Below are 115343 nucleotides of genomic sequence, written 5' to 3'. Positions count from 1 at the left end.
CTCCGGTTACACCTATCTGGTGAGCCGCGCCGGCGTCACCGGCGCCGAGACCAAGGCCGGCATGCCGGTGGAAGGCCTCATCAACTCCTTGCGCGAGTTCAAGGCCCCCCCCGCCCTGCTCGGCTTTGGCATCAGCGAGCCGTCCCAGGTGCGCGATGCCATCAAGGCTGGCGCCGCCGGTGCCATCTCCGGCTCTGCCGTGGTGAAGATCATCGAGACCCACCACCAGAACCCGGAGCATATGCTCACCCGCCTCAAGGAGTTTGTGGAAGGGATGAAGGCCGCGACCCGCCACCTCTGATCCCCAGGCCTGGCTTGGCCCCTCAGCCCTGACCCTAAGCAACAAGGGAGCCCGAATGGGCTCCCTTTTCTATTTCTTCTTTTCGCTCCTAATATCAGTGCCCCCTCTCCCTCTGGGAGAGGGTTGGGGTGAGGGGATCAAGATGCACTAAGGCGTTATCGAATGTGATGAAGATCCGTAGGGGCGAATAGCAAAACGTATTTGGACATTCGCGATTCAGGCGGAGTTAATCCGAACTCCCGAGCCAGCGGTGAGGTGTTTGATGCGGCTGCGCCGCATGGAACGCGAGTGCTCCGCCCTCGACGGGGTTTCGCCCGCCCTTCGGGCCTGGGCGAGTGACTTTGGAAAGACCCAAAGTCACCAAAAGTCTTCTCCCCCGCTTATTCGCCCGACTGACGTCGGGTACCTTCGGCTCACCCTCTTGTCCAACGGCACGCGCCGATGGGCCGTCCATGGCCCAGCGCCGCTCGCTCGGCATCCTGCCTCGCAGCCTGGACAAGAGAGCTCGCCTCAGCGAATAAGAGGGGGATCAAGACAAGACAGTGCCAACTCTCAGCTGCCGAACAAGCCCCCTCTCTCCTTGGGAGAGGGCTGGGGTGAGGGGAATTTCCGTACTCCCTGCTGACACAATGACGCACTTAAAATATCGATTGCTCACTAATTAATTGAGCCAACTCAGGTTTCTATCAACTACCTCTTCCCATGTCTCAATCCGGCCTCTTATGATAGCCACATGACAATCCATCTCTCGGGAAAGCGTCATGACAGCGATGCTTGCTATCTCGCGGGTGAAAAGCAGCGAACTGGGGGCTGGAACTCAGGGCGGTAGCCTTGCCGACGCTTGCCATCGCCCACTCCTTCACTGTTTCTTTATACGGGGGACATGGAAGCGTTAAACAAGGAGGTCAAGCGAATACATTCAAGTATCAGAGGCGGACTGGTAATGTTTTGATTTAATTCAATTTTTTTCGTGGCAACTATCAGGGCAGAGCGGAGTTATATGGAAGGCTCTGCTATCGGATTAGTGCCGCCCTCTATCTAATCACTGTTAGCCGCTATAATGGAGTGCACAATTTAATGATTTGGTGGGAAAAAACAGTTGAGTACAACTTTGTTATTCGATCTTCAATTGATAAAAAGATCAACTTTGCTGCGCCGCTGTCTGGCATACAGGAAATCGGCGGTGATGGAATTTTTGGAATCGATGCCAAGTTAATACTTGTTGAATTTAAACGGTCCCAAAAAGAACTTAAAACAGAAAAAGATAAATTCGTTTGCTACGAACAAGCAAAAAATGAAATGGTAGGTCGTGACAACCATCATTTTTTAGTTTATGGATCTGAAGGTGCTACCAATCTGAATTTGCATGCTCGACATTACTTTTCATGGAAGGAAGTAGATCCAGCCCTATCTATTTTAGAGCTTGGGGTCGGTGACGAAAATTTTAAATCATACCTTGGTGATCTAATTGAATTAAAGAAAGAGGACGGTCGTTCAGATGGGTCGGTTGGGCCAGAGTCGGTAGCGTCCGTTGTTGGCGTATCTCCTGATTCTGTAAGCTCAATATCTCTAACGGAATATGTTAGGTTGACTTTACCAAGACTTTATCAGGCCCTTTCTCCTACACAAACTATAAGCAAAGGACCGCGTCTTGGCTAACAAGGCATTGCAGCGGACAGGTCGCTGAATGCGGCGTTAGGCTCAAACCAACCCTTGATAAAATGAAAAATAAAATACTCTTAACAATTTAATCAGCCCTTCTAATTTCTGCGTTAGTAATAGGATCTTTCTGGACAAGCAACCCAGATGGAAACTACGAGCCATTTCTTGCAGTAATAGGAATCAACTTAGCCTTATTGGAACTATTTAGGCGTCTGACGGACCGCAACAATAAAGTATCAACTCCCAAAAAAATATATGTGCGACGATACTTGGATCAGCCACATAACCTACCCTTCATCAAGGGACTTCCTTCTTTGCGCCATGCCGCGCATGAAAGTGCTCAAGAACTTTGGGATAGCGGCATAACAGCCAATATGAGACAGGGCAGCTATGACTATATAGATTTTCTTGAAGATATCTGGGTGAAGCTGGCGGAGTTTTATCCTCCGCTTCACTTTGGTGGATTAGAGTCGAGAAAGTACATAACTAAATATATACAAGACCGTTTCAGTCATCATCGTGCAAACCTAGAACCAGATGGTCCTGGCACTGGAGGGACAATAGTTGGCGTAATGGCTGGCGGCCATGTGATTCATGACTTAGAAGAAATGATAGATGACACAGTTTGCACTTTATCTTTGAACTCGGAATCATTTGACTATCAAGACTGGAAAAACAAATGGCGAGGAAAAGCCTAACAAGTGGTTCAAACCGTTCGCTGCGCTCACTCGGGACTGGTTAAAGCCGGCCCCTTAACCAAACGTTATACATTTTGGAGTTTTGATGAAGTTTAATGTTTCAGATTTTGGTAAAGGTGGTTTTGTTGGTTTTATTTGTACTGCACTAATTGTTGCCGTACTAGCTTATACAACAGATGGACGCTTTTCATTTGGTATTATCAGTGCTGATTTTTCAGAAGAAATTCAATTTTAACTAAAAAATTGAAAGTCAGCAGACTCAGATAAACACATTAGAGAATAAAAATAAAGCTCTAAAAACAATGTTGCCAGTAACGGAGCTGGAGCCAGTATTAAAGTTTCAGGTTGAGGTTGAGGTTGATAAATTCACTGATAAATATGGTGAAGTTAAAAAATCATAGGTGGATACGTCTTGTGAAAATGATGACAAAAAACAACTCATAAAACTTCAAAGAGAATTAAAAATACTGGAAGGCAAAGCTCTTTATTTAAGCTTATACGACAATTACGCTTCATTTTTAATAGCTTTTAAGGCACAACATTTAGCCTTGACTGTCGAAGGTAAATGTATAATAAATAGTTTAATCCGTTCGTTTCACTCACTGGGACGGGCTAAAGCCCTCCCCTTAACCAAAACGTCAGCCACTATGAAAATCTCATACAGATCCGATACAGACTCTGACTTCAAGTGCTTAGAAGAAAGCATCGCGCGCGGTGAATTTGGGAAACTCAATGAACTATGGAGAGTTGAATTAGAGCGTGAAAAGGGGTTTTTCGCATGGGAAATTCAGGAGGTTTTCTCCAACTACTGGTCAAAAGAAGAGTCAGATAAATTTCTTAATGAGATGCAAAGAGATGAGATCATCCTGCCTACACGTTTCGACTCGATATCACAGCACTCAATTCTTTCTGGCCTGATTGCAGAAATTGAGCAGTCCGCCCAAGACTTTAAACTTGAATACGGGCATTTTCCGCATTCAAGTACTATTCCAACCGGCCAAGTAAATGCCTGTGCGGCAAACCTGAAGTGTTCTAGTCGAACATTTTTACTATTTGACTCTCAGCTTTTCCTGTACTGCCATCTCTTTTCTAAAGCTTTCGCACTCTGCCTCCCCATCATAAAGTCAGATTCATCCGGGATTCAGCTCTCGAGCAACATCGACAAAGTCAAGTTGCAGATCGAGAATAATACGAATAAATGTACAGAGCGTTTTTTTGATGTACTGCACGCCTATGTAATATTGGGTTGTCCAAGCGAGGCCGAACCGTATCTTTTACCAAAAGATTATATTTCTTATTCCGAGCTTCTCCGGCAAGGAATGGAATTAATGGTTGTTGGCCATGAGTTTGGTCACGTTAATGCTGGACACTTAGGTGATGCAACTTGGCGCTCAATACGGATGCTTTCAGAAGCAGAGATATATAAATCTCATCGGCAAGAATTCGAAGCCGATTTTTGGGGTTGCGTGCTTACACTTCAGGCGATGTCTCGCAAAGGTTATGACTCCACACTTTCATTTATAGGTCTTGACCTTTTCTTTTCTGCAATGGTGTTGTCTGAGCGCTATCGTAGCCTTCGTTCAGGTATCCGAGACGAGCATTTTGAAGAGGAAGAGTCTGAATCTCACCCCTCCTTCGGTGCACGACAGGCATTTCTACGCGAGGCAATAAAGCACATAGATGGAATTAAAGAGCACACTGCAAGTATTCAGGCACTCTGCCAGTTCTACGATGGCGCTCTAGAGCATTTATGGAAAACCTCTATTAGTACGTAAAGTGATAGTGCAAATAGCGGCTAACAACTCGCTCACTGGGACAAGTTTAAAGCCCGCCCCTTAACTAAACGTTAGGCTAAATTCAGAGGAAAAATCAGGACACCCATCTTTCTGAGCGAGACATTGTATAACCAGAACACAAGAGATGGGTGTCCAAGTTTTTATTTTTTGCTCAACCACTCTATATCCAACAAACCTTTCCAATCCCACCACTACCTCCCCTTCCCCACCCCCGCCATCCCATCAACACCAACATCACTACAACCCCCGGCAGCCAGACCCAGTAGAGCTCGGAGAGGATCACCGCCTCACTTCGGGCGGTGAGATACGCCTCCAGCTTGAAGGGGAAACCCGGATTACCTGCCAGGGGGCAAAAAAACGCTCGTCACGCCATGGCCAGAGCCAGCCAACCCCCTTGCCGTCAGTGGTGAGCGAATCGAGCAGGCTGTGGTAGAGCAGAGAGACCAGACGGTGGCGGAATGCTTGTAGTATGCCTATGAACAGGTAGGCTCGTCTCCACCCATGGTTCAAAGCGCTTGCCATGGGCATCCATCTTACGCATCATTCACAATCTATAGAGTCATACGAGAATGGAATGGTTATGAAAAAAGGGTTATTCCTGCTTTTAATGCTGTTGCAAGCACAAGTTTTAGCCGAAGGCGCCCCCCTGAAAACCAAAGACCCGCTCGATTTTGTCCCCAAGGGATATGTTGTCTTTGAGAAAATCGAGGGGGATTTAAACAAAGATGGTCAAAGTGATATGGTCATCATTGTCAAAGGCACCGACAAGCGCAATGTCATTGTTGATGAACACCGTGGTGAGCTTGATCGTAATCGGCGAGGACTTATCATCGCGTTCAAGAAGGGTGATCACTATGAGCTGGTTCTCGAAAATCCAAACTGTTTCTCCTCGGAGAATGAAGATGGTGGTGTCTATTTTGCCCCTGAGCTTTGGGTCTCCGTAGAAAAGGGTATCTTGCAAATTCACTATGGCCATGGACGCTATGGTTACTGGTCTTACAAATTCAGATATCAGAACGCCGGTTTCGAATTGATTGGCTACGACATGAGTGAAAACCGCGGCCCCCTCGTTGAGCGGATGACGAGCATCAATTTCTCGACCAAGAAAATTTTAATAAAGGAGAACATCAATCAGGATGCTCAAGAAGATGGTGACGAGACCTTCAAGGAAACTTGGAAGCGCTTCCAACTCCCTGCACCATTCACCCTTAAAACGATCACGGATTTCGACAATTTTTATTACGACAGGTTATATAAAATATCTGGCTGATTATACGGTATAGCTGCGACTCCATTTTATAGGAAAGAGCGGCATAATAAGCGAGCGACAATTGTTGGCAAAAATCCGCTCTCAAAAATATAATATCAACTCAAGCATATTGGTTACGCCATGTACATTCATAGAATAAATCACTTTACATCAATCTTATCAAAGAGTAATTTACTCATAGCAAAGATTATTTTTATCATCCTCACCACAATGTTCGTAACCATTAATGCTTTCGGAAAGACAGTCAATGATAATGTTATCTGCAATCTTCCTTCTGCTATGTGCAAGCTGGAAGCAGATCTATTGGCAGCAGATAAGGAGTTAAACAAAACTTATCAATCCACCTTACAAAAAAATGCGTCTGGCGGTTTTGACGACAGTTACGTAAACAAAGGAGAGATACGGAAAACTCTCATCCAGAGTCAACGCGCTTGGCTTTTATTTTTGGATGAAAACTGTAAAGCCTATTACACACTAAATAGCGGTGGAGCACAGAGAAATAAAGCAAGAATGGAGTGCCAAATCGATATGCTACAAGAACGCACCCAATATCTAAAAAAAGTCTATTTATAACACCACCATTTTACTGCGGTAGAGCCTATGATGATCATGTTCTTGCTCTCACTACTTCTATTTTCAACCCATACGATGGCGATTGAACCGGCACCGGTAGCCATTTCGCTTGAACATGACCATAGCATTTTACTCACCAAGCAGGTGCAACTTAGCCAGCAAGAGAACAAGATAACACTACGCTGCGCCAATCAAATGCTCACGTTTGAGCAGGATGGTATGGGGGATATCAAAAGCCCCGTGCAACGCTACGACTATCCGCACTTTAGTTTGCTGACACTCCCGGTAAGCTCTGGTTATGGTGGTGTAAATATATTCCATCGTCTGGTGAAATTGGTGGGTAATGATTGCTCACTCGCGACTAATGATGAAATTGTCAATCCCGTGCTGATGTCAGACAAGATCGAGAGTTCGATGAAATCCGGCTCCAGATATATTGATCGTACCTATCAGCTCAACGCTGACGGTAAGCTGGCACTTGTCAGCGAGCGAGAGAATTACGCCGATTTCTGTATCGAAACTCTACATCCTGCCAAAATTGCCGCTATCAGCTGCAATAGCAAACTCCCGGATATCTACCTGACAGTCGGTGTGGCACGAGCCTCTTTTTATGCCAGCGCCGAGAGCGAAAAACCACAAAAGAGTTACCTCATCAAGGGCGATCGGGTACACCTGCTTGATTTCAGTTTTCCGCATGCCCGCTACAAAGTTGCGTTTCACGGCAAAATCGTTACTACCGGCTGGATTGATGCTGCAAATATCGATTTGCCACAATAAGGCGCAACAAAATCAACACCAGCATCAATACAACCCCCGGCAGCCAGACCCAGTAGAGTTCGGAGAGGATCACCGCTTCACCTCGGGCGGTGAGATAGGCCTCCAACTTGAAGGGGGCGACCCGGATCACCTGCCAGGGGGCAAAGAAACGCTCGTCATGCCACGGCCAGAGCCAGCCCACCCCCTTGCCGCCTGTGGTGAGCGAGTCAAGCAGGCTGTGGGAGAGCAGAGAGATCAGCAGAAACGACCAGACGGTAGCGATGCTCGCCCGAAATTGGCGATGAAACAGCATGGCTAGGGTAGGCAGGGCAAAGGCAAACAGCAGGGAGTGGGTAAAGCCGCGGTGGCCAAAGACATGGCCGTAGGCGACTCCCAGCTTGAAGGCCAGCACATCGGCATCGGGCAACATGGCGATGGCAACTCCTGCCAGTAGCAGGTGTGGTGGAATGATCCGGCTGCCCAGTCCCAGCCCAATGCAGAGGGGTACGGCGGCGTGGGTAACGATGGTCGGCATAGGGTGAAGCTCCAACTGAAAATGTGGGCCTACCTTATCCCCGCTCGGTGAAGTGAAGGTGAAGTTGCGTGCCACCAGCCTTGAGCCCACGGCGGGCATTGCCTACAATGGCCCACTTTTTATCAAACTCAGGTCTATAAAATGAACGACAACAAACCGGCCCTACCCGACCGTCTGGCGGCCAACCCGCGCAGCCCGCACCATGTGGCGGAGTGCTTCAAGCACGAGATCGGCATTCGCGTGAACGGCAAGGTGCGCACCAATGTCGAGGAGTACTGCATCAGCGAAGGTTGGGTGAAGATCCCCTCCCCCAAGGCCAAGGATCGCTACGGTAATGCCATGCTGATCACCGTCAAGGGCACCGTCGAAGCCTTCTACGCCTAAGCGTTGCCGCGCCCTGCTCAGGGCTCGACAGCCTATCCCAAACACCGGCCCAGCGCCGGTGTTTTGTTTTTCAGCTTCTGGATGCGCGGATAAGCCGAGGTTCCTGTTAACCTCCTCAGCCGACATCCATAACAAAAATGACAGTCCCGACGACTGAATCCCTTTTATGACCGAGATGAATCGAAAGACAACAAGGCTAGTCGCTCTCTGCTTTTTCCTGTTTCTCACCCGGCTCGGATTTCGCGCTTTTGGCTACGACCACCTTTATCACAACCCGAACGATGCGTACGGCATATCGGATTTGATTGAGCTGGCATTAGCCTTGATCTATCAGGTGGGCATGGCTCTATGCATACTACATGCCTTTCGGGTGCTGCTCCGCCACTGGGCTCCGGGGGCTTTTGGGGCTTTTGGGGCTTTTGGGGCTTTTGGGGCTTTTGGGGCTTTTGGGGCTTTTGGGGCTTTTGGGGCTTTTGGGGCCACTCTACTCCTCACTCTCTGCACCCTGCAATGGCACAGCTATGACTACCTTCACAGACTGGCCGCCAGCCTGATCACCCAATAAAGCCCCCCCTCCTCGATTCCATCGGCAGCAACACCCACGATACATCCGACATCTGCGACATCAGGCCGAGAATCTATCCCCAACAACGTAAAAAGCCCCGTCCTGCCTTGCGGCGAGACGGGGCTTTATCATTTTTTATGATTAAGTTGCCAATGACATTAGCAAGCCTAATGAACTGACATCTTCTCTGGACCAGAATCCCGGGCCTTAACCCAGTGAGGCAAAGATCCCGGCCAGGGTCGCACTCATCAAGTTGGCCAAAGTGGCGGCCAGCACAGCCTTGAGGCCCATGTTCGCCACGTCGTGGCGGCGCTCCGGCGCCATGGTGCCGATGGAGCCGAGCTGGATGGCGATGGACCCCAGGTTTGCGAAGCCGCACAGGGCGAAGGTGATGATGATCTGGGTGTGGGCGCTCAAGTTCTCCTTGATGCTGGCAAAGTCCAGATAGGCGACGAACTCGTTCATGATGACCTTCTGGCCAATCAAGGAGCCTGCCGCCATCATCTCGTTGCTTGGCACCCCGATAAGCCAGGCGACGGGGGCGAACAGGTAGCCGAGCAGCAGTTGCAAGGAGAGCTCTGGCCAGCCAAACCACTCACCGACAGCGCTGAAGCCAGCGTTGAGCATGGTGATGACGCTGACAAAGGCCAGCAAGATGGTGCCGATGGCCACGGCTATCTTCATGCCCCCCATGGCGCCGCCGGCCAGGGCGTCGATGGCGTTGTTGTAATCGCTCTTGTCCAGGGTGATCTCGTCTTGCTCTCGCACCCGCTCCTGCTCCGGCACCAGCAGTTTGGCCATCAAGAGGCCCCCCGGCGCCGCCATAAAGGAGGCGGCGATGAGGTATTTGAGATCCACGCCGAGGCCGGCATAACCGCCGAGCACCGAGCCCGCCACCGAGGCCATGCCGCAGGTCATCACGGCAAACAGCTCGGAGCGGGTCATGCCCGCCAGGAAGGGGCGGATCAGCAGGGGAGATTCCCCCTGGGAGAGGAAGATGTTGCCGGTGGCTACCAGGGACTCGGCGCGGCTGGTGCCGAGCAGGCGGTGAATGCCGCCCCCCAGCACCCGGATCACCCACTGCATGATGCCGAAGTGATAGAGCACGGCGATCAGCGCGCTGATGAAGATGACCAGGGGCAGCACCCGCACCGCGAAGATGAAGCCGTTGCTCGCCAGATCGCCGAACACGAAGCGGATGCCGCTGTCGGCAAAGCCGAGCAGGGCCGAGACGCCGTTGCTCATGGCGCCGAGCAGCAGCTGACCGGGGGGGAAGTAAAGCACCAGGGCGGCGAAACCGGTCTGCAGGGCCAGGGCCCCGAGCACGGTGCGCCAGCGGATGGCGCGGCGGTTCTCACTGGCCAGCCAGGCGATAAACATCAGGGCCAGCATGCCGACCAGACTCAATAACAGGGTCATCTTGCACCTATGAAGAGAGGAGTTTCATATGGCAAGTCTGCAGACGGGGGGCGCGAGGACGTCAGGCGGGGCGTGCCGACCACGCGACACACAAACCACAAACCTACGGTTCAGTGGCGGGTCCCATCCTGGGGTCATTCACGTTCCGGGTGACGGCGAGTATCGGTGACGCCAGCCGCGCGGGAGAAGCGGCGACTGGCAGGTCGGGCGGCGATAGTACAGCGATTCACGTCACATAAAAAGCGGTAAAACGATTCGCCCCAGCAATTTTTTTGTCGCTGACAAAACCCATTCCAAAATAACTGCCACAAGGCAGCCAATATTCAAAGCAAGGTGGCTCATTGCTTGTGAAAATGAATATCAATATCGGATATTGGTACTAGAAAAGTATTAGACACGGCATCCAGTGAACGTCACCTGAAAAACGTTTTTCATTTAAATCTTTTAAAAATCTTTATTTTACGTCTGAACGAACATGGCCGTTCATATAATGAACGCCTTTAATATGCACCACACAATAAATAACAAAAATATAAATAGTTCAGACCATTAGGAAAAGCATCACATGTTCAGAATCCTGCTCGATCAACCGATGGAAATTACCCATGCTCAGGGTCAGTCCTGGCTGGTATTAAATGATGGTTCGATAAAAATCGTCCAGATAGGGGACCTGATCCCCAAGGGCGCCCTGCTGGTGTCCAAATCAGAGGTCGAACTCAGCCCACCTGCCCAGCTGCCAGAGGCCTCCGAAGCTGTTCAACCGGCCGCCAGCTTAAGCACAGAGCCACTTTCCCCAAGCGATCAGCAGGAGCTTGCAGCAATCCAGCAGGCCATTCTGAATGGCGAAGATCCGACCGAGATCGCACAAGCCACCGCCAGTGGCGGCGATGGTTCAGGCCTGACCACAGGCTCTGGCAATGCCGGTGCCGTAGTGACCGACCGCACCAATCACACCACGATTTCCAATGCTGGCTTCGACACGGCACATGATGCCCCTGAATTTATCCGATACCGGGATATCCTGGGCGAATATACTCCCGAAGAGAGGGATCACGATCCCGTCGCATTCAGTCAAAGCCATATTATCTCGGAAGATACTCAGGCATTTTATGCACAGGTGCCGACGGCACAGGATATCGATACCGATGGTATCAATCCTCACGGATATGCTCTTGTCACGGATGTAGATAAAGGCCACCTGGTATTAAATCCAGATGGCAGCTATGTATTTATCCCCCCGGCGGAATTTCAATCCCTGCGCGAGGGGGAAACTCGGCAGGTCTCCTTTACCTATATTGCAACGGATCCCAAGGGTAACCAGAGCGCCCCGGCGACCGTCACCATTACCATCACCGGCGCCAACGATGTCGCCACAATCGACGTCGCCACCCCAGGGGCCGACCAGGGCGTGGTCAAGGAGGATGTGACCCTCACCACCGGCGGCAAGCTGGTCGCCACCGATGTCGATAACGGCGAGGCGGTGTTCCAGCCCCAGACCGCTATCAAGGGCGCCCACGGCAGTTTCACCATCGATGCCGACGGCAACTGGAGCTATCAGCTCGACAACGACGACCCCGCCGTGCAGGCCCTCAAAGAGGGTGAGACCCTGCCGAGCGAGCACTTCGTGGTCAAGAGCGCCGACGGCTCCGCCGAGCATACGGTCACCGTCACCATCACCGGCACCAACGACGACGCCACCATAAGCGTCGCCACCCCGGGCGCCGACCAGGGCGCGGTCAAGGAGGACATAACCCTCACCACCGGCGGCAAGCTGGTCGCCACCGATGTCGATAACGGCGAGGCCGTGTTCCAACCCCAGACCGCTATCAAGGGCGCCCACGGCAGCTTCACCATCGATGCCGACGGCAACTGGAGCTACCAGCTCGACAACAACGATCCCACCGTGCAGGCCCTCAAAGAGGGCGAGACCCTGCCGAGCGAGCACTTCGTGGTCAAAAGCGCCGATGGCTCCGCCGAGCACACGGTCACCGTCACCATCACAGGCACCAACGACGACGCCACCATAGGTGTCGCGACCCCGGGCGCCGACCAGGGCGCGGTCAAGGAAGATGTGACCCTCACCACCGGCGGCAAGCTGGTCGCCACCGATGTCGACAATGGCGAAGCTGTATTCCAGCCCCAGACCGCTATCAAGGGCGCCCACGGCAGCTTCACCATCGATGCCGACGGCAACTGGCGCTATCAGCTCGACAACAACGATCCCGCCGTGCAGGCCCTCAAAGAGGGCGAGACCCTGCCGAGCGAGCACTTCGTGGTCAAGAGCGCCGATGGCTCCGCCGAGCACACAGTCACCGTCACCATCACCGGTACCAACGACAACGCCACCATAAGTGTCGCGACCCCAGGGGCCGACCAGGGCGCGGTCAAGGAGGACATAACCCTCACCACCGGCGGCAAGCTGGTCGCCACCGACGTCGACAACGGCGAGGCGGTGTTCCAACCCCAGACCGCTATCAAGGGCGCCCACGGCAGCTTCACCATCGATGCCGACGGCAACTGGAACTATCAGCTCGACAACGACGATCCCGCCGTGCAGGCCCTCAAAGAGGGCGAGACCCTGCCGAGCGAGCACTTCGTGGTCCAGAGCGCCGACGGCTCCGCCGAGCACACCGTCACCGTCACCATCACCGGCACCAACGACAATGCCACCATCGACGTCGCCACCCCGGGCGCCGACCAGGGCGCGGTCAAGGAAGATGTGACCCTCATCACCGGTGGCAAGCTGGTCGCCACCGACGTCGATAACGGCGAAGCGATGTTCCAGCCCCAGACCGCTATCAAGGGCGCCCACGGCAGCTTCACCATCGATGCCGACGGCAACTGGCGCTATCAGCTCGACAACGACGACCCCGCCGTGCAGGCCCTGAAAGAGGGCGAGACCCTGCCGAGCGAGCACTTCGTGGTCCAGAGCGCCGACGGCTCCGCCGAGCACACCGTCACCGTATCCATCACCGGTACTAACGAGGCACCCGATGCCCGGGATGATGGCCTCAGCAGCCGGCAGACTGTCACCCTCAATGGTGAAAACTGGGACACCAGCGGCGATATCAAGGTGGATTACTATGTCATCGATGCGACAACCGGAACCAGGGTCGCCGATGCCGAGAAGTCGGATTACACCGGCGATGGCGATCATCGCTTCGGAGTGAAATCGGATATCGAGCAACCCGAGGCGGATGCGGTTCAGGCGGGCCAGATCGGCTATCTGGACAGTGAAGACAAGAGCGAAGCCATGCGCTTTACCTTCCAGCAGGGGCAGTTGGCCCATCACGCTTCCATTGAGGTCAGGAACCTGTGGTCCGATCGTGCCAGTGGTGGCTGGGAACCCGGCTGTGAGCGCGGTGTCTGGAAAGCCTTCTACAAGGGTGAACTGGTCACGAGCGGCATCTTCGAAGGCACGTCGGGTGGGAAGCAGACCCTCCAGATCGACGCCGCCGGCCGCTACTTCGACAGCATAGAGATGTCGGCGATTGGCTATAAAGATGGCATCGTCGACCCTCAAGGCTCCGAGTACTTCATCACCAAGGTCACCGCGGATCTGACCCACTTCGATCAGGCATTCCAGACCAACGAGACGGGCAGCCTTTCCCTCGACGTGCTGAGCAATGACTCGGACCCCAATCAGGATGCGATCGCTATCGTGGAGGGCAGCTACCCGGACTATGTCACCCTGGTGGATGGCAAGCTGTTCTTCGATCCCGCCAAATACCTCCAGGCCCTGCCGGCGGGGCAACGTGATCTGCTCCCGGGAGAGGCCAAGTCGATCGAATTCGAATACAGCATCCGTGACACCCACGGGGCGACCGACAAAGCCAGCGTCAATGTCACCATCATTGGGGATCCCCTCTCCGACCCAGCTCTGCTCCATGTCGAGTTGCAGGAGAGCGATCTGGGTAATGGGACCCCAGCTCGCAGCGAGGGCCTGTTGCCCGGCGCCCACGAGGCAACGCCCCACGAGTATCGGTTTGCGGCTCAACAGGACGGCAGCAAGGTCAGCAGTGGCGGCAATCCCCTCGCCTACGAGGTCAGTCAGGATGGTTTGCAACTGACGGGATTCATCGTGGAAGGGGGGCAGAGGGTCGATGTGCTGAGTGCGCAGCTTGACCCGCAGAACGGCTCCTATCAGCTGGATCTCTTCCGGCCGCTGGACCACGGGAGCCAGGGCAAGGACCTGCTCTCCCTCCCCTTCGAGATGAATATCCAGATCGGGAATCAGCAGACCCAGGGGCAGTTGATCGTCGATATCATCGACAGCGCCCCCACCCCTGCCTCCATCACTCATACGGTGGGCGATGTGGCACCGCAGTCCAACTCCGTCATCATAGCGCTGGACATGTCCGGCTCGATGAAGGACTACGTGCGCGATGGCAACGGCCAATGGACGACCCGCTGGTCGATCTCCCAGCAGGCCATCAAGGCGATGTTCGAGCAATATGACAAGATGGGCGACGTGCAATTCAAGATTGCGACTCATGCGGGTTATCCGGATGGTCAGACTTCAGGCTGGCTGCACTCTCTGGAGGATATCCAGAAGTTCTTCGACACCCTCTCCCCGGCAGGCTGGACACCCTATTACCAGGCCCTGAACCAGGTGGACGCCATTCTGGGCAACCAGCAGGATCAGACCGCCATGGAGGGGACTAGCAAGCAGTTCTATTTCCTCTCCGACGGCGCGCCCTCTGACTTCGGTTACTGGGCCAGCGGGGCCTACAAGTCCCAGGAGATACGTGACCGGCTGATGAGTGGCATCAGCCCGGATGAGGTGGGCGGAGAGAAGCACTATCAGGATCTGCTCAATGGCAGGGTGGAACCGACCAAGGCTGAGCAATTCCTCATCCTGGGTGAATCCATGGATCACATCATGGACAAACATGGCCACCCCTTTGACAACATGAACATGTTGGCCATTGGCAAAAGCGCCTCACTCGAGTATCTGGAACCCCTGGCCGGCAAGGGTGGGTCTGCCATTCAGGTAGAAGATGCCGATGTCGTCAACATCCTGACCGAGTCGGTGCCAGGCCAACTGCACGGCGACCTCACCCAGCATTCCGTCGAGGGGGAGTGGGTGCAGAGCCTGAACTACGATGGCCGTACCTACTTCTACGACCAGGCCAAGGGCGGCATCTTCCTCCATGACGGTCCAGCTGACAACAAGGTGGCCGACGGCGCCAAGCTGACGCTGGATACGACCAACGGCAAGCTGGCACTGAACTTTGAAACCGGGCAGTACGACTATCAGGCCAAGGATATTCATGGGAATGGGCAGGACAAATTCCTGCTCACCTTGCGTGACGGTGATGGCGATACCGCGGATACCTCTCTGGCTATCGATGTCACCGATCTGCAGGGGGGCATCTCTCCCTCACCGCTGACCCTGGGGGCCCAGGAGAAGGCATCCTACTCTGTCTTCTCTGCCCCATTGCTCGGCTCGGAGGCACAGGACGAGCTCATAGTGCTGCCCACCGGCCACAAAGCTGCGGAGCCGACCAGCCCTGTAGAGACCCGGATAGCCGTCAGCGATCTGCTCAGTCATGATGAGATGGACGGCCTGCTAGCCCGGGTGGCGCCCGTCACTCAAGACGCCACAGGCACTGCCGGTGAGCCGCGGATCCTGTCGGAACACCCGGCTGGCGATACCCCTGACTCGCTCAGTCAGACCATGCCAAACCCGGTATTCGATGAACTGCTGTCACAGCAGCAATTTATCCAGTAATCCCTCAAGCCAGGCCCCTGACCAGACCGGCAGGGGCTTTTTGCATACAGACCCGCCCCCATTCGCAATTCGATAAACGCCCTCCCATCGTTTGAAATCCAGCTCAAGAACAGCACTCCCCCTATGTCGCCTCACGCTCAGCGAGTGCATGCCCCATCGCCGCTCAACGAGGCATTTTTAGCCCGGCATAGGCCCGTTGCAACCCGGCCCCGGCCAGCACCAGGGCGACGCCGAACAGGTCGTCCCAGCCGAGGCGCCCCGCCAGGGCATCCAGGGCCACGCCCCCCACCAGCTGGCCGGTGATGATGAGCAGGGCACAGGCCAGGGCACCGACCCGACCTATGGCCCAGCTGCTGATGGCGACAAATAGCGCCCCCAGCACCCCGCCCACCAGCAGCCAGGGATCCAGCCCCGCGAGCCGCTCCCAGGGGGCCCCCGTCAACAGCAACATGGCGCCGAGCAGCAGGAAGCCGAGCAGATGGTTCGCCAGGGACGCACCCAGGGCTCCGCGGGCGGTGGCGAGGCGGCCGTTGAGGGTGCGCGACAGGCTGACCGCCACGCCGTTGAGCAATCCCAGCAGGATCAAGATGGTCATCATTCTCTCCTTATCGATAAAACGGGTTCAGGGTGAGCAAAGGGGGGAGCGATCCCAACGCATCGACAGCGCCACAGAGCTCTCCCTACTCGCGTAATCAAAGACGCCGCGCGATCACAGCCCCAGCACGATCAGCAGGGCGCCAGCCATCACCAAGAAGGTGGCGAAGAGATCCATCCCCTCTGGGCGGCGGCGGGGCAGGCCGAACCAACCGAGGGCATCGCACAGGGCACCAAACAGCAGCTGACCGAGCAGCAACAGGGCCAGGGTGCCCGCCATACCTAGGGGTGAGTTGAGGCAAAAGGCCGCCAGCACCACGGTGAGCGCCCCCGGCAGGCCGCCAAGCCAGGCCCAGAGCGGGACCTTCTCCACCTGGGCAGGCCTTGCCTTCGCCTGAACAGGGGCAGGCGCGTCCTGGCTGGGGCCGGTACTGTTGCTATCTGGCGCTGAGGAGGGGGCAAGGGAGCCGAGCTCGACGGGCATCTTCCCCGCCGTTGCGGTCCCTGCTCTGCTTCTGCGGTTAGTACTCACTCTGGCCATAAGACCCCATAACAGGGCGGCCACCAGGGTGCCTGCCCCGTGGGCGAGCCAGCTCGCGAGCCAGGGGTCGGTAGCCTGGGCCAGGGCGCCGTTGCGGTCGATCATCAGCGCCAGCAAGAGGCCTGCGCCGAAGGCCGCCAGGGCCCCGATCGCCTGCTCCCCTTGGAAGCGCAGCGAACCGAGAGAGGTGATGGATGTGGATGACATGGCTAGGCTCCGTTAACACGATAGGAGCAGGATAGATTGTCTTTGTTAAGGGGATAATCCACCATAACGTCACAACTTTGTTTCCAGTTCGAGAACGACATGAACCAGGATGCCTTCGCCCTGCTCCCCGCCTTCGTCGCCGTGGTGGAGGCGGGCAGCTTCTCAGGCGCGGCGCGCCAGCTGGGGGGCAGCAAGTCGGCGCTCAGCAAGAAGGTGAACCAGCTGGAGCAGCTGCTCGGCTGCCAGCTGCTCTATCGCACCACCCGCTCCCTCAGCCTCACCGAGGCGGGAGAGCGCTACTTCGAGACGGTGCGCCACGCGGTGCGCCTAGCCGGCGAGGGAGAGGATGCCATCGGCGCCCTCCAAGCGGCGCCCCGGGGCCTGCTGCGGGTGACAGTGCCCATGGTCTATGGCCGCCGTTATGTGGTGCCCCTCATCCCCGACTTTCTCGCCCGCTACCCCGAGGTGCAGCTGCAGTTCGAGATGAGCGACGAGCAGCGGGACCTCATCGCCGAGGGGTTCGACGTGGGGCTGCGCATCGGCGCCCTGGAGGACTCGAGCCTGATCGCCCGCCGCCTCGCCCCCTGCCACAGCACCCTGTGCGCCGCACCTGCCTATCTGGCCCGGGCGGGGGTGCCCGAGACCCCGAGCGATCTCGAGCGCCACAACTGCCTCTTCTACTCCCTGTTCCGTGGTGGCACCCGGTGGCGCCTGCTGGGCCCTGAGGGCGAGGTGGGGGTGACCCCCAAGGGCAACTTCGAGGTCAACAACAGCGACGCCATCCACAGCGCCCTGCTGGCGGGACTCGGCATCGGCAACATGCCGGACTTCATCGTGGGGGAGGATCTCGCCGCCGGCCGGCTGGTGCCCGTGCTGCACGCCTACCGGCTGCCAGAGCACGGCATCTGGTGCCTCTACCCGCGCCGCCGCCACCTGCCTGCCAAGGTGGCAGCCTGGCTCGCCTTTCTCGACGAGCGGCTCGGCCAGCCGTGATGGGGGGGCCATTTCGGGTTCGCCGGAGCGGTTCACGTTTTCTTCATCCCAAACGGGGTAGAATGCCAAGAACAAGCTCATGTTTTTATTGGAAAAGCGGCAGGAGAATGCAAGCTCCCCTGCCCCAAGGAAGCCCTCGATGAAAAGAACCGCGATTGCCCTGACCCTGGCCAGCCTGCTGGCGCTGCCGGCCCTGATCCCGAGCGTCGACGCCGCCCCGGTGCGCTCCCTGCAAAAAGAGCAGAACTACGAGCAGTACATCAGCAAGCGCCAGGTGGTGGATCAGCTGCTGGCGGATGCCCTGCACATCTTCAAGTCGCCGGCCCGGGTCTCCGATGCCGGCTTCACCGCCAAGATGCCGAGCAACATGGAGCAGGTGACAGATCTGCTGCTGCAGGCCCACCAGCTCGAGCCCTATCGCACCGATCTCCTCATCTCGGCGGCCAACGCCCAGATCTACAACGGCAACGTGGACAGGGCCATCGGCCTGTTCGAGCAGGCGCTCACCGCCGCCCCCGACGATCTCGACATCAACAGCTACCTGGCCACCTGGCAGCGCTTCAAGGGCAACCAGGCCAAGGCCGACGGCTATTTCAAGCGGGTGAGTGAACTCAATGGCGGGCGCGCCGCCGACTTGCAGCGCCTCTTCGAGACCGTGGACAGGGTGGTCGCCACCCCCCTCAAGGAGCGCCAGGGTCGGGTGGAGAAGAGCGGGCGGCGCGCCATCGTCACCCTGGGTTATGCCCTCAACCCCGACGGCACCATGAACGACATCCTGTTGGGGCGCCTCGAGACCACCCGGGTGCTGGCCCAGGCCAACCCGGCGGCCCTCATCATAGTGACAGGCGGCGTGCCCCAAAACCGGCAGACCGAAGGCAAGCTGATGGCGGACTGGCTGGTGAAGAAGGGGATCGACAGATCCCGCATCATCGAGGAGAACTACGCCACCAGCACGGTGGACAACGCCCTCTACAGCGGCTATGCCCTCGCCCGCCACCAGATAGAGTTCGCTACCCTGGTGAGCTCCGCCAGCCATGTGCGCCGGGGCCAGAGCCTGCTGGAGATCGCCAGCTGGCAGAGCGGCCCCGCCGGGCTCAAGGTGGACAGCGTCGCCTACCCGGACAAGCCGCTCTCCACCCTCGCCAAGGTGAGCGACGGCGAGCTGCTCGGCATCTACCGGGATGCCCTGCGCACCTATGGCCTCTGGAGTTATCGCTCGGCGCCGCTGATCGAGCGTTAAGGCGCTCTAACAAAAAAACCGCCGAATGGCGGTTTTTTTGTTCTGTCAGTAGTGTTTATGCTTCTTTAGGGTCTTCACCAAAACGGTTCGCCCCTATAGTCCCTGAACAGAAACTAAAGTAGAGAAAAATAAACGGTCCAACCACAGGAATACAGGATATGAGGATCCACCACCCACTTCTATCGGTATCATGCAACCGACGGACCGTCACCGCAAAACCGGGGATGGCGGTAAATAACAAATAAACAAAGAGTACTGAGACACCAACTTCTTGGCTAGCAAACAAGGCACACACCATACAAATTACGCTACCAACCAGAATGTTGAGGAGGCTGTACATCCAATACTCTTTACGACGAGCTCGCCCACGTAGTACTGCGTATTTTTTAAGAACAGAAAGATACCAATGCATTGTATTAACCCAAGTTTATCTATTGTTATGTTAGACGCTATGTAAAGCTCAAACACTTTACCACTAGAGCTCAATAGAGTCCAACAAACTATGCTTGAAAATTGGCATAGCAATTAACTTAAATACTACCATGTGAAATTTAATAGCTGATGCAGTATTACTTGGCTCACTCTATTAACACCGCCCATTAATTACAGTGGAACTCTGCGGCAATCCAACATATATGAAACAATGATTTATTTTTCATTATTTTTTCTAAGAACCATAAGGCATGAGAACACCTTTCTCGTTCCTTCATTCCCAGCAGTACTTTGGACAAAGATGTGGCTTCCAACACCCCCGACAAGGAAGTGCATCATGACAGCGAAAGGCATCTCTCTGTGGCTGGCGGCATCCGTCCTGCTCAGCCAGTCCGCCCAGGCGGTGGACGTCACCGTCGCCTACCAGACCTCCGCCGAGCCCGCCAAGGTGGCCCAGGCCGACAACACCTTCGCCAGGGAGAGCGGCGCCAAGGTGGAGTGGCGCAAGTTTGACAGCGGCGCCAGCGTGGTGCGGGCGCTCGCCTCCGGCGACGTGCAGATAGGCAATATCGGCTCCAGCCCCCTGGCGGTGGCGGCGAGCCAGAACGTGCCCATCGAGGTGTTCCTGCTCGCCTCCAAGCTCGGCGACTCCGAAGCGCTGGTGGTGAAGCAAGGACTCGCTAACCCTCAGGATCTCGTCGGCAAGCGCATCGCCGTGCCCTACACCTCCACCACCCACTACAGCCTGCTGGCGGCCCTCAAGCACTGGGGGGTCGATCCGGCCAAGCTGCAGATAGTGAACCTGCAGCCGCCGGCCATCATCGCCGCCTGGCAGCGCGGTGACATCGACGGAGCCTATGTGTGGGCCCCGGCCCTCAACCAGCTCAGCAAAGAGGGCAAGGTGCTGACCGACTCGGCCCAGGTAGGGCAATGGGGGGCGCCGACCCTGGATGTCTGGGTGGTGCGCAAGGACTTCGCCAGGGCTCACCCCGAGGTGGTGCAGGCTTTCGTGAGCAGCACACTCGCGGCCCAGCGCGGCTATCTCGACAACCCCGAGGGCTGGCTGGCCCGGTCGGAGAACCTCGGCAAGCTCTCCCGCCTGAGCGGCGTGCCCGAGGTTGATATCCCTGAGCTGGTCAAGGGCAACACCTACCTGGACGCCCGTGCCCAGAGCGACGAGCTCGCCTCTCTGGTGAACCAGACCATAGTCGACACCGCACGCTTCCTCGAGGGGCAGGGCAAGGTGGCCAAGGCCGCCGGCGACTATCGCCAGTTCGTCACCGACCGCTTCGTGAAAGCACTGCCTCAATAAGCCAGAGGAGGCGATCATGCTGCAGATATCCCATGTATCCGCCGAGTACGCAGGCAAAAAGGTGCTCGACAACATCAGCCTCTCCCTCGCCGAGGGGGAGCTGATGGTGGTACTCGGGCCCTCGGGCTCGGGCAAGACTACCCTCCTCAACCTGGTGGCCGGTTTCGAACCCTGCCGCCACGGCCAGATAAGCCTAGGAGGCGAGCCGGTGACCGGGCCCGGGGTCGAGCGCGGCGTGGTATTCCAGAGTGAGGGGTTACTCCCCTGGCGCGACGTGCAGGACAACGTGGCCTTCGGTCTGCAACTGGCCGGGGTACCCAGGGCCGAGCGCACCGTGCTGGCCCAGGATCTGCTGCGTCAGGTGGGGCTGGAGGGGGCCGGCGATCGCGCCATCTGGCAGCTCTCCGGCGGCCAGCGCCAGCGGGTCGGCATCGCCAGGGTCCTGGCCACCCGGCCGCAACTGCTGCTGCTCGACGAGCCGTTCGGCGCCCTGGATGCCTTCACCCGGGAGCAGATGCAGACCCTGCTGCTGCGGTTGTGGTCCCTGGGCCGCCGCCAGGTGCTGCTCATCACCCACGACATCGAGGAGGCGGTGTTTCTGGCCACCGACCTGGTGCTGCTCTCCCCCTCCCCCGGCCGGGTGCTGGAGCAGCTTACCCTGGACTTCGGCCGCCGCTTTGCCGCCGGGGAGTCCAGCCGCAGCATCAAGTCCGATCCGGCCTTTATCGAGCGGCGGGAGTACGTGCTCGGCCGGGTGTTCGCCGAGCGGGAGGCCTTCGCATGAACCAGACCCTGATCCAACCCCTGGACGCGCCCGTCGCCACTATCAACAGCAGGCGAGCCTTGCGCTGGCCCTTCGGCCGCCGACTTGGCCTGAGCCTGGTTACCCTGACCGCCCTGCTGGCCCTCTGGTGGCTGGTGGCGCATCTGGGCTGGATTGCCCCCCTGTTTCTGCCGCCCCCCGAGCGGGTGCTGGGCCAGCTCGTCACCATCGCCGGGCCCCAGGGCTTTATGGACGCCACCCTGTGGCAACATCTGGGGGCGAGCCTCGGCCGCATCCTGATCGCCCTGACGGCGGCGGCGGTCTTTGGCATAGCGGCCGGTATCGCCATGGGGCTCAGCCCCACGGTGCGCGGGGTGCTGGATCCCCTCATCGAGCTCTACCGGCCGGTACCGCCGCTCGCCTACCTGCCGCTCATGGTGATCTGGTTTGGCATCGGCGAGACCTCCAAGGTGCTGCTCATCTATCTGGCCATCTTCGCCCCCGTGGCCATGGCCACCCTGGACGGGGTGCAGAGCGCCCAGCCGGTGCGGCTGCGGGCGGCCCGTGCGCTCGGCGCCACCCGGATTCAGGTGCTCTGGCACGTGATCCTGCCGGGGGCCCTGCCCCAGATCCTGACCGGGCTTCGCATCGGCCTCGGCGTGGGCTGGTCCACCCTAGTGGCGGCCGAGTTGATTGCCGCCACCCGGGGCGTGGGCTTCATGGTGCAATCCGCCGGCGAGTTTCTGGCCACCGACGTGGTGCTGGCCGGCATTCTGGTGATCGCGGTGATCGCCTTCGTATTGGAACTGGGCCTGCGCGCCCTGCAGCGCAAACTGACCCCCTGGCATGGAGAAACATCATGACCGACCAGCTGAACATCGGCCCCCGTGGTGATGGTTCATATCGCCTTCGTATTGGAACCGGACCTGCGCGCCCTGCCGCGCAGGCTGACCCTCTGACATCCCATGGAGAGAGACTATGACCGACAAGCTGACCATCACCCCGCTGGGCCCCCACATAGGTGCCGAGATCGCCGGACTGGATCTGGCACAGCCCCTGAGCCTCAGGCATTTCGAGCAGCTGCACCGGGCCCTGCTCAAATACCAGGTGCTGTTTGCCCGCAACCAGCCCATCACGCCGCGGGAGCAGCGGGCCCTGGCGAACCGCTTCGGGGATCTGCACATCCACCCCGTCTATCCCCACAGCGAGGAGGCGGAGGAGATCATCGTGCTCGACACCCATGACGACAACCCGCCGGACAACGACAACTGGCACACGGACGTCACCTTCATCGAGACACCGCCGGCGCTGGCCATCTTGGCCGCCAAGCAGCTGCCGCCGACCGGGGGCGACACCCTCTGGGCCAGCGGCATAGCGGCGCTCGCGGCCCTCTCCCCGCCCCTGCAGAAACTGCTGGCAGGGCTGGAGGCCGAGCACAACTTCACCAAGTCCTTCCCCGCCCATCGCCATCAGGGCAGCGAAGCCGAGCGCCAGCGCTGGCAGGCGGCGGTGGCCAGCAACCCGCCCCTGCGCCATCCGGTGCTGCGCACCCACCCGGTGAGCGGGCGCCAGGCACTGTTCGTCAACGAGGGCTTCACCACCCGCTTGCCGGAGCTGCCCGCCCGGGAGAGCGAGGCGCTGCTCGGCTTCCTGTTCGATCACATCCGCCGCCCCGAGTTTCAGGTACGCTGGCGCTGGCAGGAGAACGACATCGCCATCTGGGACAACAGGGTCACCCAGCACTACGCCAACGCCGACTACCTGCCGGCCCGGCGGGTGATGCACAGGGCCACCATATTCGGGGACAAGCCCTTCTGGCGCGCCTCCTGAGGCCCTTGCATAACGAGCGCCCATAAAGAAGCCCGCCGATTGGCGGGCTTTTTGCACGGCAGCAGGGACGGTGTCAGGCCTTGAACTCCAGCACGGGACTGAAACCGCCGTAGATCATGCGGGCACCGTCAAACGGCATCTGCTGATGCATGGGACTGCCCGGATCCATCCTGGGATCCTGCATCATCTTCTGCATCGCCTCGTCCCGGGTGGCCTTGTCCGGCCACTCCACCCAGGAGAAGACCACGGTCTCATCCTCCTTCGCCGCCACGGCGCGGTAAAAATCGGTCTGCTTGCCGTGGGGCACGTCGTCCCCCCAGCATTCCAGCACCCGGGTGGCGCCGAGCTCGAGGAAAATGGGATCTATGTATTTCGCATGGTCGATCATGGCCTGCTTGTTGGCCGTGGGCACGGCCAGTACGAATCCATCCACATATGACATGGGGGCGTCCTCCTTGCTTGGGGATTTCAGCATAGCAAGGGAGTCCGGCCGCCGCCCCGAGCCTCAGGCGGCTATCAGTCGCTCCAGATCGCTGCGACTCAGGTGCTTGGTATCCACCTTCACGTAGAGGGAGCGTTCCTCGGCCACCAGCAACACATCGCTCACCCCGTCGCAGGCGCGCACCTTCTGTTCGAGGGCTGGCGTCGGCGCGACCCCTGCCGGCAGCACGATGCGCAGGCTGCTTACATAGGGAGGATCCTGCATGGTGAGGCTGATCCCGAACCAGATGAGCGCCAGCAGGGCGCAGCCGCCAAACACCAGGGGCCCCCCCCCGGTGCCGTAGAGCAGGCCACCCAGGCTGCCGCCGATGGCGACCCCGATGAACTGACTGGTGGAGTAGACCCCCATGGCGGTGCCCTTGTAGCCGGGGGGGGACTCCTTGCTGATGAGCGACGGCAGCAGCGCCTCCATCACGTTGAAACCGATGAAGAAGATCTGCAGCCCCGCGAGCAGGCCCCAGAGCTGCAGACCCGCTTGCCAGAGCACCAGCTCGGCAACCAGCATCACCAGCACGCAGAGCTGGAACATCCGCTTCATCTGCCGGCGCTTCTCCGCGTAGACGATGAAGGGCACCACGCTAACAAAAGCGATCAACATGGTCACCAGATAGGCCTGCCACTGGCTGTCTCGCGGCAGGCCAGCCTGTTCCAAGAGCGGCGGCAGCGCCACGAAGCTCGACATCAGCAGGGTGTGCACGCAGAGGATGCCGAGGTTCAGCTTGAGCAGGCGCGGGTTGGTCAGCACGGTGCGAAAACCGCCGCGCACCATGGCGGACTCGCGATTCTGCAGATGGGCCTCGGGCCTGGGCACCGCCCAGATCACCAGGGCGATGGCGGCCAGGGCCAGCAGGGCGATGAGCCAGAACAGGCCGGACAGGCCCAGGGCGTGGGTGATGAGGGGCCCGGTCACCATGGCGACGGCGAAGGTGATGCCAAAGCTCACCCCGATGAAGGCCATGGCCTTGGTGCGGTTCTGCTCCCGGGTGAGATCCGAGAGCAGGGCCATGACGGCGGCCGAGATGGCACCGCTGCCCTGCAGGGCGCGGCCGACGATGACCCCCCAGATGGAGTCGCTCAGGGCGGCGATGCAACTGCCTGCGGCAAACATCAGCAGGCCGCCGACGATGAGGGGCTTTCTGCCGATGCGATCGGAGAGCAGGCCGAAGGGGATCTGCAGCAGGGCCTGGGTCATGCCGTAGATGCCGATGGCCAGACCGATGAGCGCCTCGGAGGCGCCGGCCAGGGACATGCCATAGGTGGTCAGCACCGGCAGCACCATAAACATGCCGAGCATGCGCAAAGAGAAGACGGAGCCGAGCGCCCAGGTGGCGCGTCGCTCGCCCCTCGTCATGGTGAAATCATTCATGATGGCCTCGATAGACAAGAAGAGAGAAGGAGTCCGGGTGAATGGCGCCCTGCCGCCACCCGACAGACATCGGGAATACGCCCCGCACGGGGGCCACATAATAACAGAGCCGGGAAGGTTCCCGGCTCTGGATTCTATTGATTTTCCTGCGTCATATCACAGCAACTCAAGGCAGCATGGTCACCAGGACCGGCGCCGCATCGGGCTGGAAGTCCACCGACATCATCACGCTCAGGCAGGTGATGGTGACGATGGAGAACATGAACAGCTTGCGGGCCCAGAGGGAGTCATCCACCGCGGCCTTGTAGCCGGACAGCGCCATCCCCAGCCACCAGACGCTCACCGCCGTGGCGACGATCAGGTACTTGTAACCGGCGTAGCCGCCGAGGAACAGCATCAGGGTCGGTACCATGAAGGCCAGGATGTAGAGGGTGATGTGGTGCTTGGCCACGGAGATCCCCTTCACCACCGGCAACACCGGGATGTTGGCGGCCTGGTAATCCTTGAAGCGGAAGATGGCGATCGCATAGGAGTGCGGCATCTGCCACAGGCTGAAAATCGCCAGCAGGATCAGCGCCCCCGAGTCGAACTGGCCGCTCACCGCGCAGTAGCCGATGACGGGCGGTGCGGCGCCGGAGAGGCTGCCCACCAGGGTGCCATAGACCGAGTGGCGCTTCATGTAGAGGCTGTAGACCCCCACATAGACCAGGAAGCCCAGCACTGCCAGCAAGGCGGCCAACGGATTGGCCGCGAAGTAGAGCAGTGCAATGCCCGCAACGCCGAGTACGCTCGCATACCAGAGCGAGACCCCCGGCGCTATCAACCCCTTCACCAGAGCGCGGTTCTTGGTGCGCTCCATGATGCAGTCGATGTCCCGGTCGATGTAGTTGTTGAACACGCAGCCGGAGGCGACCACCAGTGACACCCCGACCATGGTCAGGATGAACAGAGGGACGTCGAGGCTCCCCTTGGACGCCAGCAGGAAACCCCCGATAACCGAGATGAGGTTACCGAAGATGATGCCTGGCTTGGTCACTTGCAGGTATTGCTTCATCATCACATCAACCCGCTTAGTGAACCATCATGTTGATGTTGAGGTTGTACATGATCCACAGGGAACCCACCACGACTATGGCGATGATGAGCACGGTGAAGACCAGGGCCACCAGGTTCCAGCGCTCCTCGGAGGAGGTGTTCATGTGCAGGAAGTAGACCAGGTGCACGAAGATCTGCACCACCGCCATGCCGACCACGGTGCCGAGCACCACGGCGTGGGAGGCGGAGCCGTCCATCACCATCCAGAACGGGATTGCGGTCAGGATGAGTGACAGCACGAACCCTATCATGTAGGACTTGACGCTGCCGTGGCTGGCGCCGTGATTGTCAACAGAATGACTCATTACATGACCCCCATCAGATAGACCACGGTGAAGACGCAGATCCAGACCACGTCCAGGAAGTGCCAGAACAGGCTCAGGCACATCAGGCGAGTACGGTTGCGCTCGGTCAGCCCCTTCTTGGTGATCAGCACCATCATCACGATGATCCAGATAAGGCCGCTGGTCACGTGGATACCGTGGGTACCGACCAGGGTGAAGAAGGCAGACAGGAAGCCACTGCGATCCGGGCCCGCATCGTTGACGATGAGGTGATGGAACTCGTAGATCTCCATGGCGATGAAGCCGGCGCCGAGCAGGAAGGTCACAAACAGCCAGGTGTTGACGGCGGCGACCTTGTTCTTGTTCATGGCCAGCATGCCGAAGCCGAAGGTGATGGAGCTCAGCAGCAGCAGCATGGTTTCGGCGAACACGAACGGCAGTTCGAAGATGTCCTTGCCGGCGGGACCGCCGGCGGTGCCGTTGACCAGGACTGCATAGGTTGCGAACAGGGTCGCAAACAAAATGCAGTCACTCATCAGGTAGATCCAGAAGCCGAATACCTTGGTGGCACCGGCATCATGGTGCCCATGATCGTCATGGGCGCCGTGAGTGTGATGGAGTACGTCAGTTGCCATAGCGTCAGGCCACCTTGTTGATATTGTCGAAATGCTGACCTTCGATGCGCTCGATCTCGTCAACCTGTACGTAGTAGTCCACATCGTCGTTGAAGCTGTGGATGATCCAGGTGGCGATCATGCCGACGAAGCCGGCGATGGCCATCCACCAGATGTGCCAGATCATGGCAAAGCCGAACACCACGCTGAAGGCCGCGATGATCACGCCGGCACCGGAGTTCTTCGGCATGTGGATGGGGGCATACTGGGCCGGCTTGCGGTAGGCACTACCGTCTTGCTTGGCTTCCCAGAAGGCATCCAGACCCTTGATCTTCGGCTCGATGGCGAAGTTGTAGAACGGCGGCGGTGAAGAGGTCGCCCACTCCAGGGTACGGCCACCCCAGGGATCGCCGGTCAGGTCGCGGTTCTTCTCGCGGTCACGGATACTGACCACGATCTGGATGACCTGGCACAGCACGCCGAGGGCGATGAGGCCGGCGCCGCAGGCGGCAACCACCAGCCAGCCGTGGAACTCGGGATCGATGTTCTGGCTGACACGACGGGTCATGCCCATGAAGCCCAGCACGTAGAGCGGCATGAAGGCCACGAAGAAGCCGACAATCCAGCACCAGAAGGCGCGCTTGCCCCAGACGTCATCCAGCTTGAAGCCGAACGCCTTCGGGAACCAGTAGGTGATACCGGCGAAGCAACCGAACACCACGCCACCAATGATGACGTTGTGGAAGTGAGCGATCAGGAACAGGCTGTTGTGCAGCACGAAGTTGGCAGCCGGCACGGAGAGCAGTACCCCGGTCATGCCACCCACGGTGAAGGTGATGATGAAGCCGACGGTCCACAGCATGGGGGAGCTGAACTCGATGCGACCCCGGTACATGGTGAACAGCCAGTTGAAGATCTTCACCCCAGTCGGGATGGAGATGATCATGGTGGTGATGCCGAAGAAGGCATTCACGTTGGCACCGGACCCCATGGTGAAGAAGTGGTGCAACCAGACCACGAAGGAGAGCACGGTAATGGCCACCGTCGCCCACACCAGGGAGGTGTAGCCAAACAGCTTCTTCTTGCAGAAGGTCGCCACCACTTCGGAGAAGATCCCGAACACCGGCAGCACCAGGATATACACCTCGGGGTGACCCCAGGCCCAGATCAGGTTGATGTACATCATCATGTTGCCACCCATGTCATTGGTAAAGAAATGGGTACCCAGGTAGCGGTCTGCGGTCAGCAGGGCGATGGTGACGGTCAGGATCGGGAAGGAGGCGATGATCAGGATGTTGGCGCACAGGGCGGTCCAGGTGAACACCGGCAGACGCATCATGGTCATGCCGGGGGCACGCATCCGGATGATGGTGGCAAAGAAGTTCACACCGGTCAGCAGGGTTCCCAGACCCGAGATCTGCAGACTCCATATCCAGTAATCGACCCCGACCCCCGGACTGAACTCCAGCCCCGACAAGGGCGGATAGGCCAACCAGCCGGTCTGGGCGAATTCACCGACCCCGAGGGAGACGTTGATCAGCACCACGGCCGCGGCGGTAAACCAGAAGCTCAGGTTGTTCAGGAAGGGGAAGGCAACATCACGGGCACCGATCTGCAGCGGCACGACGATGTTCATCAGGCCGATCACCAGTGGCATGGCCACGAAGAAGATCATGATGACGCCGTGGGCGGTGAAGATCTGGTCGTAGTGATGGGCATTCAGGTAGCCTTCGCCACCGGCGGAGGCAATGACCTGCTGGCCACGCATCATGACCGCATCGGCGAAGCCGCGCAGCAACATGACCATGCCCAGAATGAGATACATGATACCGAGGCGCTTGTGGTCCACCGAGGTAAGCCACTCTTTCCACAGATATTGCCACTTGCCGTAGTAAGTGATGAGACCGGCGATGGCCAGCCCACCCAAGATGATACCGGCTATCGTGACCATGATGATGGGTTCATGGTACGGAACAGCCTCGAGTGTCAATTTTCCAAACATCGATTATTCCTCGGATCCTGCTTTCACACTCTTGTCAGCCATCGACGTGGCCATGTGTCCTGCATGCTCGTCATGATTCATGGCCTCGTGGTCCATGGTGTCCTCATTCGCGGACTCATGCTTCATGGCGTCGTGATCCATGGCGCCCTCTTGCTTGGCGTCATGCTTCATGGCCTCGTGGCCACCATGGGACATGCCGCCCATGAACTTGTTGATCACGTTGACGAACAGCTTGGGATCGGCGCTCGCGAAATACTCCACCGGGTGGTTTTCGCTCTTCTTGGCCAGGGCATCGAACTCATCCATGGTGCTCAGCATCTTGGGAGATTGCTTCACCTTGGCAACCCAGGCGTCGAAGCCAGCTTGATCCTGCGTCGCGATGGCCTTGAACTTCATGCCGGAGAAGCCGGCACCGCTGTAACTGCCGGAGATCCCCTTGTACTGACCGGCCTCGTTGGCGATCAGGTGCAGCTTGGTCTGCATCCCCGCCATGGCGTAGATCTGACCGCCCAACTGGGGAATGAAGAAGGAGTTCATCACGGTATCCGAGGTCACCCGGAAGTTGACCGGAGTATTGACCGGGAAGGCCAGCTCGTTGACCGAGGCGATACCCAGTTCCGGATAGACGAACAACCATTTCCAGTCCAGCGAGATCACATCGACCTGGATCGGTTTGACATCCGATTCCAGCGGCTTGTAGGGATCCAGCGAGTGGGAGGTTTTCCAGGTGATCACCGCCAGGATGACGATGATGATAACGGGTACGGTCCAGACAACCGCTTCAATCTTGTTGGAGTGAGACCAATCCGGGGTATATTTGGCGTCGGTGTTGGATGCTCTGTATTTACGAGAGAATGCCACCGCCATAATAATCACAGGAATCACCACGATCAGCATCAACCCGAGTGCGGTCAATATCAGTGATTTCTGCTCCAGACCAACCTGCCCCTTGGGGCTCATCAGAGCCATGTCGCAGCCGCTCAGCAAGCCAGCAGTCGCGATCAACAGCAAAGCGCCCAAGCCCCTCTTCACATCAAAAGGTCTCATGCAATGTCCTCATCTTCCCAAGGCTTATTGGTATAATTAAAAAATGCAGCATTTTATTGCATCAGACAGGCATGTGAACAACATGAAAAATTAATCCCAAAATTGTTTTCAAGCTGATACAAACACACATTGGATGTTAATCACTTGACATAGACCAATTAACTCGGATCACAGCCACGCAATTCATCCTGCGTTAATTTTCCACACCACCGAAAACGCTCACTAATTAAGCAAAAACATCATCCATCCTTATATTTCCCACGGGTAAACGGAAAGAAAGGCCTCATACCACTCCCTTCCATCCTGACCTTTCTTTACCAGTTCCTTGATCTGGCGCCATGAAACTATCACAAAAATAAAAATTAATTAATCAAACGATCGTATGATTAACTTCTTGCATTCGAAAAAGAGCCCTTTTTCCCCTTCCTCCCCTCCATTTCCGCCTCCCCGGGATGAAAAAAAACGGGTCACCAGCGGGACCCGTCATCAGCACATTCTGTTGTTATTTTAATTTAACACAACATTAACAATTAAGGTGCCATATCAGCCGTGGGAATGCTCCATGCGGGTGGCGACGGCGACCCGGTTCCAGGCGTTGATGGTGATGATCTGCATCAGGCACTGGGCCAGCAGGGTCTCCCCGAGCAGGGCCAGCCCCTTCTGATAGCTCGTCTCGCTGAGCCCCTGATCGGCGATCAGGGTCACCTCGTCGGTCAGGGCCAGCACGGCCCGCTCCCGCTCGTCAAACAGCGGAGACTCCCGCCAGGCGGCCAGCGCCAGCAGGCGCTGCGGGCTCTCCTGCTGCTTCATCGCCACCTCGGCGTGCAGCTCGATGCAGTAGGCGCAGCCGTTGATCATGGAAGCGCGCAGCTTGATGAGCTCCTTGAGGCTTGGGGGAATGTCGGTGTTGCCGAGGTAGGTTTCCAGCCCCCGCATGGCCTGAATGGCGGCGGGGATCTGGCTGGCGAGCTGGATACGGTGGGACATGGCAAGACTCCTTGGATGAGCGCCCTCCTGGGCGATACCGACATTGTTCACTCCCGCCAGGATGAATAGAATAGGGGCATAATCGGCAACAGTTTTGCATTTTACGCAAAGGATGAATCATGCTGGATCGCATCCGTATCCTGGCCCAGGTGGTGGAGTCCGGCGGCTTCTCCCGTGCCGCCCGAGCCCTCAACCTGGCCCCCTCCTCGGTGACCCGCACCATAGACAACCTGGAGCAACAGCTCGGGGTGCCCCTGTTCAAGCGCAGCACCCGCCAGCTGGTGCTGACCGAGCAGGGGGAGTACTTCCTCACCCGCTCCATCCCCCTGCTGGAGGAGGCGGATCAGCTGGTGCAGTCCCTCCAGCCCCTGTCCGGGGCGCCGCGGGGAGGATTGCGCGTCTCTGTGTTCGAGAGCTTCGGCGCCGCCTGGCTGGCGCCGCGGCTGCCCCTCTTCCTCGCCCGATACCCCGAGGTGCGCCTCGAGATAGAGCTCGACAATCGGCTGGTGGATCTCGACGCCGAGAACGTGGATGTGGCCGTGCGCATCGGGCGACCCCTCGACAGCGGCCTGCACGCCCGCCGCCTGCTGGCGAACCGCACCCTGCTGGTCGCCTCCCCCGCATACTTGGCGCAGCACGGGGAGCCCGCCCATCCCGATGAGCTCGCGAGCCACAACTGCCTCATTCGCGGCCAGGGCCGCCAGCGCCAGCACTGGTACTTCCAGCGGGAAGCCCAGAAGCGGCGCGTTCCGGTGCAGGGCAACCTCGCCTCCATCGGCGGCACGCCGCTGCTGTGCGCCGCCAAGGCGGGCTGCGGCCTGTTGCTGCTGTCGAGCTGGATGGTGCAGCAGGGACTGGACAATGGCTCCCTGCTCCCCGTGCTGCCCGAGTGGCAGGCCTCCCCCTATGAGGATCGCCACGACGAGATCTATGCGGTGTTTCGCGGGGGTCGCTTCCTGAAGCCCCAGACCCGCGCCTTCATCGACTTCCTGATCGAGGTGATGAAGCCCCTGCAGGGGCCGCGCTGAAGCTGAGGAAAGGTGCATAGGATGGAAAGAAAACGCCGGGCTGAGCCCGGCGTTTGTCATCGTCTACCGTCCGTCAATGGGACTTGCGCCCATCCGGATCCGGGGTCGGGCCGCGATAGTCCCCGTAGGGGAAGATGTTGCGCAGCCGCTGGGCCACGGGCTCGGGGATGGAACGGGAGAAGACGAGGCGCACCCCGTTGCCGTCCCGTTGTCCCAGGATGCGGCCACGCACCGGATCGTGCTGCAGCACGCGCTTGGCCTCGGCCAGGAAACGTGGCGACACAGATCCCCGCTTCACCACCACCTTGCCGGGGGCGAGCCGGATCTCGAACACAGCGCCACGCCCCAGCTTCATCAGCCACCAGATCAGGGCTATCGCCACCACCAGAGACAACCAGGCCATCCGTGCTTCTCCTTCATGCCATTGTTGGCCTCAGTATAGGCCCCATCGGCGACCGATTACCGGGGGAACCTCACGCTTTGCCCATCGCCAGCGCCTCTCTTAACGAGACTGGCCCCAGGCCACCAGGGTCTCCCGATAGAGTGAGAGCAGCGCCTGATCCCGTACCGCCACCCCGACCCGCTGGGCGGGATAGGGGGCCCACTCGTCGTGGGGATGGGGCTTGCCATCGAATTTCTGCAGGGTGTGGCCGATGGCGGGGCCGCTGTGGATAACTCGCACCGGCCCTTCCCGCAGGGTGAACAGGGTCGGGTCTATCACATAGGCGATGGCGGACGGGTCGTGCACGTGGCAGCCATCCAGGCCGATCCTCTCCGAGTAGAAGCGCAGGTAGAAGCGGCTCACCTCCCACAGGAAGCGGCCCGGCTCCCCCGCGTCATCGCGCAGGGCATCCAGGTAGGCGCTGCTGAAGAAGCTCTGCTGGGTCACATCCAGCCCGATGATCACCAGGGGCCAGTCGGCGGTGAACACCAAATCGGCGGCCTCGGGATCGTCGTGGATATTGGCCTCCGCATAGGGGGTCACGTTGCCGCGATGGCCGTTGACGCCAAAGGCGCCCCCCATCACCACCACCTCTTTCACCAGTTGGGTGATCTCGGGGGCCGCTTTTAATGCCAGCGCCAGGTTGGTGAGGGGGCCTATGGTCACCAAGGTGATCTCGCCGGGGGCCGCCTTCAGGGCCTCGACGATGTATTGCCAGGCGGGACGGGCATCCGCCTCGATGTTCACCTCCCCGGCACGCACATCCCCAAACCCCGTGGGACCGTGCACGACGGTAGTGGGGCCGACCGGCTCGCGTTTGAGCGGCGCCGCGGCGCCCTGGGCCACGTCCGCCTTCATGGCATATTTCTGCTTGAGCCAGAGCGCGTTATGGGTGCCGTTCTCTATGGTGGCATTGCCAAATACCGTGGTGATGGCGAGCAGGTCGATGGCGGGGTGCGCCTCGGCGAACAAAATGGCCATGGCATCGTCGATGCCGGGATCCGTATCCAGAATGATCTTGTGAGTCATGGTGCCTCCATACAACGAAGCAGCCAGTGTAACGAGTCCGGGCCGCTTTAACAGCGCCCCCATCACAGCCTCGAGGTTTCGTGGGGGCCCAAGCGCGGAGTTGGCGACAGATTGCACAACCCGTAGCCATCAGAGGAGCGGCGACCGCCGAGATGCCCCTCCTTCCCCCTCCCGTTGCCCAGTTAATCGCCAACCGGACGGGCCCAGAGGCGGCTCGCCTTGTGGGGGAGCGGCCGGGATGGTATCACTTGGCCTCATCCCCCATTGCCCACAGAGGTCCACAGTGATCCGCCTGATCAAAGAGTCTGACCAGTTGAAGATGCCCTGGAAGAACAAGCAGGGCACCACGGCCCAGATCCTCATCGCCCCCGAGGGAGCCAGCCTGGATCGGCTCGATTTCGACTATCGACTCAGCTCGGCCCCCATCAAGGGCGCTGGACCCTTCTCGAAATTCCCCGGTTATCAGCGCATCCTGCTGCCCATCAGCGGCGCCGGCTTCGTGCTGAACGGTCACCCCTATGCCACCCATGAAGCCGCCCATTTCAGCGGCGACGACGAGACCCACTGCGAGCTATTGAAAAAGGAGGTGGTGGATCTGGGGCTCATCTACGACCCGACCCGCGTCAGCGCCAACCTGAGGGTACTCAACCTGCCCTTCCCCTTGAGCCTCACCCTGGAGGCGGACAAGACCTATCTCTGCCACCTGCTGAGCGGCCAGCTGGAAGTGGACGGCAAGCCGGTCGCCATCAACGAGACCCTGGTCGTCAGCGGGGAGGAGAGCATCCGTTTCGAGTGTCAGAAGAAGACCACCATCGCCTTCTTTACCCTGCAATCGCTCGGCTAAACGGCAGCCAAGCTCAACGTTTGGGAGCCCGGCCCCCGCTATCGAGACAGGCCTGCATGCTGTCGTAGGGCTCGTAGTACTTGGTGCGGCTGTAGTAGGTACCCCCCTTGGGATGGCAGATACCGTTGCGGCTCTTCTTGACCGGGGGCTCCGCCGCCAGCGCGATGGCGCACACCAGCATGAGGCAACCACTGAGCACCCATTTGACGGCTTTCATACTCTCTTTCCATTCGATGCGAAGATGGGAATCTGACCCGTTTGCGGCCTATGTTATCCCAACCCTGTTGCGGGCACTCTCCGCCAGATCACGAAACAGGCGAGCCATTCCCCTTGGGTGCAGCAAGCAGGCAATAAAAAAGCCGGGAGATCCCGGCTTTCTTCGGCATATCGAAACTCAAAGCGACTTAGACGACCTTGAAGGTCCCCTTCATCATGGCGAAGTGACCGGGGAAGGAGCAGAAGAAGGTCAGGTCTTTACCGGCCAACCCCTCGGTTTTGAAGGTGACGCTGGTGCTCTCGCCGCCCCCCACCAGCTTGGTGTGCGCCAGGATGCGAGCGTCGTCCTTGGGCAGGTAGTCGTGATCGGCCCCGGCGCTCATGCCCGCGGTGGCGAGTGCCTGATAGTCGGCGGTGTTCGACAGCACCCAGTTGTGGCCCATAGCGGTCACCGGCATCTTGCCGGAATGGTGCAAGGTGATGGTCACCTCCTTGCAGGTGGCCGGGACACTCATCTCCTTGAGGTTGTACTGCATGGCGTCATTGCCTTCGATCGCCAGCGCACACTCGTCGGCCTGAGCCGGCGCAACCATGCCCAGAGCGGCCAGTGAGCCAAGAAACAGCAGGGTAATTGCCTTTTTCATCATCTTCTCCTTCGTTTGGCTATGGATGGCAACACGCTTGCCTGCAGACTCGCCGAGGCGATGGGCAAAGATGCTGTCGTAATCGATCTTCATTCTACTTAACTGTCGTCAATCGACGATGGCTTTTGCTCAAAGCTGCGGACCAGGTCACCGTCTGAGGCTGATCTCTTGCCATCCTGAGACAGATTTATCTGATCAAGACCCTGTATCGGTTAATTATTTTTCCCCCCGAGTCCGCGAGAGGCTCGTCACCCCGGACCGGGTTGGCTAAGCTGCCCGCCCGAATTTCATTGCATATGAGCGTAGCCGATGTCGTTTTCCCTCAAGGCCCCCACTTTCCTTCGCCGCGGCGCACTGCTGACCATGATGCTGCTGCTCGCCGCCTGCCAACCGAGCCCCACCCAGACCCGCATTCAGGGCAATACCATGGGCACCTACTTCGTGGTGACCATCACTGACCCCTACCCAGGCGGCAAGGCGGCCCTCGACCAGGAGGTCAACGCCCTGCTGGTGCGGATGAACAAGGAGATCTCCACCTATGATCCGGACTCCCTCATCTCCCGCTTCAACCGGGGGCCGGCCAACGAGCCCCAGATCATTCCGGCAGCCATGGCGAGGATAGTGCAGCAGGGCATAGACGCAGGGCACCTCACCCAGGGCAAGCTGGACGTGACCGTGGGGCCCCTGGTCAACCTCTGGGGCTTCGGGCCGGACAAGCGTCCAATCAAACGTCCCAGCCCGGAGCAGATCGCCAAGGCCCGCGAGCGGGTCGGCATCGACAAGCTGACCCTGAGCCGGCAAGGGGATGACTTCCTGCTCGCCAAGTCCATTCCCGACCTCTATCTCGATCTCTCCACTCTGGGGGAAGGGGCGGCGTCCGACGAGATAGCCGCCCTGCTGGAGCGCAAGGGGGTCGACAACTACCTGATCGAGGTGGCGGGCGCGGTGCGCAGCAAGGGGCACAACAGTCAGGGCAACCCCTGGCGAGTGGCCATCGTAGAGCCCTCCGACCGGCCCGGTGCCATCGAAGACGTGGTGACGCCAAACGGCATGGGGCTCAGCACCGCCGGCAGCTATCGCAACTACTACGAGCTGGACGGCCAGCGCTACTCCCACATCATAGATCCCGCCACCGGTGAGCCCGTGACCCACAAGCTGGTCTCCGCCAGCGTCATCACCCAGACGACCCTGGAGGCCGATGCCCTGGATACGGCGCTCATGGTGATGGGCCCAGAGCAGGCCATGGCCTTCGCGCGCCAGCATCATCTGGCCGTCTACCTCATCGTCAAGACAGAGCAGGGATTCGAGGCCATATTCACCCCGGAGTTTGCCCCTTATCTGCCCGCCAGGGAGCAACCCGAGGCGTCCAGGCCGTCCACCTGAGTGCAACATGCGGGGCCAGCCACTGGCCCCCAAGCCCGGAACGATAACGAGATCTGGCCGCCAACCCGCGGATTTGTGAGGGATGACACGGGCAATTGCGCCATCGGATTGCCTGTCTGCGGACTTTGGTGGCACACTTCCCTCATCCCATCCCAGCGCCTGACCCAGACAGATGCAGACTCCCGAGCCAGAGAAGAAAGCCCAGCCCAAGCCCAGACGCATACTGTTGGTCAACGAGCAGCGCTCCTTCCAGATGATGATGAAGGCCATGCTGCTCAACATCGGCATCAACCGCATCACCTACATCAACTCCGCCGAGGAGGCGCGGCGCCGCTGCCAGAAAGAGAGCTTCGACATCTACCTGCTGGACTATGAGCTGGGGAGCGGGGAGAACGGCCGCCAGTTGCTCGAAAGCCTGCGGGATCAGAAGCTCATCCCGCCCCAGAGCGTGGTGATCATGGTCAGCAGCGATGGCTCCCGGGCCATGGTGCTGAGCGCCCTTGAGGCCGAGCCCGACGAATACCTGATGAAGCCCTTCTCCCAGGAGCAGTTCTCGTTTCGCCTCAAACGCGCCCTCGCTCGCCGCCAGGCCCTGGAGAGCGTCTTCACCGCCCTCACCCAGGACGATCTGCCTGCCCTTGTCGAGGCATGCGCCACCCAGGCGGATCTGGTGCCCCGTTTTGCCAACTTCTGCCGCTGCCTGCAGGCCGATACCCAGCTCAAGCTCGGCCAGGCCAGGGAGGCACGCAGCCTGATGCGCCAACTGCTGGCCGGGCAGGAGAACAGCTGGGCCCGGCTCACCCTGGGCAAGGCCTGTCATAACCTGGGGTTGCACGAGGAGGCGGTGAGCCACCTGCAGGCCATGTTGAAAAATGCCCCCCTGATGGTGGAGGCCTACCTCTGGCTGGCGGAATCCCAGCTCGCCCTCGGCAATAGCGATCTGGCCCAGCAGGAGCTGCGCCGGGCGGTGGACATCTCCCCCCAGTCGGTGCAGCTCTCCCGCCGCCTGGCGGAGGTGTGCCTGCTGCGCCACGACTACGGTCAGGCCAAGGATGTGCTGCTCTCCCTCATCGACCTGTCCCGCAACTCCATCCACCGTACGCCCCATTATCTCGGGGCCTATATCCAGACCCTGACCCTCTACGCCCTCAACAGCAACGACGGTTACCACATCGCCAACCTGCAGAAGCAGGTGAACTCGGCCCTGTCCCGCATTCGCGACTCCCTGATGATGGCGGAGTTCAACTACCCGGTGTTCGAGCAGATCTGCCAGGCCAGGGTGCAGATCGCCCTCGGCGAGCTGCTGAGGGGCAAGAAGATGCTCTACCGCGCAAACCAGAACTGGCTGGAGCAACCGGAGACCATGCCCCCCGCCCTGTTGGGAGAGACCATTTTGGCGCTCTATCAGCTCGGCGAGTTCGAGTACGCCGAGAGCCTGCAAGCCCTGCTGGCGGAAGATGAGGACAGGTTGCTCACCACCTGCATTCAGGTCACCCGGGATGACAAGACGGTGCAGGAGCGCCGCCAGCGCTACCAGCAGCTCAACGAGCTGGGCATCAAGGCCTATCAGGGCGGGGAGCTGGAGCAGGCCCTCAGCCACTTTCGCGAGGCCCTGCGCCGCACGCCGGCCAATACCGGGGCGGCCCTCAACAAGATCCAGGTGCTGCTGCAACTGATGCAGAAGAACCGCAAGAGCCCGGAGTTTGGCGCCGAGTGCAAGGAGACCCTGGAGGTGCTGGAGGGCATCCCCCTGAATCCCGCCCAGCAGGAGCGTTTTCGCAAGCTGCGCCAGGAATATAACCAGCTCAACTGAGCATCCCCCGGCCCCCCTCACCTATGCTGATACCAGTTCAGCGAGGGAGGGGACAGCATGGGGATGTGCCGATACCTGGTGGCCGATGGCCGCCACTGCAGCGAAGAGGCGGGGGATCAGGATCTGTGTCGCTGGCACGATCCCAAGGGGGATCATCAATCCCCCGGCACCACCCAGGCGCTGGAGAACTATGTGCGTCAGGGGGGTCTCTGCCACGGGTTGCAACTGGCCCGCGCCGAACTCGCCGACCTCAACCTGGTGAACAAGCAGGGCCCCCAGGGCTTCTTGCTGGAGCAGTGCAACCTCTATCGCGCGAACCTGCGCGGTGCCCACCTCTATGGCCTCAGGGTTCGCGGCGGCAGCCTGATGAAGGCCGACCTCAGCGAGGCGAATCTGCACTGCGCCGAACTGCACGACGTCAATCTGCTCGGCATCCGCTGGAAGAACACCCGTCTCGACAACCTCGACACCGGCAAGCGGCTGATGCAGGACAGGAAGGGGCGAAAGGAGCGGGATCCGGCCCAGGCCCGCGTCTGGTTCAAGGAGGCGGAGGAGACCTACCGGGATCTGCGCAAGGCCTCCGAGGCCCAGGGCATCTTCACCATGTCGGGGCGCTACATCCAGCAGGAGCTCACCATGCGCCGCCTGCAGATGCCGTTTTGCTCCTATCAGCGCTTCGCCTCCTGGATAGTGGATCTCTTCTGCGGCTACGGGGAGGCCCCCATGCGGGTGGTGCTCTTCTCCCTGCTGCTCATCCTCATCTGCAGCGTCTTCTACTTCTTCTTCGGCCTGAGCTTCAACGGCAATCACCTCATCTACCGGCCCGAGGCAAGCCTCGAGCAGAACGCCTTCTTCCTGCTGGAATGCCTCTACTACAGCGTGGTGACCTTCACCACCCTGGGCTATGGGGACTTCACCCCCGTCGGCCTGTCGCGGATATTCGCCGCCTTCGAGGCCTTCACCGGCAGCTTCACGCTGGCGCTGTTCGTGGTGGTGTTCGTCAAGAAGATGACCCGTTGACCAGCGGCGGCTCAGGGACTGGCCTCTGGCCCGCCCCTGAACTTGCATCCGGAGCGGATCCCGAGTTCAATAGCGACTAATAAAAACGACATGAGCATCCCGACATGAAGATCATCTCTTTCAATATCAATGGCCTGCGCGCCCGTCTTCATCAGTTGCAAGCCATCATCGACAAGCACCAACCGGATGTGATCGGCCTGCAGGAGATCAAGGTTCACGACGAGGCCTTCCCGGTGGCCGACGTGGAGGCCATGGGTTATCACGTGGCGTTCCACGGCCAGAAGGGCCATTACGGGGTCGCCATCATGAGCAAGCAGGCCCCCATCGAGGTGCAGAAGGGCTTCCCCACCGACGAAGAGGATGCCCAGCGCCGCATGATCATGGCCAGCTTCAAGCGGGAAGATGGTTCCATCATCAAGGTGATGAACGGCTACTTCCCCCAGGGGGAGAGCCAGGATCACGAGACCAAGTTCCCGGCCAAGCAGAAGTTCTACGAGGACTTGCAGCACTACCTCGAGACTCACCACAGCCCGGACGATCAGATAGCGCTGATCGGGGATATGAACATCTCCCCCACGGATCTGGACATCGGCATCGGCGAGGCGAACCGCAAGCGCTGGCTGCGAGACGGCAAGTGCTCCTTCCTGCCCGTCGAGCGGGAGTGGATGGAGCGCCTCAAGGGCTTCGGTCTGACCGACACCTTCCGCGCCGCCAACCCCACCGAGTGCGAGCGCTTCTCCTGGTTCGACTACCGCTCCAAGGGCTTCGACGAGAACCGGGGCCTGCGCATCGACCTCATCATGGCGTCCAATGCCCTCAAGGACAAAGTGACCGAGACCGGCATCGACTACGAACTGCGTGGCATCGAGAAGCCGTCGGACCACGCCCCCATCTGGACCTGTTTCGCCTGATAGGGAGGTGCAGGCCCCTGGCCTGCTCGCCAGATACATCCAGAGTGGGGACCGCCGGGTCCCCACTCTCATTTCAGCTCCTCTCCGTGCCTCCCCAGCCTCTCCCCCTATGGCTGCCCCGCCTGCCCTGCATTTTCCTCCCCTTATGAAGCCAGCATCTGAGGGTGCCAACAGCTCCAGTTCAACTTTGACATTTTATTATTAAAAACAGCATGTATAACAAAAGGTTAAATTTCAGGTATGTCATTAACAAGGTTGGCAGGCAAACAGGGCATGAAACGGCAGATTGATCATGCCGGCAGACCGCAAACAGGGTCATATTCCCTCACAAAAGGATGGTTATTCGCACGCACCGGCATCACCCTGGCGCTGATGGGCGCACTGGCAGGCTGTGGCGACAAGGCAGGGGACAGCGCCCAGACCCTGCCCCCGGTGCCCGTGGTGGTGGCCGAGGCCAAGCTGACCGATGTGCCGCTCACCACAGAGATGGTCGGCGAGACCGCAGGTTTCCGCGAGATTGACGTGCGTTCCCGGGTGAGCGGCATACTGCTGCAGCGCACCTATATCGAGGGCCAGCCGGTCACCGCCGGCCAGGCCCTGTTCCTCATCGATCCCGAGCCCTACAAGGTGGCGCTGGAGCAGGCCAAGGGCACCCTGGCCCAGGAGCTGGCCCGCCTGAACAAGGCGCGGGCGGATCGCGAACGCATCATCCCGCTCTACAAGCGCCAGGTGGTAAGCCGGCAGGACTATGACACCACCATCGCCAACTACGAGGCGGCCGTGGCCAGCCACCAGGCCGCCCAGGCCAAGGTGAAGGAGGCCGAGCTCAACCTCAGCTACACCCAGGTCACCGCCCCCATCAGCGGCATGGCGAGCAAGAGCTCCCAGTCAGAGGGCAGCCTCATCGCCACCAGCGGTGACAGCGGCCTGCTCACCACCATCACCCAGTTCGATCCCCTCTACGTGAACTTCTCCTACTCGGAGCAGGATCGCCTGAACTTCGAGAACTCGGTGAAGAGCGGCAAGTTGCAGGCCTTCAGCGCCGACAACTGGCGCACCCATATCCGCCTCGCGGACGGATCCCTCTATCCCCAGGCGGGCAAGCTGAACTTCTCCGACAGCCGGGTCGATCCCCAGACCGGCACCATCCGAGCCCGCGCCATCTTCGACAACAAGGAGGGCAAGCTGCTGCCAGGCCAGTTCGTGCGCATGGCCATAGATCTCGGTCTACGTAAGGATGCCATCCTAGTGCCGCCAAGGGCCGTCATTCAGTCCCAGGCCGATCGCATGGTGATGGTGGTGGACAAGGACAACAAGGTGGTGCCGCGGCCGGTCAAACTCGGCCAGAGCGTGGAAAGCGGCGTGCTGATCGACAGCGGTCTCGCCCCCGGTGATCGCTACATCGTCGAAGGGCTGATGAAGGCCCGTCCCGGCACCGTGGTCAAGCCGGTCTCTGCCGCCGAGATGAAGGCGATCCAGGCCAAGCTGGCCCAGCCAGCCGCCGGCAAGTAAGGAGCGCCCATGTTTTCCAAGTTCTTCATCGAGCGCCCCATCTTCGCCAGCGTCATCTCCATCATCATCGTGCTGGCGGGGCTCGCGGCCATGCGCTCCCTTCCCATTGAGCAGTACCCGCAGATAACGCCCCCCGTGGTGTCGGTGACCACCTTCTATCCGGGTGCCACCCCCGAGGTCATCTCCCAGACGGTCGCCGCGCCCCTCGAGCAGCAGATCAACGGCGTCGAGAACATGCTCTACATGCAGTCCGGCTCCGCCTCCAACGGGCAGATGAACCTCAACATCTACTTCAAGATAGGGACGGATCCGGATCAGGCCACCATCAACGTCAACAACCGGGTCAGCGCGGCCATGGCCCAGCTGCCGGAAGAGGTGAAAAAGCAGGGGGTGACGGTCAAGAAGAAGTCCACCTCGATCCTGCAGGTGGTGACCCTGCAATCCCCGGGCGGTACCTTCGACACCACCTACCTGTCGAACTACGCCCTGCTCAACATCATCGATGAGCTCAAGCGCATCCCGGGCGTCGGTGATACCACCCTGTTCGGCGGCACCGACTACGCCATGCGCATCTGGCTACGGCCGGACCGGTTGGCCCAGCTGCAGCTCACCCCGAGCGATGTGATCAACGCCATCCGCGAGCAAAACACCCAGTTCGCGGCGGGCAAGATAGGCGCCCAGCCCACCACGGCCCCCGTCGACTTCACCTACACGGTGCAGACCAAGGGGCGGCTCGAGGATGTGAACGAGTTCCAGAACATCATCATCCGCGCCATGCCGGATGGCGCCAAGATCCGGGTCAAGGACGTGGCCAGGGTCGAGATCGGCGGCAAGGATTACGATCTGCTGGCCAAGGCCAACGGCAAGCCCACCATAGGCATCGCCACCTACCTGCAGCCGGGGGCCAACGCCGTCGCGGTCGCGGATCAGGTGCACGCCACCATGGCTCGGCTCAAGGAGCGCTTCCCCCAGGACATCGAGTACCAGATCCCCTACGACACCACCGAGTTCGTGAAGATCTCCATCGAGGAGGTGGTGCACACCCTGTTCGAGGCGATCGTGCTGGTGTTCGTGGTGGTCTACCTGTTCCTGCAGAACTTCCGGGCCACCCTGATCCCCTGCATCGCCGTGCCGGTCTCCCTCATCGGCACCTTCGCCGGCATGCTGATGCTGGGCTTCTCTATCAACCTGCTGACCCTGTTTGGCATGGTGCTCGCCATCGGTATCGTCGTGGATGACGCCATCGTCGTGCTCGAAAACGTCGAGCGGATCATGCAGGAGAAGAAGTGCTCGCCCAAGGAGGCCGCCATCCTCGCCATGCAAGAGGTCTCCGGCCCCGTGGTCGCCATCGTGCTGGTGCTGTGCGCCGTCTTCCTGCCGGTCGCCTTCATGGGTGGCATGACGGGGGTCATGTACAAGCAGTTCGCCATCACGATCGCGGTCTCGGTCGCCATCTCGGGGCTGGTGGCCCTCACCCTGTCACCGGCCCTGTGCGCCGTCTTGCTCAAAGAAGGTCATCACAAACCGGCCCGCTTCTTCGTCTGGTTCAACCATGCCTTCGACGGCCTGACCCGTCGCTACGTGCGCGGGGTCGCCTTCCTCAACCGCCGGGTCGGGGTCGCCTTCACCCTGATTGCACTCATCCTGGTCGCCATCTATGGCCTCTTCACCCGGGTGCCGGGAGAACTGGTGCCGAACGAAGATCAGGGCTACCTGCTCTCCGCCGTCATGCTGCCGGATGCGGCCGCCCTCACTCGCACCCAGGCGGTGGCGAACGACTTCGACCAGATGGTGATGGCGAACCCCAACGTGAAGGACGTCATCACCTTCTCGGGCTTCGACATCCTCTCCAACGCCGTCATCAGCAACAGCGGCATCAGCTTCATCACCCTCAAGGACTGGAGCGAGCGCCAGAACGAGGGGCAGGACTCCTTCTCCCTGGCCAAGACCTTCCAGGGGCTGAGCCTGATGGGGCTGGCGGATGGCTTCGTCGCCTCCTTCAACCCGCCTCCCATCACCGGCATGTCCACCACGGGCGGGCTGGAGGCCTACCTGCAAAACCGCGGCAACGGCGATACCCAGGCCTTCTCCGCCGAGGTGCAGCGCTTCCTCGAGGCGGCCAAGCAGCGCCCCGAGTTTGCCAGCGTCACCAGCACCTACCGCGCCAACGTGCCCCAGGTCTATCTGGATCTGGATCGCGAGAAGGCCAAGGCGTTGGGGCTGCCCATCAACGCGGTGTTTGACACCATGCAGGCCACCTTCGGCCAGGTCTATGTCAACGACTTCAACCAGTTCGGCCGCACCTACCGGGTTCAGCTGCAGTCCGAGGCGGACTACCGCGCCAAACGGAGCGACATCAGCAACGTCTATGTGCGCTCCAATACCGGCGAGATGATCCCGCTCAGCAGCCTGGTGACGGTGCGCGACAGCACGGGCCCCGAGCTGGTTGAGCGCTTCAACATCTTCCAGGCGGCCAAGATCATGGCCCAGCCGGCGCCGGGTTACAGCTCGGGCCAGGCCATCGCCGCCCTGGAGGCCGTAGCGGGCGAGACCCTCGGCAACGACGCCAAGCTGGAGTGGACCGGCTCCGCCTATCAGGAGAAGGCGGCTGCCGGCAGCGCCGGCACAGCCTTCGGCTTTGGCATCGTCATGATCTTCCTCATACTGGCGGCCCAGTACGAGCGCTGGAGCCTGCCCTTTGCGGTGATCACAGCCGTGCCCTTCGCCCTGTTCGGCGCCCTGCTCGCCACCTGGCTGGTGGGGCTCACCAACAACGTCTACTTCCAGATAGGCCTGGTGACCCTGGTGGGGCTCGCCGCCAAGAACGCCATCCTGATCGTGGAGTTCGCGGTGATGAAGCACGAGGAGGGGATGAACCTCATCGAGTCGGCGCTGGAGGCGGCGCGACTGCGTTTTCGTCCCATCATCATGACCTCGCTCGCCTTCATCCTCGGCTGCGTGCCCCTGGTGACGTCGAGCGGCGCCGGCGCCGCCAGCCGTCACGCCCTCGGCTGGCCCGTGATCGGCGGCATGCTGGCGGCCACCTTCATCGCCATCTTCTTCATTCCGCTCTTCTTCCGCCTCATCATGAAGCGATCGGAGCGAAAAGACGCCAAGGCACCCAAGGAGACACACTGAGAGTGACAAGCCCCCGCCCAGGCGGGGGCTTGCTTGTCCGCCCCCTGCCCGGCGGCCAGCCACCTTTTCCCTTTTAGCCCCAAGTCCCTGTCTGCCCTCACAAATTGCGCGGCCCACAGTTGCCACACCTTGACCTTCACCTTTCGGTAAGGTTTACATTCGCCACATCCGTCATTGGGAAACTGCCCATGTTGTCATCCAGATTGCCCACAGAGCTCATCGCCCGGCTGTTGCTGGCGCTGGTGCTCATCTGCAATCTGACCCTGTGCATCAGCTGGCACAGCGCCGCGGTCGACGAAGGCGCCGCCCAATCTTCGGATGCCATGATGCTCATGAGTGACAACACCGGCCCCTCCCCGGCCATGCAGAGCCTCCCCTGCCACGACGGCCAGGCCAGCGCCCAGAGCCAGGATGACTGCCAGATGCATGGCGGCCTCACCGGTGGCATCCCCCTGCTGGCGGTCCTGCTCACCCTGTTTGCCCTGCCCCTGCTGCTGATGCCCCGACTGGGCATAGGTCTGCTGGATCAGTGGCTGCGTGACCCCTTGCTGCGCCTGCGCGGCGCCCATCCCCCCTCCTGGCCCAGACGGCATCTGATGCTCTCTGTGCTGCGCCATTAGAAACCTCTTCTCCCGCTAGCCCGCGCGATGGCATGCCCATCGCCAACAGCAACTCGTGCCAGTCATTTCCGTCGCTGGCGCCCTGTTTGCCGACCAAGCCTGCTAGTCAAGATCCCGCTTCCGGCGGCCTTTCAAGGTCAGCCCGTGCCGCGCCTTCTGCACAGAAGCGTCTGCACCGAATCAGGGGATCCCGACCCGGCCTGGCGGCTCGTTAGAAGAGAAGATGTACCATGCCATCAGCCAAGATGTTTGCGCCCCTGCGCGCCCGGCCCACCTGTCCGACTCATGCAGGAGGCCTCTTATGAACAAGTCTCTGATCCTCTCCGCCCTGCTGCTCGCCCTCGGAGCCGGCGGCGGCTACTGGGCCGCCAAACAGACCGGTGATGGTGCCGGTGCCAAAGAGAAGACACCCCTTTACTGGGTCAACCCCATGGATCCCCGCGACAAGCGTGACGGACCCGCCAAGGACAACATGGGGATGGACTTTATCCCCGTCTACGAGGAGCAGAAAAACGGCTCACCGGGTACCGTCACCATCAGCCCAGAGATCCAGCAAAACCTGGGGGTACGGCTTGCCAAGGTGGAGAAGCTCCCCATCCACCAGCAGATCGAGACGGTGGGTTACGTGGGCTATGACGAGGAGCGGCTGGAGGCCATCAACGCCCGCATGGCGGGCTGGATCCGCCACCTCGCCATCAAGAACGAGGGGCAGAAGGTGGCCAAGGGCAGCTTCATCTACGACCTCTACGCCCCGGATCTGGTGAACGCACAGCACGAATACCTGCTGGCACTCAACACCAGCAATCCCCTGCTGCTGCGCGCCGCCGAGGGCAAGCTGAAATCCCTGCAGGTGCCGGCGGATCAGATTGCCGCCCTCAAGCGCAGCCGTCAGGTGCAGGAGACCATCCGCATCTATGCCCCGAGCAGTGGCTATGTGTCCGAGCTGAAGGTACGCGAGGGCCAGTACGTGGAACCCGCCGCCCCCCTGTTCAACATCAGCACCCTCAAGCAGGTGTGGGTGAGCGCCGAGGTGTTCGAGCGCCAGGCGTCGGAGCTGAAAGTCGGCGACCCCGTCACCATGACCCTGGATTATGCCCCCGGCCGCCAGTGGCAGGGCAAGGTGGACTACCTCTACCCCACCCTGGATGCGGTGACCCGCACCCTCAAGGTACGGCTGCGTTTTGACAACCCGGATGAGTTCCTCAAACCCAACATGTTCGCCAAGATAAGCATCCAGAGCGGCAGCGGCGCCCCCCGGACTCTGGTCCCGAGCGAAGCAGTGATCCGCACCGGCAGCCAGGACAGGCTGGTACTGGCCCTGGAGGATGGCGGCTTCAAGTCGGTGGCGGTGACGCTCGGCCCCCAGTTTGGCGACAAGGTGGCCATCCAGAGCGGGGTCGAACCCGGTGACGAGATAGTCAGCTCGGCGCAATTCTTGCTCGACTCTGAATCCAGCATCACCTCTGACTTCCAGCGCATGACGGCAGTACGACCCCAGCAGGTGTGGACCCAGGGGGAGATCCAGACATTGGATATGGAGAGTCGGACCTTAAGCGTCAGCCACCAGCCGATCCCGGAGTGGCAGTGGCCCGCCATGGAGATGGACTTCACCGTGGCCGATGGCGTCGACATCAGCCAGTTGAAACAGGGCCAGGCCCTGCACCTGCAAGTGGAGCAGGAGGGGGATGAGTACAGGATCGTCAATATCCATGTCGAGGATGCCCCGGCCAGCAAGGCCCCCCCTGCCAAAGATGACATGAAGGGTATGGAAGGCATGGATCACAGCCAGCACGACATGGGGGATAAATCATGATCCCTGCCATCCTTTGTCGCTTCATCAATAACCGCATCCCGCCTCTGACGCAGCGCCAAGCGAGAGGAGCCAAGCCATGATCCCGTCGATTATTCGCTGGTCCGTCGGCAACCGCTTCCTGGTGCTGCTGCTGACCCTGATGCTCACCGCCTGGGGGCTCTGGTCGGTCAAACAGACCCCGGTGGACGCCCTGCCGGATCTCTCCGACGTCCAGGTGATCATCAAGACCTCCTACCCGGGCCAGGCGCCCCAGGTGGTGGAGGATCAGGTCACCTATCCCCTCACCACCGCCATGCTGGCGGTGCCGGGGGCCACGACTGTGCGCGGCTACTCCTTCTTCGGCGACTCCTTCGTCTATGTGCTGTTTGACGACAGCACGGATCTCTACTGGGCCCGGGCCCGGGTGCTGGAGTATCTGAGTCAGGTGGCCCCTAGCCTGCCCGCCTCCGCCCGTCCTCAGCTCGGCCCGGATGCCACCGGGGTGGGTTGGGTCTATCAGTACGCCCTGGTGGACAGAACCGGCAAGCACGACTTGAGCGAGCTCACCTCCCTGCAGAACTGGTTTTTGAAATACGAGCTGCAGACGGTGAACGGAGTCTCCGAGGTCGCCACCGTCGGCGGCATGGTGCGCCAGTACCAGGTGCGGGTGGATCCGGACAAGCTGCGCGCCTACGGCATTCCGCTCTCCCTCATCCAGACCGCCATCGAAATGGGCAACCAGGAGACGGGCGCCTCCGTCATCGAGATGGCGGAAGCGGAGTACATGGTGCGCTCCAACGGTTACCTCAAGAGCGTCGAGGACCTCAAGCGGATCCCGCTCGGCACCAATGTGCGGGGCGCCCCCCTGCTGCTGGGGGACGTGGCGGACGTGGTCACCGGCCCCCAGAGTCGGCGCGGTATCGCCGAGCTTAACGGTGAGGGGGAAGTCGTGGGCGGCATCATCGTCATGCGCTACGGCGAGAACGCCCAGCACACCATAGACGGGGTCAAGGCCCGGCTCGCGGAGCTGAAATCCAGCCTGCCGGACGGGGTGGAAGTGGTCACCGTCTATGACCGCTCGGATCTTATCCAGCGCGCCATCGACAACCTCTCCGGCAAGCTCATCGAGGAGTTCGCCGTGGTGGTGCTGGTCTGTCTCGCCTTCCTGTTCCACCTGCGCTCATCCCTGGTGGTGGTCATCTCCCTGCCCATCGCCATCCTGGTCGCCTTCATCGTCATGCACCTGCAGGGGATCAACGCCAACATCATGTCCCTTGGCGGCATCGCCATCGCCATCGGCGCCATGGTGGATGGCGCCATCGTGATGATAGAGAACGTCCACAAGCATATGGAGCGGGAGGCCCTCACCGACAAGAACCGCTGGCAAGTGATCGTCGAGGCGAGCATCGAGGTGGGCCCCGCCATCTTCTTCTCCCTGCTCATCATCACCATGAGCTTCCTGCCGGTGTTCGCCCTGGAGGCGCAGGAGGGGCGCATGTTCCACCCGCTGGCCTACACCAAGACCTACGCCATGGCGGCCGCCGCCGGGCTCTCCATCACGCTCGTGCCCGTCATCATGGGCTACTTCATCCGTGGCAGGGTCTTGCCCGAGCAGGCCAACCCCCTCAACCGGGGCCTGAGCAACGGCTATATTCCGCTGCTCAACGCCGTGCTGGCACGCCCTAGGACCACGCTCGTCGCGGCTCTGGTGGTGACTGTCGTGGGCTTCTGGCCCCTCAAGCATCTGGGCTCCGAGTTCATACCGCCGTTCGATGAGGGGGACATCATGTACATGCCCACCACGGCGGCGAACATCTCGGTGGGCAAGGCGCGGGAGATCCTGCAGCAGACCGACAAGCTCATTCGTACCGTGCCCGAGGTGCAGAACGTGTTCGGCAAGGCAGGCCGTGCCGACTCCGCCACCGATCCCGCCGATCTCGTGATGATGGAGACCAGCATACAGCTCAGACCGCGGGATCAGTGGCGCCCCGGCATGACCCCGGAGAAGCTGAAAGAGGAGCTCGACTCCCTCATCCGCTTCCCCGGTCTCACCAACGCCTGGGTTCCCCCCATCAAGACCCGCATCGACATGCTGGCCACCGGCATCAAGACCCCGGTGGGCATCAAGATAGCGGGCCCCGATCTCAAGGTCATTCAGGAGATAGGCCAACAGCTGGAGCAGATCGTCGGCAAGGTGGAGGGGGCCTCCTCCGTCTACGCCGAACGGGTGGCCGGCGGTCGCTACGTCAAGGTGAATATCGATCGGCTGAAGGCGGCGCGCTACGGCCTCAACATCGCCGATGTCCAGGCAGTGCTCGCCACCGCGGTGGGCGGCATGGACGTGGGCCAGACCATAGAGGGGCGCGAGCGCTATCCCATCAACCTGCGCTACCCCCAGAGCTATCGCGACTCGGTGGCGAGCCTGGAACTCCTGCCCCTGGTGACCCCCAAGGGGGAGCGCATCGCCCTGGCAGACGTGGCCCGGGTCTACATCAGCGACGAGGCTCCCATGCTGAGGAGCGAGAACGCCCGCCTCAATGGCTGGGTCTACGTGGATATCCGGGACAGGGACATCGGCTCCTTCGTGGGTGAGGCCAGGGCCGAGGTGGACAAGCAGCTGGTGCTGCCGGCGGGCTACGCCCTCACCTGGTCCGGACAGTACGAATACATGGAGCGGGCCAAGGCGCGCCTCGCCTACGTGGTGCCTCTGACGCTCGCCATCATAGTGCTGCTGCTCTATCTCGCGTTTCGCCGCTTCCAGGAGGTGTTGCTCATCCTCACCACCCTGCCGCTCGCAGTAGTGGGCGGGATCTGGACCGTCTGGCTGCTAGATTTCAACCTCTCGGTCGCCGTAGGCGTCGGCTTTATCGCCCTGGCCGGGGTCGCGGTGGAGACAGGCGTCCTGATGCTGGTCTACCTCAACCACGCCTGGGACGATCTCGTCGCCCGCGGCAAACCCACGCTGCAAGGCTTGCACGACGCCGTCATCCAGGGCGCCGCCCTGCGCCTGCGTCCCAAGATGATGACGGTAGTGACCATCATCGCCGGCCTGCTGCCCATCATGTGGAGCCACGGCACCGGCTCCGAGGTGATGCAGCGCATCGCCGCTCCCATGATAGGCGGCATGGTGACCGCACTGGTGCTGACCCTGCTGGTGCTGCCGGCGGCCTTCTATCTGTGGCGAAAACGCAGCCTGCCCGCTCATGAACAATCCGAATGACTCGAATACACAACCCACCATGAATCAGACATGTAAGGAAAACACCATGAACTTCAAGACGTTGACCCTGACCCTGCTGCTCGGCTTCGCCTCCCTTCAGGCCCGGGCCGAGATGACCATGAGCCACGAGGGGCACGACATGTCCCAGATGGAAGGGATGGAGATGGGTGACACGGCCATGACCCGGGGGGTTATCACCCGCATCGATGCCGCCAACGGCAAGGTGGGGATCAAGCACGAGGCCATCAGCAATCTCAAGATGCCCCCCATGACCATGACCTTCCTGGTGGCGGACCCCGCCCTGCTGGAGGGATTCGAGGCCGGGGATGCGGTGAGCTTCCACGCAGCCAATCCGGCGGGCAAGCTGACGGTAACCATGTTGCAGAAACAGTAACGGGGCCGGGATCAACAGGGATGGGGGAGATTCTCCTCCCCCATCCCTTTTATTGAGCTTGGCTACCGCCCCATGTCAGCCGACTATCCTTAAACATCCCGGATATTACTCGACACGAAGTGCACACGATATTGCGAATATCATCCTGCTTGCTATGTCTCGTATTTAGAGCAACAGCGTCATATTGATTAAGATAAAAATAACAACATATTAACAACCATTCAGTTGGCATTCAGCAAAAAATACGCATCTCCCCTTACTATCGAGACTCCCATTCATGATAGGAGTCATACCAAGCCAATAAACCAAACAGCCGATAATTCCATTCAATATAACCCTGTATGAGAGCAAGGATATTGCTTTCGGCTCTACTGCGCTCTTGTAGAGAACAATAAGGATATTATATGAAAAAGCACATTCTGTTCAGTATATTCACCGCACTGGCTGCCGGCAATGCGATGGCACAATCCCCGGAGATCACCGCCTACTATTTGAGTGGGCCGGATGCTCCCGCCAATACTCCCGCCTATTATGCCTCGTTGGATAATCTGGAAGCCTTGAGTCAGCAGGTCGCCAGTCAGAAGAGCAACTTCAATAAATTGGTGTTGTCGTTCGTCCAGCCCAGTCTGGTCAATTACACGCAAAATGATCTCGCCTGCACCGGGTTATTCGGCTATGTCTGTGACACGGCCACCGTCAATAAAGAACCAAGAGACAATAAATCCACCGCCGACTTTTCCCAGCTCAAGGAGATCATCAACACCTTCAAGCTGCACGGGGTGGAGACCTATATCGCCGTCGGGGGATGGAACTTCAGCTGCATCCCGGAATACTACGACGTCACCGCGGGCAAGGTGGATGCCTGTGGCCCAGCCGGGGAAAAATATGACTCCTTCCCCAACCCTGGCCCCCGTAACCGCTTCGACAATCCCATCTCCGGCCAGGCCGCGGATCAGGCCTATCGAAACGTGGTGCAGCTGGCCAGCGATCTCGGCGTGGCGGGTATCGATCTGGACTACGAAGAGTTCTGGCACGCGGACCTCAACGCCTACAGCTGGCGCCTGACGCCGGATTCGGTGCAGACGCCTGCCAGCAGTCCGGAGTACCTCGACACCGCCGAGCTGATGGGCCAGGGCAAGGGGCCGCTGGTCTATCACGACAACATGCAACTCGATCCCGCCCAGCAGCCCTACCCCAGGATCATGCCGGACACGGTCGACAAGTTTGCGGCCATCCTGGGCTCTCTCTACAGTGCCATCGATGCCATCGATCCCGGGCTTGCGCTGAGCACGGCGGCACCGGCCACCGGCGGACTCCCCAATATGTCGGCCAACTGGGGCAGCAATGCCCAGACCAGCCACACCTATGGGGGTGCCTGGTGGGGCGGCAACCTGTATGGCCTCATCTACAACACGGCCCTGCAATATCCGGACAAGATCGACCGGCTCAGCACTATAGGCATCATGTCCTATGACTTGAGTGAAACAGACTGCGGCGGGGATACCAATATTCCCTGCGATCTGGCGGGACAGGTCGATTATTACTATGGCTCCTTCTTCAGCTGGTTGAAATCCGGCGATACATTGCGACCTGGGCATGCACTGATAAAAGGGGCCCCCAATTATGCGACCGCATCCATTCAACCACAGAAGTTGTTGATTTCTCCGCCCATCACGGTCGGCTTCGAAGTCGGCAGGCCGGCCACCGGTAATTTGGTACTGAGCAAGGACTTGCTCAATGAAATAGCCAACCGCACCGCCAAATATGCCCACTCCGGCATGATCATGTGGGATCTCTATAAGGACAAGCGTCATGATGAACCCATGGGTAGTTGGGATCCCGAGTGGGCTCGTCCCAACGACGTATTGACCGTCACCTGTGACGTCATGGGATTAAAGGGCGAGCACTATGACTGTGCCAGCACTGTCCCCAATCCCTGATATCGAGACCGGAAATATAACCTGAAAGAAACATGCCGGTGCACCTTGCGCCGGCATGTTGCCGTCATATATTCATTGTCGTCCATATTATTGACGTTTTATTGATGGCCATCCCTGATTCCATTTCTCCAAGCAGGAGGATGAAATAACAGTCCAATAAAAATGGGCAGGTTATTCCTGCCCATTGGTTATATGGATGCGCCGTTCTCAGCCGCGAATATGCTCGATAAAGGCGTCGATCTGCTCGCGGCCACAGGCCGGGTTCATGAAGACCGCCTTCTCGCCGGCGATGTAGGAGTACTTGCCCCGCTCGTCGTATTCGGAGTGGGCCACCGCCTCCACCCAGTTGGTGAAGAGCCCCACCTTGCCACGGTGCTTGAACAGGTCGCGGTGATAGTCGGTGTTGCGTTGCAGCCGCGCCTTGTAGGCGGGATCGGCGCTGCGGGCCAGCTCGAAGGCGAACTCGGCCTCCGGATCGCTCACCCACTCCGGGTTGTAGATCTTGAAGCCCACGCTCGGCCCCTGGTTCTCCTGGGCCACCAGCTTGACGTTGCCGAGCTGGCTCAGGCGGAAGCGGAAGTAGTTCGCGTTCTGCAGGCAGTGGGCCAGCACGGTGCGATACCCCTCCACCCCCAGGTAGTTGAGGGCCGCATAGGCACCGAACAGGCCGCTCGCCCCACGGGAACACTCTATGGTGGACTGCAGGTGAGTCTGACCCTGGATGTCCCGCTCGAAATAGGAGAAGTTCTCCGGGTCGTTCTCCATCGCCTTGAGATCGTCCTGCTCCTTGATCATCACCAGGCTGGAGGTGTAGGGCACATAGCCCCACTTCTGGAAGTCGACGGTGAAGGAGTCGGCGTATTTGAGCTCCGCGAAGCGGACCACGTTGCGCTCAATGCCCGCCAGGGTGGCGGCGTTGATGGCGAGCGGGTTGGCGGCAAAGTCGTAATCCAGGAAGAAGATCATCGACCAACCGATGGCGGCATCCACGTGGATGTGAGGCTTGACCACCACCTCGAAGCGCTCGCACAGGCGATCCCTCAGCTCCACCACGGGTTTGACCTGATCCACCCCGAAGGTGTCGGTGGTGCCCATGGTGAGCATGATGGTGGGGACCACGTGTTTGAGGGCGAAACAGGCGGTCAGGGTGCGTTCGAGATCCACCAGATCGATGTCGTTGTTCTCGCCGACCTGGATGCGGATGGTCTTGTTCTCGATATCCACCCCGAGCAGGGAGAGGTTGGTGATGTTGGAGTAGTGGCCGCCCTGGGAGTTGATGATGCGGTAGTCCTGATAGTGGCCGAGCCCCTTGTGCTTGGCTTCCGGCAGGCTCTTGCGGATGCCGAGCAGGTAGCCGTAGAGGTTACAGAAGGTCCCCCCCTGGGTGAAGATGCCGGTGGCGCGGGCCGGATCGTAACCCGCCAGCAGGGCTATCTGGCGCACCACCTTCTTCTCAAGCTCCTCGGCCACCCCGGCGTATTCGGAGTAGACCAGGTTGGGGTTCGCGAGAATGCCCATCTGGGCGCCGTAGATGGCGGGATCCGCCGACATGGTGATGACGTTCTCGACACTGGAGGGGTTCTCCCAGTCTTTGGAGAGGGCGCCGGCGAACAGCAGCTCGGTCATGGGCTCACCCGGGGCGCGCATGGCCTGCGGCACCGGCATGGTCTCGCAGAGATCCGCGAGGCGGGCGCGGCCATCGGGCCAGGCATTGAGGCGCGCATCCGGTGCCAGGCCGCGGGCACGAAACTCGTTGAGGGTGGCGAAGCCGGGCTCGCGAAACACCGGCCAGAGCTCGGGATTGCGGGAGAAGTAGTGAGCCTTGACGGTGGCGAAACGGGCGGCGAATGCGGGGGAGACGGCGTTGACGCCGTCGTCTTTCAGATAAACCAGGTCACTCATTGTTGTTACCATTAATACTGCAGAGGTGGCCCGGTTATACCCCTCGGGTAGCGTTTGAAACAGCGACAATAACTAATGGCCTGCCCTACTTTTTATCATGCTCCAGGCGGGACAAGGGCTGGCCGTGAGGCCGCCCCCCAGGCCGGCTCCCGTTTCGTGATCCCGCTCTCAGCCGTGATGCGCCTAACGCAGCGCCGTCGCCAGCCAGCGCTCCAGCTCCGAGAGCTCGGTCCGCTGGGCGGGGAACTCCTCCTGCAGCGCCCTGATCAGTGCCGAGACCGCCACCGGCTGATAGAGGGTGCCCGGCAGTCGCTCCGCCAGGGCATCCAGGGGCGCCGGCTCCAGGCTGTCGCTGAAGATCTGCGCCCGCCCTATGACCCCCTTCTCCACGTCGAAGTGCAGCTCGACCCCGCCCCAGCCGAAGCGCTCGTCCAGCCGATGGCTGAACGCCGGTGCATGGCCGAAGTTCCACTCCCAGCTGCGCTGGCGGGCAAAGGTCTCGGCAAAGCCGGGCAAGTCCGGCAGCCGTTCGGGGGAGATATGCTCGGGCTGAACCCGCTCACCATGGTGGCTGAAGAAGGCCTCCATGAGGGCCTCGCTCACCCCTTGATGGTCGATCCCCGGCAGCAATTCGCTCAGGTTGGCGACCCGGCTGCGCACCGAGGTGATGCCCTTGGCCGCGAGCTTCTTGGGGTCCGGGTTGAGGTAGTTGGCGAGCCGGCTGAGATCGGCGTCCAGCAGCAGGGTACCGTGATGAAAGCCGCGATCCTGGGTCTCCCGGTAGGCCGAGCCCGACACCTTGCGATCCCCGTCCGGAGTCGCCACCAGCAGATCGTTGCGACCGGAGGCAAAAGCCTCCACCCCCAGCCGCTTCAGGGCATCCAGCACTATGGCGGTGGAGACCTGCTTGTCATAGCCTGGTTTGCCCGCCATGAAGGTGAAGCAGCTGTTGCCAAGGTCGTGGAACACGGCGCCACCGCCGCTGCTGCGCCGGGCCAGGGTTATCCCATCCTCTTCCATGCGGCGGGTGTTGCACTCCTTCCAGGGGTTCTGGGCACGGCCTATCACCACGGTATTGGCGTTGCGCCACAGGAAGAGCACCCGCTGACGCGGGTCCATCTGGCGGAAGATGCACTCCTCCACCGCCAGGTTGAACAGAGGATCGTGGGAATCCGAGATAAGCAGGCGCAGGGGGAGCATGGGCAAGCCTTGTCGAGAGGATGGGAGTCCGATAGTACCATCTTGGGCCGACAGATGAGCCCTAGTCTCTGCGCAAAAGCTGCCAACGCGGGATCAGTGGGTCCGTTGCCAGCCCCTGTCCACCAGCAACACGCCCGTCACCATGGCGACCACGAAGAGCCCTATCAGGGGCTGGCCTGCCGTGATGAGGGCCAGGGCCGGACCCGGGCAGATGCCGGCCATGCCCCAGCCGATGCCAAAGAGGACGGCCCCCCCGAGCAGGCGAGTATCCAGGGTCGGCGCGGGCACGGCGGCCATGGGCTCCCCCAGCAGGCTCTGGCGACGGGGCCGCACCAGCAGGAAATAACCCGGCATAAACACCAGCAGGGCGCCCCCCATCACGAAGGCCAGGCTGGGATCCCAGGCGCCTGCCACGTCGAGGAAACCCAGCACCCTCTCCGGATCCACCATGCCGGAGAGGGCGAGACCCAACCCAAACAGCAGGCCGGAGAACAGACTCATCAAGCGTTCCATGGGGTCTTCCTCACAACAGGTGGTGGCTGACAAAGACGGTGAGCACGGCGGTGGTCATGAAGACGAGGGTAGCCACCAGGGAGCGCCGGGAGAGCCGCCCCACCCCGCAGATGCCGTGGCCGCTGGTGCAGCCGTTGCCAAGGCGAGTGCCTATGCCCACCAGCAGGCCCGCCAGCGCGACCCAGGGCCAGGCAGGCAACACCGCCAGAGTCGGCAGGCTTGCCCAGCCGAGGGCAAAGGCCAACAGCGCCCCACCGGCCAGGCCCAGCAGGAACAACCAGCGCCAGCCGCCTCTCTCCTGCAGGGCTCCCGCCAGTATGCCGCTGATCCCGGCCACCCGGCCGTTGAACAGCATCAGCAGCAGGGCGGACAGGCCGATCAGCAGGCCGCCTCCGAGGGCAAACCACCATTGGCTCTCAAACATAGGGACTCTCCAGTCAGGGGGCGGTATGGGCGCCGTATCCGCTCTCAGGTCGGCAAAATGGGCCCACCCATTTAATTAGCAAGCCCTAATATTGATCATTCTATCGCCTATCACAGCATTAGCAATCTCTAATTTACAGCAGTCACTAAGGCCAACTTCTCACCCGGCGAAGCGTCATGCATACCATTTCGGATCCCAGAAACTTGTTTCTGGATGTTGCAAGACAGGCCCCATCCTTTACCTTCCCGGCCCGGTTCTGTACCATCTTGCCGTTCATTCACAGCGGAGACCATCAGTGGGCAACTCATCAAGTGACAGTAGCAAGCCGGCCATGGGCGTCGGCAGCCAGGTCGCGAGCTAGCCGCAGCAATCGTTCTGCCGCGCCTCGCGATCCCGCGAGAGGCGAGCATCTCCTCCCCTTCTCTTTTCACACTTGACGTCAAGTGACCGGCCAAGCACCGGACACCTTGCCTGCATAGTTTCTGCTTCCCACAAGGAGGCTGCTATGCGTTTTGTTTCAACCCATTTTGCTTCAACACCCGCCATCTCTGCCGCGACATCCGGCGCCCGCACCCTGCTCGGCAAGCTGGGCCTGGGAGCCCTGTCACGCAGGCTGGGCAGGCAGCGGCAACACCATTACCGGTTGCGGATCCGTTGCCAGGACAGGGCCGACATGCTCCCCGTACTAGCGCTAGTGGCTCATACCCTGCAACCGGCAGGGCTAGTACCCTCGCAATCCATGAGACCGGGACGCGACGGGGGACGGGAGCTGGTACTGGATCTCTACTGCACCCCGCCCCAGCGCCGCTACCTGGTGCAGTTCGTGCATCAGGCCGGGCTCAGCCACCCGGTACGCTGGGAGCTGCGCCCGGGCCCCCGATCCAGGACTCATGCGACTCGCACCCTCCCCGGGTGCCAGGGGCCTGCTCATCATTCACGGCCAGTCACCCTGGATGCTGGCTGCCTCGATCCGTGCAACATTTTCATCTGCCATGATGGCCTTCCACGCACGGGTCTATCTTCACTTTGCACATGACAGGTGTTTCATCTGCCATCTCGAAGGCCATCGTCATCAAGAGGAGTACGCCATGAGAATGTGGCAACAATTTGATCTGCTGGCCCTGACAGATACCCTGGCCAGCCTGCTACTGGCCTTCGTGCTGGGCAGCCTGGTGGGGCTGGAGCGCCAGTATCGCCAGCGCACCGCGGGCCTGCGCACCAACGTGCTGGTGGCGGTGGGCGCGGCCCTGTTCGTCAATCTGGCCCAGCGCATCTATGACCTGCACGGCGGCAGCTATGGGGTGGTGCACGTGGTGGCCTATATTGTCTCCGGTATCGGCTTTCTCGGTGCCGGCGTCATCATGCGGGAATCGGGCAACATCCGCGGCATCAACACCGCCGCCACCCTCTGGGGGGTAGCCGCCGTGGGAGCCGCCTGCGGTGCCGGCTTCGCCATGGAGGCCATACTCGGCGCTCTCTTCGTGCTGGCCGCCAACACCCTGCTGCGCCCTCTGGTCAATCAGATCAACCGCCACCCGGTGGACAACGAGGATACCGAGCTGACCTATCGCGTCACCGCCCTCATCCGCCGCACCCACCAGAAAGAGGTGCTGCCCTGGCTGGAGCAGCAGCTGGAGCAGGCCAACTACCCCCTGAGCGAGCTCGATATCGAGCCGTTCGGGGAGCAGGATCTGGAGATCTCCGCCGTGCTGCTCGCCACCTCCATCGACGGTGACGAGCTGGACGCCCTGATGAAGACCCTGGGCCAGCATCCCCGCATCAAACAGGTGTTCTGGCGCACCAGTACCACGGATTGAGCGCCGATCGAACGAAAACGATCACGGGAAACAAGCAAAAAGAAAGCCGGCACAGGGCCGGCTTTCTCACATCACTCGCGTGATCACTTGGTCAGGTCATCGAAGAAGCGTTTCACCCCTTCGAAGAAGCCTTCCGATTTGGGCTTGTGGGTCTTGGCGGCGGCGCCGCTGAAGGACTCGTCCAGCTGGCGCAGCAGATCTTTCTGGGTGTCGGTCAGCTTGACCGGGGTCTCGATGACCACCTTGCACATCAGATCGCCGACCTGGCCGGAGCGCACGGACTTGACGCCCTTGCCCCGCAAGCGGAACAGCTTGCCGGTCTGGGTCTCGGCGGTCACCTTCAGCTTGACGCGGCCATCCAGGGTCGGCACCTCGATCTCGCCGCCAAGGGCAGCTGTGGTGAAGCTGATGGGCACCTCGCAGTAGAGATCGTTGCCGTCACGGACGAAGATCTCGTGCTCCTTGACGTGAACCTGTACGTACAGATCCCCGGCCGGTGCGCCGGCCTCCCCCGCTTCCCCTTCCCCGGAGAGACGGATGCGATCGCCGGTGTCGACCCCGGCCGGGATCTTGACCGACAGGGTCTTGGTCTTCTGGTAGCGGCCCTCGCCGTGACACTTGCGGCACGGATCCTTGATGATCTTGCCGCGACCATGGCAGTGCGGACAGGCCTGCTGCACCGCGAAGAAGCCCTGGCGCATCTGCACCTGACCGGCGCCGTGGCAGGTCGGGCAGGTCTGGGCCGAGCTGCCGGTGTGGGCGCCCGAACCGTTGCAGACCTCGCAGTGAACCTGAGTCGGGATCTTGATCTCCTTGGAGACCCCGCGCACCGCCTCTTCCAGTGTCAGCTCCATGTTGTAGCGAAGATCGGAGCCACGGGCCGGGCCACGACGGCCACCGCCACGGCTGCCGCCGAAGATGTCGCCAAACACATCGCCGAAGATGTCACCGAAATCGGCACCGCCGCCGAAACCGCCGTGACCGCCGCCCTGGCTCTGATCCACGCCGGCATGACCGTACTGGTCATAGCGGGCACGCAGGTTCTCGTCGGTCAGCACCTCGTAGGCTTCCTTGACCTCTTTGAACTTCTCTTCGGCGGCCGCATCACCCTGGTTGCGATCGGGGTGATACTTCATCGCCAGACGCTTGTACGCCTTCTTGATCTCGCGCTCGTCGGCACCTTTTGCCACCCCGAGCACTTCATAGAAATCGCGCTTCGACATACTCATCCTGTTGCTATATCAGCAGTTACGCAGACGGGCGTTGGTCACCCAACGCCCGTAAATTCATCGACCAAGCCGCTGGGCGAAGTGACTCCGCCCAGCTGGGTGTGGCTTATTTCTTGTCGTCTTTCACTTCTTCGAACTCGGCGTCGACCACGTCGTCGTCAGCCTTGGCGGAAGAGGAGGACTGACCGGCGTCAGCACCGGCGGCGCCTTGCGCCTGAGCCTGCTGCTGAGCGATCTCCATCAGCTTCTGGGACGCTTCCATCAGAGCCTGTTGCTTGGCTTCGATGGCGGCCTTGTCGTCGCCCTTGATGGCGCTTTCCAGCTCGGACAGAGCGGTCTCGATCTTGGTCTTGTCGTCCGCCGGCAGGGCTTCACCGGCTTCGGTGACCTGCTTGCGCACGGAGTGGACCAGACCGTCAGCCTGGTTGCGAGTCTGCACCAGCTCTTCGAACTTCTTGTCCTCGGCCGCGTTGGCTTCGGCCTCGCGTACCATGCGTTCGATCTCGTCATCGGACAGACCGGAAGAGGCCTGGATGGTGATCTTCTGCTCCTTGTTGGTCTCCTTGTCTTTCGCGGAGACGTGCAGGATACCGTTCGCATCGATGTCGAAGGTCACTTCGATCTGCGGCAGACCGCGCGGTGCCGGGCGGATGCCTTCCAGGTTGAACTGGCCCAGGGACTTGTTGTCGCTGGCGCGCTTGCGCTCACCCTGCAGCACGTGAATGGTCACGGCAGACTGGTTGTCTTCGGCGGTGGAGAACACCTGGGACTTCTTGGTCGGGATGGTGGTGTTCTTCTCGATGAGCGCGGTCATCACGCTGCCCATGGTTTCGATACCCAGGGAGAGCGGGGTTACGTCCAACAGCAGTACGTCGGTCTTGTCACCGGACAGTACGGCACCCTGGATGGCGGCACCCATGGCCACGGCTTCGTCCGGGTTGACGTCTTTACGCGGCTCCTTGCCGAAGAAGTCGGCGACTGTCTTCTGGACCAGCGGCATACGGGTCTGACCGCCCACCAGGATGACGTCGTCCACTTCAGACACGGACAGGCCGGAGTCTTTCAGGGCGACACGGACCGGCTCCAGGGAGTCTTTCACCATGTCTTCCACCAGGGATTCCAGCTTGGCGCGGGTCACCTTGATGTTCATGTGCTTCGGACCTGTGGCATCTGCGGTGATGTACGGCAGGTTCACGTCGGTCTGCTGAGCGGAAGAGAGCTCGATCTTGGCCTTCTCGGCGGCGTCTTTCAGACGCTGCAGGGCCAGCTGATCCTTGCGCAGGTCGATGCCCTGCTCGCGCTTGAACTCGTCTACCAGGTAGTTGATGACGCGGTTGTCGAAGTCTTCACCACCCAGGTGGGTGTTACCGTTGGTCGCCAGTACTTCGAAGGTGGTCTCACCTTCCACTTCGTCGATCTCGATGATGGAGATGTCGAAGGTACCGCCACCCAGGTCGTAGACGGCGACCTTGCGCTCACCCTTGACCTTGTTCACGCCATAGGCGAAGGCCGCGGCGGTCGGTTCGTTGATGATGCGCTTGACGTCCAGACCCGCGATGCGACCGGCATCCTTGGTAGCCTGACGCTGGGCGTCGTTGAAGTAGGCCGGTACTGTGATGACCGCTTCGGTCACCGGCTCGCCCAGGTAGTCCTCGGCGGTCTTCTTCATCTTCTTCAGCACTTCGGCAGAGATCTGCGGCGGTGCCATCTTCTTGCCTTTGACTTCAACCCAGGCATCGCCGTTGTCAGCCTTGGCGATGGTGTACGGCATGATCTCCAGATCGCGCTGTACTTCGTCATCTTCGAAACGACGGCCGATCAGACGCTTGATGGCGAACAGCGTGTTCTTCGGGTTGGTGATGGCCTGACGCTTCGCCGGCTGACCAACCAGGATTTCGCCGTCATCGGCATAGGCAATGATGGACGGAGTAGTACGGTCGCCTTCCGCGTTCTCGATCACGCGAGCATGGTCGCCATCCAGAATAGCGACACAGGAGTTGGTAGTACCCAGGTCAATACCGATGATTTTACCCATTTGACGAATCTCCAAATACTTTGAATAAACGGGCGAGGAACTCGCCTTAAATACGTTAACGGCTAGGTGGGGCCTGCCACTGTGGCTTTCAAGCTCCCGGCATCAAATTCTTGTCGCCCCGCATGGCAGGGGGCAGAACGAGGATGCCGCCGTGGCCTTGTCACCTATATGGGGTCGCAACTTCGCGCTTCAAGCCTCGATGCAAAAAAACTGTATCAACTGTGCCGATTTAACCTGAGCCCGGCAAAGGCCAGGTCTCGGCCAACAAAAAGCCCGCCGAGCGGCGGGCTCAATGGGGGGGATGAGGCTCAGGCCGGTGCCTTGGAGACCATCACCATGGCCGGACGGATGACGCGACCGTTCAGCTCGTAGCCCTTCTGCATCACGGCGATGACGGTGTTCGGCGCCAGCTCAGCGTTCTCGATCATGCTCATCGCCTGGTGGGCGTTGGGGTCGAACGGCTGGTTCTGGGGATCCAGCGCCACCAGACCGAACTTGGCTACCCCGCCCTGCATGGACTTCAGGGTCAGCTCAACCCCTTCGATCATGGGCTTGAGGGCTTCATTTTCCTTGTCGGCGAGTTCGATGGCGCGCTCCAGGTTGTCCAGCACGGGCAGCAGCTCACCGGCAAACTTCTCCAACGCGAACTTGTGAGCCTTCTCCACGTCCTGGGCCGCGCGGCGGCGCAGGTTTTCCATCTCGGCGACGGCGCGCACGGCACGCTCACGCTCGTCGGCAGCCGCCTGCTGGGCCGCCTCCAGCTGGGCTTCAAGCTCGGCGATGCGGGACTGCTCGGCTGTCACTTCACTGTCTACATCGGTCGGCTCGACTGGCTGGGCTTCCACTTGCTCCATCGCTTCAACCTTTTGCTCTTCGTGGTTCATGACATCTCCAATATTCAGGGTTACTTCAAACAATCGGGGCAGCCTGGCTGCGATCAATGGCGCTATTATGGGGACGCAGCCCTCGCTTTCAAGGGGAAAAGGCCAGAACATGGATGAGGAGGCCCCCTTGCCCACTCTTTCATCGCCGTTCAGGGCGGGATCAGCCAAGTCCGCATGGAGGCAGACAAATCCATACCAAAGCGCGGTATACTCCCCTCAATACTTGGCCCAGACCCGATAACCTATGGATTCTCCGTTCAAAACCGTTGCCCTCATCGGCAAGCCCCATCATGAGGGCGCCAACCAGACCCTCAAGGGCCTCTATCAATACCTGAGCACCCGCGGCTTTCGGGTGCTGCTCGAGAGCCGGGTCGCCCAGACCCTGGGGATCCAGAACGACAGCGTGATGGACTTGGTGCAACTCGGGGAGCAAGCGGATCTCGCCATCGTCGTCGGCGGGGATGGCAACATGCTGGGGGCGGCCCGGGTACTGTCCCGCTTCGACGTGGCGGTGATCGGGGTGAACCGGGGCAACCTCGGCTTCCTCACCGATCTCTCGCCGCAGGATTATCTGCTACCCCTGGAGCAGGTGCTCTCCGGCCACTTCAAGAGCGAGCACCGCTTCCTGCTGGAGGCCGCCGTCTATCGCCACGGGGAGCGCAAGTCCAGCAACCTCGCGGTCAACGAGGCGGTGCTGCACCCGGGCAAGATCGCCCACATGATAGAGTTCGAGGTCTATATCGATGGCAGCTTCATGTACAGCCAGCGCTCGGACGGCATCATAGTCGCGACCCCGACCGGCTCCACCGCCTACTCCCTCTCGGCGGGAGGCGCCATCCTCACCCCCAAACTCAACGCCATCACGCTGGTGCCCATGTTCCCCCACACCCTGAGCAGCCGCCCCATCGTCCTGGACGCGGACAGCGAGGTGCGGCTGCTGGTCTCGCCGGACAACCAGGACGACGCCATGCAGGTGAGCTGCGACGGCCAGGTGACCCTAGCGGTGCATCCGGGGGACGAGATCCTCATCAAGAAGAGCCACCACAAGCTACACCTGGTTCATCCGCTGGATTACAGCTACTTCCACGTGCTGCGCAACAAGCTCGGCTGGGGCAGCAAGCTGTTCTGACGCCATAGCCAAGCCCCTTTTGCATCCTGCTGCGGGCCGACACTTTACTGTATGTAAAACCAGTATATACTGGATGCATACACAGTAATGTTGGCCCATACAGGATGAGACCATGCTGACCCAACTGACCATCACCAACTTCGCCATCGTCAAGTTTCTCGAACTCGACTTGCAAGCCGGCATGACCTGCATCACAGGGGAAACCGGGGCGGGCAAGTCCATCGCCATCGATGCGCTCGGGCTTTGCCTCGGGGAGCGGGCCGAAGCCAGCATGGTGCGGCCTGGCAGTGACAAGACCGAGGTCAGCGCGCGCTTCCTGCTGGATGGCAACCCCGCCGCCCGGGCCTGGCTCGTCGCCAACGATCTGGAGAACGAAGGGGAGTGCATAGTGCGGCGGGTGCTCTCCGCCGAGGGGCGCTCCCGCAGCTACATCAACGGGGTGCCCGTCCCCCTGGTGCAGCTCAAGAACCTGGGCCAGCTGCTGGCCAACGTCCACGGTCAGCATGCCCACCAGTTGCTGCTCAAACCCGATTACCAGCTCGCCCTGTTGGACGGCTACGCCGGCCATCACCTGCTGCTGGACGATGTGCGCCACCATTACCAGCAGTGGCGCCAGTTGCAGAACGAGCTGAACCGACTCAAGGCCGAGCAACAACAGCGGGAGGCGCGCCGCCAGCTCATCGAGTACCAGGTACAGGAGCTGGACGAGTTCGCCTTGCAACCGGGTGAATTTGAAGCGATCGAGGAGGAGCACCAGCGTCTGGCCAACGGCACCGAGCTGATGCAGGAGTGCGGCGCCTGCCTGGATCTGCTCTATGACAACGAGGAGACCACCATCGCCGGTCTGTTGCAGTTGGCGGTGGACAGGACCGAGACCCTGGTGGCCATGGACAGCCGGCTCGGCAACGTGCTCGGCATGCTCAATGAGGCCCTGATCGGCGTGCAGGAGAGTCACAGCGAGCTGCGCAGCTATCTCGATCGGCTGGAGCTCGACCCCGAGCGCTTCAACGAGCTGGAGGCCCGCCTCTCCCGCGCCATCAACCTGGCCCGCAAACACCATGTCAAACCGTCGGAGCTTGCCCACCATCATCAGGAGCTGGCGGGGGATCTCGCCCGTCTCAACTCGGACGAGGAGCGCCTCGAGGGCATGGAAGACGAGCTAATTCGGGCCCGCCACGCCTTCGTGCAGGCGGCGGAGGTGCTGAGCCAGAGCCGCCAGCGTTATGCCGAAGAGCTGGGGACCAAGGTGAGTGCCAGCATGCATGAGCTCGCCATGCCGGATGGCCGTTTCACCATAGAGGTGCGCCCGGATGCCCAGAGCAGCCTGTCGCCGCTCGGCATCGATCGGGTGGAATTTATGGTCACCACCAACCCGGGGCAGCCCATCCAGCCGCTCGGCAAGGTCGCCTCCGGCGGCGAGCTGTCACGGATAAGCCTCGCCATCGTGGTCATCAGTGCCCGCAAGATCTCCACACCGACCCTCATCTTCGATGAGGTGGACGTGGGGATCAGCGGCCCGACCGCGGCCGTGGTGGGGCGCCTCTTGCGCCAGCTCGGCGAGTCCACCCAGGTGATGGTGGTCACCCACCTGCCCCAGGTGGCGGGCAAGGGTCACCAGCACATGGTGGTGAGCAAGCACACTGACGGCAAGACCACGGAGACCCAGATGCAGGCGCTCAATGCCAAGGCGCGTCTCAACGAGCTGGCCCGCCTGCTCGGGGGAGATCAGATCACCGACAACACCCTGGCCAATGCCCGCGAGCTGCTCGCCTCCTGACGCTCCTGACGGGAGGGGCCCAGTGCCCCTTCCGCCAGTATGACACGGCCTACATCAGCATATTTGACTGCATAACCGTCATCTGGTGACGCATTTCATCCATCCCGGTATATCTACCAGACGAAACCCGTTCATTCGAGCCGCCGCTGGCCGATATTGATCCCGTGTCGCCCTGGCAGTAGAGTGAGTCGGCAACGCCGCTGGCTCAACTCTGAGTCTTCCCGGCCCTATACTCCTCTTTACCACGGCCTTCTTTACCATTGCGCATGACAGCTTCATGCAGCCGAGGCCCCCCCATATCAGGACTCCCCCATGCTTCATGTGTTTGGTCACAAGAATCCCGACAGCGACAGCATCTGCACCGCCCTGGTCGCCGCCGACTGGCTCAACGGCCAGGGCCGCCCCGCCCAGGCCTTCGCCCTGGGGACGCCCATCGCCGAGACCCGCTTCATCCTGGAGACCGCAGGGATCGAGGCACCCCCGGTACTCACCAGCAGCGTGGCCGACAAACCGGTCTTCCTGGTGGACTTCAGCGAGCTGGAGCAGGGGCCTGAGGGACTGGCGGACGCCGACGTACAGGGCCTCATCGACCACCATCGCATCGGCACCCTGATCACCCGTGGCCCCCTCGATGCCTGGGTGAGAGCCGTCGGTTGCAGCGCCACCGTGCTGCTGGAGCTGATGGGCCATGAGACGCTCTCCCGCCCCCAAGCCAGGCTGCTGCTGGGGGCCATCGTCAGCGACACCTTCAACTTCACCTCCCCCACCACCACGGAACAGGACAGACTCGCGGTCGAGCGGCTGCTACCCATCGCCGAACTGGAGCTGGCCCCCTTCGCCCAGACCCTGCTCGAGCGCCGAACCCAGCTGGGGGACCTGCCCCTCGCCGAGGCCCTGATCGCCGACGAGAAGGCCTACCAGATGGCGGGGCATGCCCTCATGGTGAGCCAGATCTGTGTGATGAACCCGGCCGAGATAGAGGCGCGCACCGCCGAACTCTATCAGGCCATGACAGAACGGCTGGCGCAGGACAAGCTGGATGGCTATGTGCTGATGCTGACCGATCTTGCCAGAGGGGAGAGCCAACTCTTCTTCGCAAGCCTGGGCATACTGCCCGCCGAGCCTGTGCACCTGGCCGGCGCCGTCAGCCGCAAGAAGGAAGGGCTGCCCTGGCTGACCCGCTACTTCGCCCAGCAACCAGCCTGATGCCATCCCCAGACCCTCGCCATCGCGAGGGTCTTCATTTCGTTAACAGATCTTTATCACCTTCCGCAGCATTTCCTTCATTTTTTATTCAACTCAGCCTGTTATGATGATGTAAACGGAGCCGGAGCCCACAGTTGTCGCTGACAACGAGTGACGCAGTCGGTACCGGGTTCGTTTGTTCTGACATTTCGCGGGCAGCCAAGATGGATGCCGTCCAAGGCCTCACCTGTCCCGCACCTGCCGAGGAGAACTGCTTATGAGCCCGACCAATATAGTGCTGTTGCTGGAAGGCAAGGATTACGAGCAGGAGACGCTGGCCAAGGCGAGCCGGCTGGCCCAGGCCATGGGCAGCAAACTGACCCTGTTGCACCTGACTCACAGCAGCAAGATACGCCAGCAGAGCCTGTCGCTGTCACAGGAAGAGCGCAGCGCCCAGGGCACCCTGGATGCCAAGGCCGTCATCAGCCAGCTCATCACCCAGTTGCACCATCCGGTGGATTACCAGTGTCTGGTGGTGGACGACGTGGTCTCCGAGCTCAGACGCTGGCTCTCCTCAGAGCCCGGTACGCTGCTGCTGGTAGGCAGCCGCCACCACTGGATGGAGGGCTCCCTGGCACGCCTGCTGCTCTACAAGCTGCCCGTCGATATCCAGATCTGCCATGAGCCCTACGCTGAGCCCCTCAGGGCCGTCGGCTGACTGACCGGGCCCGCCCCCTGCGCGGGCCCTCCCCCCTCCAACCGGCTGGTTTCTCTGGGCCTGTTGAGAGGCCCTCTCTTGCTACCTCGCCATTGCGTGAGCCCACCCGCCGCGGCACGAGCGCCATATGGCGCTCGAACCCGCCCTGGTGACAGTTCTATCTACACGTTTACTTACATATTGTTCGCTGTTTTTTAAGCCCCATTTGCTGCAGCATAGGGCCCCTGCGCCCCTTCGCAGGTTTCCGTTCAGGTAGATAAATGAAAAAACTCCCCAGACAGGGCAAGCTTGCCCTGCTCGTGATCGTTCCGCTGGCGCTCATCATCGGGTTCGCCTGGCCCAGCAAGAAACCGGATCCTGTTCTGACCGCCACCGTTACCCGCCAGGACGTGGAGCAGACGGTGCTGGCCAGCGGCGTCCTCCAGGCCATCGAACAGGTGGATGTAGGTGCCCAGGTCTCGGGCCAGGTCACCTATCTGGCGGTCGAAGCCGGACAGCAGGTCAAGCAGGGGGACCTGCTGGCACAGATCGATCCCCTGATCGCCCAGAACAACCTCAAGACCGCCGAGGCGGATCTCGCCAGCCGCCGCGCCCAGCTCAAGATCAAGCAGGCTCAGCTCAAGCAGAACGAGCTGGCCTGGCGCCGCCAGCAGCAGATGTTCAGCCAGGAGGCGAGCTCCCGCGCCGATCTCGAGAGTGCCGAGGCGCAACTGGCAGTCACCAAGGCGGAGTTGCAAAGCGCCCAGGCCGACATCGACAACGCCGTCATCAAGGTCGAGCGCACCAAGACCGAGCTCGGCTACAACCGCATTCAGGCCCCCATGGACGGCACCGTCATCAGCATAGTGACCCGCCAGGGGCAGACCCTGGCCGCCAGCCAGACGGTGCCGACCCTGCTCAAGCTCGCCAATCTCGACACCATGACGGTCAAGGCCCAGATCTCCGAGGCCGATGTGACCAAGGTCAGAGCCGGCATGCCGGTCTATTTCACCCTGATCGGGGACCCGGATACCCGCTATCCCGGCACCCTGCGCACCGTCGAGCTGGCCCCTACCAATATCAACGATCAGACCACCAGCACGGCGACCACCAGCAATGCCGCCATCTACTACTACGCCCTGTTCGATGTGCCCAACCCGGATCACCAGCTGCGGGTCGCCATGACGGCCCAGGTCACCATAGTACTTGGGGAACGCAAGCAGGTGCTGGCCATCCCCCAGACTGCCCTCGGCAAGAAACTCGGCGACAGCGAATACGAAGTGACCCTGCTCAAGGAGGATGAGCACAGGGAGACCCGGCGCATCAAGACCGGCATGAAGGATGACATCAAGATTGAGGTGCTGAGCGGCCTCGACGAGCAGGACAAGGTGCTCCTGGATCAGGGCAAGCCCATCCACGACGACGAGCCGGAGGGCATGCTGTGAGCGAGCCGCTGATCCAGCTCAAGGGCATCGAGAAGCGCTACCAGAGCGGGGAGCAGGAAGTCACCGTACTGCACCCGCTGGATCTCTGCATCCAGGGGGGGGAGATGGTCGCCATCGTCGGCGCCTCCGGCTCCGGCAAGTCCACCCTGATGAACTTGCTGGGCTGCCTCGATCGCCCGAGCGGCGGCCAGTATCTGTTTCACGGGCAGGATACCGCCCGGATGGATGCCCTGGCCCTGGCCCGCCTGCGCTGCCACCATTTCGGCTTCATCTTCCAGCGTTACCATCTGCTGCCCCACCTGGATGCGGTCGCCAACGTGGAGATCCCGGCGGTCTACGCCGGCACGCCCCGCGCCGAGCGCCAGGCCCGTGCCCAGGCCCTGCTGACGCGCCTTGGCCTCAGTGAACGCGGCCACCACAGGCCCGGGCAACTCTCCGGCGGCCAGCAACAGCGGGTCAGTATCGCCCGGGCTTTGGCCAACGGTGGCGAGGTGATCCTGGCCGATGAGCCCACCGGTGCCCTCGACAGCCACAGCGGCAAGGAGGTGATGGCCATCCTGAAGGAGCTGCACACCCAGGGCCACACCATCATACTGGTGACCCACGACATGGCGGTGGCCAACCACGCCGACCGCATCATCACCCTGCGCGATGGCCGGGTAGTGGAAGACAGCACCCGGGCCACCGGCCCTGACGAAGTCGCCCCAACAGATGAACAAAGCCAACCTTCAGGGCAACCCGATACCCCCAAGGCCAGTCACGGGCAGCTGGGCGCGAGCATCAGCCGGCTCGGCAGCCAGGGCTGGGATCGCTACCGGGAGGCGGGCCGCATGGCCCTGCACGCCATGCTGGCCCATCGCATGCGTACCTTCCTCACCATGCTCGGCATCATCATTGGCATCGCCGCCGTGGTCAGCGTGGTCGCCCTCGGCCAGGGGGCTCGCGCCAAGGTGATCAACGACATCAACGCCATGGGCACCAACACCATCGACATCTTCCCCGGCAAGGACTGGGGGGACGAGAAGGCGGCCAGCATCCAGACCCTGAACGAGGGGGATCTCAGGAGCCTGCTCGGCCAGCCCTATCTGGAGGGGGCCAGCCCCCAGATCGCCACCTCGGGCCAGCTCCGCTATCGCAACAAGACCAGCAGCGGCAGCGTGGTGGGAGTCGGCAGCGACTTCTTCCGGGTCAAGGGGATGACCCTCACCCAGGGTCGTCTGCTCAACGAGCAGGATATCCAGCGCCGGACGGCGGTGGCCGTGGTGGATGGCAAGACCATAGAGAGCCTGCTCGGCAAGGTGGACCCCGTCGGCCAGGTGGTGCTGGTCGGTACCCTGCCGGTGCGCATCATCGGCGTGGTGGCCCAGGAGACAGGGTTTGGCCCCAGCAGCCAGTCGGTCAATATCTGGCTGCCCTACAGCGCCGTGATGAGCCGCCTCATCTCCCAGAACCACTTCAGCCAGCTCACCATCAGGGTCAAGGACGGGATCCAGCCCGCCCTGGCGGAGCAGGCGGCGGTGGCCCTGCTGACCCAGCGCCACGGGGTGAAGGACTTCTTCACCTTCAGCAGCGACAGCATCATCAAGTCGGTGGAGAAGACCACGGCCACCCTGACCCTGCTGGTCTCCGCCATCGCGGTGATCTCCCTCATCGTCGGCGGGGTCGGGGTGATGAACATCATGCTGGTCTCCGTGGTGGAGCGCACCCGGGAGATAGGGATCCGCATCGCGGTGGGGGCCCGCCAGTCCGACATATTGCAACAGTTCCTGATAGAGGCCGTGATGGTCAGCCTGCTGGGGGGCCTGCTCGGCATCGGCCTGGCGCTGCTCATCGGCTTCATCTTCTCACTCCTGGTGGCGAGTTTTCAGATGTCCTTCTCCCTCTTCTCCATCCTGATGGCCTTCGGCTGCTCCTCCCTCATCGGGATCCTGTTTGGTTACCTGCCTGCCCGCAACGCGGCCCGGCTCGATCCGGTCGAGGCGCTGGCGAGGGAATGATGATGCACCACTTACCCAGTCAGAGGCGGCGCCTCTTGTCAAAACCAGCGCTCGGCCTCGCCGTCGCCCTGGCCCTGAGTGCCTGCAGCCAGCAGAGCACCTATCACAGGCCCGAGCTTGCCGTGGCGCCACAGTGGCAGCAAGCCAGCGAGGGACTCCACCAGCAGCAGGCCGGCCTCTGGTGGCAGGGCTTTGACGATCCCGCCCTCAACCAGCTGGTGGAGGCGGTGCTCGCCGCCAACCCCGACATGCAGGTGGCGGGCCTGCGGCTCAAGAGCACTTTGCTCGGCGCGGATCTCGCCGACACTAATCTAACCCCCTTGGTCAACGCCAATCTGGGGGCAAGCGGCACCAAGAACCTCAAGGACGGCAGCGCCAGCAGCAGCATGGGCCCCTCCCTCACCCTGAGCTATGAGGTGGATCTCTGGGGCCGGCTCGCCGCGGTGCGGGATCAGGCGAGCTGGGAGGCAGAGGCCAGCGAACAGGATCTCGCCTCCACCCGCTTGCTGCTCATCGGCAAGACCCTGGAGCAGTATTGGCAGCTGGCCTACCTCGGCTCGGCCATCACGCTGGGGCAGCAACAGCTGCTCAACTATGAGCGGGCCGAGCGGTTGACCCGGGCCAAGTATGAGGCGGGCGCCATCACCCGCCTCGATCTGGTGCAGGCCAGTCAGCAGAAGGCGGGCAAACAGGCGGAGCTCGCCGCCCTCGTCTTGCAGCGGGAACAGGCCGACAACGCCCTGCGCCTACTGTTGGGCCGCAGTCATGGCCCGCTGGCCTTGGCCCCCACCGCGCTGGCCATGCACCCCATTCCGACCCTGGCGGTCGGCATACCGGCGGATGTGCTGGCCCGGCGCCCGGATGTACGAGCCGCCGAACTCAGGCTGCGCAAGACCCTCGCCAGGGGGGACGAGATCCGCACAGGCTTCTACCCCGCCCTGAGCCTCACCGGCGGGGCCAGCACCACCTCGGACACCCTGACCCAGGTGCTGAGCAACCCGGTCGGCACCCTGGGGGCGAGCCTGGCCCTCCCTTTCCTCGAATACAACAAGACCCGGCTCAGCATCGCCAGCTCCGACATTGACTACCAGATTGCCGAGACCGAGTTCCGCAAGCAGCTCTACACCGCCCTGCTTGAGGTAGAGGACGGCCTGGCAGCGCGCCGCCAGGGGGAGCAACGCCTGGACTATCTCGAGCAGCAGCTGGGGTATGCGAGAGAGGCCGAGCGGCTAGCCCAGGCTCGCTTCCGGGCCGGGGCCAGCGGGGTTCAACCCTGGCTGGACGAGCAGAACCGCCTGTGGGACGCCGAGCTCGCCCTGCTCGCCCAGCAGCAGGCCCAGCTCAACACCATGGCAGGGATCTACCGGGCCCTGGGGGGAAGCGATCGGGGTTAAGGGGTGCCGGCGAACTCGCCACATCCTGAAACGAGGGGGACAAGGTCCCCCTTTTTCGTGCCGTTTTCTTGTTCACAAAGCAATTGATAATAGTTTTCATTTGCCTGAGAATGGGCGCCATTGCCTGTCAGGAGTACTCATATGTCACAGCCCGCCCCGGTCAATCGCCCCCGCCTGCTCACCGTCAAGCATGTCCACGATGTGGGGCCAAACCTGCGCCGACTCTGCCTGACCAGCCCCGAGCTGGCAGATTATCCCTTCACCTGTGGGGGGGCTCACATCAAGATCATGCTACCCCAGGCTGGTCAACAGCAGATCGTGCTGCCGACTCCCGGCCCCAAGGGACCCCGCTGGGAAGATCCCAGCCAGAAGCCCATCATCCGCACCTTCACCATACGGGCGTTTCGCCGCGAGGCTCTGGAGCTGGATATCGACTTCGCCCTGCACGGGGACATAGGCCCCGCCAGCCGCTTTGCCCTGCAGGCCAAGCCCGGCGATCAACTGGCCGTCTCCGGCCCCGGCGGCCCGGATCCCATGCTGCAAGCGGCCGAACACTACTACATGGTGGGGGATCTCAGCTCCCTGCCCGCCATCAGCGCCATGGCCGAGACCATGCCCGCCACGGCTCAGGGCCACATCGCCCTGCTGGTGCCCCATCAGGAAGATGTGCAGGATCTGTCGCTGCCAAGCGGTGTCAGCCTGCGCTGGTTTGTCGGCTCACCCGAGCAGACAGAGCCATTGGTGAGCTATTTCACCGCCCTGCCCATGGTCTCGGAGCTGAGCTATTTCTGGTTCGGCGGCGAGGAGGGATTGGTGGTGCCCCTGCGTCGCCACGTCAGGCGCACCCTGGAGGTGGATCGCCAGCGGGTCTACGCGGTGCCCTACTGGCGCAGCGGCAAGGATGAAGACGCCTATCATCAGGACAGACACGCCGTGATGGATAGCTGATATCCGCTATTTTCCTTATATAAATCAGGCCTATCCCGGCTCGGGGCAGGCCTGAACTTCAGGCCGATTTCCACTCTTTTTTTCCCCTCCCCCCCATCTTGGTGATCCCATCGCCAGGGCTTGCATTCGAGAAAGACAGCAAGATAATGATAATCACTCTCAATAAAGTGTTCTGTCATTGCCTCACGCCCTAACCCGGAGCCAGTGAGTCGAGACAGGTCACCCACCCCAGGTACAGCAAGGTAATCCAGATGGCAGTTTTGAATTCGGTAATGCGCGCCTTTGCAGTTGAAGCCCTCCCCACCCCTGCCGACCTGTTGGCACAACACCCCTGTCCCAGCGAGATGGCGCAGCAAATTGACCAGCACCGCCACCAGGTGCGCCAGATCTTGAACGGCGACGATGACCGCCTGCTGGTGGTGATAGGCCCCTGCTCCATTCACGATCCCCTCGCCGCCCTCGACTATGGGCGGCGCCTGGCAAGGCTAGCCGCACAGTATCAGGACAGCCTGCTCATCGTGATGCGCACCTACTTCGAGAAGCCCCGTACCACGGTCGGCTGGAAGGGTCTGGTGTTCGACCCCCACCTGGATGGCAGCAACGACATCAGACACGGCCTCCACCTGGCCCGACAACTGCTGCTCGACATCAATCAACTCGGGCTGGCTACCGCCACCGAGTTTCTCGACACCACCAGCTTCCTCTATCTGGCCGATCTCATCAGCTGGGGTGCCATAGGGGCGCGCACCACGGAGTCCCAGGTGCACAGGCAGCTCGCCTCGGCCCTGCCCTGCCCCGTCGGCTTCAAGAACGGGACGGATGGCAATATCCGGGTGGCCATCGATGCCATTCAGGCCAGCGAGGCGTCGCACCTGTTCACCGCACCGGGCAGCCAGGGGGGCATAGTGGTCATCAAGAGCGAGGGTAACCCGAGCGGCCACATCATTCTGCGGGGCGGCACTCTCCCCAATTACCATCAGAGCGATGTGGAGGAGGCCGCCGAGCGGCTGGCACGCCAGGGGCTTAGCCATCGCCTGATGGTGGATTGCAGCCATGGCAACAGCCAGAAGCAGCACAAGAACCAGATCCGAGTCGCCGGGGAGCTTTGCCGCCAGTTGAGTGAGGGGAGTGAAGCCGTCGCCGCCGTCATGGTGGAGAGCTTCCTAGAAGGGGGCAGCCAGAAACCAGCCCCCCTGGGTGAGCTGCAATACGGCCAGTCCATCACAGATGCCTGTCTCTGCTGGGAGGACAGCCAGAGCCTGCTGGCCATGTTGGCCGATGCGGTGAAGGCCCGCCGACGCGCAGCCCAATCAGCCGCGGTCCAACGTCATCCCGAACATATCCAGCCCATCAGCCAGAGCGTCTTATAAATATCGGAGACGGGGCCATCGCGGCCCCGTCTTTCCGTCTGGTCCCTTCATCTCGTCAATTTCGTTAATACCCCCAAATAAGGGTTTCAAATAGACCATAAATAGTCTCTGAAATAATACGGGAAGGACATCTCCTATTTCATCGGAACGAAATGTATGCGCGACGTCCCTGCCACTCCCCCCTGCAGTCGGTGAAACATGAGGGGCTGCCATGGATTCATGCCAACATGGTCGATTGAACAGACGGGCTGTATGAGTCCTTAATAAGAGGGGTCGGGATAGTGATAGGGATAGCAATGGCTTCGGCCCTTGTGTCAGACACTGTCATTTATTGCCTGACGGTGAGCCCAATCACTCAGGATCCGGCCGCATAAATAGTAGGCGGTTCGCCCTGCCTGCCGACCAATATGACCCCACAAATAATAATGCCGCCCAGCAGGCGGCATTATTGATGAACTGACGAAGGTTATCAGATCAGGAAATCGTTCAGATCCTTGCCCAGCGCAACTTGCTCGGCAATGGCCTTGGGCATACGGCCCTGACCGGTCCAGGTCTTCTCCTGGCCATCTTCCTGGTACTTGTACTTGGGAGGACGCGGGGCACGCTTGCTCTTGGTGGAGCCAGTGGCCGCAGGCGCCGCGGCAGTACCGATCAGCTCGCGGGGATCGATGCCGGCTTGCTGCAACATCTCGGTGAATTCGCTCAGCTTGCGCTGACGCTCTTCTTGCTCGGCACGCTCTTGCTCAACAGATTCGGCGCGCTCGTTATATACCAGATCAAACTTCTCTTTCGCTTCTTGCAGCTGTTCAAAGGGCAGTTCACGAATGGCAGCACGCAGGCTGCGAATGTTCAGCAGAACTTTCAGAAACTCGTTCATTACTTCCTCACAGAATTATTTTTGTTTGTCACAGGGGTAACACAATTTGAGAATAGCACGGCTGTTCCATAACAACATAATGATTTTATAGCCATCAGAGAATGCTTGGCAAATCCATCATCATTATTCACGGAGGTAAATTCATTCTCATATTTTATAGATAAGCCGCCTTAACAGGCATAATTAAACTCACCAGTACGCGGGAGAGTTTACCGCAGCTATCGCTTATCTGATCACCACCCAACAATGTTGTCGCTTCAATCCAACGCCTTTTCATCCCCATACTCAGACCGACATTCATGGTGACGGGGTACATGCCTGTAGAATATTGGTCCCCATGCCGTACCAGGGTCGCGGCGACTCAACGTCACTCAATATGGCGCCTTGGCCTGGTCGCTTATCCAATCGATAAATGCCTGGATCTTGGGACACTGGCGGTTGGGCAGGGTGGCGAGGTAATAACGCTGGGCGCAGCGCACCTCCATAGCCGGGAAGGGGGCAACCAGTTCATTGCGAGCCAGCCGCTTGCTCACCAGGCGCTTGCGGCCCATGGCGACACCGGCGTGGTTCATGGCGGCTATGATGGCGAGATCGGAGCGATCGAACCCCATGTTTGCCTGGCAGTCGTCGATGAGGATGCCGGACTGACGGGCCCAACTCTGCCATTCGTCGGTCTCAGAGTCATGACCCCAGGCCTGCCTGTCGTGCAGCAGGCGACAGTGCTGCAAATTGTCCGGATTACCGAGCAATTGGTGCTGCTCGGCATATTCCGGACTGCATACCGGCACCATGTATTCGTCCATCAGGGGGTGAATGGCGAGTCGCGCCGGCGTCTTGTCATCGAAATAGAGCGTCAGATCGATGCCGTAGCCGTGCAGGTTGATGTTCTCGTTGCCGGTCATGATGTTGAGTTCGATCTGGGGATGCTGGCGGGAGAAGTCCGCTAGCCTTGGCACCAGCCAGCACTGGGCGATGGAGGGGCGAGAATAAACGGTCAGTGAGCCCGACAGCTCCTGATTCTTGATCTCCAGGATCTCCTGATTGATGAACTCCAGCGACGACTTGAGCGCCCAGAACACGCGCTGCCCCTCCGCCGTCAGTTCCACCTTGCGATGAAAACGCTGGAACAGCTTGAAGCCGAGCTCCTCCTCCAGGGCGCCTATCCTGTGGCTCACCGCGCTCGGGCTGAGCGCCAGCTCATCGGCCGCCAGGGCGAAGGAGCTGTGACGGGCCGCCGCCTCGAAGGTATGCAGCTTGGCGAGCTGATAGCCACTCAGCAGCTTGTTTCTCGATACATAGTTCTCTTCGGTATACATCCGCATCTCTCGACAAGGGGTCGGGTCATGCCGCCATCATATCTAAACCCGCGCCCTTTTGGATGCAGCAAACGAATCCAAAGCGCCACATCAAAGGAATATGTGATGAATGTGGCACCTTTGCATCAACTCAGCGCACCCAAGACCCTGTTTTCATCATTTGTCAGCACCCTCGCCCTTGCCGTTCAATAGCCCCTCAATCCCAACCCATCACATATGTCGAGGCGCAGTATGAATTCTGAAATGTGGGTCGTCGGTACCTTGCTGACAAGCATCATCCTGATCGTCTTCACCATAGTGAAGGGCAAGGTGCATCCCTTCCTCGCCCTGCTGCTGGCGAGCTTCTATGTGGGCACCATGATGGGGATGAACCCGGTCAAGATGGTCAACGCCATGGAGGAGGGCATAGGCGGCACCCTGGGATTCCTCGCCGCCGTCATCGGTCTTGGTACCATACTCGGCAAGATGATGGAAGTATCGGGCGCCGCCGAGCGCATCGGTCTCACCCTGCAAAAATGCCGCTGGCTCTCACCCCAGGTGATCATGGTGCTGGTCGGGCTGGTGTGTGGCATCACCCTGTTCGTCGAGGTCGGGGTGGTACTGCTCATTCCGCTCGCCTTCTCCATCGCCCGCAAGACCAACACCTCGCTGCTGACCCTGGCCATCCCGCTCTGTACCGCCCTGATGGCCGTGCACTGCATAGTGCCGCCCCACCCGGCCGCCCTCTATGTCACCAACCAGCTGGGTGCCGATGTGGGATCCGTCATCGTCTATGGCCTCGCTGTCGGGCTGTTTGCTTCCCTCATCGGTGGCCCTTTGTTTCTGAAGCTGCTCGGTAAACGGCTGCCGTTCAAGAGCGTGCCCGCCGCCTTCGCCGACATCCAGGCCCGTGATGAGGCCGAACTGCCGACCCTGGGCGCCTCCCTCTTCACCGTGCTGCTGCCCATTTTGCTGATGCTGGCCAAGACGGTGGCCGAGCTCAACATGGCACATGATTCCGCCCTCTACACCCTGCTGGAGTTTATCGGCAACCCCATCACCGTCATGTTTATCGCCGCCTTCACCGCCTACTACGTGCTGGGGATCCGTCAACGCATGAAGATGGGGGGGCTGCTGGACCAGACTGAACAGTGTTTCTCCTCCATCGCCAATATATTGCTGATCATCGGGGCCGGCGGCGCCTTCAACGGGGTGCTCAAGGCCAGTGGCCTGGGGGACAGCCTGGCCGGCATCCTTTCCCAGCTGGACATGCACCCCATACTGCTGGCCTGGCTGGTGGCCATCATACTGCACGCCGCCGTCGGCTCCGCCACCGTCGCCATGATGGGCGCCACCGCCATCGTCTCCCCCATCATGGGGCACTACCCCGACATCAGCCCCGAGATCATGACGCTCGCCATCGGCTGCACCATGGTGACCGACTCCCTGTTCTGGCTGGTCAAGCAATACTGCGGTGCCACCCTGAACGAAACGCTCAAGTACTACACCAGTGCCACCCTGGTCGCCTCCCTGATGGCGCTTGCTGGCACTTTCCTGCTTTCCTATATCGTATGAACAGACTGAGATATCCCATGAAAAACATCGATGTTTCCCAGCTCACCGCCCAATTTCCGCTGGTTCGCTCCCTGATCGCGCTGGAGCCCCTGACCTGGTTCAATCCCAACGCCACCACGCTGGCGGTCGGCCTGCCCTATGTCGGCCTGGACCAGCGCGATGTCGCCGATGCCTCCGCCCGCCTCACCCGCTTCGCCCCCTACCTGTGTGAGGCCTTCCCCGAGACCCGCGCCAACCAGGGCATCCTGGAGTCCGAGATCGCCGCCATACCTACCATGCAGGCGACCCTCAACCAGCGCTATGGCGTCGAGGTGGCCGGCCGGCTGCTGCTCAAAAAAGACAGCCACCTGCCCATCTCCGGCTCCATCAAGGCTCGCGGCGGCATCTACGAGGTACTGGCCCACGCCGAGCAGCTGGCGATCAAGGCGGGTTTGCTCCGCACAGAAGATGACTACAGCAAGCTGTTCTCGGACGAATTCCGTCAATTCTTCGGCCAATACAGCATCGCGGTCGGCTCGACCGGCAACCTCGGCATGTCCATCGGCATCATGAGCGCCAAGCTCGGCTTCACCGTCACAGTCCACATGTCTGCCGATGCGCGGGAGTGGAAGAAGCGCAAGTTGCGTGAACACGGCGTCATCGTCGTGGAATACGCCGAAGATTACGGCGTTGCGGTGGAGCAGGGGCGCAAGGAGGCCGAGCGCGATCCCAATTGCTTCTTCATCGATGACGAGAACTCCCGCACCCTGTTCCTCGGCTACTCGGTGGCTGGCGAGCGGGTGAAGCAGCAGCTCGACGAGATGGGTATCAAGGTGGACGCCGAACACCCGCTGTTCGTCTACCTGCCCTGCGGCGTGGGCGGCGGCCCGGGCGGCGTGGCCTTTGGCCTCAAACTCGCGTTCGGGGATAACGTGCACTGCTTCTTCGCCGAACCCACCCACTCCCCCTGCATGTTGCTCGGGGTCCACACCGGGTTGCACGATCAGATCTCGGTGCAGGACCTGGGTATCGACAACCTCACCGCCGCCGATGGCCTCGCGGTAGGGCGTGCCTCCGGTTTCGTCGGCCGCGCCATGGAGCGGCTGCTGGATGGCTTCTTCACCCTGAGCGATCAGGAGATGTATGACCTGCTGGGGCTGCTGGCCAGGGAGGAGCAGATCAAGCTGGAACCCTCGGCGCTGGCCGGTATGCCAGGCCCCTGGCGAGTGACGGCCGACCGTGCCTGGCAAGCGGCTCAAGGAATGGATAAGACCGTCATGGCCCAGGCCACCCACCTGGTATGGGCCACCGGCGGCGGCATGGTGCCAACGGACGAGATGGAGAAATATCTGGCCACCGCCAAGATTTAAGTTTTTTTCAACTGCCAAACCCGCCTTCATGGCGGGTTTTCTCTTCATGGATCAGCAAGATGGCACATCTTTTGATCTGTGCATGCCAGCCCCCATGCCCTCCTGTTTGATGCTAATCCCCCCAAGTTGGTTATTTTGTGATACGATAGTGGCCGTTTTTTGATAATTGCGCACCGTTGTCGCCCTGATCTGACCATAAACGGGGGATAACGTTCTGCTCATAATGGGCGGCGCGCAATGCAACAAGTGACCTGGATGAGTCAGTTCTGGCGAGATACATCGGCCAGACAAGGACTCACCAAGGGCACCTTAGATAAGGAGATCGGGCTATGAAACAGTATCAAAGCTGGCTGGGACAATATCTGATGAGCCGCCGCGATGGCGATCACGCCATGGCATCCGAACTCGCCAACTCCATCTGCGAGTTCTGGCAAACCCAGGGCGATGAAGCCGAAACCAGCAAATGGCAACAGATTTACCAACAGCACGTGGAAAAGACCACCTGAGGGCTGAGGTGGCAAGCCGTCACCCATAAAAAACCGGCGCTCATGGCGCCGGTTTTTGCTTTCCAGAAGCGGGATATCACATCTGGTCGATCATGTCCTGGGCGAACTGGGAGCAGGAGCGCAGGGTGGCGCCTTCCATCAGTCGCTCGAAGTCATAGGTGACAGTCTTGTTGGCAATCGCCGCTTCCATCCCCTTGACGATGAGATCGGCCGCCTCGGTCCAGCCCAGGTGGCGCAGCATCATCTCGGCGGAGAGGATGAGGGAACCCGGGTTGACCTTGTCCTGACCGGCGTACTTGGGTGCGGTACCGTGAGTTGCCTCGAACAGGGCCACGCCGTCGCCGATGTTGGCACCCGGGGCGATACCGATACCACCGACCTGAGCGGCCAAGGCGTCGGAGATGTAGTCACCGTTCAGGTTCATACAGGCGATGACATCGTACTCGGCCGGGCGCAGCAGGATCTGTTGCAGGAAGGCGTCGGCGATGACGTCTTTGACCACGATAGTCTTGCCGGTCTTCGGGTTCTTGAAGGAGCACCAGGGGCCGCCGTCGATCAGCTGGGCATCGTACTCTTTCTGGGCCAGGGCATAGCCCCAATCCTTGAAGGCACCCTCGGTGAACTTCATGATATTACCCTTGTGTACCAGGGTCACGGAGTCGCGATCGTTGTCGATGGCGTACTCGATGGCGGCACGGACCAGACGCTCGGTACCGGCCTTGGACATGGGCTTGATGCCGATGCCACAAGACTCGGGGAAGCGAATTTTCTTCACGCCCATCTCGTTTTGCAGGAAGGCGATGACCTTCTTCGCTTCATCGCTGTCCGCCTTCCACTCGATGCCGGCATAGATGTCTTCGGCGTTCTCGCGGAAGATCACCATGTCGGTCAGATCCGGACGCTTGACCGGGCTCGGGGTCCCTTCGTAGTAACGGACCGGGCGCAGGCAGACGTAGAGGTCCAGCTCCTGGCGCAGGGCCACGTTTAGGGAGCGAATACCACCACCGACCGGAGTGGTCAGCGGGCCCTTGATGGCGACGCAGTATTCACGAATGAAATCCAGGGTTTCGGCCGGCAGCCAGGCACCTTCGCCATAGACATGAGTCGACTTCTCGCCGGTATAGATCTCCATCCAGGCGATCTTGCGCTCGCCTTTGTAGGCTTTCTCGACCGCGGCATTCACCACATTCAACATGGCAGGGGTCACGTCCACACCGATGCCATCCCCTTCGATGAACGGGATGATCGGGTTATGGGGGACATTCAGCTTGCCGTTGGCATCGACTGTGATTTTTTGGCCCTGGGTCGGGATAACTACTTTGCTTTCCATCGGCATCTCCTAACTTCCGTTTGTTATCAATCTGATCGTTGCGCGCGGCCATCTTAGCCCATCCATTTGCATAATCAAATGGCGGGCGTGCATGTCCGACCATAGTCGAGTACTGGATCACAATGCGTCCAATCCGCTCGCATCGGACTCACCGTCATGCCAGCCAACCTGTGTCTTTCGAAGACGTTGATGGCGTCAGGCCTTATCCTGGCAGCCCCTCCCCCTGCCCTTGTGGCTGACTCAGGGAGCGATACTGAGAGGGAGTCAATCCGGTCTTTAGCTTGAACACCCGGCAGAAATAATTTACATCGCCGTAACCACAGCGGGTCGCCACCTCTTCCAGCCGGAATCGATACTTTTTGAGCATGAATTTCGCCCTGTCTATCCGTACCCAGCTGATGTAGTCCGCCAATCGCATGTGCCCCTGCTCGCGAAACAGGTGGGAGAGGTGGCTCGCCGAGACGTTGAAGCGGTGGGCGATGGAGTCGCGGCTGATGGGGCGGTGAAAATTCTCCTGGATATAGATGCAGATGCCGTGGAACAAGTCAGCCCCCCTCGGCCGCTCGGCGGCGGACTCCGCCAGCAGTTGGCGAGCACTGGTGAGCAACGCCTGCAGCAGGTGGTTGTCGGTGGGGGAGCGACCGGGATCCTCGGCCAGCGCGTTGAGCGCCGCCAATATGTGTTCAGTCACATGACCGGCCCTGGCCATGATGCTGTGTTTTTGCACGTCGAAGAAGTCGGGCTCGTCGCGGCGCTTGCTCACCAGGCTGAAACCGAGCTGGCGCTTGCCAAACAGCAGGCTCAGCACGGAGCAATCCGTGGTCCACTCGGGCTTGTTCCAGCCGTTGGGGGGTATATAGAGTGCCTGCCCCGGCAGCACGCTGACTTGCTTGCAACCCGACTCCTTGTCCCAGATCTGGTTGAGGTATTCACCGCTGAACACCAGCTCCAGGCGGGGAAAATTGACCTGGTAGCTGAAGCCCGGCGGCACACCCTGTTCGCTGGCGAACCAGATCTGGTCAAAAGGAGCCTGCTCGTTGATGGCGCCATCGAGCAGCTGGCTGAAGATGAGTGACATGTTGATCCCAGTCAAGAGAGGGGCAAGCGATTGCGGCGCACGCGACCGCCCATGTTATAGTCCGGCCCGGATGGTCAATACCACCTTTTTCTTCACCCCGGTTTTCTCAACATTCAACGAGGCGTCCCATATGAGCTGTCGCGATCTGCCCTCCTTTCTGCTGATGCACAACCCCATTCAGGGTTACGACTGGGGCAGTCATGACGCCCTCACCCGCCTGTTTGACATCCCTAACCCGGATGGCAAGCCCCAGGCCGAGCTGTGGATGGGCGCCCACCCCAACGGCTGCTCCGAAGTGACGATCGCAGGCTGTGCCCAGAAGCTCTCCGCCCTGATCGAGGCAGCCCCCGCCGCCCTGTTGGGTGAGGCCACCGTCGCCCGCTTCGCCAGCCTCCCCTTCCTGTTCAAGGTGTTGTGCGCCGAGAAGGCACTCTCCATCCAGGTGCATCCGAGCAAGGCCCAGGCCGAGGTCGGCTTCGCCAAGGAGGAAGCAGCCAGCATCCCCCTCAAGGCTGCCAATCGCAACTACAAGGATCCGAACCACAAGCCGGAGCTGGTATTTGCCCTCACCCCCTATCAGGCGATGAACGGTTTTCGCGCCATCCCCGCCATCCTGGCGCTGTTCGAGCGGGTCAATGCCTCTGCCCTCCGCGAGCTGACCGCGGCCCTCGCCGCCGATCAGACCGAGGCCGGGCTGCAGCACTTCTTCCACCAGCTGCTGGTATTGGAAGGGGCGCGCAAGGAGGAGGCCCTGGCCGCTCTGCTGGCCTATGCCGCCGCGCATCAGGACGAGGAGACCTTTGCGCTCGTCACCAGCCTGGCCGCCCAGTACCCGGGGGACGTGGGGCTCTTCTCGCCGCTGCTGCTGAACGTAGTGACCCTGCAGCCGGGTCAGGCCATGTATCTGGATGCCTGCACCCCCCACGCCTATGTGCGCGGTACCGGCCTCGAGATCATGGCGAACTCGGACAACGTGCTGCGCGCCGGGCTCACCCCCAAGTACATAGACGTGGCGGAGCTCCTCGATTGCACCCGCTGTGTGGCTAAACCGGATGACCTGATCCTGCTGGCCCCCCGCACCGAGGGAGCGGTGCAGCACTTCGATGTGCCGGTGCCGGACTTCACCTTCAGCGTCTATCCGGCCGGTGAACATGTACTCACCACCGCCAGCGCCGAGATCCTGTTTGCCATCGACGGCGACGTCCTGCTCAAGCAAGGGGACGAGACGCTGCGCCTCGTGAAGGGGCAATCCGCCTTCATCCCCGCCGCCACCGGCCACTATCAGCTGCAAGCCGAGGGCCGGGTCGCCCGCGCCGGCAACCGCTGCTAAGCAATGACGCCAGGCAGTGACCTGCCAAGCGCATAAAAAACGAGGGCCATCACGATGGCCCTCGTCGCATCTGGATTGCCAATGCGCCTGGTATTGGCGCGCGACCTCCGGCATACCATGCATGACTATCACGTTCTCCGAGTTGAGGGTCTCGGCGGAGGGGGCGAAGTTGAAGGAGCCGGTCTCGACCGTCTCGTCATCCACGATGATCGTCTTGTCGTGATGAAGGTGGTAGCAATCGTTGGTGCGAAGCGCCACCCCGCCGCGAGTCGCCTCTCTCATAGCCACCTGGCTCGCCTTGCCCTGATTGCGCTGCTTGTCAACCACCACCTGCACCTCGACCCCGCGTTGTTTCGCCGCGACCAGCGCCTGTACGATATCGGGGGCCTGAAAGGCGTAGGCGAGCATGTGGATGTGGTGCCTGGCGCTTCCTATGGTCGCCAGCACCAGGGCGCGGGCCGAGCCTTCCGGCGAGAAGCCGACCTGCACGCTGGGGGCCGCATACGCCACCAGCGGCAGGCAGAGCAGAGCCGCTGTTGTGATCTGTCTAAACATCTTCATCTTTTCACCTCGATGAGTCAGTCCAGCGCAGCCGCGTTGGCGAGCGTTTCCCTCACGGCTGCTGATTGGCCTGCCAATGTGCGCCTCCTTCTGACCCATGGCAAGCGCATCAGGCTGCCAGTCGCAGATGCATGAGAGAAGGGCGTGATCAGCGTCGCCCAAGCCTTCCTCTGCGGCCTGTCAGGGGCTTAGTCGCCTTTGATGGGAACCTGTCCTATGGTAGGATTTTCCGTCGGACATGGCCTGCCTTCATGGTCAGATCCGCCATCCCGAGCGAGCAGGTCATATAGGCCCCTCCATGCCGACATCCGGGGCCGAGGCGTCCCATAACTGATCCCTTGACCCTGCTCGTCACTCTCGCCGCTGCGCTCGACCATGACACTCCAGCGGCAAAAACCTGATGGCGCCAAGGCATTGGCACTCTGCAAGCGTGGTACGTCCCTGTGATGGTAGATAACAACTGGCTGGCGCCTGTCTGGACTCTGTTTCAACAACAACCCCTGGCCCAAGCCATCGGTCTTGCCGCCATGCTGGTCGGGATCAGCGCCTTCCGGCAGCGGGATGATGGGCGCTTTCGGCTGCGCCTCTGCCTCTATCAGGGGGCCATAGTCCTTCACTTCCTGCTGATGGGGGCGAACACGGCGGCCCTCAGCGCCGGTCTCAGCTGCGCACGTACCCTGGTCTCGGGGCGTACTCGCAGCCCCTGGGTCATGTCATTCTTCCTGGTGCTGGTCTGGGGACTCGGCATCCCGGGGATCAGCAGCCCGGTGCAGTGGCTGCCCATCATAGGGACCACCATAGGTACCTGGGGACTGTTTCGCGCCAAGGGCATAGGGCTGCGCCTCTCCATGTTGGCGGGCGGCCTGTGCTGGACCAGCCACAACATCCTCATCGGCTCCATCGGCGGCAGCCTGATCGAACTGAGCTTCCTCTTCGTCAACTGCCACACCATGTACCGCATGTGGCGCCAGCCGGTGCCAAGAGCCAGCTGACACACCGGATGACCCCCGCAGGGCGCAGAGACGAGCCAGGTGCATACGGCAGACACAATAGAAAACCCCCACCGTCCTCGCGGGCGGTGGGGGTTTTGATTATCGGCCAGATAGGTGGGCCCTTGGGGCCATCACCTGGCTAGTGTTCTGCCGTTTCCGGCTGGGGCGCCTCGGCGCGCTCCCGCTGCAGTTCATCGACCCTGGCCTGCCATTTGTCGTGGGCCTGTTTCTGGCCCTGTGATTCAAACTCCTGGCGCATGGTGTCGATCTCTTGGTCAAGTTTTTCCATCAGGATGTCTCCTTACATCTCGGGTTACACACTGGCTGACGGCACTGTTTGGCCAACCTGCTCCCTCGTTTCGACTGTGCTGTCTCTTCGAAGGTTCAGTGAAATTAACGATTGATTGTGGATAATTCAATCTAAAAATTGGTTATAAATGCAGAAGATAGGGTCATGCCCCACTCACAAACAGGGGTTGTGTTTTGCCAAACAGCTCACAGTTTACCCAGGGAGCAAGGCGCACAAATCTCCAGACCAAGCTTCACCTGCCACCCCATCAATTCTCCTGTCTCTTTCCAATCCATCTCCACAACAACTAATAACTAACTGTTTAAAAAGAAAATATTAATTTACTGACTGTCATCGTGAAGAGCACTCGAAATGCGAACCGGATCACAGCACCGTTGGGATGACACAAAACTCCAGTAAACGGCACATTTATCCGATTCCTGCCACAGGGCAATGGCGAAACAATAGGCCGGTCAAACACTTACCATCAGTATGGCTTCATGACTAAGCCAGGAGACAGTTATGCTCACCACCTTGATAGATGAAGGACTGATCTGCCTCGACCTTGCCGCCACCGACAAGCAGACCCTGTTTGTCGAACTGGCCACTCAGCTCAAGAACCGCGATAAAATCAGCGATCAGGATGCTTTCGTGCGCGATCTCTGGGCGCGGGAGAACCTCGGCAACACAGGATTCGAGCAGGGTGTCGCCCTGCCCCACGCCAAGAGCGAGGCGGTGTTGCAACCGGCCATCGTCGTCGGTATCAGCCGGCAGGGGATAGATTTTGGCGCCGAGGATGGCTTGCCCTCCCGCCTGTTCTTCATGATTGCCTCCCCCACCGGGGCCGCGAACCACCATATCGAGGTGCTGGCGGAGCTCTCCACCCGACTGCTGGAACCCGGCTTTATCCCGCAAATGCAGTCGGCTACCGGCAAGGCCGAGGTGCTGGCCCTGCTCTCGGGCAAGGGCGCAAGTAGCCAGCCCGTCCAGACCCATACCAGCACTCAAGCCGCCAAAAGCGCGCCCGAACCGCAGGATCGCAGCATCAAGGCCCAACTCAATACCCTGAAGCAACACCTGCTGTTTGGCACCTCCCACATGATCCCCTTCATCGTCGCGGGGGGCGTGCTGCTGTCGCTCTCTGTCATGCTGAGCGGCAAGGGCGCTGTGCCCGAGGCGGGCTTCCTGAAAGACATGGCCGACATGGGCATCGCCGGGCTCACCCTGTTCACCGCCGTGCTCGGCGGCTACATCGCCTACTCCATGGCGGACAAGCCGGGCCTGGCCCCCGGCATGATCGGTTCCTGGATTGCGGTGCAGCAGTTCCACACCGGTTTTCTCGGCGCCATCCTGGTGGGCTTTATTGCCGGGCTTATCGTCAATCAGCTCAAGCGCATAAAACTGCCGGACTCCATGAGTTCGCTGGGCTCCATCTTCATCTATCCGCTGATTGGCACCTTCCTGGTGTGCGGCATCGTCATGTGGGTCATAGGTGCACCCATCGCCGCCATGATGGAGGGGATGAACCACTGGCTCTCCAGCATGGCGGGCTCCGGCAAGGTAATGCTGGGCGCCATCCTGGGTGGCATGACGGCGTTCGACATGGGCGGCCCGGTCAACAAGGTCGCCACCCTGTTCGCCCAGACCCAGGTCAACACCCAGCCCTGGCTGATGGGGGGCGTCGGCATCGCCATCTGCGTACCGCCGCTCGGCATGGCACTCGCCACCCTGCTCTCCCCCAAGCGCTACAAGAAGGAGGAGCGTGAAGCGGGCAAGGCGGCCGCCATCATGGGCATGATCGGCATCAGCGAGGGGGCCATCCCGTTCGCCGCCGCCGATCCGGTACGGGTCATTCCGGCCATAGTCGCGGGCGGCATCGTCGGCAACATCACGGGCTTCATGATGCACAGCATCAACCATGCCCCCTGGGGTGGCTGGATAGTGCTGCCGGTGGTGGAGGGCAAGATGGGCTATATCCTGGGCACAGTGCTCGGCGCCCTGACCACGGCCCTTATCGTCAACCTACTGAAAAAACCGGTCACCGAAGAAGATGACGTGACCGTTGCCGACACCGACTACCAGGCCATCGAAGCGGAAGGAGAGGCAGACGTGCTCGCCATCACCGCCTGCCCCTCCGGCGTGGCCCATACCTTCCTCGCCGCCAAGAGCCTGCAAAAGGCGGCGGCCAAGGCGGGGATCAAGCTGAAGGTAGAGACCCAGGGCGCCAACGGCATCATCAACCGCATCACGGCCAAGGACGTGGCCAACGCCCGCTGCGTCATCCTGGCCCACGACGTTGCCATCAAAAACAAGGAGCGCTTCACCAATATCGAGATAATCGATGTCAAGACGAAGGATGCTATCCACAATCCAGATGGGTTGCTGACCCGCACCCAGTCTGGCGGCAGCAAGGTGGCCTGATAAACCCATGTGAGTGCGATAACTCGTTGAGATGAAAAGGGGCCCCAAGGCCCCTTTTGTATTGCTGGCGGGGCTAAGTGCACCGCTGCACTTGAACCTCCGAATAAGGGCTCTCCCGCTTCCCCTCTTTTTTGGTAATGGGCTGGGAGTGGAGGCATGGGGAAAGAGATACCAGGCTTGCCACACCGCACCACCAAGGTTGTCGTTTGTGGCCCATTTTCGTACTATTGCCCACCACCGCGAATAACCTTATCTGGCCCCCACACCAAGGGGTATCCCAGACCCATAACGGATAGCCCCCCGATATGAAGATCCTGACCTACTGCTCGGCACTGGCGATGACGCTAGCCGCTTTTCCTTCCCTCGCCTCCGGCGATGGTGACGGATGCAGCTTCTGGCTCGCAGATTGCCCTATGCCCACCTACCCGCTCTATTTCAACGAGAACGACACCAAGGGCAATCTGCTGATGCTGCTGGCCGATCAACAGCAACTTCCCCTCCCCTTCACGCTGCCGGACGATCCGCTGAACGAGCGCGACAAGGCGCTCTTTTCCCTGACTCGGCTACCACTGCCAGACGAGTTGGAAAACCCGGCGCTGCGCGAGCAACTAGGCAGCCGGCTGACCGCCTATGATCCGTCGCTCCCTTCGCTGCTCGAACACTATGCTGGCCGCGACTCTCTGTACGGGCACGCCATCTCCAACTCGCTCCAGTCGGTCAGCGCGTTTCTCGATGCCCTCGAACAGAGCGAAGTGCCGCTCCAGGAGCGAATGCCACTGCTGCGAACCCGTCTGCAGATCCTCGGCCAGCAAGAGGAAACGCAAGCGACCACTGCCGAGATGAGTGCAGCAGCCAAAGAATGGCGGGACTATCTGCACGCTGCCCAGCGCTTCTACGACGGTCAATTTGACGAGGCCCGTGCTGGCTTTGCCGCCTTGCAGACGGCCAAATCACCCTGGGTGGCTGAGACGGCGACCTATATGGTGATGCGCACCTATCTCAATCTGGCGATGAAGGATGCAAAAGGCGAGTACGGCGATGAGGATGTAGCCAAGAGCGACAAGGCAGCCCTCGGCAACGCCATGAAGCAGGGTCAGGCCTATCTCTCTGCATACCCGCAAGGCCACTATGCCAGCTCAGCCAAGGGGCTGTTCAGACGCATCAACTGGATGTCCGGGGATCTGTCTGCGCTGCGCGACACCTATGGCGAGGCCATGGCATCCACCAGAACCTTGCCAAAACTGGAAGCGTTGGTGAACGAAATCGACCTCTCCCTGCTCAGCGCCGATGCCTATCGCAACCAGCCTGCCTATCAGGATCCGGCCCAGCCTGAGCTGCTGTTTGTCAATGCCCTGCGCGGCCTGAGACCTGCCTATGAACGTCAGCGCAACTGGCAAGATGCACAGCTTGATAGCGCCATCCTGCAACTGAGAACCGCAGGTAAACCGGAGCAGGCGACTTATCTCCAGGCCTACGCCCTGCTCCTGGGCAAGCAGTTTGAGCAGGTGTTGACCCTGTTGCCTGAGTCGCAGGAGCAGGATGCCTCGACACTGGCTTTCAGCCGCCAGATGCTGCGTATCTGGGCCCTGCAGGGGATCAAGGCCTTTGACAAGGCCGAGCAGGCCCTGATGGCGCTAGTGGCAGCTCCTCTCAACAAGGCCCAGCAGGCTTTCGTGCAAAATGTGCTGGCCGATCAGTGGGTACGTACCGGCAACACGGCGGCCATCTTCAATAAAGAGAGCCCCATCACCCAGTTGCGCATCCGTGCAGCCGTGCTCAAGCAGGACGCTCAACCAGCCCTGTTGCGCCAGCAAGCCAAGCTGGGGCCCAGCACGGCGGAGCGGCAAATTGCGCTGCATACCCTGCTGGTACGGGATCTCATCGCCAATGACCATACCACCTTCTTGCAGGATATCGCCCTCATCCCTGCCGATTACAAAGAGGTCATCCCTCCCGCCGACGCCCCCTGGCAGCCTGTGCCCAATGGCGATGTGCGCCTCTCTGCGTTCAAATGGAGTGGAGAAGGCACGCCCGAGGGCTACCACTGCCGGGATCTGACCCAGACCCTGGATACCCTGGTGCAGCGTCCCCAGGATGGCCATGCCCTCAACTGCCTGGGCGAGTACTTGCGCAACCGGGATCCTCATATCGACCTGTGGCAGGATCGCGAGCTAATCTGGGGGCTCCAACAGGAAGAGAATACCACTGCGCCGAGTAGACTCGCGCTCTATCAGGCCGTCATGGCGAACCCCAAGGCCGAACCCGAAGACAAGAGCTATGCCCTCTATCGCGCCATCCAGTGCTATGCCCCCTCGGGTTACAATGGTTGCGACAATCAGGAGATCCCCAAGAGTACCCGGCAAGCCTGGTTCAATACCCTCAAGCAGCGCTATGGTAACTCGGTATGGGCCAACTCCCTCAAATACTACTGGTGACCAAGGGACGCCATGCAACTCTGACTCTGCTGGCTGTCCTGCTATCGACACTGGCCACCCCGCTTCAGGCCGGTGTCGATGCCAATGCCTATCACGGGTTCTGGCTATGGTCTGCAACCCGCTATCAGCCGGTCCTGGCGCAGGCGACCAGCCTCTATCTGCATCAGGGGGAGATATTGGGCAGGCCCTCCGGCCCCCGTTTTGTCAAACTGGGGCGGGCCCCCTTCCCCATCCAGGCCGAGCAGCTCTGGCTGGTGGTGCGCGTCAACACCCTTCCGCTATCCAGGGATCACGAAAAGGTGCTGGTACGGTTGTATGAGCGCTGGCGCAAAACAGGCGCCCCAGTGACTGGCATTCAGATCGATTTCGATGCGGCGACCCATCAGCTGGGCCGCTACGCCGACGCCTTGCAACAGTTGCGGCGCGTGCTGCCGCCAGAGTGTCAACTCAGCGTGACGGGCCTGCTCGACTGGGCGAAAACGGGCGAGGTGGCACAGCTCAATCGCCTGCCCGTAGATGAGCTGGTGATCCAGACCTATCAGGGAAAACAGACGGTTCCAGGCTACGCCACCTATCTGCCCGCCATGATGCGGCTAACAATCCCGTTCAAGGTGGGGCTGGTGCAAGGCGGCGAGTGGGATGCATCCTGGCAGGCAAGGCTTGCCACCTCCCCCCACTATCGGGGGGAAGTGGTCTTCTTGCTCAATCAGTAGCTGTAGCGCAAAGAAATAGCCTTACACCATCTCTCCCAGGGCGCCGATCAGGGCGTCCAGCCCCTTGTCGAGCTTCTTGCGCGAGCAGCCGACGTTGAGGCGGATAAAGCCGCGCCCCTCGGGGCCATAGGTATCGCCACGCATGATGGCGACTCGGTATTTCTCCACCAGCAGGGTTTGCAGGGCATCCATCTTCTCGGTCGTGTCGATGCCAAGCCCGCTCAAGTCTATCCAGGCGAGATAGGTGCCCTCGGGCACCCGATAGTCGATGGCGGGGAAGGCACCGTTGAGCCGATTGGCCACCTGGCTCAAGTTGTCATGCAGGTGACTTTTCAGGGCCTCCAGCCAGGCATCTCCGTCGTGATAGGCGCTGATATGGGCCAGCACCCCGAGGATGGGGGGGGACGAGAGACCGTGGGCGGCCTTGAGGCGGTGCAGATAATCGGCGCGCGCCGCTGCATCCGGAATAAAGGCGTAGGCGCCGCCGAGGGCCGGGATGTTAAAGGACTTGGAACCCGAACTCACCAGGGCCCAGCCATCGTCCATGGCCACCTCGCTCCAGGGGGTGTAGGGGGCGAAGCTCATGTCCATGTGGATATCATCCGAGATGACCCTCACTCCGTGGCGCTGGCTGATGGCGGCCATGCGAGAGAGCTCGTCCCGTGTCCAGACCCGGCCCGTGGGGTTGTGGGGGTTACAGAGCAGCAGAACGCGGCAATCCGGACGGGCCGCCAGGCGCTCGAAGCCGTCCCAGTCGATGTGATAACTCCCCTCCCGCTTTACCAGCGGACAGGAGAGCAGCACGCGATCGTTGGCGCCGAGCATATTGCCGAAGGCGTCGTAGGCCGGGGTGTGCACCAGCACCCCCTCGCCGGGGGCGGACCAGAGGCAGACAAGCTGGGCGATGATATAGATGACGGAAGGGCCGTAAACCAGAGTATCTGCGTCCAATTCGGCGCCATAACGGCGGGCAAACCAATTGCAGATGACCTCCTTGAAGTCGTCGTGATTCCAGCGGCTGTAGCCAAAGACCCCGTGTTCCAGCCGTTTGGCCAGAGCCGCGCGAATGCAGGGGGCCGTCTCGAGATCCATGTCGGAGATGGTAAAGGGGAGCAGGTCTGCATGGCCGAAGCGGTCCGCCACATAGTCCCACTGGGTGCAGTAGGTGCCGTGGCGGTCGACCTCTTGCTCGAAGTCATAAATCTGATGCATGGGGTTTGATTCTCCATCGATGCGGCGAATAACCGGAAGGAAGAGACAAGGGGGCCTCGGCCCCCCTGTCGTGATTGTCGGTTCGCACTCAGGCGCCCATCAGGCTCTGCAGCTGGTTTTTCACCAGATGGACCTGGGGCCCTATCACCACCTGCAGGTTGTGCTCGTCGAGCTTGATCACCCCGATGGCGCCGTTGGCCTTGAGCAGCTTGTCATCGACCCGGCTCATGTCCTGCACCGACATCCGCAGCCGGGTGATGCAGTTATCCAGCGCCAGTATGTTGTCGGCACCCCCCAGGGCATTGAGGATGATCTCGCCGTTGTAACCGCTGCTGCCCGCCTTCTTGCCGGCCGGTTGCGGCGCGTCGTTGCTCTCGATCTCGCGGCCCGGGGTTTTGAGGTTGAAGCGCACTATGGCGAAGCGGAACACCCCGTAGTAGATGGCGAACCAGATGGCGGCCGCCACCGGCACCAGGTACCACTTGGTGCCGGTGCCCTGCAGCACGCCGAATACCAGGAAATCGATGAGGTTGCCGTCTGTGTTGCCTATGGTGACCCCGAGCAGCCCCATGGTCATGAAGCCGAGACCGGTCAGGATGGCGTGGATGACGTAGAGCACGGGGGCGACGAACAGGAACAGGAACTCGAGCGGCTCGGTGATGCCGCCGATGACGCAGGCGACGACCCCTGAGACCAGTAGCGCCTTGATCTTGCCGCGATTCTCCGGACGGGCGCAGTGATACATGGCGAGGGCCGCGCCCGGCAGGCCGCCGAGGAAGGCCGGCATCTTGCCCTGGGAGAGGAAGGAGGTGGCAGACACCGAGAACTGGGTGGTATCGGCGCAGGAGAGCTCGGAGTAGAAGATGTTGAGCGCCCCGCTCACCTCGTTGCCGCAGACCAGCTGGGTACCACCGGCCTCGGTGAAGCGAATGAGCGCCACCAGGATGTGATGCAGACCGAGGGGCAGCAGCAGCCGTTCACCGGTACCGAACAGGAAGGGACCGAAGGGGCCGGCGTGGGAGATGACGGCGCCGATGCCGTTGATACCGGCGGCAAACCAGGGCCAGACCAGGGGCACCACCAGACCGACCACCCCCAGCACGATGGCGGTGATGATGGGCACGAAACGGGCGCCGCCGAAGAAGGCCAGGGCATCCGGCATCTTGTAGGTGTAGAAGCGGGCGTGGAGCTTGGCGACGATGACCCCGACTATGATGGCCCCCAAGATCCCGGTGTCGATGGAGCTGATACCGAGGATGGATTTCACCCCGTAGGCCTTCTCCGCCGCCGCGTCGCCGATGACGTTCGCCACGGTCAGATAGAAGTTGATGGAGAGGTTCAGGGCCGCATAACCGACGAAACCGGCGAAGGCCGCCACCCCCTTCTCTTCACGGGCGAGGCCGAGGGGAATGGCGACGGCGAACATCACCGGCAGGTAGATGAAGGCCACCAGCCCCACCTTGGTCATCCAGAGGAACAGCAATTGCAACACGGTATGATCGAGGAAGGGCATGCTCTGCTTCACCGCATCGCTGGTGAGTGAGCTACCGACACCGAGCAGGATACCGGAGAAGGCGAGCAGGGCGACCGGCAGCATAAAGGTCTTGCCGAGGCTCTGCAGGAACTCCCAGATCGTGGATTTGGCGGGGGACTTGGCCATCTGTCTAATCCTTGTGAAGTGAAGGTCAGGTCCTGTGCCTCCCCTGCGCCTATCCGTCACAAGCGCTGGACGGAGGAAGAGGGATCGCATCAGGTTTTGCGGATGATAAAACGTTTTATCAACTCAAAATCCGCGACAAGATCACAATTTCACCGCCATAAACGCCACCGTCGCCAGATCTGTGAGGCAGATCCCTCCCCGCGTGCTGTAACGTTTTACTCCCCTCCTGGTGCGGGTATGCTGTGCCTATCGGCTCTCCTTATCGTCCCATGCCCTCGCCTATGTCGCTCAAACCGCTACCATCCAAGAATGCCAAGATCACCGACGTGGCCCAGCTGGCGGGGGTCTCGGTCACCACCGTCTCCATGGTGCTGCGGGGCAAGGGGCGCATCTCCCCGGCTACCGCAGAGCGGGTGCAACAGGCCATCAGCCAACTCGATTATGTGCCCAACAGCGCCGCCGCCAACCTGCGCAGCCAACACTCCAACCTGGTGGGGCTGATCCTGCGAGACATCACGGATCCCTTCTATACCGAGGTGACCGCCGGGGTGAGCGAGGTGCTGGAGCAGCAGGGTTATCTGCTGTTTCTGACCCAGTGTGGCCACAGCCCGGAGCGGCTGCAGCAGAGCATCCAGTCCCTGTCGCGCCAGGGGGTGGCCGGCATCATCTTCAACCCAGTGCGCGGCGCGGCCGCCAAGACGCTGCAGACCCTGCTCGACTCCCAGCTGCCCGTGGTGTGCGCCGCCCGCTCCTACTACCGCGACGACGTGGATTTTATCGGCCCGGACAACACCCATGCCGCCAAGCAAGCCGCCACCTACCTCATCGAGCAGGGCCATCGCCATATCGCCTACGTCGGCGGGCGGGCGGACTCCCTCACCCGGGCCGAGCGGATCGGCGGCTACTGCGCCAGCCTGCTGCAATACGGATTGCCGTTCAAACCCGAGTGGGTGCTGGAGTGCGATCGCACCCAGCGCAGCGCCGCCGACACCATAGCCCAGCTGCTGCACCAGCATCCCAAGGTGACCGCCATTCTCTGCCACTATCCCGAGGTGGCCCTCGGCGGCATCTACGGGGTGGAGGCGAGCGGGCGCACCGTGGGCAAGGACAACTACATAGGCCAGCAGGTGGCCCTGCTCGGCTTTGACGACATCGCCGAGGCCGAACTCACCTTCCCCGCCCTCACCTTCGTCGACTCCCCGGCCCGGGAGATTGGCCGCCAGGCCGCCCGCCGTCTGCTGACCCGCATGCAGCAACCCGAGCTCGCCCCCAACCGCCATATCATCACCCCCAGCCTGCAGAAACGGGAGTCGGCATAAGATCCCCGTGTGCAGCCGCTCGGCCGCGCAACCACGGGTTCCGTCATCGGGTAGTGTTATCTGCGACCTGTCAGCGCATATAAGCGCCAGAGCCTGGATCTTCCCCCCGCATGGGGAGGGCGTTTCATCAGCGTTAGGAGCGCCAAGGGGGGAAGAATATGATGGGCCAGCCCCCCACCCAGTTAATGAGCCCGGATCAAGATGAGTACCCAGAGCAGAGAGCAACAGCAGACAGAGCCGCAGAGCGAGATCCATCCCTGCGACCAGTGCGGCGAGCGAACCCGCCATCTGGTGGTGCTGGTCGCCCGCGACCACAGCCAGGACATCATGCCCAAGGATCCACGCAAGGCCTTCTGGCAAGCTTTTCGTGCCAGTAGCATCACCAACGCGGTATTCGGTGACAAGCTCGCCTATCTGGACCCCAATGTGAGGTATCTTATCTGCGAGCGCTGCGGCGAAACATTTCTCGAGCGCTGAGTCACGTGGCCGCCCCCATGGTGCGTGGCTGTGAGAGAGGCCCCGAAACAGGTGGAGTACCAACATGGCATACCAGATTGCCCCATCCAGGCAACGAAGTGAGACGAAGATGGAATATCACGAGGTCGATACAGGCGAACTGCCCATGGCACTGCTGCTGGAAGCGGATCCAGCCAAGCAGCGCATCGATGCCTATCTGGCCGGCTCCTGGGGCTTTGCCGCCAGAGAGGGGAATGAGGTGATAGGTGCCTGCGTAGCTGGCCTGATTGGGGAGCGAACGGCCGAGATCTTCAATATCGCCGTGGCCCCATCCCACCAGCAAAGAGGCATAGGCTCAGGGCTGCTGCACTTCGTACTGACGAGCCTGGCCGGGAAAGGGGTATACCGCATCGAGCTCGGTACCGGCAGCTTCGGCCACCAGCTAACCTACTACCAGCGCCACGGCTTTCGCGTCGATGCCGTCGTGAAGGATCACTTCCTTACCCACTACCCGGAGCCCCTGATGGAGCACGGCATCCAGCACAAGGACATGCTGCGGCTATCCCTTACTCTGGAACCCACAATCTCGGCCCCGAGCGGCGAGTAACCTGCTAGCACGGGTACCGCTAGGTGGCAGCCAATATATCCTCCTTATTAAGTAATTTATTGATCTGCTGTCAGATATTAAAAATTTTCTGTTTTACATCACCCCCTCCTTGATTACCATGCATCAGTTATCAACCATGTTTCGTTCGGAGGAGCGTTGTCGACATGGCAACCAGACCACCAAACTGCTATTTCCTCCCGTTACATCGCCGGTTAACAGCAGCAGAGTGGAGGCTGTCGTCCAGGGGCGGTAGCGTGTCAGCAAGAAATTGGAGCCAGTCATAACTTTCTCGCGACAGTCCAATCACGTTTCGCTAAGCGTAACAACAACGATTAGATCACCAAGCCTAAAAAATTATCTGGATAAAATAAGAATGGGACATAGAAAAGAATTAATATGTGTGGCCTCCGGGATCATCAATTCATTTTCCAGTAGAAACAACGATATAGATGGATATTGGGGGTTAGGCAAGCTTTACAAAGCTATTGAGCTTGCAGAGTCAAAAATAGTTTCTATTAATTTAATTACCAAAGTCGCCACCCCAGATATAGATGAATCAAAGATCATATGTCTATCATCCTCAGAGAGGCTTATTAAAATATTAAAAAGTAAGAATATCCCTATCCACTGGATAATTTCTGCCACGATCACATCTGAATTTGAAGCCAAATATCACCATAACCATCATTTCTGGCATTGTGCTCTTGGTAAACCTTGCAACCTAACTTGTACTATCGTTGATGACATGGGGAATAATCATATAGCCAAAGCATATGTTAACTGCTTACCACACAATCCACATAAAGAATTGAGAAGCATAAGGAGACATAACATTTAAAAATACGTCAATGTGCTCACAACTTTAAACATCAAGAAAAGACATTATGAGAACAAGCGTGATTTACTTATTATTTCTCCTCGGATTATTCAGCTGAGTCTCATTTGGTGCTGAATCAGGATCTCAACCACAACCTCGGAAAGAGGACTATCCAGCACCAGCTGTATATCAAGGTAAGCCAGCCAAGCTTTCACTAGACTCCGAATTAGCCAGAACATTCCGCACCCGACTTACCGCAGCATTGTCACAAAAGCCAGTATATGCTGGTGAATATGTACTAACAGGTTGGGGATGCGGTTCATCACGTTGTTATAATCAAGTCCTTGTCAACAAGCGCACGGGTAAGGTACTGGATACGGTATTTAATGCTTATAGCTCATATGATGTAAGTGATGATTCTGATACCCGTGTGGGAGAATGGATAGAGTCTCCCCAGATTGATAGCCGCCTTCTTATAACGACCAAGGTTGAGAATAGTAACGATGATACATCATTTATTTACCACACCAATTATTACATTATTGATAAAAACCAGCTCACGCTCATAAAAACGGTCCAAGACAGTAAGTAAACTACGCAAGCAACACTTTACAAAAATTCAAGTGGTAGAATAAATCAACATGAAATTCCTTATCATCACAACTTTATTACTATGCATCTCCATCTCTGCAAGAGCAGACTCCACATTTATAATTGACGGAGTAAATATAGAGATTAAAAAAGAAGATGAATGCTTTTACTTACTAACAGCAGGAAAAGAAAAGCAACAACTTAAATGTATTGATGATAACTTGGAATCTGACATTATCATACGGGACTTCAACTTTGATGGTTACAAAGATATCGCCATTACTAACTCTCTCGGCATGGTAAATAATATTTTTTATGTATTCTTATATGACCATGTAAGTGCAGCATTTAAAGAACTAAAAATTGCAGACTCGAAGACACCGACATCTGCCTGTGGGGACCTCTACAACCTTGCTATTCGATTAGATGATCTGTCTTTGGTCAGCTCTTGTCGCTCTGGTCCCGTCTGGTATTACGATACATATCGATATAATGCCAAAGGTACACTCTGGCTATATAAAGCAACAGAGTATCAGATCCAAAACTCCGAGATTGATACTTTCCCTCTTTACGAGCACACATTTAATCAGAAGGGAGGGAAACTGGACACCGTTGCGGTTGACTTTGATGGCAAAAAAATTCTCTGGTCAGTCACATCCGAGAAAGTGTTTCTCTACTTATCACCTGAAAAAACATCAAAGACTAAAGCCTATCTTATTCATAATGACAAAGTAGAAATTCTCGAGCAGAAAGATGACTGGATTAAGATTCGGTTTGCCTCCAGAAAAGGTCCTCTTATCCGCTGGCTTTATCTTCCAGAAGCAATAGCCAAAAGTTAACCTGCAAACTTGAACATCCAAGCACACTCAGACATTCGCGTCATCAACTCGGTAGGGTGCAATAAGCGCAACGCATTGCATCTCTACCTTTTCTGCCATCAAAAAAGCGGTGCTGCGTTTATTGCACCTGATGGCTAACGACTTTTCTCCACCTTTCCCCTGCTTGTTTCCCCCCTCAACTCCTCCATTACCGCCATTTATGTGCGTTGGCTCACATCCAGAAACCTCCTCTTACCTCACAAATTTATAGAGATGCAGCTCCTCTCGTCCAGGTGAGGGCAGGCTACATGGCCGATAAGCATCAACACGGCAATTCTCAATCAGTTGATTTTTAACTATAAAAAATCACTCACTGGTTCAGTCCAGGTCCGCTTTGTCAGCTGGTCTACTGTGAGATCGGGGTCACACTCAAGGTGATAGCGCACAAAAATCCAGTATTTCGCAGTTTTGTCCGATAGGGAGAAGGTTGCGCGCCCACCATAATAGGAGGGTCAAATTTGTCTGCATGTCCCGGGATAGCACCTCATAGTGGTCAACTACACCGGGAAACGATGCCAACAGGCTCCAGCGAGGAGCGGGGAGAACACCATGATCACCACCCTTATCAACGAGCAGCTGATCGCGCTCGATTTAAAGGCCAGTCGCAAGGAGGAGGTCTTCAGCGAGATGGCCCATCTGCTGGCGGCGCAAGGCAAGGTCAGCGACGAGCAGCAGTTCATCACGGACTTGTGGGCCCGGGAAGAGCTGGATAACACCGGCTTCGAGGAAGGGGTGGCCCTGCCCCACGCCAAGAGCGCGGCGGTGAGCACCCCGGCGGTGGCCATCGGCATCAGCCGCGCCGGCATCGATTACGGCGCCGAGGATGGCAAGCCGTCCCGCCTGTTCTTCATGATTGCCTCCCCGGCGGGCGGCGCCAATCACCATATCGAGGTGCTGGCCGAACTCTCCGCCAAGCTGATCGAAGAGGGCTTTATCGACGCCCTGCTGGCCGCCAAAACCCCGGCCGAGGCGCTGGCGCTCCTGCTCGAGAAGAAAGAAGAGGCGGTGGCCGCACCGGCCGCCGACAAGGGCCTCATCATAGGCGTCACCGGCTGTCCGGCCGGTATCGCCCACACCTATCTGGCTGCGGAATCCCTGGAGCGCGCCGCCAAGGAGCTGGGCTACGAGGTGAAGGTGGAGACCAACGGCTCCATCGGCGTCAAGAACAGCCCGACCGCGGCCGAAATAGCCCGCGCCAGCGCCATCGTGGTGGCCTGCGACAAGCAGGTGGACATGGCCCGCTTCAACGGCAAGCCGCTGATCAAGACCGGCGTCAAGGCGCCCATCAAGGATGGCAAGGGGCTGATCGAGCAGGCCCTCAAGGCCCCCGCCTATGTGGCGGACAAGGATGAGCGCAAGAGCGAGGAGAAGAGCGCCGGCGGCACGTCAGACCTTTACCGCTACCTGATGAACGGCGTTTCCCACATGATCCCCTTCGTGGTCACCGGGGGCTTGTTGATCGCCCTGGCACTCGCCATCGGCGGGGATCCGACCCCGAGCGGCATGCAGATCCCGGCAGGGAGCATGTGGAACCAGATCCTCAACGTGGGCGTCGCCGCCTTCACCCTGATGATCCCCATTCTGGCGGGCTACATCGCCTACGCCATCGGTGATCGCCCGGCCCTGGCCCCCGGCTTTATCGGCGGCTGGATCGCCAACAACGGCAGCTTCTACGGCGCCGACGCCGGTACCGGCTTCATCGGTGCCATCATTGCAGGCCTGCTGGTCGGTTATCTGGTGCGCTGGATTGCCACCCGCCAGTACCACAAGATGGTGCAGCCTCTGGTGCCGATCCTCATCGCCCCCATCGTCGGGTCGCTGTTTATCGCCGCCGTCTTCATCTTCATCATCGGCGCCCCCATCGCCGACATGATGACGGGCCTGAACGCCATGCTGCTCTCCATGAGCGGCGGCAGCCTGGTCCTGCTCGGTATAGTGCTCGGTGGCATGGCTGGCTTTGACATGGGTGGCCCGGTCAACAAGGTGGCCTTCCTGTTCTCCGTGGGCATGATTGCCTCCGGCCAGACCCAGTTCATGGGCGCCATGGCCTGCGCCATCCCGGCCGCGCCGCTCGGCATGTCGCTCGCCACCGTGCTCGGCCGCAAGCTCGGCATCTTCGATGCCACCGAGATCGAAGCGGGCAAGGCCGCCGGCGCCATGGGCCTGGTGGGGATCTCCGAGGGTGCCATTCCGTTCGCCGCCCGTGACCCGCTCGCCGTCATTCCGGCCAACATGCTGGGCAGCATGACCGCCGCCGTCATGGCCTTCTTGTTTGGCATCACCAACAGCGTGGCCCACGGTGGTCCCATCGTCGCCCTGCTCGGCGCGGTCAACAAGCCGTTGCTGGCCCTGCTCTGCATGATCTGTGGCGCCGTGGTCACCGGCGTGGTGGCGGTTGCCCTGAAGAAACTGAGGATGAAGAAGACGGACGAGAGCGCGCTGGCCAAGGCCGCCTGAGCCCCTCCTCACTACAAAATGCGAAGAGGCCACCCCGGGGTGGCCTCTTCCTGTTTCTGCTTTCTGCATTTGGCTTGTTGCCCGGCGCAGTGCCTGTTCCTAGGTCCCCCTCACCCGCTCGTTTCCTCCCCAACCGCTCCACCTTGCCGTGATCCCCTTCACAGTTCGGGGACGGATCCCGCCAAACTAGGAAATTTTCCTACCCCCCCTAGGGATGGCTCTCACGCCATGGCGAACGGCCCTCATTACAGTCGACCCACCTGATGCAGTGATCCGCCCCGCGGGGTCGGACACAGGTTCAACGGGCAGGAGAGCGAGACAAGAGTCCACCCTGCCGCCTTTTCGTGGCGTGACCTCCCAACGCGGGCCGACTCATCGGCCGCCAACCGGCCGGGGCCGCAGCGAAAATACCGTCTATTCGCAGAGGAAGAACGAAGATGTTGAAACTGCTCGAACAGGTCCGGGTCCCCACCCTGGACCTGCCGGTCGAAGCCCGGCGCAAGCTCTGGTTCAAGCCCTTTATGCAATCCTATCTGGTGGTCTTCATCGGCTACCTGACCATGTATCTGATCCGCAAGAACTTCAACATTGCGCAGAACGACATGATCCAGGAGTACGGTCTCTCCATGACCGAGCTCGGCATGATCGGCCTTGGCTTCTCCATCACCTACGGGGTGGGCAAGACCATCGTCTCCTACTACGCCGACGGCAAGAACACCAAGCAGTTCCTGCCGCTGATGCTGATCCTCTCCGCCCTGTGCATGCTGGGCTTCAGCGCCAGCATGGGGGGCACGGGCTTCAGCCTCTACTTCATGATCTTCTTCTATGCCCTGAGCGGCTTCTTCCAGAGCTGTGGCGGCTCCTGCAGCTACTCCACCATCACCAAGTGGACCCCTCGCAACAAGCGCGGCACCTACCTCGGCATGTGGAACCTCTCCCACAACGTGGGGGGCGCCGGTGCCGCCGGGGTGGCGCTGTTCGGTGCCAACTACCTGTTCGACGGCAACGTGCTCGGCATGTTCATCTTCCCCTCCATCATCGCCCTCATCGTCGGCTTCGTGGGCCTGCGTTTTGGCAGCGATTCGCCGGAATCCTACGGCCTCGGCAAGGTGGAGGAGCTGTTTGACGAAGTGGCGAGCGAAGAGGATGTCGCCACCGAGGAGCAGAAGCTCACCAAGTGGCAGATCTTCGTGAAATACGTGCTGATGAACAAGGTGATCTGGCTGCTCTGCTTCGCCAACATCTTCCTCTATGTGGTGCGCATCGGCATCGACCAGTGGTCCACCGTCTACGCCCACCAGGAGCTCGGCTTCTCCAAGGACGTGGCCATTCAGGGCTTCACCTTCTTCGAAGTGGGCGCCCTGGTCGGCACCCTGATGTGGGGTTATCTCTCGGATCTGGCGAACGGTCGCCGCGGCCTGGTGGCCTGCGTGGCCCTGGCGCTCATCATCGCCACCCTGGGGCTCTACCAGCACGCCACCACCCAGTTCATGTTCCTGGGCTCTCTCTTCCTGCTGGGCTTCCTGGTGTTCGGCCCGCAGCTGCTGATCGGCGTCGCCGCCGTGGGCTTCGTCCCGAAGCAGGGCATCAGCGTGGCCGACGGGGTCAAGGGCACCTTCGCCTACCTCATCGGTGACAGCTTCGCCAAGCTGGGCCTTGGCATGATCGCCGACGGCACCCCCATCTTCGGCCTGACCGGCTGGGACGGCACCTTCGCGGCGCTGGACATGGCCGCCGCCGCCTGCCTGGTGTTGATGGCCTGCGTGGCCGTGGCCGAGGAGCGCAAGATCCGCCGCATCAAGCGCGACATGAAGGCCGCTGAACTGGCGACCCAATCCGCCTGATAACCAAGTTTCACTCCGTTGTGTGCATTCGGCTCGCCTCTGGCGGGCCGTTTTTTATGGTGCAGCCATCGCCTTCAAATGGCGCCATGCCTTGCCCAAAGTGGCGCCAGAGCGCCGCCAAGATCCCACTTTTGCGGCCCCCCTTTGGCAAAACCGTCCCCTTGGCGCTATTGTGTTGCCCCACCCGAATTTGCCGTGAGAGCCCATGAAGATCCTCGCCGTCACCGCCTGCCCCACCGGCATAGCCCACACCTACATGGCCGCCGAGGCGCTGCAAAAAGCCGCCGACAAGCTGGGACTCAAGATCAAGGTCGAGACCCAGGGGGCCATGGGGCTGGAGAACGTGCTGACCGCCCGGGACATCGCCGGCGCGGAGCTGGTGCTCATCGCCTCCGACATCGAGATCGAGCAGAAGGAGCGCTTCGCCGGCTGCCCCCTGCGCCAGGTATCGCTGGAATCCGTGCTGCTGGACGCCGCCGCCGTGCTCAAAGCCGCCACCGCGGGCGCCTGATGCTCAGCCGCGAGCTCACCTTCTGCTGTCGTCAGGGCCTGACCATCACCCAGGCCAAGCAGCTCTGCCGACTGGCGGGACTGTTCAAGTCCCATGTCCAGCTCGTCAATGTGACTCGCCGCCAGAGCGTGGGGGCGGCCAATCAGCTCGCCTTGCTCACCCTGGCCACCCAGCCCGGGGATCTCTGCCAGTTGCAGATAGAGGGGCTGGACGCGGAGCTCGCCCACATGGCCTTCACCTGCTGGTGCGGGGAACTGGGCCAACCCCTGGGTAGACCCTGCACCTCGCTTCAGGCCGAGCAGCGCCTGTGCCAGCGCCAGCCCGATTATTGCTTCACCCAGTCCCAGCTCGGTCACGCCAGCGTTCCCCTCGACAAGGCCCTGGCGCTGAGGGTGTTGGTGGATCTGCTGCCCGCCGAGCTGGTGCGAGACAGGCCGGCGCTGGAGCAGGCCATCAACGAGCGGGAGCGACTCGCCCCCACCATCATACGGCCAGGCCTCGCCATGCCCCACGTGATCAGCCCCGCCATCCGCCAGCCTTCCCTCTCGCTGCTCAGCTGCGCCGAGCCCATCGAGTGGGGCTCGGCCCTCGGGCCGGTGGAAGCCATCATCTTGCTGGCGATCCCGGCCGGGCTCGCCCCCGAGCAACTGCGCCCCCTCACCCGGTTGGCCCGCGCCCTGATGGACGAGGTGGTGAGCACGGCCCTGCTCAAGGCCGGCACGGCACCCGCCCGCCAGGCCATCGTCATCGACGCCCTGCTCAGCTGAGCACTCAGGCCCCACGCTCCCGTTCATCCCCACGTCAACCCCCTGTGTTACAATCCCCCATCCCCTGTTTTTGGTATGCCTGCGATGAAACCAAGCCGTCCCCGTCTCTCCCTCTCCGCCCGCCCTAGCGGCACTGACCGCGCCGCCAAGATGGCCACGGTCACGCCAAGGGTGCGCGCCGGGAACAGCGAGCGCAAACCCGAGGTAGCGCCGGCGGATCGCAAGCTGCTGCTGCTGAACAAGCCCTACATGGTGCTCTGCCAGTTCACCGACGAAGGGGGACGCGAGACCCTCAAGGATTACATCTCTGAGCCCGGCATCTATGCCGCCGGCCGGCTGGACCGCGACAGCGAAGGGCTCTTGCTGCTCACCAACGACGGCAAGCTGCAGGCCCGTCTCACCCAGCCGGGGGAGAAGACCCCCAAGACCTACTGGGTGCAGGTGGAAGGAATACCGAGTGAAGAGTCCCTAGCCAGCCTGCGGGCCGGGGTGGAACTGAACGACGGCATGACCCTGCCCGCCGGGGCGCGGATCATGGAAGAGCCTGTTGTGTGGCCGCGCAACCCGCCCATCCGCGAGCGCAAGGAGATCCCCACCCGTTGGCTCGAGATCAAGATAGTGGAGGGGCGCAACCGCCAGGTGCGGCGCATGACCGCCCATATCGGTCACCCCACCTTGCGCCTCATCCGCTACGCCATCGGGGAGTGGACCCTCGACGGTCTGGCCCCCGGCCAGAGCCGCGCCCTGCCCGCCCCCGAACTAGCGGTGCTCCCGCGTGCCGGCACCCCTCACCGAGGAGACAAGGCAGCGGGACCTGCTGATCGCTCATCCAAAAACCACGGTCAGCATGGTACCAAACCAAGTCCCACCCGGCCCCTGGCCGGCAAGCCCCGCAGCCCGGGCCGTGGCACGGCCCGTCGCCCGGCTCGCAGCGGCAACGGCCAGTCCTGAATAACAGCAAGCGACAAGGAGTCCTTATGACAGATCATCCCCCCCTGCTGAGTCGCCTGACGGTGGCTGCCCTGGTGCACTGGCAGGGCCGCTTCCTGCTGGTGGAAGAGGAGATTGCGGGGCGGCGCCGCTTCAATCAGCCCGCCGGCCATGTGGAACCGGGTGAAGATCTCATCCAGGCCGCCTGCCGCGAGCTGAAGGAGGAGACGGGTCTGACCGCGCCTCCCACCACCTGGCTCGGGGTCTATCTCTACAAGCCGGCGGACAGCGAGGCCACCTTCGTGCGCACCGCCGTCATCTTCGACCTTGAAAAGGCGCCGGGCCGGCACCATCCAGAGGATCCCGACGGGGACGTGCTGGCCTGCCACTGGCTCACCCTGGACGAGATAGCCGAGTGCAAGCCGGCCTTGCGAAGCCCATTGGTGTGGCAGTGCATCCAGGATTATCTGGGGGGTACTCGACTGCCTCTATCCGCACTCAAGGCCTTTATATGAGGCCATTTGGCACCTATTTAGCCTCGGCGGATAGGACGATAGAAAAACGATTTCCTGTCGCGACTCTTCATGGAAAGCCGCACGCAGTGAGATGTGACCGGGGGCGCAAAACTCTGGTAGAATACGCCCCGTTTAAACGAACTGGTAACAACACGCAATGACAGACAACAGCCAAATCAAGGTGATCGTCGGCATGTCCGGCGGTGTGGACTCTTCCGTCTCGGCCTACCTGCTCCAGCAGCAGGGCTATCAGGTCGAAGGCTTGTTCATGAAGAACTGGGAAGAAGACGACACGGACGAGTATTGCTCTGCCTCCCAGGATTTGGCTGACGCCCAAGCCGTCTGCGACAAACTGGGCATGAAGCTGCACACCATCAACTTCGCCGCCGAGTACTGGGACAATGTGTTCGAGCACTTCCTCGAGGAGTACAAGGCGGGGCGCACCCCGAACCCGGATATCCTGTGCAACAAGGAGATCAAGTTCAAGGCGTTCCTGGAGTTTGCCGCCGAGGAGCTGGGTGCCACCTACATCGCCACCGGCCACTATGTGCGCCGTGACGACAGCACGGGCCGCCCGCGCCTGTTGCGCGGTCTCGATGGCAACAAGGATCAGAGCTACTTCCTCTACACCTTGAGCGAAGCTCAGGTGGGTCAGAGCCTGTTCCCGGTCGGGGATCTGGAGAAGCCGGAGGTGCGCCGCATCGCCGAGCAGCTCGATCTCATCACCGCCAAGAAGAAAGACTCCACCGGCATCTGCTTCATCGGTGAGCGCAAGTTCAAGGACTTCCTCGCGAAATTCCTGCCCGCCCAGCCTGGCCCCATCGAAACTGTGGATGGCAAGGTGATCGGCGAGCACCAGGGCCTGATGTATCACACCCTGGGTCAGCGCAAGGGCCTTGGTATCGGCGGTCGCAAAGACGCCACCGAAGAGGCCTGGTACGTGGTCGACAAGGAAGTGGATCGCAACACCCTGATCGTCGCGCAAGGGGAACATCCCCGTCTCTACTCCGACGGCCTGATCGCGAGCCAGCTGCACTGGGTGGATCGCACCCCCATTCGCGCCCCGCGCCGCTGCACCGTCAAGACCCGCTACCGCCAGGAAGACATTCCTTGCCTCATCCAGCCCATCGACGATGAGACCATCAGGGTCATCTTCGACGAGAAACAGGCCGCGGTGACGCCGGGCCAGTCTGCCGTCTTCTACGACGGGGAAGAGTGCCTGGGCGGCGGCATCATAGAGCAGCGCTTCAGCCACCCGGTGTAAATGAACAACGAGGGCCCTGAATATATGAGCGACAAATTCCAAGACAGAACAATGGCCTTTGCCGGCATCTGCCAGGCGGCCTACCTGGTGCAGAAGGTGGCCCGTGACGGCACCTGCGACGAGGCCTCCCTGCGCGAGAGTCTGCAAAGCGTGCTGGTGACCAATCCCAAGCAACCGCTGGAAGTGTTCGGCAGCCACCTCGCCATTCGCGACGGCTACCGCGCCCTGGTGGAGCAACTCGGTGCCGACGGCAGCCAGAAGAACGCCGAGCTGACCCGTTACGTGGTGAGCCTGATCGCGCTGGAGCGCAAGCTCGCCAAGCGCAAGGACATCCTCAACATGCTGGGGGAGCGGATCAGCCAGATCGGTCGCCAGCAACAGCATTTCGATCTGCTCGACGAGCAGATCCTGGCCAACATGGCGAGCATCTACAGCGATCTTATCAGCCCGATTGGCCCCAGGATCCAGGTAGCGGGCACCCCGCTGTTCCTGCAGCAGCCACTGGTACAGCACAAGGTGCGTGCCCTGCTGCTGGCGGGCATCCGCGCCGTGGTGCTGTGGCGCCAGCTTGGCGGCAGCCGCACCCAGATCATCTTCGCTCGCAAGAAGATGGTGGAACTGGCCAAACGTTTTTAAAAAATCGGCGCACGACCTGTCGCGAGAGGTCGTCAGCAAGGTGAAAAACCGCGCAGGAACCGGAGTTTATGTCGATAAATGAGGATTCCGAGCAGTGTATGAGCCTTGATCACGACATCGCAGCAAGATCGTGGGCAGAGTGCTAACCCCCACACACATCAGGAGTTAACCCCATGGAGCTGTCCGCGCTGACTGCTGTTTCCCCGATTGACGGTCGTTATGGCGACAAGGCCGATGCCCTGCGCCCTATCTTCTCCGAATTCGGCCTGCTGCGTTTTCGCGTCGAAGTCGAGGTGCGCTGGTTGCAAAAACTGGCAAGCCACGCCGGGATCCCGGAAGTCCCTGCCCTGAGCGCAGCCGCGAGCAGCCTGCTCGACGGCATCGTCAGCAACTTCAACGAGAGCGACGCCGCCCGCATCAAACAGATCGAGCGCACCACCAACCATGATGTGAAAGCGGTGGAGTACTTCCTCAAAGAGAAGGTGGAAGTGAACCCCGAGCTCGCCGCCATCAGCGAATTCATCCACTTCGCCTGCACCTCGGAAGACATCAACAACAACTCCCACGGCCTGATGCTCAAGACCGCCCGTGAAGAGGTGATCAAGCCTTATTGCGAGAAACTCATCAGCGAGCTCAAGCGCCTGGCCCATGAGTACCGCGATATGCCGCTGCTGTCCCGTACCCACGGCCAACCGGCGACCCCGAGCACCATGGGCAAGGAGATGGCCAACGTCGCCTATCGCCTGGAGCGCCAGTACAAGCAGATCATGGCGGTCGAGATCTTGGGCAAGATCAACGGTGCGGTCGGCAACTACAACGCCCACGTCAGCGCCTATCCCCTGGTTGACTGGCACCAGTTCTCCGAGGAGTTCGTCACCTCCTTGGGCCTGACCTGGAACCCCTACACCACCCAGATCGAGCCCCACGACTACATCGCCGAGCTGTTCGACGCCATGGCCCGCTTCAACACCATCCTCATCGACTTCGATCGGGACGTGTGGGGTTATATCTCCCTGGGTCACTTCAAGCAGCGCACCATCGCCGGCGAGATTGGCTCCTCGACCATGCCCCACAAGGTCAACCCCATCGACTTCGAGAACTCCGAAGGCAATCTGGGTCTGGCCAACGCCGTGTTCCAGCATCTGGCGAGCAAGCTGCCCATCTCCCGCTGGCAGCGTGACTTGACCGACTCGACCGTGCTGCGCAACCTGGGCGTCGCCGTCGGTTATTCCCTGATCGCCTATCAGGCGACCCTGAAGGGGATCTCCAAGCTCGAAGCGAACAGCGATGCCATGGCCGCCGATCTGGACGGCAACTGGGAAGTGCTGGCCGAGCCCATTCAGACCGTGATGCGCCGCTACGGCATCGAGAAGCCCTACGAGAAGCTCAAGGAGCTGACCCGTGGTCGCCGCGTCGACGCCGAAGGCATGCGCACCTTTATCGACACCCTCGAACTGCCCGAAGAGGTGAAGGTAGAGCTCAAGAAGCTGACCCCGGCCAACTACATCGGCGAGGCTCAGCGTCTGGTGGATCTGCTGAAGTAAGCGGTCATACCGACGGACAGGGGCCCAGCCATGGCGGCGGGGCCCCTGCTATTTTTCATCCCACAGGATCCCGAGAGACCTTTCCCAAGCCCGATTTGGGCAAGATCTCTCACAAGATACGAGAAGCACCATGTACGAACTCAATCTGGATATCGCTCACTTCCTCGAGCATCACTGGCAGAAGCGCCCGCTGCTCATCAAGGGCGGCTTCAAGAATTTCCAGGATCCCATCAGCCCGGACGAGCTGGCGGGCCTGGCCATGGAAGAGGTGATTGAATCTCGCCTGGTCACCCGCTTCAACAACAAGTGGGAGGCGGCCCACGGTCCCTTCGAATCCTACGATCACCTGGGGGAAGAGAACTGGACCGTACTGGTGCAGGCCTGCAACCACTGGGCCCCGGAAGTGCATGAACTGGCGCTGCCGTTCCAGTTCATTCCGGGCTGGCGCTTCGATGATGTGATGGTGAGTTTCTCCACCCCCCACGGCGGTGTCGGTCCCCACATCGACAACTACGACGTCTTCATCACCCAGGGTCAGGGCAAGCGCCACTGGCGCGTCGGCGATGCCAAACCCTTGAACGAGTTCGCCGCCCACTCGGCCCTGCTGCACTGCGAGCCGTTCGAGGCGATCATCGACGTCATCATGGAGCCGGGCGACATCCTCTACATCCCGCCTGGATTCCCCCACGAGGGCTACGCCATCGAGCCCTCCCTGAACTTCTCCGTGGGCTTCCGCGCGCCGGATGCCAAGGCGCTTATCTCTTCGTTTGCCGATCACCTGATCGACAACGAGGTGCGTACCGAGCGTTACGGCGATGCGGATCTCAAGCCCCGTGCCCGCCACGGCGAGATCCAGCCCCACGAGCTGCACCGTCTGCGCGAGCTGATGCAGCAGGCCTTGGATGACGAGACCCTCTTCAAGGAGTGGTTCGGCACCATGATCTCCGAGGCCAAACATGACCTGGACGTGAATCCGATCGAGCCTGACTACAGCGCCGAGGAAATCGCCGATCTGCTGACCCAGGGCGAGCCCGCTATCAAGGTACCGGGCCTGCGATCCGTCTGGTTCAGCGGCGAAGCCCAAGTCTGCTACATCGACGGCGAAGCCTGGACCCTGCAAAGCGAGGACGCAGCCGCCATTTCCCTGCTGTGTGACAAGGACATCATCACCCAGGCCGACATGGTGGGGCTCGCCGATCAGGCCGGCTTCCTGCAACTGCTGACCCGGCTGGTCAACCGCGGCTACTGGTTCTTCGCCTGAGCCAGCCGGATCATATCAAGCTCGCATTGTATGGGGCGTTATAGCGCCTCATACAATCGCGTGAATCCAAATATGCTATCCCAGTTCCAACGCTACCCTGATAGCTACTGAAGCGGCATAGAGGCCATTCGATTGGCTCAGCTGGCTAACGATATACCGACAAACATCTCGCCAATAGGCCGAGGCAACGCGTTCTTGTGAGGATGGAAAATACGGTTCAGGAGAGAATCATGCTGAACCAACTCACGCTTTGGAAAGCAAGTGTAAGGGCTGCAGAACGGCAACTAGAAGTGTGTTTATCAAGAAGCGGTAAAGTGGGCTGATCTCTCCCTGAGTGAGAATGCCTTATAAAAAAGGGGAGCCATTGGCTCCCCTTTTTGCATGTTTTCTTTCCTGCACGATGGGCTGCTGCCTTATTCGGCGGCGGCATCATCCTGCTTGTGCTTAGCGGCGACTTCCTTGATCAGGGTCTGCAGCTCGCCGGCCTGGAACATCTCGATCATGATGTCGCAGCCGCCGATCAGCTCCCCTTCCACCCACAGCTGGGGGAAGGTCGGCCAGTTGGCAAACTTCGGCAACTCGGCACGGATGTCCGGGTTTTGCAGGATGTCGACGTAAGCAAAGGGCTCGCCGCAGGACATCATGGCCTGGGAAGCCTGGGCAGAGAAACCGCAGCTCGGAAGCTTGGGGGAACCCTTCATGTAAAGGATGATGGGATTTTCAGCCAGCTGCTGTTTGATCTTTTCGATAGTTTCCATAGATGCCTCACTAGAGCGATTTCGGCGCTCATTCTACTGCAAACCGGGCGGAGCACAAACTGGCAAACCGGGAGAAATGGAAGAAGAGACGCATCAATAGTCGCCCCGTTGATCCAGGTCATGGCACGAATCAAGAGTTGTTAGCCCATCTTTGATACTGCTACAATCGATGGGCTTTGGGCCATCCGGCCCCCTATTTTAACAACAATTCTTTTCAGATATAGAAAAGAGTACGCAATGTCTTGCAACCGTCGCTGTCGCACGGTCCAGCCAATGGAGAGTAGAAAATGGCATTCGAACTTCCCGCTCTGCCCTATGCAATCAATGCTCTGGAACCGCACATCTCCCAGGAAACCCTGGAATATCACCACGGCAAGCACCACAACACCTACGTGGTCAACCTGAACAATCTGGTGCCGGGTACCGAGTTTGAAGGCAAATCTCTGGAAGAGATCATCAAGACCTCCACCGGCGGTGTCTTCAACAACGCCGCCCAGATCTGGAACCACACCTTCTACTGGCACTGCCTCTCCCCGAACGGCGGTGGCGAGCCAACCGGCGCCCTGGCCGATGCCATCAACAAGGCCTTCGGCTCCTTCGCCGAGTTCAAGGATGCCTTCACCAAGTCTGCCATCGGCAACTTCGGCTCAAGCTGGACCTGGCTGGTGAAGAAGGCCGACGGCTCCCTGGCCATCGTCAACACCTCCAACGCCGGCTGCCCGCTGACCGAAGCCGGGACCACCCCGCTGCTGACCGTCGACCTGTGGGAGCATGCCTACTACATCGATTTCCGCAACCTGCGTCCGAAGTACATGGAAACCTTCTGGGCCCTGGTCAACTGGGAATTCGTGGCCAAGAACCTGGCTGCCTGATAAGCCCGGTACTTGCCAAGACGCCTCGCATCGCGGGGCGTTTTTTTATGGCCGCTCTCCAACAAGAAAGGCGCCCGCAGGCGCCCTCTTTGTTCACATGCAGCTGATGCTTACTGGTCTATCTCGTCGAGATAATCATCCAGGTTGCTGTCATCTTCCTGAGGCTTCTGATCCTTGAGCTCAGGCTGGCGACCGCTCACCTTGCCGTCGTTGTACTGCAGGTAGAAGTCCTTGGTCAGGGCATAGGGATCGAGCGCGTTGTCGATGATCCGCTCCTGATCGATGAGCTTGGAGCGGGTGCCGAGGCCATCCAGTGCCCAGTGCACAAACTTCATCGGGAAGGTCAGCAGGGCATAGGGGAAGTAGATGGTATCGATGGTGTCCCCCACCAGCTCCCGGGTGGTGGTGGGGCCGTAGACGGGCACCATGACGTAGGCGCCATCACCGATATCCGCCTTGCCGAGTACGGTATCCATTTCCAGGGTATTGCGCGCGAGGCCCGCATGCTTGGCCACGTCGAAGAAGCCGAACAGACCCAGGGTGGTATTGATGGTGAAGCGACCCAGGTTGGTCCCCGCCCCCGGCAGATCCCCCACCAGCAGGTGGTTCACCATGCTGCTCGGCTCGTCGAAGTTGTCCACGAAGTTTTCGATGCTGTCCCTCACCCCTTGCGGCACATAGCGGGCGTAGCCGTGCACCACGGGGCGAGCCACATAGGGCTCGAGCACGTCGTAGTTCACCGCCCACATGGCCCGGTTGGCCCCCTGGAAGGGGTCACGGGGATCGCTGGCCGTGCTGGTGGCCTCGGGACGATGAGGGGTCTCTTCGAGATCCAGGCTCTCTGGGCCCGGCTTGGGAGGGCCACCCGCACAGCCCCCCAACAGCAGCGCCACTGCCAATGCTCCTGAACGCAGATACATATGATAATCCTAAGCTTTTATAATGAATCAGTCTGAATTATAGGTGGCCCGCCCCATCCCGGGGCCGGGCCAAGGGGGTATTAGAGGGCGTGATCGATGCGGATGTCAATCGGCGCTGAAGGAATGGTGGTGGTCGGTACCGTCACCGAGACCCCTTCGAAGGCCCCTTCCTTGTTCATGACGTTGCCACCCCGGGAGAGTCGCGCCTTGAACTGCAGCTCCGGGTAGGCGGCCAGCTTGCTCCCCTCCATCATGGCGTCCCCATCTCCCAGCGACAGGGTCAGCGGGAAGCCCGGGCCCGGGATACGCTTGACCGCGATGGGCATGGGCGGGCCATTGGGGATCACGGCGAACACGAACAGATGGGCATCCTCCGGCATCTGGATGCCGGGGGCCAGCGTGATGTACAGCGGGTATTCCCCCTCTTTCACCGTCAGCACCTGGGCTTGTGCCTGCGCACCGGCCTGTTCACCCTGCGCCACTGGCGCCGGGGCCACGGTGATGCCACGCTGGCGCAATTGCTGCTCGGCATACTCGATGGAACGCTCCACCATCACATAGCGGGTCGATCCCTTCTCCAGCAGCGGCAGCATGGCCTGCCAGCGACTCAGGGCTGTCTGGAAGTCCTCTTTCTGCAGCGCCATGAAGGCATAGACGGAGCGTGCCTCAATATTGGCCGGATCCTGGGCGATGGCCGCCTGCAACAGGCGATCCGCCTGGGCTTCATCTCCTGTCATCATCAGGGCCTGGGCATAGGGCACCGCCACCATGGCCTTCTGGGGTGCGAGCGAATAGGCGCGCTCCAGCGCCTCACGGGCCATCTCGGGGTCGTTGCCATCCAGGGTCAGGCGACCCAGCAGCAGCCAGCCGCGATAGTCGTTCGGCTCGTCCTTGAGACGGGTACGCAGCGCCAGCGTGAAGTCCAGAAGATCCTGCTCGGTCACCTCGCTGTCGCGCTCCACCAGGATGCGGTTGCTGAGCTCCCCGAGGCGGCTGCTGGCATCCTGCCAGCGCTGCACCTCCTGCCAGGCACCGAGCTTGAAGTAGAGGCCGACGCTCACCACCACCAGCACCAGCACACCCGGGATCCAGATCAGACTCTTGCCACCGCGGGCGGTCTGCTCCACGTCTGGGATGTCGTCCAGCAGACTGCGCTGCAGCTCCACCAAGGACTCCGACTCCTCCGCCAGCACCCCCTGCTCGCGCTCTTCGCCTATCTCCAGCACGCGCTGGCGATAGAGCTGTTTGTTGAGGGCCGAGCGGCTGATGCTCTGGCGACCCTCACCCCGCCACAGCGGCAGGATCAGGGCCAGGCTGACCAAAACCAGCAGGGCCGCGCCCAGTATCCAAAATGCGGTCATTGTTTCTCTTCCTCTTTGA

General features: G+C 60.5%; 99 protein-coding genes and 3 pseudogenes (2 of these 102 running past the window's edge). 65 read left to right on the top strand and 37 right to left on the bottom strand.

The window, feature by feature from the left end; genetic code table 11:
• The 5 genes from trpA to ACRCYW_RS03725 all read left to right on the top strand — a co-directional run.
• A protein-coding gene (trpA, locus tag ACRCYW_RS03745; protein ID WP_438548828.1) for a tryptophan synthase subunit alpha crosses the window boundary here: on the top strand, window positions 1–301 show its final stretch. The gene continues 509 nt to the left of window position 1, outside the view; the window shows 301 of its 810 coding nt (coding positions 510–810); its start codon lies beyond the left edge, outside the window; its stop codon occupies window positions 299–301.
• A gap of 1077 nt (window positions 302–1378) precedes the next feature.
• Window positions 1379–1960 (top strand): hypothetical protein, encoded by a 582-nt coding sequence (locus ACRCYW_RS03740; RefSeq protein ID WP_438548827.1) that lies wholly within the window; start codon window positions 1379–1381, stop codon window positions 1958–1960.
• Window positions 1961–2232: 272 nt separating this feature from the next.
• Entirely contained in the window at window positions 2233–2661 is a 429-nt protein-coding gene (locus tag ACRCYW_RS03735) for a hypothetical protein (protein ID WP_438548826.1), read from the top strand.
• An 85-nt stretch (window positions 2662–2746) separates the two neighbouring features.
• Entirely contained in the window at window positions 2747–2896 is a 150-nt protein-coding gene (locus tag ACRCYW_RS03730) for a hypothetical protein (protein WP_438548825.1), read from the top strand.
• A 166-nt stretch (window positions 2897–3062) separates the two neighbouring features.
• Window positions 3063–4436 carry a hypothetical protein gene (locus tag ACRCYW_RS03725; protein WP_438548824.1) on the top strand — a complete coding sequence of 458 codons (1374 nt, stop codon included), beginning with the start codon at window positions 3063–3065 and terminating at the stop codon, window positions 4434–4436.
• Between the two features lie 181 nt (window positions 4437–4617).
• On the opposite strand, the pseudogene ACRCYW_RS03720 reads toward ACRCYW_RS03725, so the two are convergent.
• Window positions 4618–4904: pseudogene (locus ACRCYW_RS03720) on the bottom strand (metal-dependent hydrolase); the annotation flags it as partial.
• 133 nt (window positions 4905–5037) lie between these two features.
• Between ACRCYW_RS03720 and ACRCYW_RS03715 the strand changes: the two are divergent.
• From ACRCYW_RS03715 to ACRCYW_RS03705, 3 genes are all read left to right on the top strand, one after another.
• Window positions 5038–5727: a hypothetical protein gene (locus ACRCYW_RS03715; protein ID WP_438548823.1), complete on the top strand. Its 690-nt coding sequence runs from the start codon at window positions 5038–5040 to the stop codon at window positions 5725–5727.
• 120 nt (window positions 5728–5847) lie between these two features.
• A complete protein-coding gene (locus tag ACRCYW_RS03710) occupies window positions 5848–6300 on the top strand; it encodes a lysozyme inhibitor LprI family protein (RefSeq protein WP_438548822.1) in 453 nt (150 codons plus the stop codon).
• 27 nt (window positions 6301–6327) lie between these two features.
• Window positions 6328–7077, top strand: a complete 750-nt coding sequence (locus ACRCYW_RS03705) for a hypothetical protein (protein WP_438548821.1) — start codon at window positions 6328–6330, stop codon at window positions 7075–7077.
• Here the strand turns inward: ACRCYW_RS03705 and ACRCYW_RS03700 are convergent.
• Entirely contained in the window at window positions 7034–7591 is a 558-nt protein-coding gene (locus ACRCYW_RS03700; protein ID WP_438548820.1) for a metal-dependent hydrolase, read from the bottom strand. The two genes, ACRCYW_RS03705 and ACRCYW_RS03700, sit on opposite strands and share 44 nt — an antisense overlap.
• A 141-nt stretch (window positions 7592–7732) precedes the next feature.
• Here ACRCYW_RS03700 and ACRCYW_RS03695 point away from each other — a divergent pair, with 141 nt between their 5' ends.
• Both ACRCYW_RS03695 and ACRCYW_RS03690 read left to right on the top strand, forming a co-directional pair.
• The gene (locus ACRCYW_RS03695) at window positions 7733–7975 is read left to right on the top strand and encodes a DUF3297 family protein (protein ID WP_438548819.1); all 243 of its coding nucleotides are present in this window, start codon (window positions 7733–7735) and stop codon (window positions 7973–7975) included.
• A 166-nt stretch (window positions 7976–8141) separates the two neighbouring features.
• Window positions 8142–8540, top strand: a complete 399-nt coding sequence (locus ACRCYW_RS03690) for a hypothetical protein (protein WP_438548818.1) — start codon at window positions 8142–8144, stop codon at window positions 8538–8540.
• A gap of 207 nt (window positions 8541–8747) precedes the next feature.
• Here the strand turns inward: ACRCYW_RS03690 and ACRCYW_RS03685 are convergent, their stop codons facing one another.
• Window positions 8748–9959, bottom strand: a complete 1212-nt coding sequence (locus tag ACRCYW_RS03685) for a NupC/NupG family nucleoside CNT transporter (RefSeq protein ID WP_438548817.1) — start codon at window positions 9957–9959, stop codon at window positions 8748–8750.
• Window positions 9960–10524: 565 nt separating this feature from the next.
• Here ACRCYW_RS03685 and ACRCYW_RS03680 point away from each other — a divergent pair.
• Entirely contained in the window at window positions 10525–15693 is a 5169-nt protein-coding gene (locus ACRCYW_RS03680; protein ID WP_438548816.1) for a retention module-containing protein, read from the top strand.
• A 163-nt stretch (window positions 15694–15856) separates the two neighbouring features.
• Here the strand turns inward: ACRCYW_RS03680 and ACRCYW_RS03675 are convergent, their stop codons facing one another.
• Both ACRCYW_RS03675 and ACRCYW_RS03670 read right to left on the bottom strand, forming a co-directional pair.
• Entirely contained in the window at window positions 15857–16288 is a 432-nt protein-coding gene (locus ACRCYW_RS03675; RefSeq protein WP_438548815.1) for a DMT family transporter, read from the bottom strand.
• Between the two features lie 114 nt (window positions 16289–16402).
• Entirely contained in the window at window positions 16403–17035 is a 633-nt protein-coding gene (locus ACRCYW_RS03670; protein WP_438548814.1) for a DMT family transporter, read from the bottom strand.
• Window positions 17036–17134: 99 nt separating this feature from the next.
• Between ACRCYW_RS03670 and ACRCYW_RS03665 the strand changes: the two genes are divergently transcribed.
• Together ACRCYW_RS03665 and ACRCYW_RS03660 are read left to right on the top strand one after the other, a co-directional pair.
• On the top strand, window positions 17135–18028 hold the full coding sequence (locus ACRCYW_RS03665; protein WP_438548813.1) for a LysR substrate-binding domain-containing protein: 894 nt from the start codon (window positions 17135–17137) through the stop codon (window positions 18026–18028).
• Window positions 18029–18167: 139 nt separating this feature from the next.
• Complete coding sequence (locus tag ACRCYW_RS03660) at window positions 18168–19268, top strand: ElyC/SanA/YdcF family protein (RefSeq protein ID WP_438548812.1); 1101 nt, start codon at window positions 18168–18170, stop codon at window positions 19266–19268.
• Window positions 19269–19323: 55 nt separating this feature from the next.
• On the opposite strand, the gene ACRCYW_RS03655 is transcribed toward ACRCYW_RS03660, so the two are convergent.
• Window positions 19324–19680: a DUF805 domain-containing protein gene (locus tag ACRCYW_RS03655; RefSeq protein ID WP_438548811.1), complete on the bottom strand. Its 357-nt coding sequence runs from the start codon at window positions 19678–19680 to the stop codon at window positions 19324–19326.
• Between the two features lie 357 nt (window positions 19681–20037).
• On the opposite strand from ACRCYW_RS03655, the gene tauA reads away from it, so the two are divergent.
• From tauA to tauD, 4 genes are all read left to right on the top strand, one after another.
• The gene (gene tauA / locus ACRCYW_RS03650) at window positions 20038–21012 is read left to right on the top strand and encodes a taurine ABC transporter substrate-binding protein (RefSeq protein ID WP_438548810.1); all 975 of its coding nucleotides are present in this window, start codon (window positions 20038–20040) and stop codon (window positions 21010–21012) included.
• A gap of 16 nt (window positions 21013–21028) precedes the next feature.
• Window positions 21029–21796 (top strand): taurine ABC transporter ATP-binding subunit, encoded by a 768-nt coding sequence (tauB, locus tag ACRCYW_RS03645; RefSeq protein ID WP_438548809.1) that lies wholly within the window; start codon window positions 21029–21031, stop codon window positions 21794–21796.
• On the top strand, window positions 21793–22638 hold the full coding sequence (gene tauC, locus ACRCYW_RS03640) for a taurine ABC transporter permease TauC (RefSeq protein WP_438548808.1): 846 nt from the start codon (window positions 21793–21795) through the stop codon (window positions 22636–22638). The genes tauB and tauC overlap by 4 nt, the downstream gene beginning before the upstream one ends.
• A gap of 115 nt (window positions 22639–22753) precedes the next feature.
• Entirely contained in the window at window positions 22754–23605 is an 852-nt protein-coding gene (tauD, locus tag ACRCYW_RS03635; protein ID WP_438548807.1) for a taurine dioxygenase, read from the top strand.
• 73 nt (window positions 23606–23678) lie between these two features.
• Here the strand turns inward: tauD and ACRCYW_RS03630 are convergent, their stop codons facing one another.
• The 8 genes from ACRCYW_RS03630 to ACRCYW_RS03595 form a co-directional block, all read right to left on the bottom strand.
• Window positions 23679–24047 carry a DUF1428 domain-containing protein gene (locus ACRCYW_RS03630; protein ID WP_438548806.1) on the bottom strand — a complete coding sequence of 123 codons (369 nt, stop codon included), beginning with the start codon at window positions 24045–24047 and terminating at the stop codon, window positions 23679–23681.
• Window positions 24048–24110: 63 nt separating this feature from the next.
• Entirely contained in the window at window positions 24111–25472 is a 1362-nt protein-coding gene (locus tag ACRCYW_RS03625) for an MFS transporter (RefSeq protein WP_438548805.1), read from the bottom strand.
• A gap of 166 nt (window positions 25473–25638) precedes the next feature.
• Window positions 25639–26532, bottom strand: coding sequence for a heme o synthase (gene cyoE, locus ACRCYW_RS03620; RefSeq protein ID WP_349918677.1), 894 nt, complete (start codon window positions 26530–26532; stop codon window positions 25639–25641).
• 10 nt (window positions 26533–26542) lie between these two features.
• A complete protein-coding gene (locus tag ACRCYW_RS03615) occupies window positions 26543–26872 on the bottom strand; it encodes a cytochrome o ubiquinol oxidase subunit IV (RefSeq protein WP_349918678.1) in 330 nt (109 codons plus the stop codon).
• Window positions 26872–27486 carry a cytochrome o ubiquinol oxidase subunit III gene (locus ACRCYW_RS03610; protein WP_438548804.1) on the bottom strand — a complete coding sequence of 205 codons (615 nt, stop codon included), beginning with the start codon at window positions 27484–27486 and terminating at the stop codon, window positions 26872–26874. Before ACRCYW_RS03610 ends, ACRCYW_RS03615 begins: the two co-directional genes overlap by 1 nt.
• Before the next feature lie 4 nt (window positions 27487–27490).
• Window positions 27491–29467 (bottom strand): cytochrome o ubiquinol oxidase subunit I, encoded by a 1977-nt coding sequence (gene cyoB / locus ACRCYW_RS03605; RefSeq protein WP_438548803.1) that lies wholly within the window; start codon window positions 29465–29467, stop codon window positions 27491–27493.
• Between the two features lie 3 nt (window positions 29468–29470).
• On the bottom strand, window positions 29471–30514 hold the full coding sequence (gene cyoA, locus ACRCYW_RS03600) for a cytochrome o ubiquinol oxidase subunit II (protein WP_438548802.1): 1044 nt from the start codon (window positions 30512–30514) through the stop codon (window positions 29471–29473).
• Between the two features lie 543 nt (window positions 30515–31057).
• Window positions 31058–31501 carry a carboxymuconolactone decarboxylase family protein gene (locus ACRCYW_RS03595; RefSeq protein ID WP_438548801.1) on the bottom strand — a complete coding sequence of 148 codons (444 nt, stop codon included), beginning with the start codon at window positions 31499–31501 and terminating at the stop codon, window positions 31058–31060.
• Between the two features lie 119 nt (window positions 31502–31620).
• Here ACRCYW_RS03595 and ACRCYW_RS03590 point away from each other — a divergent pair, with 119 nt between their 5' ends.
• Entirely contained in the window at window positions 31621–32529 is a 909-nt protein-coding gene (locus ACRCYW_RS03590; RefSeq protein WP_438548800.1) for a LysR family transcriptional regulator, read from the top strand.
• 73 nt (window positions 32530–32602) lie between these two features.
• On the opposite strand, the gene ACRCYW_RS03585 is transcribed toward ACRCYW_RS03590, so the two are convergent.
• Together ACRCYW_RS03585 and ACRCYW_RS03580 are read right to left on the bottom strand one after the other, a co-directional pair.
• Window positions 32603–32932: a DUF3634 family protein gene (locus ACRCYW_RS03585; protein WP_438548799.1), complete on the bottom strand. Its 330-nt coding sequence runs from the start codon at window positions 32930–32932 to the stop codon at window positions 32603–32605.
• Window positions 32933–33031: 99 nt separating this feature from the next.
• The gene (locus ACRCYW_RS03580; RefSeq protein ID WP_438548798.1) at window positions 33032–34000 is read right to left on the bottom strand and encodes a nucleoside hydrolase; all 969 of its coding nucleotides are present in this window, start codon (window positions 33998–34000) and stop codon (window positions 33032–33034) included.
• 283 nt (window positions 34001–34283) lie between these two features.
• Between ACRCYW_RS03580 and ACRCYW_RS03575 the strand changes: the two genes are divergently transcribed.
• Complete coding sequence (locus ACRCYW_RS03575; RefSeq protein ID WP_438548797.1) at window positions 34284–34844, top strand: HutD family protein; 561 nt, start codon at window positions 34284–34286, stop codon at window positions 34842–34844.
• A 13-nt stretch (window positions 34845–34857) separates the two neighbouring features.
• On the opposite strand, the gene ACRCYW_RS03570 is transcribed toward ACRCYW_RS03575, so the two are convergent.
• On the bottom strand, window positions 34858–35061 hold the full coding sequence (locus tag ACRCYW_RS03570; RefSeq protein WP_438548796.1) for a hypothetical protein: 204 nt from the start codon (window positions 35059–35061) through the stop codon (window positions 34858–34860).
• Window positions 35062–35248: 187 nt separating this feature from the next.
• Window positions 35249–35704, bottom strand: a complete 456-nt coding sequence (azu, locus tag ACRCYW_RS03565; RefSeq protein WP_438548795.1) for an azurin — start codon at window positions 35702–35704, stop codon at window positions 35249–35251.
• A gap of 309 nt (window positions 35705–36013) precedes the next feature.
• Here azu and ACRCYW_RS03560 point away from each other — a divergent pair, with 309 nt between their 5' ends.
• The 11 genes from ACRCYW_RS03560 to ACRCYW_RS03510 all read left to right on the top strand — a co-directional run bounded on the left by ACRCYW_RS03560 (window position 36014) and on the right by ACRCYW_RS03510 (window position 53447).
• Window positions 36014–37087, top strand: coding sequence for an FAD:protein FMN transferase (locus ACRCYW_RS03560; protein ID WP_438548794.1), 1074 nt, complete (start codon window positions 36014–36016; stop codon window positions 37085–37087).
• Window positions 37088–37259: 172 nt separating this feature from the next.
• Complete coding sequence (locus ACRCYW_RS03555; RefSeq protein ID WP_438548793.1) at window positions 37260–38900, top strand: response regulator; 1641 nt, start codon at window positions 37260–37262, stop codon at window positions 38898–38900.
• A 57-nt stretch (window positions 38901–38957) separates the two neighbouring features.
• Window positions 38958–39920, top strand: a complete 963-nt coding sequence (locus tag ACRCYW_RS03550; RefSeq protein ID WP_438548792.1) for an ion channel — start codon at window positions 38958–38960, stop codon at window positions 39918–39920.
• A 104-nt stretch (window positions 39921–40024) separates the two neighbouring features.
• Window positions 40025–40831 carry an exodeoxyribonuclease III gene (gene xthA / locus ACRCYW_RS03545; RefSeq protein WP_438548791.1) on the top strand — a complete coding sequence of 269 codons (807 nt, stop codon included), beginning with the start codon at window positions 40025–40027 and terminating at the stop codon, window positions 40829–40831.
• 372 nt (window positions 40832–41203) lie between these two features.
• Entirely contained in the window at window positions 41204–42343 is a 1140-nt protein-coding gene (locus ACRCYW_RS03540; protein ID WP_438548790.1) for an efflux RND transporter periplasmic adaptor subunit, read from the top strand.
• 9 nt (window positions 42344–42352) lie between these two features.
• The gene (locus ACRCYW_RS03535) at window positions 42353–45481 is read left to right on the top strand and encodes an efflux RND transporter permease subunit (RefSeq protein ID WP_438548789.1); all 3129 of its coding nucleotides are present in this window, start codon (window positions 42353–42355) and stop codon (window positions 45479–45481) included.
• Window positions 45482–45669: 188 nt separating this feature from the next.
• The gene (locus ACRCYW_RS03530) at window positions 45670–46101 is read left to right on the top strand and encodes a hypothetical protein (RefSeq protein ID WP_438548788.1); all 432 of its coding nucleotides are present in this window, start codon (window positions 45670–45672) and stop codon (window positions 46099–46101) included.
• A gap of 301 nt (window positions 46102–46402) precedes the next feature.
• On the top strand, window positions 46403–47914 hold the full coding sequence (locus tag ACRCYW_RS03525; protein ID WP_438548787.1) for an efflux RND transporter periplasmic adaptor subunit: 1512 nt from the start codon (window positions 46403–46405) through the stop codon (window positions 47912–47914).
• Window positions 47915–47990: 76 nt separating this feature from the next.
• Complete coding sequence (locus ACRCYW_RS03520; RefSeq protein WP_438548786.1) at window positions 47991–51113, top strand: efflux RND transporter permease subunit; 3123 nt, start codon at window positions 47991–47993, stop codon at window positions 51111–51113.
• A 46-nt stretch (window positions 51114–51159) separates the two neighbouring features.
• On the top strand, window positions 51160–51507 hold the full coding sequence (locus ACRCYW_RS03515) for a copper-binding protein (protein ID WP_438548785.1): 348 nt from the start codon (window positions 51160–51162) through the stop codon (window positions 51505–51507).
• Between the two features lie 404 nt (window positions 51508–51911).
• Window positions 51912–53447, top strand: a complete 1536-nt coding sequence (locus ACRCYW_RS03510; protein WP_438548784.1) for a toxin — start codon at window positions 51912–51914, stop codon at window positions 53445–53447.
• A 207-nt stretch (window positions 53448–53654) separates the two neighbouring features.
• On the opposite strand, the gene ACRCYW_RS03505 is transcribed toward ACRCYW_RS03510, so the two are convergent.
• The 4 genes from ACRCYW_RS03505 to ACRCYW_RS03490 all read right to left on the bottom strand — a co-directional run bounded on the left by ACRCYW_RS03505 (window position 53655) and on the right by ACRCYW_RS03490 (window position 57513).
• Window positions 53655–55349, bottom strand: a complete 1695-nt coding sequence (locus ACRCYW_RS03505; protein ID WP_438548783.1) for a pyridoxal phosphate-dependent decarboxylase family protein — start codon at window positions 55347–55349, stop codon at window positions 53655–53657.
• Between the two features lie 183 nt (window positions 55350–55532).
• Window positions 55533–56549: a lipoate--protein ligase A gene (locus ACRCYW_RS03500; RefSeq protein WP_438548782.1), complete on the bottom strand. Its 1017-nt coding sequence runs from the start codon at window positions 56547–56549 to the stop codon at window positions 55533–55535.
• Between the two features lie 93 nt (window positions 56550–56642).
• The gene (locus tag ACRCYW_RS03495; RefSeq protein ID WP_438548781.1) at window positions 56643–57062 is read right to left on the bottom strand and encodes a DUF6691 family protein; all 420 of its coding nucleotides are present in this window, start codon (window positions 57060–57062) and stop codon (window positions 56643–56645) included.
• A gap of 10 nt (window positions 57063–57072) precedes the next feature.
• The gene (locus tag ACRCYW_RS03490; protein WP_438549023.1) at window positions 57073–57513 is read right to left on the bottom strand and encodes a YeeE/YedE family protein; all 441 of its coding nucleotides are present in this window, start codon (window positions 57511–57513) and stop codon (window positions 57073–57075) included.
• A gap of 478 nt (window positions 57514–57991) precedes the next feature.
• Here ACRCYW_RS03490 and ACRCYW_RS03485 point away from each other — a divergent pair.
• Window positions 57992–58357, top strand: a pseudogene (locus ACRCYW_RS03485) (hypothetical protein); the annotation flags it as partial.
• Between the two features lie 217 nt (window positions 58358–58574).
• On the top strand, window positions 58575–59303 hold the full coding sequence (locus ACRCYW_RS03480) for an MgtC/SapB family protein (protein ID WP_349918705.1): 729 nt from the start codon (window positions 58575–58577) through the stop codon (window positions 59301–59303).
• An 83-nt stretch (window positions 59304–59386) separates the two neighbouring features.
• Here the strand turns inward: ACRCYW_RS03480 and dnaJ are convergent, their stop codons facing one another.
• The 3 genes from dnaJ to grpE form a co-directional block, all read right to left on the bottom strand.
• Window positions 59387–60526: a molecular chaperone DnaJ gene (dnaJ, locus tag ACRCYW_RS03475; RefSeq protein WP_438548780.1), complete on the bottom strand. Its 1140-nt coding sequence runs from the start codon at window positions 60524–60526 to the stop codon at window positions 59387–59389.
• A 112-nt stretch (window positions 60527–60638) separates the two neighbouring features.
• The gene (gene dnaK, locus ACRCYW_RS03470) at window positions 60639–62567 is read right to left on the bottom strand and encodes a molecular chaperone DnaK (RefSeq protein WP_438548779.1); all 1929 of its coding nucleotides are present in this window, start codon (window positions 62565–62567) and stop codon (window positions 60639–60641) included.
• A gap of 308 nt (window positions 62568–62875) precedes the next feature.
• A complete protein-coding gene (gene grpE / locus ACRCYW_RS03465) occupies window positions 62876–63451 on the bottom strand; it encodes a nucleotide exchange factor GrpE (protein WP_438548778.1) in 576 nt (191 codons plus the stop codon).
• Between the two features lie 244 nt (window positions 63452–63695).
• On the opposite strand from grpE, the gene nadK reads away from it, so the two are divergent.
• The 9 genes from nadK to ACRCYW_RS03420 all read left to right on the top strand — a co-directional run bounded on the left by nadK (window position 63696) and on the right by ACRCYW_RS03420 (window position 75393).
• Window positions 63696–64580: an NAD(+) kinase gene (gene nadK, locus ACRCYW_RS03460; protein WP_438548777.1), complete on the top strand. Its 885-nt coding sequence runs from the start codon at window positions 63696–63698 to the stop codon at window positions 64578–64580.
• 112 nt (window positions 64581–64692) lie between these two features.
• A complete protein-coding gene (gene recN / locus ACRCYW_RS03455; RefSeq protein WP_438548776.1) occupies window positions 64693–66357 on the top strand; it encodes a DNA repair protein RecN in 1665 nt (554 codons plus the stop codon).
• 312 nt (window positions 66358–66669) lie between these two features.
• Complete coding sequence (locus ACRCYW_RS03450) at window positions 66670–67563, top strand: DHHA2 domain-containing protein (protein WP_438548775.1); 894 nt, start codon at window positions 66670–66672, stop codon at window positions 67561–67563.
• Between the two features lie 256 nt (window positions 67564–67819).
• A complete protein-coding gene (locus ACRCYW_RS03445; RefSeq protein WP_438548774.1) occupies window positions 67820–68260 on the top strand; it encodes a universal stress protein in 441 nt (146 codons plus the stop codon).
• A 260-nt stretch (window positions 68261–68520) separates the two neighbouring features.
• A complete protein-coding gene (locus ACRCYW_RS03440) occupies window positions 68521–69684 on the top strand; it encodes an efflux RND transporter periplasmic adaptor subunit (protein ID WP_438548773.1) in 1164 nt (387 codons plus the stop codon).
• Window positions 69681–71681, top strand: coding sequence for a MacB family efflux pump subunit (locus ACRCYW_RS03435; RefSeq protein ID WP_438548772.1), 2001 nt, complete (start codon window positions 69681–69683; stop codon window positions 71679–71681). Before ACRCYW_RS03440 ends, ACRCYW_RS03435 begins: the two co-directional genes overlap by 4 nt.
• A gap of 35 nt (window positions 71682–71716) precedes the next feature.
• The gene (locus ACRCYW_RS03430) at window positions 71717–73075 is read left to right on the top strand and encodes an efflux transporter outer membrane subunit (protein WP_438548771.1); all 1359 of its coding nucleotides are present in this window, start codon (window positions 71717–71719) and stop codon (window positions 73073–73075) included.
• 141 nt (window positions 73076–73216) lie between these two features.
• Window positions 73217–74023, top strand: a complete 807-nt coding sequence (locus ACRCYW_RS03425) for a siderophore-interacting protein (RefSeq protein ID WP_438548770.1) — start codon at window positions 73217–73219, stop codon at window positions 74021–74023.
• Between the two features lie 251 nt (window positions 74024–74274).
• A complete protein-coding gene (locus tag ACRCYW_RS03420) occupies window positions 74275–75393 on the top strand; it encodes a 3-deoxy-7-phosphoheptulonate synthase (protein ID WP_438548769.1) in 1119 nt (372 codons plus the stop codon).
• A gap of 469 nt (window positions 75394–75862) precedes the next feature.
• Here ACRCYW_RS03420 and ACRCYW_RS03415 read toward each other — a convergent pair whose 3' ends face one another.
• Window positions 75863–76270: an H-NS family histone-like protein gene (locus ACRCYW_RS03415; protein WP_438548768.1), complete on the bottom strand. Its 408-nt coding sequence runs from the start codon at window positions 76268–76270 to the stop codon at window positions 75863–75865.
• A gap of 371 nt (window positions 76271–76641) precedes the next feature.
• Entirely contained in the window at window positions 76642–77586 is a 945-nt protein-coding gene (gene dsdC, locus ACRCYW_RS03410; protein ID WP_438548767.1) for a DNA-binding transcriptional regulator DsdC, read from the bottom strand.
• A 231-nt stretch (window positions 77587–77817) separates the two neighbouring features.
• On the opposite strand from dsdC, the gene dsdX reads away from it, so the two are divergent.
• The 3 genes from dsdX to ACRCYW_RS03395 all read left to right on the top strand — a co-directional run bounded on the left by dsdX (window position 77818) and on the right by ACRCYW_RS03395 (window position 80995).
• On the top strand, window positions 77818–79140 hold the full coding sequence (dsdX, locus tag ACRCYW_RS03405; RefSeq protein ID WP_438548766.1) for a D-serine transporter DsdX: 1323 nt from the start codon (window positions 77818–77820) through the stop codon (window positions 79138–79140).
• 17 nt (window positions 79141–79157) lie between these two features.
• The gene (locus ACRCYW_RS03400) at window positions 79158–80489 is read left to right on the top strand and encodes a D-serine ammonia-lyase (RefSeq protein WP_438548765.1); all 1332 of its coding nucleotides are present in this window, start codon (window positions 79158–79160) and stop codon (window positions 80487–80489) included.
• Between the two features lie 329 nt (window positions 80490–80818).
• Entirely contained in the window at window positions 80819–80995 is a 177-nt protein-coding gene (locus ACRCYW_RS03395) for a hypothetical protein (RefSeq protein ID WP_100859650.1), read from the top strand.
• 76 nt (window positions 80996–81071) lie between these two features.
• Here the strand turns inward: ACRCYW_RS03395 and icd are convergent, their stop codons facing one another.
• The gene (gene icd, locus ACRCYW_RS03390) at window positions 81072–82325 is read right to left on the bottom strand and encodes an NADP-dependent isocitrate dehydrogenase (RefSeq protein ID WP_438548764.1); all 1254 of its coding nucleotides are present in this window, start codon (window positions 82323–82325) and stop codon (window positions 81072–81074) included.
• Window positions 82326–82527: 202 nt separating this feature from the next.
• Entirely contained in the window at window positions 82528–83403 is an 876-nt protein-coding gene (locus ACRCYW_RS03385) for a helix-turn-helix transcriptional regulator (RefSeq protein WP_438548763.1), read from the bottom strand.
• A gap of 130 nt (window positions 83404–83533) precedes the next feature.
• Between ACRCYW_RS03385 and manA the strand changes: the two genes are divergently transcribed.
• Window positions 83534–84733: a mannose-6-phosphate isomerase, class I gene (gene manA, locus ACRCYW_RS03380; RefSeq protein ID WP_438548762.1), complete on the top strand. Its 1200-nt coding sequence runs from the start codon at window positions 83534–83536 to the stop codon at window positions 84731–84733.
• A gap of 138 nt (window positions 84734–84871) precedes the next feature.
• Here manA and ACRCYW_RS03375 read toward each other — a convergent pair.
• Window positions 84872–85141 (bottom strand): annotated as a pseudogene (locus ACRCYW_RS03375) (phospholipase D-like domain-containing protein); the annotation flags it as partial.
• A gap of 599 nt (window positions 85142–85740) precedes the next feature.
• Here ACRCYW_RS03375 and ACRCYW_RS03370 point away from each other — a divergent pair.
• A complete protein-coding gene (locus ACRCYW_RS03370) occupies window positions 85741–86286 on the top strand; it encodes a YgjV family protein (protein ID WP_438549022.1) in 546 nt (181 codons plus the stop codon).
• Window positions 86287–86425: 139 nt separating this feature from the next.
• Here the strand turns inward: ACRCYW_RS03370 and ACRCYW_RS03365 are convergent, their stop codons facing one another.
• Window positions 86426–86575, bottom strand: coding sequence for a hypothetical protein (locus ACRCYW_RS03365; RefSeq protein WP_438548761.1), 150 nt, complete (start codon window positions 86573–86575; stop codon window positions 86426–86428).
• Between the two features lie 522 nt (window positions 86576–87097).
• Here ACRCYW_RS03365 and ACRCYW_RS03360 point away from each other — a divergent pair.
• The 3 genes from ACRCYW_RS03360 to ACRCYW_RS03350 all read left to right on the top strand — a co-directional run bounded on the left by ACRCYW_RS03360 (window position 87098) and on the right by ACRCYW_RS03350 (window position 92144).
• Complete coding sequence (locus ACRCYW_RS03360; protein WP_438548760.1) at window positions 87098–88996, top strand: PTS fructose transporter subunit EIIC; 1899 nt, start codon at window positions 87098–87100, stop codon at window positions 88994–88996.
• A 305-nt stretch (window positions 88997–89301) separates the two neighbouring features.
• Window positions 89302–91431, top strand: a complete 2130-nt coding sequence (locus ACRCYW_RS03355) for a hypothetical protein (protein ID WP_438548759.1) — start codon at window positions 89302–89304, stop codon at window positions 91429–91431.
• The gene (locus ACRCYW_RS03350) at window positions 91401–92144 is read left to right on the top strand and encodes a DUF3142 domain-containing protein (RefSeq protein ID WP_438548758.1); all 744 of its coding nucleotides are present in this window, start codon (window positions 91401–91403) and stop codon (window positions 92142–92144) included. Before ACRCYW_RS03355 ends, ACRCYW_RS03350 begins: the two co-directional genes overlap by 31 nt.
• Window positions 92145–92165: 21 nt before the next feature.
• Here ACRCYW_RS03350 and ACRCYW_RS03345 read toward each other — a convergent pair whose 3' ends face one another.
• Entirely contained in the window at window positions 92166–93356 is a 1191-nt protein-coding gene (locus tag ACRCYW_RS03345; RefSeq protein ID WP_438548757.1) for a MalY/PatB family protein, read from the bottom strand.
• Window positions 93357–93444: 88 nt separating this feature from the next.
• A complete protein-coding gene (gene malX, locus ACRCYW_RS03340; RefSeq protein ID WP_438548756.1) occupies window positions 93445–95016 on the bottom strand; it encodes a maltose/glucose-specific PTS transporter subunit IIBC in 1572 nt (523 codons plus the stop codon).
• Window positions 95017–95297: 281 nt separating this feature from the next.
• Here malX and ACRCYW_RS03335 point away from each other — a divergent pair, with 281 nt between their 5' ends.
• The 15 genes from ACRCYW_RS03335 (at window position 95298) to ACRCYW_RS03265 (ending at window position 111413) form a co-directional block, all read left to right on the top strand.
• Window positions 95298–96335, top strand: coding sequence for a Mal regulon transcriptional regulator MalI (locus ACRCYW_RS03335; protein WP_100859637.1), 1038 nt, complete (start codon window positions 95298–95300; stop codon window positions 96333–96335).
• A 201-nt stretch (window positions 96336–96536) separates the two neighbouring features.
• Complete coding sequence (locus tag ACRCYW_RS03330; protein WP_438548755.1) at window positions 96537–96812, top strand: hypothetical protein; 276 nt, start codon at window positions 96537–96539, stop codon at window positions 96810–96812.
• 109 nt (window positions 96813–96921) lie between these two features.
• A complete protein-coding gene (locus ACRCYW_RS03325; RefSeq protein WP_438548754.1) occupies window positions 96922–97398 on the top strand; it encodes a GNAT family N-acetyltransferase in 477 nt (158 codons plus the stop codon).
• A 373-nt stretch (window positions 97399–97771) separates the two neighbouring features.
• Complete coding sequence (locus tag ACRCYW_RS03320; RefSeq protein ID WP_438548753.1) at window positions 97772–98236, top strand: hypothetical protein; 465 nt, start codon at window positions 97772–97774, stop codon at window positions 98234–98236.
• 620 nt (window positions 98237–98856) lie between these two features.
• Window positions 98857–99645 (top strand): XAC2610-related protein, encoded by a 789-nt coding sequence (locus tag ACRCYW_RS03315; protein WP_438548752.1) that lies wholly within the window; start codon window positions 98857–98859, stop codon window positions 99643–99645.
• A 588-nt stretch (window positions 99646–100233) separates the two neighbouring features.
• On the top strand, window positions 100234–102141 hold the full coding sequence (locus tag ACRCYW_RS03310; protein ID WP_438548751.1) for a PTS fructose transporter subunit IIABC: 1908 nt from the start codon (window positions 100234–100236) through the stop codon (window positions 102139–102141).
• Between the two features lie 437 nt (window positions 102142–102578).
• Window positions 102579–103985, top strand: a complete 1407-nt coding sequence (uhpT, locus tag ACRCYW_RS03305; RefSeq protein WP_438548750.1) for a hexose-6-phosphate:phosphate antiporter — start codon at window positions 102579–102581, stop codon at window positions 103983–103985.
• Window positions 103986–104190: 205 nt separating this feature from the next.
• A complete protein-coding gene (locus ACRCYW_RS03300; protein ID WP_438548749.1) occupies window positions 104191–104496 on the top strand; it encodes a PTS fructose transporter subunit IIB in 306 nt (101 codons plus the stop codon).
• Window positions 104496–105263 (top strand): PTS sugar transporter subunit IIA, encoded by a 768-nt coding sequence (locus ACRCYW_RS03295; protein ID WP_438548748.1) that lies wholly within the window; start codon window positions 104496–104498, stop codon window positions 105261–105263. Before ACRCYW_RS03300 ends, ACRCYW_RS03295 begins: the two co-directional genes overlap by 1 nt.
• A gap of 150 nt (window positions 105264–105413) precedes the next feature.
• A complete protein-coding gene (locus ACRCYW_RS03290; protein WP_438549021.1) occupies window positions 105414–106214 on the top strand; it encodes a pseudouridine synthase in 801 nt (266 codons plus the stop codon).
• Window positions 106215–106240: 26 nt separating this feature from the next.
• Window positions 106241–106708, top strand: coding sequence for an NUDIX hydrolase (locus tag ACRCYW_RS03285; protein ID WP_438548747.1), 468 nt, complete (start codon window positions 106241–106243; stop codon window positions 106706–106708).
• Window positions 106709–106865: 157 nt separating this feature from the next.
• On the top strand, window positions 106866–107972 hold the full coding sequence (gene mnmA, locus ACRCYW_RS03280) for a tRNA 2-thiouridine(34) synthase MnmA (RefSeq protein WP_438548746.1): 1107 nt from the start codon (window positions 106866–106868) through the stop codon (window positions 107970–107972).
• Window positions 107973–107996: 24 nt separating this feature from the next.
• Window positions 107997–108608, top strand: a complete 612-nt coding sequence (gene hflD, locus ACRCYW_RS03275) for a high frequency lysogenization protein HflD (protein ID WP_100860295.1) — start codon at window positions 107997–107999, stop codon at window positions 108606–108608.
• Between the two features lie 173 nt (window positions 108609–108781).
• Window positions 108782–110152 (top strand): adenylosuccinate lyase, encoded by a 1371-nt coding sequence (gene purB, locus ACRCYW_RS03270; protein WP_100860294.1) that lies wholly within the window; start codon window positions 108782–108784, stop codon window positions 110150–110152.
• Window positions 110153–110282: 130 nt separating this feature from the next.
• Window positions 110283–111413, top strand: coding sequence for a ribosomal protein uL16 3-hydroxylase (locus ACRCYW_RS03265; protein ID WP_438548745.1), 1131 nt, complete (start codon window positions 110283–110285; stop codon window positions 111411–111413).
• A gap of 413 nt (window positions 111414–111826) precedes the next feature.
• Here ACRCYW_RS03265 and ACRCYW_RS03260 read toward each other — a convergent pair whose 3' ends face one another.
• Entirely contained in the window at window positions 111827–112171 is a 345-nt protein-coding gene (locus tag ACRCYW_RS03260; RefSeq protein WP_349918812.1) for a Grx4 family monothiol glutaredoxin, read from the bottom strand.
• Window positions 112172–112458: 287 nt separating this feature from the next.
• Between ACRCYW_RS03260 and sodB the strand changes: the two genes are divergently transcribed.
• Window positions 112459–113043, top strand: coding sequence for a superoxide dismutase [Fe] (gene sodB, locus ACRCYW_RS03255; protein ID WP_005331469.1), 585 nt, complete (start codon window positions 112459–112461; stop codon window positions 113041–113043).
• A 110-nt stretch (window positions 113044–113153) separates the two neighbouring features.
• Here sodB and ACRCYW_RS03250 read toward each other — a convergent pair whose 3' ends face one another.
• The 3 genes from ACRCYW_RS03250 to ACRCYW_RS03240 all read right to left on the bottom strand — a co-directional run.
• The gene (locus ACRCYW_RS03250) at window positions 113154–113963 is read right to left on the bottom strand and encodes an MlaA family lipoprotein (RefSeq protein ID WP_438548744.1); all 810 of its coding nucleotides are present in this window, start codon (window positions 113961–113963) and stop codon (window positions 113154–113156) included.
• Between the two features lie 80 nt (window positions 113964–114043).
• Window positions 114044–115324 carry a c-type cytochrome biogenesis protein CcmI gene (ccmI, locus tag ACRCYW_RS03245; RefSeq protein WP_438548743.1) on the bottom strand — a complete coding sequence of 427 codons (1281 nt, stop codon included), beginning with the start codon at window positions 115322–115324 and terminating at the stop codon, window positions 114044–114046.
• A protein-coding gene (locus ACRCYW_RS03240; protein WP_438548742.1) for a cytochrome c-type biogenesis protein crosses the window boundary here: on the bottom strand, window positions 115321–115343 show its 3' end. The gene runs 460 nt beyond the window's last position; only the last 23 of its 483 coding nucleotides appear in the window; its start codon lies beyond the right edge, outside the window; the stop codon is at window positions 115321–115323. The genes ccmI and ACRCYW_RS03240 overlap by 4 nt, the downstream gene beginning before the upstream one ends.

Source organism: Aeromonas sp., assembly GCF_051657805.1.
Lineage (GTDB): Bacteria > Pseudomonadota > Gammaproteobacteria > Enterobacterales > Aeromonadaceae > Aeromonas.
Note: the sequence above shows the minus strand (reverse complement) of the source record. Positions and strands in the feature narration are given on the sequence as shown.

Coding starts and splice junctions, on each gene's coding strand:
- ACRCYW_RS03740 (WP_438548827.1), top strand. CDS start 1,379: ATGATTTGGTGGGAAAAAACAGTTGAGTACAACTTTGTTATTCGATCT.
- ACRCYW_RS03730 (WP_438548825.1), top strand. CDS start 2,747: ATGAAGTTTAATGTTTCAGATTTTGGTAAAGGTGGTTTTGTTGGTTTT.
- ACRCYW_RS03715 (WP_438548823.1), top strand. CDS start 5,038: ATGAAAAAAGGGTTATTCCTGCTTTTAATGCTGTTGCAAGCACAAGTT.
- ACRCYW_RS03710 (WP_438548822.1), top strand. CDS start 5,848: ATGTACATTCATAGAATAAATCACTTTACATCAATCTTATCAAAGAGT.
- ACRCYW_RS03705 (WP_438548821.1), top strand. CDS start 6,328: ATGATGATCATGTTCTTGCTCTCACTACTTCTATTTTCAACCCATACG.
- ACRCYW_RS03700 (WP_438548820.1), bottom strand. CDS start 7,591: ATGCCGACCATCGTTACCCACGCCGCCGTACCCCTCTGCATTGGGCTG.
- ACRCYW_RS03695 (WP_438548819.1), top strand. CDS start 7,733: ATGAACGACAACAAACCGGCCCTACCCGACCGTCTGGCGGCCAACCCG.
- ACRCYW_RS03690 (WP_438548818.1), top strand. CDS start 8,142: ATGACCGAGATGAATCGAAAGACAACAAGGCTAGTCGCTCTCTGCTTT.
- ACRCYW_RS03685 (WP_438548817.1), bottom strand. CDS start 9,959: ATGACCCTGTTATTGAGTCTGGTCGGCATGCTGGCCCTGATGTTTATC.
- ACRCYW_RS03680 (WP_438548816.1), top strand. CDS start 10,525: ATGTTCAGAATCCTGCTCGATCAACCGATGGAAATTACCCATGCTCAG.
- ACRCYW_RS03675 (WP_438548815.1), bottom strand. CDS start 16,288: ATGACCATCTTGATCCTGCTGGGATTGCTCAACGGCGTGGCGGTCAGC.
- ACRCYW_RS03670 (WP_438548814.1), bottom strand. CDS start 17,035: ATGTCATCCACATCCATCACCTCTCTCGGTTCGCTGCGCTTCCAAGGG.
- ACRCYW_RS03665 (WP_438548813.1), top strand. CDS start 17,135: ATGAACCAGGATGCCTTCGCCCTGCTCCCCGCCTTCGTCGCCGTGGTG.
- ACRCYW_RS03660 (WP_438548812.1), top strand. CDS start 18,168: ATGAAAAGAACCGCGATTGCCCTGACCCTGGCCAGCCTGCTGGCGCTG.
- ACRCYW_RS03655 (WP_438548811.1), bottom strand. CDS start 19,680: ATGCATTGGTATCTTTCTGTTCTTAAAAAATACGCAGTACTACGTGGG.
- tauA (WP_438548810.1), top strand. CDS start 20,038: ATGACAGCGAAAGGCATCTCTCTGTGGCTGGCGGCATCCGTCCTGCTC.
- tauB (WP_438548809.1), top strand. CDS start 21,029: ATGCTGCAGATATCCCATGTATCCGCCGAGTACGCAGGCAAAAAGGTG.
- tauC (WP_438548808.1), top strand. CDS start 21,793: ATGAACCAGACCCTGATCCAACCCCTGGACGCGCCCGTCGCCACTATC.
- tauD (WP_438548807.1), top strand. CDS start 22,754: ATGACCGACAAGCTGACCATCACCCCGCTGGGCCCCCACATAGGTGCC.
- ACRCYW_RS03630 (WP_438548806.1), bottom strand. CDS start 24,047: ATGTCATATGTGGATGGATTCGTACTGGCCGTGCCCACGGCCAACAAG.
- ACRCYW_RS03625 (WP_438548805.1), bottom strand. CDS start 25,472: ATGAATGATTTCACCATGACGAGGGGCGAGCGACGCGCCACCTGGGCG.
- ACRCYW_RS03615 (WP_349918678.1), bottom strand. CDS start 26,872: ATGAGTCATTCTGTTGACAATCACGGCGCCAGCCACGGCAGCGTCAAG.
- ACRCYW_RS03610 (WP_438548804.1), bottom strand. CDS start 27,486: ATGGCAACTGACGTACTCCATCACACTCACGGCGCCCATGACGATCAT.
- cyoB (WP_438548803.1), bottom strand. CDS start 29,467: ATGTTTGGAAAATTGACACTCGAGGCTGTTCCGTACCATGAACCCATC.
- cyoA (WP_438548802.1), bottom strand. CDS start 30,514: ATGAGACCTTTTGATGTGAAGAGGGGCTTGGGCGCTTTGCTGTTGATC.
- ACRCYW_RS03595 (WP_438548801.1), bottom strand. CDS start 31,501: ATGTCCCACCGTATCCAGCTCGCCAGCCAGATCCCCGCCGCCATTCAG.
- ACRCYW_RS03590 (WP_438548800.1), top strand. CDS start 31,621: ATGCTGGATCGCATCCGTATCCTGGCCCAGGTGGTGGAGTCCGGCGGC.
- ACRCYW_RS03585 (WP_438548799.1), bottom strand. CDS start 32,932: ATGGCCTGGTTGTCTCTGGTGGTGGCGATAGCCCTGATCTGGTGGCTG.
- ACRCYW_RS03580 (WP_438548798.1), bottom strand. CDS start 34,000: ATGACTCACAAGATCATTCTGGATACGGATCCCGGCATCGACGATGCC.
- ACRCYW_RS03570 (WP_438548796.1), bottom strand. CDS start 35,061: ATGAAAGCCGTCAAATGGGTGCTCAGTGGTTGCCTCATGCTGGTGTGC.
- azu (WP_438548795.1), bottom strand. CDS start 35,704: ATGAAAAAGGCAATTACCCTGCTGTTTCTTGGCTCACTGGCCGCTCTG.
- ACRCYW_RS03560 (WP_438548794.1), top strand. CDS start 36,014: ATGTCGTTTTCCCTCAAGGCCCCCACTTTCCTTCGCCGCGGCGCACTG.
- ACRCYW_RS03555 (WP_438548793.1), top strand. CDS start 37,260: ATGCAGACTCCCGAGCCAGAGAAGAAAGCCCAGCCCAAGCCCAGACGC.
- ACRCYW_RS03550 (WP_438548792.1), top strand. CDS start 38,958: ATGGGGATGTGCCGATACCTGGTGGCCGATGGCCGCCACTGCAGCGAA.
- xthA (WP_438548791.1), top strand. CDS start 40,025: ATGAAGATCATCTCTTTCAATATCAATGGCCTGCGCGCCCGTCTTCAT.
- ACRCYW_RS03540 (WP_438548790.1), top strand. CDS start 41,204: ATGGGCGCACTGGCAGGCTGTGGCGACAAGGCAGGGGACAGCGCCCAG.
- ACRCYW_RS03535 (WP_438548789.1), top strand. CDS start 42,353: ATGTTTTCCAAGTTCTTCATCGAGCGCCCCATCTTCGCCAGCGTCATC.
- ACRCYW_RS03530 (WP_438548788.1), top strand. CDS start 45,670: ATGTTGTCATCCAGATTGCCCACAGAGCTCATCGCCCGGCTGTTGCTG.
- ACRCYW_RS03525 (WP_438548787.1), top strand. CDS start 46,403: ATGAACAAGTCTCTGATCCTCTCCGCCCTGCTGCTCGCCCTCGGAGCC.
- ACRCYW_RS03520 (WP_438548786.1), top strand. CDS start 47,991: ATGATCCCGTCGATTATTCGCTGGTCCGTCGGCAACCGCTTCCTGGTG.
- ACRCYW_RS03515 (WP_438548785.1), top strand. CDS start 51,160: ATGAACTTCAAGACGTTGACCCTGACCCTGCTGCTCGGCTTCGCCTCC.
- ACRCYW_RS03510 (WP_438548784.1), top strand. CDS start 51,912: ATGAAAAAGCACATTCTGTTCAGTATATTCACCGCACTGGCTGCCGGC.
- ACRCYW_RS03505 (WP_438548783.1), bottom strand. CDS start 55,349: ATGAGTGACCTGGTTTATCTGAAAGACGACGGCGTCAACGCCGTCTCC.
- ACRCYW_RS03500 (WP_438548782.1), bottom strand. CDS start 56,549: ATGCTCCCCCTGCGCCTGCTTATCTCGGATTCCCACGATCCTCTGTTC.
- ACRCYW_RS03495 (WP_438548781.1), bottom strand. CDS start 57,062: ATGGAACGCTTGATGAGTCTGTTCTCCGGCCTGCTGTTTGGGTTGGGT.
- ACRCYW_RS03480 (WP_349918705.1), top strand. CDS start 58,575: ATGAGAATGTGGCAACAATTTGATCTGCTGGCCCTGACAGATACCCTG.
- dnaJ (WP_438548780.1), bottom strand. CDS start 60,526: ATGTCGAAGCGCGATTTCTATGAAGTGCTCGGGGTGGCAAAAGGTGCC.
- dnaK (WP_438548779.1), bottom strand. CDS start 62,567: ATGGGTAAAATCATCGGTATTGACCTGGGTACTACCAACTCCTGTGTC.
- grpE (WP_438548778.1), bottom strand. CDS start 63,451: ATGAACCACGAAGAGCAAAAGGTTGAAGCGATGGAGCAAGTGGAAGCC.
- nadK (WP_438548777.1), top strand. CDS start 63,696: ATGGATTCTCCGTTCAAAACCGTTGCCCTCATCGGCAAGCCCCATCAT.
- recN (WP_438548776.1), top strand. CDS start 64,693: ATGCTGACCCAACTGACCATCACCAACTTCGCCATCGTCAAGTTTCTC.
- ACRCYW_RS03450 (WP_438548775.1), top strand. CDS start 66,670: ATGCTTCATGTGTTTGGTCACAAGAATCCCGACAGCGACAGCATCTGC.
- ACRCYW_RS03445 (WP_438548774.1), top strand. CDS start 67,820: ATGAGCCCGACCAATATAGTGCTGTTGCTGGAAGGCAAGGATTACGAG.
- ACRCYW_RS03440 (WP_438548773.1), top strand. CDS start 68,521: ATGAAAAAACTCCCCAGACAGGGCAAGCTTGCCCTGCTCGTGATCGTT.
- ACRCYW_RS03425 (WP_438548770.1), top strand. CDS start 73,217: ATGTCACAGCCCGCCCCGGTCAATCGCCCCCGCCTGCTCACCGTCAAG.
- ACRCYW_RS03420 (WP_438548769.1), top strand. CDS start 74,275: ATGGCAGTTTTGAATTCGGTAATGCGCGCCTTTGCAGTTGAAGCCCTC.
- ACRCYW_RS03415 (WP_438548768.1), bottom strand. CDS start 76,270: ATGAACGAGTTTCTGAAAGTTCTGCTGAACATTCGCAGCCTGCGTGCT.
- dsdC (WP_438548767.1), bottom strand. CDS start 77,586: ATGTATACCGAAGAGAACTATGTATCGAGAAACAAGCTGCTGAGTGGC.
- dsdX (WP_438548766.1), top strand. CDS start 77,818: ATGAATTCTGAAATGTGGGTCGTCGGTACCTTGCTGACAAGCATCATC.
- ACRCYW_RS03400 (WP_438548765.1), top strand. CDS start 79,158: ATGAAAAACATCGATGTTTCCCAGCTCACCGCCCAATTTCCGCTGGTT.
- ACRCYW_RS03395 (WP_100859650.1), top strand. CDS start 80,819: ATGAAACAGTATCAAAGCTGGCTGGGACAATATCTGATGAGCCGCCGC.
- icd (WP_438548764.1), bottom strand. CDS start 82,325: ATGGAAAGCAAAGTAGTTATCCCGACCCAGGGCCAAAAAATCACAGTC.
- ACRCYW_RS03385 (WP_438548763.1), bottom strand. CDS start 83,403: ATGTCACTCATCTTCAGCCAGCTGCTCGATGGCGCCATCAACGAGCAG.
- manA (WP_438548762.1), top strand. CDS start 83,534: ATGAGCTGTCGCGATCTGCCCTCCTTTCTGCTGATGCACAACCCCATT.
- ACRCYW_RS03370 (WP_438549022.1), top strand. CDS start 85,741: ATGGTAGATAACAACTGGCTGGCGCCTGTCTGGACTCTGTTTCAACAA.
- ACRCYW_RS03365 (WP_438548761.1), bottom strand. CDS start 86,575: ATGGAAAAACTTGACCAAGAGATCGACACCATGCGCCAGGAGTTTGAA.
- ACRCYW_RS03360 (WP_438548760.1), top strand. CDS start 87,098: ATGCTCACCACCTTGATAGATGAAGGACTGATCTGCCTCGACCTTGCC.
- ACRCYW_RS03355 (WP_438548759.1), top strand. CDS start 89,302: ATGAAGATCCTGACCTACTGCTCGGCACTGGCGATGACGCTAGCCGCT.
- ACRCYW_RS03350 (WP_438548758.1), top strand. CDS start 91,401: ATGGGCCAACTCCCTCAAATACTACTGGTGACCAAGGGACGCCATGCA.
- ACRCYW_RS03345 (WP_438548757.1), bottom strand. CDS start 93,356: ATGCATCAGATTTATGACTTCGAGCAAGAGGTCGACCGCCACGGCACC.
- malX (WP_438548756.1), bottom strand. CDS start 95,016: ATGGCCAAGTCCCCCGCCAAATCCACGATCTGGGAGTTCCTGCAGAGC.
- ACRCYW_RS03335 (WP_100859637.1), top strand. CDS start 95,298: ATGTCGCTCAAACCGCTACCATCCAAGAATGCCAAGATCACCGACGTG.
- ACRCYW_RS03330 (WP_438548755.1), top strand. CDS start 96,537: ATGAGTACCCAGAGCAGAGAGCAACAGCAGACAGAGCCGCAGAGCGAG.
- ACRCYW_RS03325 (WP_438548754.1), top strand. CDS start 96,922: ATGGAATATCACGAGGTCGATACAGGCGAACTGCCCATGGCACTGCTG.
- ACRCYW_RS03320 (WP_438548753.1), top strand. CDS start 97,772: ATGGGACATAGAAAAGAATTAATATGTGTGGCCTCCGGGATCATCAAT.
- ACRCYW_RS03315 (WP_438548752.1), top strand. CDS start 98,857: ATGAAATTCCTTATCATCACAACTTTATTACTATGCATCTCCATCTCT.
- ACRCYW_RS03310 (WP_438548751.1), top strand. CDS start 100,234: ATGATCACCACCCTTATCAACGAGCAGCTGATCGCGCTCGATTTAAAG.
- uhpT (WP_438548750.1), top strand. CDS start 102,579: ATGTTGAAACTGCTCGAACAGGTCCGGGTCCCCACCCTGGACCTGCCG.
- ACRCYW_RS03300 (WP_438548749.1), top strand. CDS start 104,191: ATGAAGATCCTCGCCGTCACCGCCTGCCCCACCGGCATAGCCCACACC.
- ACRCYW_RS03295 (WP_438548748.1), top strand. CDS start 104,496: ATGCTCAGCCGCGAGCTCACCTTCTGCTGTCGTCAGGGCCTGACCATC.
- ACRCYW_RS03290 (WP_438549021.1), top strand. CDS start 105,414: ATGGCCACGGTCACGCCAAGGGTGCGCGCCGGGAACAGCGAGCGCAAA.
- ACRCYW_RS03285 (WP_438548747.1), top strand. CDS start 106,241: ATGACAGATCATCCCCCCCTGCTGAGTCGCCTGACGGTGGCTGCCCTG.
- mnmA (WP_438548746.1), top strand. CDS start 106,866: ATGACAGACAACAGCCAAATCAAGGTGATCGTCGGCATGTCCGGCGGT.
- hflD (WP_100860295.1), top strand. CDS start 107,997: ATGAGCGACAAATTCCAAGACAGAACAATGGCCTTTGCCGGCATCTGC.
- purB (WP_100860294.1), top strand. CDS start 108,782: ATGGAGCTGTCCGCGCTGACTGCTGTTTCCCCGATTGACGGTCGTTAT.
- ACRCYW_RS03265 (WP_438548745.1), top strand. CDS start 110,283: ATGTACGAACTCAATCTGGATATCGCTCACTTCCTCGAGCATCACTGG.
- ACRCYW_RS03260 (WP_349918812.1), bottom strand. CDS start 112,171: ATGGAAACTATCGAAAAGATCAAACAGCAGCTGGCTGAAAATCCCATC.
- sodB (WP_005331469.1), top strand. CDS start 112,459: ATGGCATTCGAACTTCCCGCTCTGCCCTATGCAATCAATGCTCTGGAA.
- ACRCYW_RS03250 (WP_438548744.1), bottom strand. CDS start 113,963: ATGTATCTGCGTTCAGGAGCATTGGCAGTGGCGCTGCTGTTGGGGGGC.
- ccmI (WP_438548743.1), bottom strand. CDS start 115,324: ATGACCGCATTTTGGATACTGGGCGCGGCCCTGCTGGTTTTGGTCAGC.